Origin of the sequence: Bombilactobacillus mellifer, from assembly GCF_000970795.1 — a bacterium.
In the GTDB taxonomy this organism is placed as follows: domain Bacteria; phylum Bacillota; class Bacilli; order Lactobacillales; family Lactobacillaceae; genus Bombilactobacillus; species Bombilactobacillus mellifer.
Map to the genome: position 1 here is coordinate 115,343 of NZ_KQ034029.1, position 106,562 is coordinate 221,904.

Annotated in this window: 104 protein-coding genes and 1 tRNA gene (1 of these 105 cut by a window edge); 47 read left to right on the forward strand and 58 right to left on the reverse strand. The window is 40.0% G+C overall.

What is annotated here, in order from left to right; genetic code table 11:
- The 3 genes from JG30_RS06750 to trpS all read right to left on the reverse strand — a co-directional run.
- A protein-coding gene (locus JG30_RS06750; RefSeq protein ID WP_046317503.1) for a MarR family winged helix-turn-helix transcriptional regulator crosses the window boundary here: on the reverse strand, positions 1-21 show its 5' end (the start). The gene continues 465 nt to the left of window position 1, outside the view; 21 of the gene's 486 nt are visible here — the first part of the coding sequence; the start codon lies at positions 19-21; its stop codon lies beyond the left edge, outside the window.
- A gap of 168 nt (positions 22-189) precedes the next feature.
- Complete coding sequence (locus JG30_RS06755) at positions 190-546, reverse strand: PH domain-containing protein (protein WP_046317504.1); 357 nt, start codon at positions 544-546, stop codon at positions 190-192.
- A 379-nt stretch (positions 547-925) separates the two neighbouring features.
- Positions 926-1,942 carry a tryptophan--tRNA ligase gene (trpS, locus tag JG30_RS06760; protein WP_046317506.1) on the reverse strand — a complete coding sequence of 339 codons (1,017 nt, stop codon included), beginning with the start codon at positions 1,940-1,942 and terminating at the stop codon, positions 926-928.
- Positions 1,943-2,231: 289 nt separating this feature from the next.
- Here trpS and helD point away from each other — a divergent pair, with 289 nt between their 5' ends.
- A complete protein-coding gene (gene helD, locus JG30_RS06765; protein WP_046317508.1) occupies positions 2,232-4,532 on the forward strand; it encodes an RNA polymerase recycling motor HelD in 2,301 nt (766 codons plus the stop codon).
- Between the two features lie 71 nt (positions 4,533-4,603).
- On the opposite strand, the gene JG30_RS06770 is transcribed toward helD, so the two are convergent.
- From JG30_RS06770 to JG30_RS06795, 6 genes are all read right to left on the reverse strand, one after another.
- Positions 4,604-5,275, reverse strand: a complete 672-nt coding sequence (locus JG30_RS06770) for a hypothetical protein (RefSeq protein WP_046317510.1) — start codon at positions 5,273-5,275, stop codon at positions 4,604-4,606.
- Between the two features lie 137 nt (positions 5,276-5,412).
- A complete protein-coding gene (locus JG30_RS06775; RefSeq protein ID WP_046317513.1) occupies positions 5,413-6,372 on the reverse strand; it encodes a sugar kinase in 960 nt (319 codons plus the stop codon).
- 23 nt (positions 6,373-6,395) lie between these two features.
- Positions 6,396-7,730 carry an MFS transporter gene (locus JG30_RS06780; RefSeq protein WP_046317515.1) on the reverse strand — a complete coding sequence of 445 codons (1,335 nt, stop codon included), beginning with the start codon at positions 7,728-7,730 and terminating at the stop codon, positions 6,396-6,398.
- A 23-nt stretch (positions 7,731-7,753) separates the two neighbouring features.
- Positions 7,754-8,773 carry a zinc-binding alcohol dehydrogenase family protein gene (locus JG30_RS06785; RefSeq protein WP_046317516.1) on the reverse strand — a complete coding sequence of 340 codons (1,020 nt, stop codon included), beginning with the start codon at positions 8,771-8,773 and terminating at the stop codon, positions 7,754-7,756.
- 10 nt (positions 8,774-8,783) lie between these two features.
- The gene (gene uxuA / locus JG30_RS06790) at positions 8,784-9,863 is read right to left on the reverse strand and encodes a mannonate dehydratase (RefSeq protein ID WP_046317518.1); all 1,080 of its coding nucleotides are present in this window, start codon (positions 9,861-9,863) and stop codon (positions 8,784-8,786) included.
- Between the two features lie 3 nt (positions 9,864-9,866).
- Complete coding sequence (locus JG30_RS06795) at positions 9,867-11,501, reverse strand: mannitol dehydrogenase family protein (protein WP_046317519.1); 1,635 nt, start codon at positions 11,499-11,501, stop codon at positions 9,867-9,869.
- A gap of 153 nt (positions 11,502-11,654) precedes the next feature.
- On the opposite strand from JG30_RS06795, the gene JG30_RS06800 reads away from it, so the two are divergent.
- Positions 11,655-12,305, forward strand: coding sequence for a bifunctional 4-hydroxy-2-oxoglutarate aldolase/2-dehydro-3-deoxy-phosphogluconate aldolase (locus tag JG30_RS06800; protein ID WP_046317521.1), 651 nt, complete (start codon positions 11,655-11,657; stop codon positions 12,303-12,305).
- Between the two features lie 113 nt (positions 12,306-12,418).
- A complete protein-coding gene (locus tag JG30_RS06805) occupies positions 12,419-13,111 on the forward strand; it encodes a GntR family transcriptional regulator (protein ID WP_245626307.1) in 693 nt (230 codons plus the stop codon).
- Between the two features lie 48 nt (positions 13,112-13,159).
- Here JG30_RS06805 and JG30_RS06810 read toward each other — a convergent pair.
- Together JG30_RS06810 and JG30_RS06815 are read right to left on the reverse strand one after the other, a co-directional pair.
- Positions 13,160-13,232: transfer RNA gene (locus JG30_RS06810), tRNA-Thr, on the reverse strand.
- A 76-nt stretch (positions 13,233-13,308) separates the two neighbouring features.
- Positions 13,309-13,830, reverse strand: coding sequence for an HdeD family acid-resistance protein (locus tag JG30_RS06815; RefSeq protein WP_046317523.1), 522 nt, complete (start codon positions 13,828-13,830; stop codon positions 13,309-13,311).
- A 93-nt stretch (positions 13,831-13,923) separates the two neighbouring features.
- On the opposite strand from JG30_RS06815, the gene JG30_RS06820 reads away from it, so the two are divergent.
- The gene (locus JG30_RS06820) at positions 13,924-14,592 is read left to right on the forward strand and encodes a metal-dependent transcriptional regulator (RefSeq protein ID WP_046317525.1); all 669 of its coding nucleotides are present in this window, start codon (positions 13,924-13,926) and stop codon (positions 14,590-14,592) included.
- Between the two features lie 64 nt (positions 14,593-14,656).
- On the opposite strand, the gene JG30_RS06825 is transcribed toward JG30_RS06820, so the two are convergent.
- The 3 genes from JG30_RS06825 to JG30_RS06835 are packed head-to-tail and all read right to left on the reverse strand — an operon-like array spanning position 14,657 to position 17,879.
- Entirely contained in the window at positions 14,657-15,397 is a 741-nt protein-coding gene (locus JG30_RS06825; RefSeq protein ID WP_046317527.1) for a DUF975 family protein, read from the reverse strand.
- Between the two features lie 11 nt (positions 15,398-15,408).
- Positions 15,409-16,677, reverse strand: coding sequence for a tyrosine--tRNA ligase (gene tyrS / locus JG30_RS06830; RefSeq protein ID WP_046317529.1), 1,269 nt, complete (start codon positions 16,675-16,677; stop codon positions 15,409-15,411).
- Positions 16,678-16,706: 29 nt separating this feature from the next.
- Positions 16,707-17,879 carry an aminotransferase class I/II-fold pyridoxal phosphate-dependent enzyme gene (locus JG30_RS06835; RefSeq protein WP_046317531.1) on the reverse strand — a complete coding sequence of 391 codons (1,173 nt, stop codon included), beginning with the start codon at positions 17,877-17,879 and terminating at the stop codon, positions 16,707-16,709.
- 91 nt (positions 17,880-17,970) lie between these two features.
- On the opposite strand from JG30_RS06835, the gene JG30_RS06840 reads away from it, so the two are divergent.
- The 5 genes from JG30_RS06840 (at position 17,971) to JG30_RS06860 (ending at position 21,899) form a co-directional block, all read left to right on the forward strand.
- Positions 17,971-18,477, forward strand: coding sequence for a DNA-3-methyladenine glycosylase I (locus JG30_RS06840; RefSeq protein WP_046317533.1), 507 nt, complete (start codon positions 17,971-17,973; stop codon positions 18,475-18,477).
- 374 nt (positions 18,478-18,851) lie between these two features.
- Positions 18,852-19,634 (forward strand): phosphonate ABC transporter ATP-binding protein, encoded by a 783-nt coding sequence (phnC, locus tag JG30_RS06845; protein ID WP_046317535.1) that lies wholly within the window; start codon positions 18,852-18,854, stop codon positions 19,632-19,634.
- Complete coding sequence (gene phnE, locus JG30_RS06850) at positions 19,631-20,440, forward strand: phosphonate ABC transporter, permease protein PhnE (RefSeq protein WP_245626308.1); 810 nt, start codon at positions 19,631-19,633, stop codon at positions 20,438-20,440. The genes phnC and phnE (JG30_RS06850) overlap by 4 nt, the downstream gene beginning before the upstream one ends.
- Positions 20,437-21,228 (forward strand): phosphonate ABC transporter, permease protein PhnE, encoded by a 792-nt coding sequence (gene phnE, locus JG30_RS06855; protein WP_245626309.1) that lies wholly within the window; start codon positions 20,437-20,439, stop codon positions 21,226-21,228. Before phnE (JG30_RS06850) ends, phnE (JG30_RS06855) begins: the two co-directional genes overlap by 4 nt.
- A gap of 197 nt (positions 21,229-21,425) precedes the next feature.
- A complete protein-coding gene (locus tag JG30_RS06860) occupies positions 21,426-21,899 on the forward strand; it encodes a nucleoside 2-deoxyribosyltransferase (RefSeq protein ID WP_046317538.1) in 474 nt (157 codons plus the stop codon).
- A gap of 53 nt (positions 21,900-21,952) precedes the next feature.
- On the opposite strand, the gene JG30_RS06865 is transcribed toward JG30_RS06860, so the two are convergent.
- From JG30_RS06865 to JG30_RS06905, 9 genes are all read right to left on the reverse strand, one after another.
- Positions 21,953-22,258 (reverse strand): DUF6506 family protein, encoded by a 306-nt coding sequence (locus tag JG30_RS06865; protein WP_046317540.1) that lies wholly within the window; start codon positions 22,256-22,258, stop codon positions 21,953-21,955.
- A gap of 312 nt (positions 22,259-22,570) precedes the next feature.
- A complete protein-coding gene (locus JG30_RS06870) occupies positions 22,571-23,122 on the reverse strand; it encodes an ECF transporter S component (RefSeq protein ID WP_046317542.1) in 552 nt (183 codons plus the stop codon).
- Complete coding sequence (locus JG30_RS06875; RefSeq protein ID WP_046317544.1) at positions 23,115-23,942, reverse strand: PfkB family carbohydrate kinase; 828 nt, start codon at positions 23,940-23,942, stop codon at positions 23,115-23,117. The genes JG30_RS06870 and JG30_RS06875 overlap by 8 nt, the downstream gene beginning before the upstream one ends.
- Positions 23,920-24,483: an elongation factor P gene (gene efp / locus JG30_RS06880; RefSeq protein ID WP_046317546.1), complete on the reverse strand. Its 564-nt coding sequence runs from the start codon at positions 24,481-24,483 to the stop codon at positions 23,920-23,922. The genes JG30_RS06875 and efp overlap by 23 nt, the downstream gene beginning before the upstream one ends.
- A 206-nt stretch (positions 24,484-24,689) precedes the next feature.
- Complete coding sequence (locus JG30_RS06885; protein ID WP_046317548.1) at positions 24,690-29,135, reverse strand: BspA family leucine-rich repeat surface protein; 4,446 nt, start codon at positions 29,133-29,135, stop codon at positions 24,690-24,692.
- Positions 29,136-29,871: 736 nt separating this feature from the next.
- Complete coding sequence (locus JG30_RS06890; RefSeq protein ID WP_046317550.1) at positions 29,872-30,561, reverse strand: 2,3-diphosphoglycerate-dependent phosphoglycerate mutase; 690 nt, start codon at positions 30,559-30,561, stop codon at positions 29,872-29,874.
- Between the two features lie 121 nt (positions 30,562-30,682).
- On the reverse strand, positions 30,683-32,185 hold the full coding sequence (locus JG30_RS06895) for a hypothetical protein (protein ID WP_046317552.1): 1,503 nt from the start codon (positions 32,183-32,185) through the stop codon (positions 30,683-30,685).
- 77 nt (positions 32,186-32,262) lie between these two features.
- The gene (locus JG30_RS06900) at positions 32,263-33,279 is read right to left on the reverse strand and encodes an AI-2E family transporter (protein WP_046317554.1); all 1,017 of its coding nucleotides are present in this window, start codon (positions 33,277-33,279) and stop codon (positions 32,263-32,265) included.
- 24 nt (positions 33,280-33,303) lie between these two features.
- Positions 33,304-34,773 (reverse strand): hypothetical protein, encoded by a 1,470-nt coding sequence (locus JG30_RS06905; RefSeq protein ID WP_046317556.1) that lies wholly within the window; start codon positions 34,771-34,773, stop codon positions 33,304-33,306.
- Positions 34,774-35,256: 483 nt separating this feature from the next.
- Between JG30_RS06905 and JG30_RS06910 the strand changes: the two genes are divergently transcribed.
- Positions 35,257-35,730 carry a GAF domain-containing protein gene (locus tag JG30_RS06910; RefSeq protein WP_046317558.1) on the forward strand — a complete coding sequence of 158 codons (474 nt, stop codon included), beginning with the start codon at positions 35,257-35,259 and terminating at the stop codon, positions 35,728-35,730.
- Positions 35,731-35,733: 3 nt separating this feature from the next.
- Here JG30_RS06910 and JG30_RS06915 read toward each other — a convergent pair whose 3' ends face one another.
- From JG30_RS06915 to JG30_RS06935, 5 genes are all read right to left on the reverse strand, one after another.
- Positions 35,734-36,438 (reverse strand): MgtC/SapB family protein, encoded by a 705-nt coding sequence (locus tag JG30_RS06915; RefSeq protein ID WP_046317560.1) that lies wholly within the window; start codon positions 36,436-36,438, stop codon positions 35,734-35,736.
- A gap of 148 nt (positions 36,439-36,586) precedes the next feature.
- Entirely contained in the window at positions 36,587-36,799 is a 213-nt protein-coding gene (locus JG30_RS06920) for a DUF2922 domain-containing protein (RefSeq protein ID WP_046317562.1), read from the reverse strand.
- Between the two features lie 12 nt (positions 36,800-36,811).
- Positions 36,812-37,030, reverse strand: a complete 219-nt coding sequence (locus tag JG30_RS06925; protein WP_046317563.1) for a hypothetical protein — start codon at positions 37,028-37,030, stop codon at positions 36,812-36,814.
- 300 nt (positions 37,031-37,330) lie between these two features.
- Positions 37,331-38,389, reverse strand: a complete 1,059-nt coding sequence (locus tag JG30_RS06930) for a S66 family peptidase (protein ID WP_046317967.1) — start codon at positions 38,387-38,389, stop codon at positions 37,331-37,333.
- A gap of 94 nt (positions 38,390-38,483) precedes the next feature.
- Positions 38,484-39,866, reverse strand: coding sequence for an amino acid permease (locus tag JG30_RS06935; protein WP_046317565.1), 1,383 nt, complete (start codon positions 39,864-39,866; stop codon positions 38,484-38,486).
- 481 nt (positions 39,867-40,347) lie between these two features.
- On the opposite strand from JG30_RS06935, the gene JG30_RS06940 reads away from it, so the two are divergent.
- Both JG30_RS06940 and JG30_RS06945 read left to right on the forward strand, forming a co-directional pair.
- The gene (locus JG30_RS06940; RefSeq protein WP_046317566.1) at positions 40,348-41,529 is read left to right on the forward strand and encodes an aminotransferase class I/II-fold pyridoxal phosphate-dependent enzyme; all 1,182 of its coding nucleotides are present in this window, start codon (positions 40,348-40,350) and stop codon (positions 41,527-41,529) included.
- Positions 41,530-41,567: 38 nt separating this feature from the next.
- Positions 41,568-42,557 carry a D-2-hydroxyacid dehydrogenase gene (locus tag JG30_RS06945; RefSeq protein WP_046317568.1) on the forward strand — a complete coding sequence of 330 codons (990 nt, stop codon included), beginning with the start codon at positions 41,568-41,570 and terminating at the stop codon, positions 42,555-42,557.
- A 188-nt stretch (positions 42,558-42,745) separates the two neighbouring features.
- Here the strand turns inward: JG30_RS06945 and JG30_RS06950 are convergent, their stop codons facing one another.
- The 5 genes from JG30_RS06950 to JG30_RS06970 form a co-directional block, all read right to left on the reverse strand.
- Positions 42,746-45,376: an ABC transporter permease gene (locus tag JG30_RS06950; protein WP_046317570.1), complete on the reverse strand. Its 2,631-nt coding sequence runs from the start codon at positions 45,374-45,376 to the stop codon at positions 42,746-42,748.
- Positions 45,377-45,386: 10 nt separating this feature from the next.
- Entirely contained in the window at positions 45,387-46,088 is a 702-nt protein-coding gene (locus JG30_RS06955; RefSeq protein WP_046317572.1) for an ABC transporter ATP-binding protein, read from the reverse strand.
- 66 nt (positions 46,089-46,154) lie between these two features.
- Positions 46,155-46,946, reverse strand: coding sequence for a metal ABC transporter permease (locus JG30_RS06960; RefSeq protein ID WP_046317574.1), 792 nt, complete (start codon positions 46,944-46,946; stop codon positions 46,155-46,157).
- Entirely contained in the window at positions 46,946-47,578 is a 633-nt protein-coding gene (locus JG30_RS06965) for a metal ABC transporter ATP-binding protein (protein WP_046317576.1), read from the reverse strand. Before JG30_RS06965 ends, JG30_RS06960 begins: the two co-directional genes overlap by 1 nt.
- Positions 47,575-48,465: a metal ABC transporter solute-binding protein, Zn/Mn family gene (locus JG30_RS06970; RefSeq protein WP_143443916.1), complete on the reverse strand. Its 891-nt coding sequence runs from the start codon at positions 48,463-48,465 to the stop codon at positions 47,575-47,577. Before JG30_RS06970 ends, JG30_RS06965 begins: the two co-directional genes overlap by 4 nt.
- Positions 48,466-48,567: 102 nt before the next feature.
- Here JG30_RS06970 and JG30_RS06975 point away from each other — a divergent pair, with 102 nt between their 5' ends.
- Positions 48,568-48,996, forward strand: coding sequence for a Fur family transcriptional regulator (locus JG30_RS06975; RefSeq protein ID WP_046317578.1), 429 nt, complete (start codon positions 48,568-48,570; stop codon positions 48,994-48,996).
- 105 nt (positions 48,997-49,101) lie between these two features.
- Positions 49,102-50,496 carry an SH3 domain-containing protein gene (locus JG30_RS06980; protein ID WP_052725257.1) on the forward strand — a complete coding sequence of 465 codons (1,395 nt, stop codon included), beginning with the start codon at positions 49,102-49,104 and terminating at the stop codon, positions 50,494-50,496.
- Positions 50,497-50,594: 98 nt separating this feature from the next.
- Here JG30_RS06980 and JG30_RS06985 read toward each other — a convergent pair whose 3' ends face one another.
- The gene (locus JG30_RS06985; RefSeq protein WP_052725258.1) at positions 50,595-51,791 is read right to left on the reverse strand and encodes a MalY/PatB family protein; all 1,197 of its coding nucleotides are present in this window, start codon (positions 51,789-51,791) and stop codon (positions 50,595-50,597) included.
- A gap of 63 nt (positions 51,792-51,854) precedes the next feature.
- Between JG30_RS06985 and JG30_RS06990 the strand changes: the two genes are divergently transcribed.
- Together JG30_RS06990 and JG30_RS06995 are read left to right on the forward strand one after the other, a co-directional pair.
- On the forward strand, positions 51,855-53,060 hold the full coding sequence (locus JG30_RS06990) for an MFS transporter (protein ID WP_046317580.1): 1,206 nt from the start codon (positions 51,855-51,857) through the stop codon (positions 53,058-53,060).
- Positions 53,061-53,126: 66 nt separating this feature from the next.
- On the forward strand, positions 53,127-53,456 hold the full coding sequence (locus tag JG30_RS06995) for a hypothetical protein (RefSeq protein WP_046317582.1): 330 nt from the start codon (positions 53,127-53,129) through the stop codon (positions 53,454-53,456).
- 388 nt (positions 53,457-53,844) lie between these two features.
- Here JG30_RS06995 and JG30_RS07000 read toward each other — a convergent pair whose 3' ends face one another.
- On the reverse strand, positions 53,845-55,572 hold the full coding sequence (locus JG30_RS07000; RefSeq protein ID WP_046317584.1) for a pyruvate oxidase: 1,728 nt from the start codon (positions 55,570-55,572) through the stop codon (positions 53,845-53,847).
- A gap of 370 nt (positions 55,573-55,942) precedes the next feature.
- On the opposite strand from JG30_RS07000, the gene JG30_RS07005 reads away from it, so the two are divergent.
- Positions 55,943-56,470, forward strand: a complete 528-nt coding sequence (locus JG30_RS07005; RefSeq protein ID WP_046317586.1) for a DUF308 domain-containing protein — start codon at positions 55,943-55,945, stop codon at positions 56,468-56,470.
- 211 nt (positions 56,471-56,681) lie between these two features.
- Here JG30_RS07005 and JG30_RS07010 read toward each other — a convergent pair whose 3' ends face one another.
- From JG30_RS07010 to JG30_RS07020, 3 genes are read right to left on the reverse strand one after another with little or no spacing between them, the layout of a single operon-like run.
- The gene (locus JG30_RS07010) at positions 56,682-57,683 is read right to left on the reverse strand and encodes a D-isomer specific 2-hydroxyacid dehydrogenase family protein (protein WP_046317589.1); all 1,002 of its coding nucleotides are present in this window, start codon (positions 57,681-57,683) and stop codon (positions 56,682-56,684) included.
- 43 nt (positions 57,684-57,726) lie between these two features.
- Positions 57,727-58,596: a LysR family transcriptional regulator gene (locus tag JG30_RS07015; RefSeq protein WP_046317591.1), complete on the reverse strand. Its 870-nt coding sequence runs from the start codon at positions 58,594-58,596 to the stop codon at positions 57,727-57,729.
- Between the two features lie 39 nt (positions 58,597-58,635).
- Positions 58,636-59,277, reverse strand: coding sequence for a histidine phosphatase family protein (locus JG30_RS07020; protein WP_046317594.1), 642 nt, complete (start codon positions 59,275-59,277; stop codon positions 58,636-58,638).
- 149 nt (positions 59,278-59,426) lie between these two features.
- Between JG30_RS07020 and JG30_RS07025 the strand changes: the two genes are divergently transcribed.
- The 6 genes from JG30_RS07025 (at position 59,427) to adhE (ending at position 65,567) form a co-directional block, all read left to right on the forward strand.
- Positions 59,427-60,203, forward strand: a complete 777-nt coding sequence (locus JG30_RS07025) for a PTS mannose/fructose/sorbose/N-acetylgalactosamine transporter subunit IIC (protein ID WP_046317596.1) — start codon at positions 59,427-59,429, stop codon at positions 60,201-60,203.
- Positions 60,204-60,215: 12 nt separating this feature from the next.
- Positions 60,216-61,112 (forward strand): PTS system mannose/fructose/sorbose family transporter subunit IID, encoded by an 897-nt coding sequence (locus tag JG30_RS07030; protein WP_084616713.1) that lies wholly within the window; start codon positions 60,216-60,218, stop codon positions 61,110-61,112.
- A gap of 18 nt (positions 61,113-61,130) precedes the next feature.
- Positions 61,131-61,547 carry a PTS sugar transporter subunit IIA gene (locus tag JG30_RS07035; protein ID WP_046317598.1) on the forward strand — a complete coding sequence of 139 codons (417 nt, stop codon included), beginning with the start codon at positions 61,131-61,133 and terminating at the stop codon, positions 61,545-61,547.
- Positions 61,548-61,586: 39 nt separating this feature from the next.
- Entirely contained in the window at positions 61,587-62,066 is a 480-nt protein-coding gene (locus tag JG30_RS07040; protein ID WP_046317599.1) for a PTS sugar transporter subunit IIB, read from the forward strand.
- Between the two features lie 37 nt (positions 62,067-62,103).
- Positions 62,104-62,643 carry a hypothetical protein gene (locus JG30_RS07045; RefSeq protein ID WP_046317601.1) on the forward strand — a complete coding sequence of 180 codons (540 nt, stop codon included), beginning with the start codon at positions 62,104-62,106 and terminating at the stop codon, positions 62,641-62,643.
- A gap of 263 nt (positions 62,644-62,906) precedes the next feature.
- A complete protein-coding gene (gene adhE / locus JG30_RS07050) occupies positions 62,907-65,567 on the forward strand; it encodes a bifunctional acetaldehyde-CoA/alcohol dehydrogenase (RefSeq protein ID WP_046317603.1) in 2,661 nt (886 codons plus the stop codon).
- A 369-nt stretch (positions 65,568-65,936) separates the two neighbouring features.
- Here the strand turns inward: adhE and JG30_RS07055 are convergent, their stop codons facing one another.
- The 4 genes from JG30_RS07055 to JG30_RS07070 are packed head-to-tail and all read right to left on the reverse strand — an operon-like array spanning position 65,937 to position 68,812.
- Entirely contained in the window at positions 65,937-66,590 is a 654-nt protein-coding gene (locus tag JG30_RS07055; RefSeq protein ID WP_046317605.1) for an amino acid ABC transporter permease, read from the reverse strand.
- Positions 66,591-66,605: 15 nt separating this feature from the next.
- Complete coding sequence (locus tag JG30_RS07060; protein ID WP_046317607.1) at positions 66,606-67,244, reverse strand: amino acid ABC transporter permease; 639 nt, start codon at positions 67,242-67,244, stop codon at positions 66,606-66,608.
- Positions 67,241-68,056, reverse strand: a complete 816-nt coding sequence (locus JG30_RS07065; RefSeq protein WP_046317609.1) for a transporter substrate-binding domain-containing protein — start codon at positions 68,054-68,056, stop codon at positions 67,241-67,243. Before JG30_RS07065 ends, JG30_RS07060 begins: the two co-directional genes overlap by 4 nt.
- Before the next feature lie 18 nt (positions 68,057-68,074).
- Positions 68,075-68,812, reverse strand: coding sequence for an amino acid ABC transporter ATP-binding protein (locus tag JG30_RS07070; protein ID WP_046317610.1), 738 nt, complete (start codon positions 68,810-68,812; stop codon positions 68,075-68,077).
- Positions 68,813-69,087: 275 nt separating this feature from the next.
- On the opposite strand from JG30_RS07070, the gene JG30_RS07075 reads away from it, so the two are divergent.
- The 11 genes from JG30_RS07075 to JG30_RS07125 all read left to right on the forward strand — a co-directional run bounded on the left by JG30_RS07075 (position 69,088) and on the right by JG30_RS07125 (position 80,175).
- Positions 69,088-70,536 carry an APC family permease gene (locus JG30_RS07075; protein ID WP_046317611.1) on the forward strand — a complete coding sequence of 483 codons (1,449 nt, stop codon included), beginning with the start codon at positions 69,088-69,090 and terminating at the stop codon, positions 70,534-70,536.
- A 143-nt stretch (positions 70,537-70,679) separates the two neighbouring features.
- Positions 70,680-71,354, forward strand: a complete 675-nt coding sequence (locus JG30_RS07080) for a type 1 glutamine amidotransferase (RefSeq protein ID WP_046317614.1) — start codon at positions 70,680-70,682, stop codon at positions 71,352-71,354.
- A 56-nt stretch (positions 71,355-71,410) separates the two neighbouring features.
- The gene (hflX, locus tag JG30_RS07085) at positions 71,411-72,676 is read left to right on the forward strand and encodes a GTPase HflX (RefSeq protein WP_046317616.1); all 1,266 of its coding nucleotides are present in this window, start codon (positions 71,411-71,413) and stop codon (positions 72,674-72,676) included.
- 122 nt (positions 72,677-72,798) lie between these two features.
- Positions 72,799-74,439 carry a peptide ABC transporter substrate-binding protein gene (locus JG30_RS07090; protein WP_046317618.1) on the forward strand — a complete coding sequence of 547 codons (1,641 nt, stop codon included), beginning with the start codon at positions 72,799-72,801 and terminating at the stop codon, positions 74,437-74,439.
- 70 nt (positions 74,440-74,509) lie between these two features.
- Positions 74,510-75,442, forward strand: coding sequence for an oligopeptide ABC transporter permease (gene opp3b / locus JG30_RS07095; protein ID WP_046317620.1), 933 nt, complete (start codon positions 74,510-74,512; stop codon positions 75,440-75,442).
- 2 nt (positions 75,443-75,444) lie between these two features.
- A complete protein-coding gene (locus JG30_RS07100; protein WP_046317622.1) occupies positions 75,445-76,464 on the forward strand; it encodes an ABC transporter permease in 1,020 nt (339 codons plus the stop codon).
- Between the two features lie 10 nt (positions 76,465-76,474).
- Positions 76,475-77,554 carry an ABC transporter ATP-binding protein gene (locus JG30_RS07105; protein ID WP_046317624.1) on the forward strand — a complete coding sequence of 360 codons (1,080 nt, stop codon included), beginning with the start codon at positions 76,475-76,477 and terminating at the stop codon, positions 77,552-77,554.
- Positions 77,551-78,510 carry an ABC transporter ATP-binding protein gene (locus tag JG30_RS07110; RefSeq protein WP_046317626.1) on the forward strand — a complete coding sequence of 320 codons (960 nt, stop codon included), beginning with the start codon at positions 77,551-77,553 and terminating at the stop codon, positions 78,508-78,510. The genes JG30_RS07105 and JG30_RS07110 overlap by 4 nt, the downstream gene beginning before the upstream one ends.
- A 203-nt stretch (positions 78,511-78,713) precedes the next feature.
- Positions 78,714-79,217, forward strand: a complete 504-nt coding sequence (locus JG30_RS07115; RefSeq protein WP_046317628.1) for a QueT transporter family protein — start codon at positions 78,714-78,716, stop codon at positions 79,215-79,217.
- Positions 79,217-79,441: a DUF2829 domain-containing protein gene (locus JG30_RS07120; protein ID WP_046317629.1), complete on the forward strand. Its 225-nt coding sequence runs from the start codon at positions 79,217-79,219 to the stop codon at positions 79,439-79,441. The genes JG30_RS07115 and JG30_RS07120 overlap by 1 nt, the downstream gene beginning before the upstream one ends.
- Entirely contained in the window at positions 79,438-80,175 is a 738-nt protein-coding gene (locus JG30_RS07125; RefSeq protein WP_046317632.1) for a 3-oxoacyl-ACP reductase, read from the forward strand. The genes JG30_RS07120 and JG30_RS07125 overlap by 4 nt, the downstream gene beginning before the upstream one ends.
- Positions 80,176-80,213: 38 nt before the next feature.
- On the opposite strand, the gene JG30_RS07130 is transcribed toward JG30_RS07125, so the two are convergent.
- On the reverse strand, positions 80,214-80,960 hold the full coding sequence (locus JG30_RS07130) for an NADPH-dependent oxidoreductase (RefSeq protein ID WP_046317634.1): 747 nt from the start codon (positions 80,958-80,960) through the stop codon (positions 80,214-80,216).
- 10 nt (positions 80,961-80,970) lie between these two features.
- The gene (locus tag JG30_RS07135; RefSeq protein ID WP_046317635.1) at positions 80,971-81,558 is read right to left on the reverse strand and encodes an SOS response-associated peptidase; all 588 of its coding nucleotides are present in this window, start codon (positions 81,556-81,558) and stop codon (positions 80,971-80,973) included.
- Positions 81,559-81,726: 168 nt separating this feature from the next.
- Between JG30_RS07135 and pnuC the strand changes: the two genes are divergently transcribed.
- Complete coding sequence (gene pnuC / locus JG30_RS07140) at positions 81,727-82,464, forward strand: nicotinamide riboside transporter PnuC (protein WP_046317636.1); 738 nt, start codon at positions 81,727-81,729, stop codon at positions 82,462-82,464.
- 93 nt (positions 82,465-82,557) lie between these two features.
- Here pnuC and JG30_RS07145 read toward each other — a convergent pair whose 3' ends face one another.
- The 3 genes from JG30_RS07145 to JG30_RS07155 form a co-directional block, all read right to left on the reverse strand.
- Positions 82,558-83,343, reverse strand: coding sequence for a glucose 1-dehydrogenase (locus JG30_RS07145; RefSeq protein WP_046317639.1), 786 nt, complete (start codon positions 83,341-83,343; stop codon positions 82,558-82,560).
- Between the two features lie 163 nt (positions 83,344-83,506).
- Positions 83,507-84,481 carry an AEC family transporter gene (locus JG30_RS07150; protein WP_046317643.1) on the reverse strand — a complete coding sequence of 325 codons (975 nt, stop codon included), beginning with the start codon at positions 84,479-84,481 and terminating at the stop codon, positions 83,507-83,509.
- Between the two features lie 63 nt (positions 84,482-84,544).
- Positions 84,545-85,105 (reverse strand): AAA family ATPase, encoded by a 561-nt coding sequence (locus tag JG30_RS07155; protein ID WP_046317645.1) that lies wholly within the window; start codon positions 85,103-85,105, stop codon positions 84,545-84,547.
- Between the two features lie 80 nt (positions 85,106-85,185).
- On the opposite strand from JG30_RS07155, the gene JG30_RS07160 reads away from it, so the two are divergent.
- Positions 85,186-85,401 carry a DUF2187 family protein gene (locus JG30_RS07160; RefSeq protein ID WP_046317647.1) on the forward strand — a complete coding sequence of 72 codons (216 nt, stop codon included), beginning with the start codon at positions 85,186-85,188 and terminating at the stop codon, positions 85,399-85,401.
- Between the two features lie 38 nt (positions 85,402-85,439).
- Here JG30_RS07160 and JG30_RS07165 read toward each other — a convergent pair whose 3' ends face one another.
- A complete protein-coding gene (locus JG30_RS07165) occupies positions 85,440-86,060 on the reverse strand; it encodes an LVIS_2131 family protein (RefSeq protein ID WP_046317648.1) in 621 nt (206 codons plus the stop codon).
- A 280-nt stretch (positions 86,061-86,340) separates the two neighbouring features.
- On the opposite strand from JG30_RS07165, the gene nrdH reads away from it, so the two are divergent.
- From nrdH to nrdF, 4 genes are read left to right on the forward strand one after another with little or no spacing between them, the layout of a single operon-like run.
- Positions 86,341-86,577, forward strand: a complete 237-nt coding sequence (gene nrdH, locus JG30_RS07170) for a glutaredoxin-like protein NrdH (RefSeq protein WP_046317650.1) — start codon at positions 86,341-86,343, stop codon at positions 86,575-86,577.
- Positions 86,574-86,954 carry a class Ib ribonucleoside-diphosphate reductase assembly flavoprotein NrdI gene (nrdI, locus tag JG30_RS07175; protein WP_046317652.1) on the forward strand — a complete coding sequence of 127 codons (381 nt, stop codon included), beginning with the start codon at positions 86,574-86,576 and terminating at the stop codon, positions 86,952-86,954. The genes nrdH and nrdI overlap by 4 nt, the downstream gene beginning before the upstream one ends.
- Positions 86,935-89,109, forward strand: a complete 2,175-nt coding sequence (gene nrdE, locus JG30_RS07180) for a class 1b ribonucleoside-diphosphate reductase subunit alpha (RefSeq protein WP_046317654.1) — start codon at positions 86,935-86,937, stop codon at positions 89,107-89,109. The genes nrdI and nrdE overlap by 20 nt, the downstream gene beginning before the upstream one ends.
- A 48-nt stretch (positions 89,110-89,157) precedes the next feature.
- Entirely contained in the window at positions 89,158-90,135 is a 978-nt protein-coding gene (gene nrdF / locus JG30_RS07185) for a class 1b ribonucleoside-diphosphate reductase subunit beta (protein WP_046317656.1), read from the forward strand.
- 108 nt (positions 90,136-90,243) lie between these two features.
- On the opposite strand, the gene JG30_RS07190 is transcribed toward nrdF, so the two are convergent.
- A complete protein-coding gene (locus JG30_RS07190; RefSeq protein WP_046317658.1) occupies positions 90,244-90,873 on the reverse strand; it encodes a DNA-3-methyladenine glycosylase in 630 nt (209 codons plus the stop codon).
- A gap of 40 nt (positions 90,874-90,913) precedes the next feature.
- Between JG30_RS07190 and JG30_RS07195 the strand changes: the two genes are divergently transcribed.
- Positions 90,914-91,276: a DUF488 domain-containing protein gene (locus JG30_RS07195; protein WP_046317977.1), complete on the forward strand. Its 363-nt coding sequence runs from the start codon at positions 90,914-90,916 to the stop codon at positions 91,274-91,276.
- Between the two features lie 61 nt (positions 91,277-91,337).
- Here JG30_RS07195 and JG30_RS07200 read toward each other — a convergent pair whose 3' ends face one another.
- Genes JG30_RS07200 through JG30_RS07210 form a run of 3 tightly spaced genes read right to left on the reverse strand, consistent with a single transcriptional unit; the run spans position 91,338 to position 93,049 of the window.
- Positions 91,338-91,703 (reverse strand): DUF1634 domain-containing protein, encoded by a 366-nt coding sequence (locus tag JG30_RS07200; RefSeq protein WP_046317659.1) that lies wholly within the window; start codon positions 91,701-91,703, stop codon positions 91,338-91,340.
- Positions 91,703-92,554 (reverse strand): sulfite exporter TauE/SafE family protein, encoded by an 852-nt coding sequence (locus tag JG30_RS07205; RefSeq protein ID WP_046317979.1) that lies wholly within the window; start codon positions 92,552-92,554, stop codon positions 91,703-91,705. Before JG30_RS07205 ends, JG30_RS07200 begins: the two co-directional genes overlap by 1 nt.
- 9 nt (positions 92,555-92,563) lie before the next feature.
- On the reverse strand, positions 92,564-93,049 hold the full coding sequence (locus JG30_RS07210) for a hypothetical protein (RefSeq protein WP_046317661.1): 486 nt from the start codon (positions 93,047-93,049) through the stop codon (positions 92,564-92,566).
- A gap of 348 nt (positions 93,050-93,397) precedes the next feature.
- Here JG30_RS07210 and JG30_RS07215 point away from each other — a divergent pair, with 348 nt between their 5' ends.
- Together JG30_RS07215 and JG30_RS07220 are read left to right on the forward strand one after the other, a co-directional pair.
- A complete protein-coding gene (locus tag JG30_RS07215; RefSeq protein ID WP_046317983.1) occupies positions 93,398-94,687 on the forward strand; it encodes an amino acid permease in 1,290 nt (429 codons plus the stop codon).
- A 141-nt stretch (positions 94,688-94,828) separates the two neighbouring features.
- On the forward strand, positions 94,829-95,152 hold the full coding sequence (locus JG30_RS07220) for a DMT family transporter (RefSeq protein WP_046317663.1): 324 nt from the start codon (positions 94,829-94,831) through the stop codon (positions 95,150-95,152).
- A 92-nt stretch (positions 95,153-95,244) separates the two neighbouring features.
- On the opposite strand, the gene JG30_RS07225 is transcribed toward JG30_RS07220, so the two are convergent.
- Both JG30_RS07225 and JG30_RS07230 read right to left on the reverse strand, forming a co-directional pair.
- Complete coding sequence (locus JG30_RS07225) at positions 95,245-96,891, reverse strand: peptide ABC transporter substrate-binding protein (RefSeq protein ID WP_046317665.1); 1,647 nt, start codon at positions 96,889-96,891, stop codon at positions 95,245-95,247.
- A 131-nt stretch (positions 96,892-97,022) separates the two neighbouring features.
- On the reverse strand, positions 97,023-98,675 hold the full coding sequence (locus JG30_RS07230; RefSeq protein ID WP_046317668.1) for a peptide ABC transporter substrate-binding protein: 1,653 nt from the start codon (positions 98,673-98,675) through the stop codon (positions 97,023-97,025).
- A gap of 292 nt (positions 98,676-98,967) precedes the next feature.
- Between JG30_RS07230 and JG30_RS07235 the strand changes: the two genes are divergently transcribed.
- Entirely contained in the window at positions 98,968-100,350 is a 1,383-nt protein-coding gene (locus JG30_RS07235) for a sugar porter family MFS transporter (protein ID WP_046317671.1), read from the forward strand.
- A gap of 9 nt (positions 100,351-100,359) precedes the next feature.
- Positions 100,360-100,860, forward strand: a complete 501-nt coding sequence (locus JG30_RS07240; protein WP_046317673.1) for a GNAT family N-acetyltransferase — start codon at positions 100,360-100,362, stop codon at positions 100,858-100,860.
- A gap of 10 nt (positions 100,861-100,870) precedes the next feature.
- On the opposite strand, the gene JG30_RS07245 is transcribed toward JG30_RS07240, so the two are convergent.
- Both JG30_RS07245 and JG30_RS07250 read right to left on the reverse strand, forming a co-directional pair.
- Positions 100,871-101,791 (reverse strand): alpha/beta hydrolase, encoded by a 921-nt coding sequence (locus JG30_RS07245; RefSeq protein ID WP_046317675.1) that lies wholly within the window; start codon positions 101,789-101,791, stop codon positions 100,871-100,873.
- Positions 101,788-102,987, reverse strand: a complete 1,200-nt coding sequence (locus tag JG30_RS07250; RefSeq protein WP_046317677.1) for an MFS transporter — start codon at positions 102,985-102,987, stop codon at positions 101,788-101,790. Before JG30_RS07250 ends, JG30_RS07245 begins: the two co-directional genes overlap by 4 nt.
- A gap of 100 nt (positions 102,988-103,087) precedes the next feature.
- On the opposite strand from JG30_RS07250, the gene JG30_RS07255 reads away from it, so the two are divergent.
- Both JG30_RS07255 and JG30_RS07260 read left to right on the forward strand, forming a co-directional pair.
- On the forward strand, positions 103,088-104,224 hold the full coding sequence (locus tag JG30_RS07255) for a PTS sugar transporter subunit IIC (RefSeq protein ID WP_046317680.1): 1,137 nt from the start codon (positions 103,088-103,090) through the stop codon (positions 104,222-104,224).
- A complete protein-coding gene (locus JG30_RS07260; protein ID WP_052725259.1) occupies positions 104,202-105,038 on the forward strand; it encodes an alpha/beta hydrolase in 837 nt (278 codons plus the stop codon). The genes JG30_RS07255 and JG30_RS07260 overlap by 23 nt, the downstream gene beginning before the upstream one ends.
- Positions 105,039-105,211: 173 nt before the next feature.
- Here JG30_RS07260 and JG30_RS07265 read toward each other — a convergent pair whose 3' ends face one another.
- Both JG30_RS07265 and JG30_RS07270 read right to left on the reverse strand, forming a co-directional pair.
- A complete protein-coding gene (locus tag JG30_RS07265) occupies positions 105,212-105,658 on the reverse strand; it encodes a threonine/serine exporter family protein (RefSeq protein WP_046317685.1) in 447 nt (148 codons plus the stop codon).
- A 9-nt stretch (positions 105,659-105,667) separates the two neighbouring features.
- Positions 105,668-106,426, reverse strand: a complete 759-nt coding sequence (locus JG30_RS07270) for a threonine/serine exporter family protein (protein WP_046317986.1) — start codon at positions 106,424-106,426, stop codon at positions 105,668-105,670.
- Positions 106,427-106,562 lie beyond the last annotated feature (136 nt).

Consider the following 106,562-nt stretch of genomic DNA (forward strand, 5'->3'; position numbering starts at 1 on the left):
ATGCCAAGCTTGATTATCCAAAAGGGACAACCTCCTTTCCAGCGATAATTGCCAGCATAATTCAATTGTTGATCAATGTCAAGTGTTGTCATTAACTAACTGTTGACAGATAGATCATAAAAAAGCTGATCGTTTTAAGAAACGATCAGCCATTAATAAGAACAAATTTCAAAACTCATGTAGAGCATCTTATTGCTTAATTTGCTGATTAATCTGGGCCACCAGTGCTTGGGGATTTTTGACTTCCAGCACTAAAGAATGATACTTTTCGTGTTGCAACTTAATCACAATGACTGTGCGGCCAGCTTTAATATTATAAAAATTGAGCATTCCTTGATTCTTAAAAGTTCCCGCGTAATAATAACCCGGTATACTGGTGCCCAGCACGCGCCATCCCCGCGATGCTCTAGATATTTCACTATTAACTGTGGCGCTTAGAATATGCTGATAGGGAACGACCACTTTCTTGCGTAAACTCCAAATTTTATCCAGTCCTTGTGGCTCTACAACTAACTGACGTGTTTGCAAAGTGATTTTGTTAGCCATTGCACTGTCCCCCCTCACACCCAATTTTGCGATGACGCAACCACGTTGATTATACTAAATGGGCAATTATGGAACTAATTTGCATTTTGAATAAAACAAACCTGCTAAACTCTGATGGCCTTAATACTTGACTACAGTTTCAAATAATCAATTAAAATTTTCGAAAACATTTGGCAGCAATTTATTTTCTAAACTCCCTTAAAGCAAGCAAGCTTCCAGGCACACTATATTATTAAACAAATTGCTCTTCATCCTTGTTAAATCAGGACCAGCACCATTAGTGATTTCATTCTAGGTGGATTGAATTTTCTTTTCAACCTATTAGTCAAGAAAAAGTGCAAACACTGTTATAGATAGCTATTAATACCTGCAGCTTGGTTTAATCAAAATAATTCACACCCACAGCGGCCCGTACTTCCTCTAATGTTTGATTAGCCGTTATGTTAGCTTTGGCACTTCCTTTTTGCAACATCCGTGCCACTTCTCCTAAATCTTTGGCATATTCAGCTCGGCGATTACGAATTGGAGCCAACACTGCGTCCAAGACCTCTTCTAAATATTTCTTCACGGTGACATCCCCCAAACCACCATGTTGATACTGTGCCTTGAGCTCAGCTACATGTTTTTGATCCGGATCAAAAACATCTAAATATTCAAAGACTGTATTGCCCTCCACTTGACCGGGGTCATTCACATGAATATGATGAGGATCAGTGTACATTTGCATCACTTTACGATGTAATTCATCAGCACTATCTGCTAAATAAATGGCATTATTTAAAGACTTACTCATTTTTGCATTCCCATCTAAGCCGGGTAAACGTCCCTGCCCTTTAGGTGGGAAATAGCCTTGTGGTTCTACTAAAACTGAACATTGATAAGTATTATTAAAGGCACGCACAATTTCACGGGCTTGTTCCATCATCGGCTCCTGATCATCACCCACAGGCACTGTATCCGCCTTAAAAGCAGTAATATCCGCTGTTTGACTGACAGGATAAATTAAAAATCCTGCCGGGACACTTTCACCAAATTGTTTTTGTTGAATTTCGGTTTTGACAGTGGGATTGCGTTCCAAACGGCTTAACGTTACCAAATCCAAGTAGTACATGGTCAATTCATTGAGGGCCGGGATTTGCGATTGCACAAAAATAGTAGATTTATTTGGATCTAAACCCACTGCCAAATAATCCAAAGCAACTTGCAATAGGCTGTTTTGAATTTTTTCCGGATTACGAGCGTTATCGGTTAAAGCCTGCATATCAGCAATCATGACGAAATTTTGATATTCACCGTTATTTTGTAATTCCACGCGACTTTTCAAAGAACCAATATAATGCCCAATGTGCAGTTTTCCTGTCGGCCGATCAGCGGTTAACATAATATGTTGTGCCATTTTATTTCCTCCTTATACCAAAAAAGCCCTTTTGTTGACTTGCAACAAAAGGACGATTACCCGTGGTACCACCTTATTTGTAGATTGCTCTACCACTTATTCCACTTAAGGCGCGGTCACCAATCTCCACGTAGCTCCAATTCTTTTTTGCCATGGGCCAACTTTTCACTAACCAGCTGGTCGCTGTTTTCCCAGTCAAAAAATACTCCGCACTACATTTGCTAGCTATTATACTATAAAAAAGGTGCGGCTGCTGTAAAATATATTTGAAACTTATTGGAGGGTATCTATGACCTTAAATAATGAATCTCGTGCCGCCGAACAACAACGCGTCGATCACATCGAAAAACTGATTACCACTCAATTAGCCCAAACTCAAACGAAACTCAATCAAGCTCAACAAGAACGTCGCCGGGTCGAAAAAAACTTTGGTGCCAACACTCGGGCCGATTATGTAGAAGCCGATGATGTCATTGACACCAATGCTACTTTAGCACAACAAAAGCAATTAATGGCTAGTGCCACTACTAATGAAGATATTTTGCACAAGCAAAAACAATCCCTGCAACTACTGGCACAAAATCCCTATTTTGGACGCATTGATATCGAAGAAGATCACGAACCAGATACCCTATATATTGGAACGGCCTCTTTAGAAGATGATCAGGGCAATTTTTTAATCTATGATTGGCGCGCGCCGATCGCCGGAATTTATTACAATGGTACTTTGGGTTCTGTCAAATATCGCAGTCCTAGTGGCCTACAAACTGTCGAACTAAAACGAAAACGTCAATTTGTCATTCAAGCCGGTCAAATTATCAATATGTTTGATACTAATGAAACCATTGGCGATGAAATTCTACAAAAGACATTAAACGAAGCTAGCAGTGAACAGATGAAAAATATTGTCGCGACAATTCAGCAAGATCAAAATCAAATAATTCGCAATACCCAAGCCGATATTCTCCTAGTCCAAGGTGCGGCTGGCTCTGGCAAAACATCTGCGGTCATGCAGCGGATTGCTTTTTTGTTATATCATAATCGGACGCAATTAACGGCAGAAGAAATTATTTTATTTTCCCCTAATACCTTGTTTTCCAATTATATTGCCGCTGTCCTCCCTAGTTTAGGAGAAAACAATATGCGCCAAGTTACCTTGCAACATTTTTTAGCTAAAAGGCTGCACGGATTACAAGTTGAAACTTTATTTGCACGTTTTGAAAAAGAACAAATAACTACGTCGGCCAGCTTTCAAGCTATTAGTAAATACAAAGCTAGTAGTCAATTTGTCACTGATCTGCAGACCTTTTTGCAAACAGCAGACTTAACTCAATCTTTTCAAGATATTTTGTTTGAAGGCCATCCGATTTTTAAGCGTCAGCATTTGCAAAATCTCTATCAAAAACTACCGCGCAATCTCTTAATAGCCGATAAATTCTTGGCTATCAAAAATCACCTCATCAAACAATTAAATCATTATTTAAAAACACAACGAACAGCCGATTGGGTGCTCTCAGCCCTTGATAATTTAAGTGAAAGCCAAATTAATACGTTATTGTATCGTGCCCAGGCACTAGATGCTTCGAGTCAGCAACAGCAACAAGCTTTAATTAAAGCTGTTATCCATCAACGCTACTTGCCTGTTTATGAAGCTCTTTATAATAATTACTTTTTTAATGTTTATCAACTGTATCACGACTTTTTAACGAGGGATGTCCCAAAGTCAATTAATTCCCAGCATTGGCAAGAAATGATCGCAGCTTATGATCACCAATTAGAAGCGCATCGAATCAATTACGAAGATGCAACAGCGATTTTATTTTTACGCCAGCAAATTACCGGGGAAGGTCAAAATCATCAAATAAAATATCTTATGATTGATGAAGTCCAAGATTACACGCCGCTGCAATTGGCTTATATTCAACATTCTTTTCCGCTAGCCAAATTAACTCTTCTAGGTGATTTATCACAAAATGTTTATGGTTCTCCCACTTCTTTACAAGACACTGCCACCACTTTAAAAGTACTTTTCCCGCAACATAAAAAAACCGTAATTACGTTACATCAAAGTTATCGTTCTACAGCTAACATTACAAATTTTGCTAAACAATTAATTCCGATGGGTCAGCAAATCCGAGCTTTTAACCGCATTGGTTCTTTACCTCAGTGGTACATTAGTGACGATGCCCGTAAAACTACGCAACAAATTAGTCAACAGGCTTTAAAAAAATACCATACGGTTGCTATTATCACGAAGACTAATGTTCAAGCGCAAGCATTAGCCAAAAGTTGGTCAGCCAAAATTCCGGTCCATTTATTGACAGAACAGGATCGTAAAATTCCCCGGGGAATTCTTATTTTACCGATCTACCTTGCTAAGGGTTTAGAATTTGATTGCGTCCTTGGTTATCAAATTACGGCTGCAAACTATGCTATGCCCACCGACCGCAATATTCTCTACACTTTAGCAACGCGCGCTTTACACCAGCTGTACTTAGTCAGTGAAAATCCGGTTAGTCCTTTTTTACAGCAGTTGGATCCCGACAGTTTTCAGCTACAACGCCAATTAACCACCAAAAAGCAGCCTTAAACTCAAGGCTGCTTTTTCATTGATTATTATGGGCAGGAGATCTATTGCATCAGCTTAGGGGTTGTAATACCTTAAATTAAAATGACTTTCATCAAGGCCACGAAAATGCCCAACATTAAGTTTAAACTGAAATTCTGGGTAGCTAAATAAACTGTCGCTAATAACCAGCCAATAGCACAATAAACAAATAAGTTAATAAAATGTAAATTTTCCATGTTGAGTAAACCAAAGACAAGACCGCTCAAGAATATTCCTCCTAAAGCGCTCATTAAATTATTCTTTAAAAAGAAATAATTAAAGAAAAATCCGACACAAACGTATTGTTGTTCGATAGCTATAATTAAACTGGAAGTTAACAAATCAAACCAAAAAGCGGCCTGACCATAGGCTAGATAGTCTGTGGGATTAGTTAATGAAGGGAAAAAACTTTTGGCTTTTAAATAACTAACCAGCACCATAAAACAACCCAGAACTAAGATCGCCAAGAGAATAATATTAAAAAAACTATTCACTCCGTTGCGCCAAGTATCTTCAAAAGTTATAAAGAACTTTTGTTCATGATGATAACGGCCCGACATGATTAGTAAAACGAGAATTGACACTAATAAAAACGAAGCCGCCATGAATGTATGTAATCCTGTTTGGCTAATGCACAGCTGTTCCCAGCGTTGACAAGCAATAACTAGTACTAACCAAATTATATACCACAAAACATTCGCCAATGGCGCGCGCAAAGATCTCATCCATATTCACCTACTATATCACTTACAGCGCATTATACCATTGCCATTAAAAACACTACAAATAATTTTACCTAAAAACAGCCATCTATAATTTAGTTACAGATGACCGTTGGATAATCTTAAGACTTATTAGTTTTTTATTGTGCTTGTTGTAGGAATTTTTCCAAACTAGTCGGGGTCGGCAAACCTTCGTTATCTCCGCGATGTTGCATTTGAATAGCTTCTAGAGCCAATCCGCGCTGTAAACTTTGGCTAACAGATAGGTTTTCCAACATAGCGGTCAGAACTCCAGCGACAAAACCGTCCCCGGCACCAACTTTATCGACTAAATGTTCCACTTTAAAAGTGGGTAACTGCGTAGTCGTCACAGTTCCATCCCGATGACGTTGGCAACTGTAAGCCCCATCATCGATCAAATTAATAATTACTTGTTGTACCGAAGGAGTTTGCAAATAAAACTCAGCTATTTGAGAAACCTCTGCCATCCCTGTCAAAGTCTGAGCCTCTTTGATATTGGGCATGATCACATCACACAAACGCGCAATCTCATTGGTACGTTGAATCATTTGTTCAGTGCTTTCCCAAATGGTGGGGCGTAAATTAGGATCAAAGGTAATCAAGACTTGATGTTGACGTGCTAACTTAATCAACTGGAGAGTCGTTTGATATCCTGCTTCACTTAAACCTGCCAAAATACCACCTAAATGTAAAATTTTGACCCGCTCAAAGTCCACCTGTGTAACCTGCTGGGGACTTAAATGTGCTGCTGCGCTGGCTTTGCGATAATAATCCACCTCTGGCTGACCATTGGTTGCCATCCCCTTTAGCATCATGCCCGTGGACCACTCTGACGTTTGATAAACATTGGTCGTCGCAATTTGTTCCCGTTTTAGCAAGTTAAGAATTTTTTGTCCGAACACATCTTGGCCAATTTGGGTGATAAATTGTACCGTATGTTGCAAGCGGGCAACCCCAATTGCCACATTTAAATCGGCTCCTGCCAGTCGACACTCAAATTGGTTCACCTGAGCTAATGGACCAGGCGTTTGCGCGATAAATAGCCCCATTGGCTCGCCTGCTGTGATTAATTCGGTCATGACTGATTTACTCCTCTTATTAACTATTCTGCATCTTCTAGTTTATTTAAATCGCGTCCTGTAACATCTTTGGAGACATAAGCGCTTCCAAAAGTTATTAATGAAAAGACAATAATCATCAAAGCCACGGGCCACCAACTATTAGTAGTAGCTGCGACCCAAGTTGCGGCCATCAACGGCCCAAAACCTGTGGCAATCACGCCGGCGATTTCTTTAGCTAATGAGACCATTGTGACCCGGTTTTTTGAACCAAACAACTCTGATAAAGTGACATTTTCCAAAGCAAATAACCCTTGCACACCAACATTCAAACCAATAATCATCGAAATAGTTAATACTATCGTATTTTTACTTTCAATTAATAACATCATTGGCACCGCATAAATTGCCATGGCTAAAGACAAAATCATGTACATTCTGCGGCGGCCAAATTTATCGCCTAAATAACCCACTATCGGAATAGTAGCGAATGAAACAATGGAAGAAATAATATTAGCATTCGTAGTCACCGTTTTTTGCAAGGACAAAACCGTTACAATGAAACCTGCTAAGTAAGTTTGGAGTAATCCACTATTGCCTGCCTGACCAAAACGTAAGCCTAAAGCAACCCACAAACTTTTATGTTCCAAAATCGGCTTCTCTTTTGTTTGAACATCAGCGGCTTTTTCACGTTCGGCAGCCAATAATTGCTTCTTTTCCGCCATTACCGGACTTTCTTTAACAAAGATTCGAATTAAAACAGCGGCAATCATGACAATAAATGAAGCAAAGAATGGAATTCGCCAACCCCAAGTCATCAAATCATTTTTATTAACTGAAGTCAAAATAATTGACCAAATTAAATTAGCCAGTAAAGTCCCGGTCGAAGTACCTAAACAAACGAGACTGCCAATAAAACCACGATTTTTGACTTGCGAGAACTCGGCCACCATGACGCCGGCGCCACTAATTTCCGCACCTGCGCCTAAACCTTGGACAATGCGCAAAGTGACCAACCCGATAGGTGCCATAATTCCCACGCTTTGATAAGTCGGCAAAAAACCAATTAAAGTGGAAGCCAAACCCATGAGAATAATAGTTACGAATAAAACGGTTCGGCGGCCAATTTTATCTCCAATCCGCCCAAAGACATAAGCACCGACTAAGCGGGCAACATAGCCGGCACCATAAGTTCCCATAGACATAATTAAACCCATGGCTGGACTAGAATCAGGGAAAAATACTTCATCAAAAACGATCGCTGCGGCTAAAGAATATAGTTGAAAATCCATAAACTCCATCGCCGTGCCTAACCAACCACTAGCGGCCACTTTTACTAGTTCTTTAGTGTCTACTTCATAACTTTTTTTATCGGCCATTTTACATCACCTTACTTTCGCAACTAATCAAAGGTCAAAACAATCTTTCGGGCTTGTTCCGGGTGATTATTCATCAGATCAAAAGCAGCTTGAATGTCTTTAATATTAAATTTTTGATTGACCACACCATCATCACCCAATAGACCACTTTCCAAAGCCTTAATGACTGGTTCAAATTGATAAGATTGCATTCTGGAACCATAAATAGTTAACGCTTTTTGCATGATTGGTTTTTGTGGAATCTGCGAACATTTTTCGGACATTCCTAAAGGCACAATGGCTCCCGCTACCGAAATCAAATTAAAACATTGTTCAAATGTCTGGGGCAGCCCCACTGCGTCAATAATGACGTTAGCCATTTCGCCATCGGTCCAAGCGCTAACTCGTTGTTGTAAATCTTCTTTTTGAGTATTAACAATTTCATCAGCCCCATTGGCTTTGGCAAAGGCTAATTTATCGTCATCAATATCAGTAATCATCACCGTTGCGCCTTTAGCTTTGGCCATTCTTAAAGTCAATAAGCCAATCGTTCCGGCTCCTTGAATTAACAAAGTCTTACCTACCGTGACTTGACCGCGAGTTGTGGAATTACCTGCAATCGTGTAAGGTTCTGCCAAAACGGCTGTCGACCAAGGGATATCTTTATTAATTTTATGAGCTTGCATAGGGGTGATTTTGAGATATTCTTGCATGCCGCCATCTTTATGTACCCCTAAAGCCTCCAAATGTGAACAAACATTAGGCATGCCCTGACGGCACGCATAACATTTACCACAGTAACTAATTTGTTCGACTACTACATGATCCCCTAAAGCTAAATCTGCTACCTGGGAGCCTAATTCAACGACTTCACCAACAATTTCATGTCCCATCACACGGGGCAAAACTACAAAGGGATTTTCGCCATGATAAATATGATTATCACTTCCACAAATACCAACCATTTTGACCTTAATAATGACATCTGTCGGAGAATCAACTTTCGGCCGTGCTACATCTTCTAAACGTAAATCTTCTTTGCCATAAACGCGTGCTGCTAACATTTTGGACCTCCTATTTTTTACTTTCTTTGTCAATGGCTTCCCATAAGCCAGTCAAATAACTAATTCCTAAAGCACGATCATACAAACCGTAACCCGGACGGCCATTTTCACCCCAGATATTGCGCCCATGATCGGGACGAATATAGCCATCAAATCCGGTGTCATGTAGTGCCTTCATAATTTCGTACATATCTAAGGAACCGGTGGAAGACAAATGGGGGGATTCGTGAAAATCACCCTGATCGTTCATAAATTTAATATTTCGGGCATGAATGAATGGTGCGCGATCTTTAGCCACAAATTCGCGAATAATCGCCGGCACATCATTTTGCGGATTTTCACCTAAACTACCGGTACAAATGGTAAAGGCGTTATACCGAGATTCATGCAACTGTTCAATCGTTTCCATATCTTCGCGATTCTTATAAATGCGCGGTAAACCAAACAACGGACGAGGTGGATCGTCTGGATGCATCGCCATTCGTACATCACATTCTTCACACACCGGAATAATCGCATCTAAAAAATACTTCAAATTGTCCGTTAATTTTTGTGCGTCTACATCCTGATAAGCATCAAACAACTGCTCGACCTCGGCTAAACGTTCCGGTTCCCAGCCCGGCATTTCAAATCCTTGCGAATCTTGACGTACCTTATTAATCATTGCATGCGGATCATCCACCAAATTGTCTGCTTGAAAAGCCATCGCGTTGGAATGATCTGCCAGTTCAAAATGCAAATTAGTCCGTAACCAATCAAACACGGGCATAAAGTTATAACAAATTACCTTGATCCCATATGCCGATAAATTCCGGATCGTTTGCTTATAATTGTCAATGTAACGATCCCGGGTAGGTAGACCAATTTTAATATCATCGTGAATATTAACTGATTCAATAACCTCTAATTTCAAGCCGGCCGCTTCAACTTCTGACTTTAGTTCGGCAATTTCTGATTTGGGCCACACTTCACCAACGGGAATATCATACAAAGCTCCGACCACTTGAGTGGTTCCGGGGATTTGTCGAATATTTTCTAAAGTAATCGGATCATCTTTCTTGCCAAACCATCTAAATCCCATATTTTTCATAGACTAGGCCTCTTTCCCATACTTTTGAATCGTTTGTCGAATCGTCTGAAGTACTGCTCCTGGTCTGGCAATTAACTGTGCAAAATAATGTTCTACTTTCTCTCCCAAACCAATCGCATATAAATCATTACCAAAAATTTCCTGATTACTTAAAATCGCTTGTAAATGTTGATGGATATCGACGTTTGCACCTAAGTGAATATCAGTCACCTGTGGTTGTAATTGCTTTAAAAGCGGATCCGGACTGAGAGTCATCGGTTGCTTATGGTCATCCACACCCATTAAATAACGACACCAACCCGCGATAATTAACGGAATAAACTCCAGATCGCTGACTTTTTTCTGGGGATTATCCACATAATGTTGGATGGTGACGCCATAACGAATAGCCATTTTCTGCGATGTATCACTCGCAATGCGTTGAGGTGTATCAGGAATATTCGGATTAGGTAACCGCTTTATTAATAGTTCGTCTAAAAATTTCCGCGGATTAATAATTCCCGGATCTTTAACCACCGGTAAATCTTCTTGGTACCCTAAATTTTTAATCAAAGCTAGTAAATCAGTATTCGCCACTTCTTGAGCTATCGAGGTATATCCCAACAAACAGCCAAAAATAGCCAAAGCTGTGTGTAACGGATTCAAACAAGCTGTCACCTTCATTTGATCTGCATCATTCACCGTCGACCGATCGGTAAACATAACTCCTGCCTGTTCTAGCGGTGGACGTCCGTTAGGAAAATCATCTTCTATTACTAAATAATGGGTTTCTTCAGTATTGCCAAAAGGAGCAATATTGGTATGTTTTTGCGTATGCAAAATTTGATAATCTTCAAATCCATCGACACGTAACCTCTCAGCTACTGTAGTGGCAGGATTAGGTGTAATCCGATCAATCATGGTCCATGGAAAAGTTATCTTGCTACGATCTTGCAAATAATTTAAAAAGTCAGCGTCCACCAAATGATGATCCAGCCAGCCTTGAGCAATGCGTAAAATTTCTGTTTGCAACCGTTTTCCATTTTGCGAAAAATTATCCGTGCTGACCAACGCCAAAGGGGCTTGATTAGCTTGGTAACGAGCATATAGTAAATGCGCAATGGCTCCCATATTGGTTACTGGCTGCTGAGGTCCATGAATTATGTCTGCTTGGGCCGCAGCGGTTAACTTGCCATTGATGTCAGTTAAAGCGTAACCTTTTTCGGTGAAGGAAAAAGTTACTAATTGTAGACTAGGTTGTTGGAAAACTTGTGTTAAATAGTCCCAACCTTCTGGATTAGCGACATTGTAATAAACACTAACACCAACACTCGCTAAGAGCTCTTTGTCAAATGTGCCATCACTTTTCATCGTCACATCTAAAATGCGGTTATTATAAGCCTGATATATATCATCGATGACTTCTTCATCGTAGGTTTCGGCTAAAATAATTCCGCTCTTTAACTGACCCTGATTTAATAATTGCTGGGCTAATTGGGCATGAAAACAACGGAACAAATTCCCGCCACCAAAATGAACCCAGATTGGATTTGTTTGAGTTTGTTCTTGGACTGCCTGTGCACTATATTGAGGTACTTTAATACCAGCTTGATCAAAGGCCGCCTTCTGAGTTATATAATCATCCTTCAAACGAACCATTAATTTTCCTCCTTATTGATTTAAGCGTTTGCAATATTTGCGTCGAGGACTTATGATTGTGATGTACTAATATATTAATAATCAACTAAAGTGTATACACGCACAAAGATATTGTCAACTTAAAGTTCAATAGGTAACGAAGGGATGTTTTCGATGCTTCAAAAAGTTCAATGGACCCAAAAAATTGCAGCTGCCGGAGTCGTGGCCGTTATTCGTGCCAACTCTGTCAGTGAAGCTGTCAAAATTAGTGACGCCGTGATTGCAGGAGGCATGCGCGCCATTGAATTAACTTTTACAGTGCCTCAAGCAGATCAAGCCATTAAAGAAGTAAAAACCAAATTTGCCCAACCAGATTTGATAATTGGTGCCGGCACCGTGTTTGAACCCACTAGTGCACGCTTAGCAATTATGGCGGGTGCTCAGTTCATTGTCAGTCCCAGTTTTAATAGCGCAGTCGCCAAATTATGTAATTTTTATCAAATTCCTTACATTCCTGGTTGCGGCACCGTTAATGAAATGCAAAAAGCACTGACTTACGGAGCTGATATTATTAAACTCTTCCCCGGATCGGTTTACGGACCGGCAATGGTTAAATCTGTCTTAGCTCCCTTGCCCCAAGTTAATTTAATGCCAACCGGGGGCGTTAATCTCGATAATATGGCTGACTGGTTTGCTGCTGGGGTCATTGCTGTGGGCAGTGGTAGTCAATTAACCCGTCCAGCGGCAACCGGTGATTACCAACAAGTGACAGCTAATGCCCAAGCTTATATGTCCAAGCTAGCCGACTTACGACAACAGCAGTAAGCTCAATAATTTTTAATTTTTCCAGAAATTGAATATTTTTTTAAATTTGTTTATACTAAGCGTTAATATCACTTGGATATTTTTGATTATTGTTAAAATTTTGGAGCTTAAAGGTGTGGATCGGAGTGCCGGATTCTTTCTTAAGTTTGAATTCTCAAGCTTATCATATTATTCTGAAGCACATTATTGTGGCAGATTTTCGTCCCGGACAACGACTTTCTGAAAAAGAACTAATGGACAAATTACAAATGGGACGGACCCCCGTGCGGGAAGCTTTACTGCGTTTGCGCCAAGAGGGGTTAATTTCAGTCGTGCCACAATCAGGAACTTATGTGGCGAAAATTGACATCAAAGTAGCTAACAGTGCCCGTTTTATTCGCGAAAGTATTGAAACGCGAATTATATGTGAATCAGCACAATTAACTATTACGCCACCAGAACAAGCAGAGTTTACTTATATTCTTCAAAATCAAAAATTTTATAAAGAACAAAAACAGTATCGTAAATTTTTTCGTGAAGATGACAATTTTCATAAAAAGTTTTACCAATTAACCAATCATCAACAAGTTTGGGATTGGCTGCAAACAATTAATATGCAACTCAACCGCTTTCGAATGTTGAGTCTGCAAGATGAAGACCTACCTTGGGAACGTTTAATTAGGCAGCATCAACAAATCCTAGATACTGTTAAAAACCACGATGCCTCGGCGGCTCAAAATTTAATTACCGAACATTTACGAATCATGCTAGTCGAGCAAAAAAGATTAAAAGCTAAGTTCCCGGAATATTTTGAACAAACTAATTAAAAAAAAGAACCACTTGATAAAAATTATCAAGTAGTTCTTTTTTGATGAAGCCATCTATCGGGTTCGGACCGACGACCTCCACCTTACCACGGTGGCGCTCTACCTACTGAGCTAAGATGGCGTCTCAAATAGCACTTAACTATAATACCAGAAATCACCGCAAAAGCCAAATAAAATTTAATCGGTACCTCAAATTTTTAAAAGGCTTCAACAATTTCCAAGATTCCAGACATAAAAAAGTACACCGCCGCCATAATAACAATGACTAGCGCGCCCAGCATCGGCCGAAACAGTAATACTACCCCAGCAATAATGGCCAAAACTGCTAAAATAATAATTAACCAGTAGTAGCTTTTACCAAATAAACGGTAAACTGAAGCTAAACTACATTCTGCAATGCCATCAATAATAAACCAAAAGGCCAAAATATAAATCAATGTCGTTAAACCAATTGGTAAATTAAATAAAAATAAGATCCCTAGTAATAAATCAATAATCCCCGAAAAAATCAACCAACCTGTCCGTCGATTAAACCAACGTCGAACTTGATAGGCGAAATATAATTGATAAATACCACGAATAATTGAAAAGATCCCAATCACTACCACTATGGATAAAAGTCCTGTGAGCGGATGTTTCACGATTAAATAACCGACATATAACGAAAACAAACCTATTATTAAACTAAAAAGATCAAATTTTCGTGTTGAACGATTCATAACTATTTCCCCCGTTACATAATAAAAATTGCACCTTTGTAAGTGACCAATTATAATAAATAATAACATTAATTAGAGAGGGGTAGCTAAGTTTTGTCACCCAGCAAAGAAAACTATCTCAAAAATATTTTTGAACTCCAGCAAAGTTTTCAAAAAGTTACTAACAAAAAATTAGCTGAAATGATGCATGTCAGTGCACCATCCGTCACCGAAATGTTAGTGGCGCTAGCACAAGCGAATTATATTACTCACACACCATATAACCACATTACCCTGACCGCTAGTGGTCTAGCTACTGCTGAAAAATTGGTCAAAAAACACCGCCTTTGGGAAGTGTTTCTCGTCAATAAATTACATTATCAAATTAACAACGTTCATCAGGCGGCTGATGCTTTGGAACATTCTACCGATGATGATTTAACAGAGCGCTTAAATAATTATCTCCATCATCCCCAAAAATGTCCGCATGGAAGTATTATTCCGGGCAACGGCCAAGGCGAAACAGATGCTGATGATTGGGTGCTCAGCGATGTTGCTGTTCAGCAACAGGTTCAAATTGTCCGCATTTTAGATAATCGCGAATTTTTGGACAATTTTGCGGATCTGGGCTTAGAGTTAAACCAAATTATTACGGTCATTCAGCATTCACCTTTTGACGATTCAGTTCTAATCCGTACTGCTGACCACCATGAAATTTCTGTCAGCAGTAAGTCAGCCGATTTTATTTTTGTGGAACCAGTTTCGGCCGCCAAAGTTAAATAATCCCCATAACTAGTTGACCATGAAAAAAATCCGCTCCCGCCAGCATAAGACGAGAGTGGATTTTTTAATTCAAAATATTTTGGGCTTGCTGATCTATTAACTCTTGATAAAAAATTGCATAACTCAATGATTTATAAGGGATTACGTATAAACTTAAACAGCCATAGGTCAATAAATTAAAGAGATCCCAACCTAGGAAACTGCAGTCTAACAAAAAGAGCTGCAGTTTATGTCCCCGCATCAATTGCCAGCTAAAACCCAAAGTTTTAAACGTTGGCCAACCTTTGATCGGTTGTTGCCGCGTCATGAGATCATGCAGAATAAAAGTAGTCATCCGTAAACCATAAGTTAGATAAAAAATGAACACATAAAACCAGCTAAAACCTACTTCCGTGACTACAAAAATACTGAGCCACAGCACAATTACGCGAAAAAAATATGTCCCTGTAAAAACTTGTAAACTATCAGCGAAGGGATGGTCTAATTGATGAGCCCGTATCCAAGTTAGCATACTGAAGCGTACTCCTGTAGCTACTAAAGCATAAGCCAATAAAGCTTCTAAAGTGTAGATTTGATACTGCGGGTTTTGAATTAATAAGCTTTGCATCTGCTGATACATTTGATTATAATCATTGCCCACTTGTGCCCCCGCCAACCAGCGTGTTGTTAAGGTAGCGAATAAATAAAAAAGGAAAACAATCACGATCGTCGGTGCAATCCCTAAAATAATTGCAGTCCGAGGATTAGAACGTAGTAGCCGCTTGGCTTCTTGCTTAATTTGACCAATATTTTTGGAAATAACCATCTAACTCCCTTCTAGTTTAATGAAGCGGTGGTCCGTACTAAAGTGTATTTCTTCTTACCCTTTCGGACAATGACGAATTTTCCTTCAAAGGCCTGTGCTGGATCTACTTGGAAATCCACATCTTGTTGGCGGACACCATTGATATAAATCGCTCCATTGCGAATATCTTCGCGCGCCTGCCGCCGCGAGGGCTCAATTTGGGTCGCATCTACTAAAAAGGCCACAATATTTACCGGTCCCCCTGCATAATCCACACTGGGAACATTACTAAAGCCTTGTTCGATTTCTGCAGCCGTCAAACTGGAAAAATCATCCGCAAATAATGCTTGTGAAATTTTCTCCGCCTGTTCGACGGCCGTTTGACCATGCACAAAACGAGTCACTTCCCGCGCTAAAGTCCGCTGGGCTACTCGTTTTTCCGGTGCCGTAGCCACTTGATCAGCTAATGATTGAATTTGCTGTTGATCCAAAAATGTAAAGTATTTTAAGTATTTGATGACATCCCGATCATCAGTATTGAACCAAAATTGATAAAATTCGTAGGGACTGGTCTTTTTCGGATCTAACCAGACAGCCCCGCCTTCTGTCTTCCCAAATTTAGTACCATCTGCTTTTAATAATAAAGGAATCGTCAAGCCAAATGCCGGCGCGTCTGAACCCTCTAAGCGATGAATCAAATCAATCCCAGCAGTAATATTGCCCCATTGATCACCACCGCCAATTTGTAAGCGTACTTGATGTTGGCGATATAAAGTCAAAAAATCGATTGCTTGTAAAATTTGATAAGTAAATTCCGTATAAGAGATACCTACTTGTAAACGGGAAGCGACAATCTCCTTATTCAACATATTATTAACGTTAAACAACTTGCCATAGTCACGAAGAAATGTTAATAAATCCAATTGTGACAACCAATCGTAATTATTAACAATTTCAAAATTGTCTGTTCCGAATAACCGTTCCATTTGTTTGGTCAAAGCGGCTTGATTCTTACGAATTTGCTCCATGGATTGCAAAACCCGTTCTGATTTCTTACCCGACGGATCACCAATCGACCCTGTTGCACCACCAATAACAATGACGGGTTTATGTCCCTGCAGCTGAAATCTTTTTAAAATCATAAAGGTGACTAAATGGCCCACATGTAACGAATCCCCGGTTGGATCTACTCCACAATATAAAGCAATTTGATGATGGGTAACATAATCCTTGAGACCAGCAGCGTCTGTTTGTTGATTAATCGTTCCTCGCCAAGCTAGTTCGTCCATAATATTACTCATAATTCTCTCCTTATTTACCTAGTCGTTAATTAATTAAATTTTTTGGAAAAATTCTCAAAGGCGGTTAATGCCGCTTGCAGATCAGCCATGCTAGCCGCATAGCTGATTCTTAAATAACCAGCTCCCCCGACACCAAAATATGAGCCTGGCAAAACCGCTAATTTTTCGGCAGCTAATAAGTCGTGTGCAATTTGCACGTCATCTTGAGGTTGCCACTTAGTTGGTACCTTCATAAACATATAGAAAGCTCCTTGAGGACGAATAACGGTGAAATTTAATTTCAACAAGCCTTGATATAAAACATCTCGGCGTTGGGCGTATTGGTCCTTCATTCGCTGCGTATCCGCTTCACCTTCGGTTAAAGCAGCAATCGCAGCTGCTTGCGATACCGTCGAAATACTGGTGGTCATTAACTCATGAACATGGATCATCGGCTTCGCCACTGCTGCTGGAGCGCAAATATATCCTACGCGCCAACCAGTCATAGCAAAAGCCTTCGATAAGCCATTCATTAAAATAGTTTGCTCGGGTAAAAGTTGCGCAATGCTTTTATGCTCGACATCATAGGTCAATTCGCTGTAAATTTCGTCACTCAAAACAAAAATACCGGCCTCACGCAGTACCGTGGCCAAGGCTTGCAATTCCGTCGCATCGTAAGTGGAGCCCGTTGGATTACTCGGATAATTTAAAATAATCGCCTTGACCTGCTGATGGGCAGCCAAGGTTTGTTGTAAAACCTCCGGCGTCAATTTGAAATTGGTTGCCGCTGTATTAATCATAATGGGCTGACATTGTAGCAGTTGCACAATCGGCTGATAAATTGTAAAACAAGGTGAAGGAATTAAAACTTCGTCGCCTGCATTTAAAATAGACATCAAACTGACAAAAACACTTTCCGTGACGCCTATGGTAGCAATTACTTCAGTAGTAGGATCATATTTCAAATGATAATGCCGTTGCACATAATCGGCGATGGCTTGGGTTAATTCAATCTTGCCTTGCGGCAACGTATAACGCAGTGGTTGTTCGTCAATCGCCGCTTTAGCAGCAGTCTTTACAACATCCGGTGTACTAAAATTGGGTTCTCCTAAAGTCAAGTTAATAACTCCCGGAACTTGGGATGCTTGGGCATTAAACGCAAAAATTTCTTGCGCATGTAACTGTAAAGCTTCTTTATTCATTTGTTGTTTTAAAATAGGCATTGTGTAAGCCTCCTTTAGCACACATTTATTATTAAGTTTAACATAATCCGCCATGCAATTAAGCTTCCTTTTATAGAAAGAAGACGTTCTAATGGATCAACAATATCAACATTACCTCGCCACAGAATGGGGAAAAACCACACATGGTGATCAGGCACTTTTTGAATTATTATCTTTAGAAATTTTTCAAGCAGGTCTGAACTGGCAGTTAGTTTTACATAAACGTGCCGCTTTGCGCCAAGCCTTTGCCAACTTTGATATTTTTACAGTAGCTCATTTTACTTTCGGACAGATCAACCAGCTACTCAGCAATCCTGCTCTAATTCGCAATCGCCGGAAAATCCAAGCAATCGTTCATAATGCGCAAGTAATTTTACATTTGCAGCAATCTCAAAGTTTTGACAACTACATCTGGCATTTTGTGAATTATCAACCCCAAACTCATTATTACCATTACCGTAATCAAATTCCCACGCAAACCCCGCTTTCTCGAACCATGACCCAAGATCTGAAAGCTCAAGGTTTCCAGTTTGTGGGACCGGTAATTATTTATTCTTTTCTGCAAGCGGCAGGCTTGATAAAGGACCAGTTATTATAATTATTCTTAATTTGTCCAGGTAAAAGAATCCTTCGCTGTTGGCCAAATTCTTCTTTCACTTTATAATGTTCGCTTTTTGGATAAATAGATTTATATACATCTTTTTTTTAAAACTCTGATGAATCAATTGCTAACAAATACTCTATCACTATTGAAATAGTTCGTGTTTTATCCTAAAATCAAATTAGTCAAAAGTAAAATTCTCGATCTGAGCTCATGGTGTATGAATGAGCGACCCTGACTGGGAGGATTCTGGCCCGAAATCGACAATTACCTTAATTGAGAGATTAAGTTTTAGTTATTAGGTAATTTAATGCATTTGCGATCATTGAAGATTTCCAAGGGCTGTTTTTGATCATAGGAAGGAGCAGTTTATGACAGAAAAGCCTTTAATTTCCATTAAAAACATTTCCAAAATTTATGCTAACGGTACCGTTGGCTTAAAAAATGTCAGTTTAAATATACCAGCCGGTCAATTTGTGGTGATCGTAGGCTTATCTGGCGCCGGTAAGAGTACTCTCTTGCGAACCATCAATCGAATGCATTCTGTCACCCAAGGTGATATTTTAATCGACGGTCATTCCATTATTCATTATAAGAATAAACAATTACGCCAACTGCGGCGCAGCATTGGCATGATTTTTCAAGATTTCAATCTGATTAAACGTTCCACGGTCCAGCGTAATGTCTTAGCTGGTCGTGTCGGTTATTATCCTACTTGGAAAAGTGTCTGCAATCTTTTTTCTGCTGCAGACAAACAAAAAGCCTATCAAGCATTACAACAAGTTGGCATGGGTGAAAAATTATATAGTCGTGCAGACGCACTCTCGGGTGGACAACAACAGCGAGTGGCAATTGCCCGTACATTAATGCAGGATCCCAAAATTATTTTGGCAGATGAACCAATTGCTTCCCTAGATCCGATGACCACGCAAACAGTCATGAAAGATTTAAAACAGCTCAATCGCCAATTAAATATTACAGTAGTCGTCAATTTACATTCCGTCCCTATTGCGCAGCAATTTGCTGATCGTATTGTTGGCTTACGTGCTGGGGAATTGATCTATGATAAATTAATTGATCAAGTTAATTCCGAAGATTTTCAGACCATTTATCAATCTTCTTCCTCATCCACTGATATGGAAAATGCCTCATGAAACAATCTCTGAAGAATTCCCAATCTATGCCTTCTCGTCCTTGGCTGCAGCGTTTGCATATTAAGGGGTGGGCCAGTTTTCTTATCTTTTTGCTGCTTTTCAAAGGTAGTGCCCAAATTTGTGACATTCAGCTTAGTACATTTTTCCAAAATCTCGGACAATTCTTTGAACTAATTAAAAAAATGCTGCATCCGCAATGGTCCTACTTAGCTGTCGTCGTAGCCCCCATTAGTGAAACTATCAAAATGGCCATTGTGGGAACTACTATTGGAACATTGGTTGCGGTGCCCTTTTGTTTGTTGGCCGCACGTAATATTGCAATTAATCGTTTCATTTCCTCAATAGTCCGCTTCTTTTTGAATATTGTGCGCACAATTCCTGATTTGATGTTAGCGGCGCTGTTTGTCGCTATCGTCGGCATCGGTTCCTTCGCTGGTGTTTTAACGTTAGCTGTGTTTTCTTTTGGCATGATCAGCAAATTATTTTATGAAGCGGTCGAAACCATCGATCCAGGCCCCTTAGAAGCCTTACAAGCCGCAGGCGCTAATAAAATTCAAATGATTGTCTTTGCAGTGTTGCCGCAAATTTTCAATAATTTCATTAGTTATTTTCTATATACTTTAGAAATTAACGTTCGATCCTCGACGGTTTTAGGTTATTTAGGCGCCGGAGGGATTGGCGTTTATTTGCAACGCTCGCTAGATTCCTTCAACTACAGTCAAACGGCAATTATTATTTTAGCTATTTTAGTCGTGGTTTTGATTATTGATGGTTTGAGCAATTATTTACGGGAGAAGTTATTGTGAAACAAAAGAACTCCAAACATCTATCTGCAGTATTTTTTTGGCTCTTAGTCATAGTTTTAATCTATTGGTGGAGTTTTCAAAGTCTGGATTTTACCGGCGTCAAGAGCTCGGCCGGTCAAGTCTTGAATGCTATGATTCATGGGCTCATCCACCCAGATTGGCAGTATGTTTATGATGGTAGTGGCGAAGATCTGCTCAGTTTAATTTTACAAACATTGGCTATTGCTTTTTTAGGCACCTTCAGTTCCGCCGTTTTGAGTCTGCCCTTTGCCTTTTGGGCAGCACGTGGTCCACATGAAAGACATCGTCACCTAAGATCAACGACTGGAAAATTTGTGATTATCCTGATTCGTACTTTCCCGGAAATCGTGCTGGCCATTATGTTTATTAAAGCTGTCGGTCCCGGTTCTTTTGCGGGAGTGCTGGCTGTCAGTATCCACTCCATTGGCATGCTGGGCAAATTATTTAGCGAAGCCCTGGAAAACATGGATTACCGTGCTAGTGAGGCTTTAATTAGTGTGGGCGCCAATCAACCCCAGACTTTAGTAATGGCCACTTTACCCACTATTTTACCTGAATTTTTATCATACACTCTTTATCAATTTGAGATTGCGGTGCGTTCCGCTTCTATCTTAGGGATGGTCGGCGCCGGCGGGATCGGAACACCATTATTATTTGCTATCCAAACGCGTAGTTGGCAACGCATGGGGATTATTTTGATCGGAATCATTATCATGGTCACGTTAATTGATCTGCTTTCCGGGACCCTCAGAAAACGTCTGGTCTAAGTTCAGCCACACTGTGTGCGTTGGGGCACAACTTTGGGGCAGCTGTCTATTTTGCAGCAAAGCTGATTTTGGCGTGCACAATTGAAAAAAACAGTCTAAAATTAAACCTGAACTCGATGTTCAGCATCGGGGTTTTGGATGGGGCCACAGGTTTGTTAGGTCTCATGTCCCAGACAACCGCAGAAAGGAGAACTCTCGTGCAGATTTACTTTGCTAGTGGTTTGTTTTCGCAAGCGGACCGCAATTATAATGCCCAATTAACGGAGCAAATTCGCAACTTGGATCCCCAGATTAGCGTTTATTTACCACAAGAAAATACCAGCATTAATGATAAACACAGTTACGCAGATTCCACCATGATTGCCCGGGCGGATACGGCTCAACTCCTAAAATGTGATTTAATGTTAGCCCTTTTAGATGGCATATGTATTGATGCCGGAGTGGCTAGTGAAATCGGAGTCGCTTATGCACATAAAATTCCCATTCTGGGATTATATACGGATACCAGACAGCAAGGTGCTACCAACTCGCAAAAATTAGCTGCCTTACAACAAATTGCCGAAAATCAATTCCACTATCTCAATCTTTATACGACTGGTTTAATCAAATTAAATGGAGCTATTGTGAATAACTCTGCCGACTTAATACTTCAGATCAAGAATTACCTGTAAAAACTAGTGTCCATATAAAAAAGCTGTTAGTTTCCTAACCGCTTTTTTTATTACTAATTGAATAATTGATCACCACTTTGAAAATTCAAGCCCGGATGATTGTCAAAACGAACTACGCCGATTGAAATCTCAGGGGCCACCGCGGCTTGGATTTGGGCTACTCCTTGAATGCCAAAACCACCGCATAATTCAATGGCGGTGACACCCTTTTGAACTAAAAATTGGGCGGCTTTCACTGCGGTATTATAATCTTTGGCACCAATAGCAGTTAGATTAACCTGCGATGTACTAATCGTCTTATAGTCTTTTTGATAGTCAGCCCCATCAGCTAAAAAGATAAAACCTGCTTCTAACTTCATAAATTCTCTCCCCCATTTCGTTTAAATTTATTTCCGTTGCTTTCTTTTAGTATATCATCATTTGTAATCGTTTTCATTGATTTTTTGGATTATGGTTTTCAAACAAAAAATTGCTGTTATCCACAGCAATTAAAAAAATTTTATAAATGTGGCTAAATTAGTAGCACGTTTTTCTCAGTCTACGCCTCCAAAGTGATCTTTAGGAAATAACCAGCGCTCAAGGTATCTGAAGTCTCCCTAATCAGGCCCAGATCACCACTAACCATTTAATTAACAACGAAAATTTCATAATAACTTTTTGAATGTACTTTATTAACGCAAATGGATACGCTTTAAAATTGTTTTTTCTAAAGCTAAATAAATCAATGGTACCAACAAAAAGGTCGCCGCGGAATTAATGACAGTCGCCGGCAAACTTAAAAAAGAATTGACACATGCAACCGGCAATTGTGTCCCAACCATGAGGCTTTCTATAACTCCTGCTACCCAAGAAGTTACAATTTTAATCAAACCCGCCGCCAAAGACACCAGATATAGCTTGGCTAATTGTCCGGGATGATAATGCAACCAATGAAATGTCTGCGCCACTACGGCACTAAGTACTAAGGCTTCCAAAACAGTAATCCACGCGGTCGCGGCGTACCCATTTAAAACATCAAACAAACCCAAACCAATCATTGCCGCTGCCGCACCATAACGAAATCCGAGAACCAATACTGTCACCACAGCAAATGTATTCCCAAAATGAATAAAAGGACGTCCTACAACAGCAGGTAAATTAATCCGAAATAAACTAATTCCGATGAAAATAATTGCAGCACATAAACCTGCAAAAACCGTTCTTTGTAAAGTTTGCTTATTCATGGTAGAACCTCCTTTTCAATTGCCATAATTCGGGTAAAATCGCGGAAATGCAAACATCGGGCGCCTCTGTGGGAGTCTGTCGTACGGCTTGGTTGGTTAGTCGCGTAGCTTGATCAATAGCCCAGTTATGAGCAGCGCGACTAAATAAAAAACAAGCCAGTAAGCTACTGAACAAATCTCCACTGCCAAATCGACCCTTTGTTTGTCGCGGATATAAAACATAATGAAGTTGTTGTTGCGTCAAATATGCACAACCAATTTGCTGCCCGTGCTGAATACTAGTGACCACCACCAGCTGTCCCCGCATTTGGGCTTGTAGGGCCATCATTGCAGCTCTTAAATTTTGCTCGTTAGTAATTTGAATACCCGTTAGCAATTGTGCTTCAGTGACGTTGGGAGTCAGCACATCTGCAGTCTTCAACAAACTCTTTTGAGCTTGTACATAATCTTGATTGAGGCCGGCATATAAATGCCCATGGTCAGCCATCGCCGGATCTACTAACACTAAACCGGTCACTGACTGAGCAAAATGAGACCACAACTGGACTTGCTCACAGCTGCCTAAAAAACCTAGATATAGGCCGGAAATTTGTTGGGGAGTCCAGTCTGTCAAAGTTTGCTGTACTAAAGTAGTTAAACTTTGGCTGGGAGGATTAGCCTGCCAACCAGGATGTGTCGCTAAAACACGCACTGGTAGCATTGCGGCTGGCACATCCCAAACCGTAAAAACGATTGTCGCTAATTTTAATGATATATTCCCCCAAGCTGACCAATCTTGTGCTACTAAAAAGCGTGAATTATTTATTGACTCGTTTGACATAAGAACCATCTTGCGTATTTATTTCTAATTGATCTCCAACATTTACAAAATCAGGCACCGTAACTACTAAACCGGTATTTAACGTCGCGGGTTTCCCAGAACCCGAAACAGTAGCGCCCTTAATTGCCGGCTGTGTTTCTGTGACCGTTAACGTGACGGTCGTTGGTAAAGTAATGCCAACAACTTCAGTATTATAAAAATCAATTTTTACAGTCATATTTTCCACAAGATAAGGCAACTCAGCCTGAATCAGCTTCGTCGCTACTTCATATTGTTCATAAGTTTCTAAATCCATAAAAACTGCTGTCTGATCCTGCAAATACAAATATTGTACAGATTTAGTCTCAATAATTGCTTGCTCTAATTTGACATCAGGATGCATCGTAGTCTCCGTAATTGCGCCACTGCGTAAATCTTTCAACTTTAGACGCATCACCGTGTTGCCTTTGCCGGGTTTATGATGATCTGCTTGCAAAACCTTATAAAGTTTCTGATTTTGTATAAAAGTAATTCCCGCGCGTAATTCAACAGCTGACATCATGTCCTATTCCCCCAATTTATGGTATATGGGTTTATTGTAGCAGAAACCAGAATAGATTTTTAGCAACTTTCCCAATTAACCGGTTCTTTGCCCAATTAATAACCGATTTTTTCATTGTTTAGTTTGAAATGGTTATTAAAGTAATAAAAAAGGTTCAAAGTTCATTCATATACAACGGTTCATCTGATAGGAGCTAGCTAAATTTTCTATTGCACCGAATTATCTAGTTCATAAGTCAGTTTTCCCGTATATTGCCCCAACAAATTCACTGGTGGTGTTTTTAAATTTAATTGCAATTGAATACCTGGATCGGAGGCTGCCGGCTGCCAAGTATAATTAGTTGACTCAGTTGTATCGATTTTTTTAAAACTAGGTTTTGCTAATATTAATTCACGGCCTGTCGTCTTCGGGTTAGCTGTATCCTGTAATTTTAAAAAATAGGAGATAGTACTAGTATCATTACTTAAGGTACCACTGGTTTTTATTTTAATTGCAGTCCAGCCGGCATCTTTTTGTCTTTGAGTCCTTAAAGAACGGTTATCCTTAACGGTAATTTCTTGTTTACTACTATTTGAACTACTTGTTAATAACTGTTGCAAAAATGGCTGTAAATTAATGACTTGATATTGTAAATTTTGTGGTACTTGCGCAATACTTAGAGTTCCAGTCTCCACAGGTTCCCAAATAAAAGTATGCGATTTATCATCATTAGATTTATAATTATTTAACTCAGCGACACTTTTAGGCAAACCAATTATTTGAAAACTATTAGGATCCGTTTCATCGATTTCTTGCCAATTATCACTTGTATTGGAATATTGTTTGCCTTCAATATAAAAGTTGGAATGCCCAGGGAGCGAAAAGACCGAATCATCATTATGTTGATGCACAAATTGGGCCTTTTTACCGATTGTAATTTTATATAAATTCGGAGTTTTGAGAAACATCGCAGCGGTATCTTGGACTTGGAGCATATCAAAAGAACTAATATCCAGAGTTTTTAAACCGGTATCCCAAAACATTGCTCGCATATTGTTCACTGACGAGGTGTCTAAATAATCCAAATGATCGATTTTACTTAAATTGTGCATATGTGCGAACATCGATTGTAATGATCCTTGAATCTTTATTGGCCCTTTCAAAATTACTGTTTTTACTTGACTATTCTTCCAATTGGTCTTATCCCACGGCCATTTAGGCGCTTGCTTACCAGAAGAATTAAAAACTAAATTACTCCGGGGATAAAGTATCAAAGTTCCATTTGTACTATCAAACTGCCACCACGTGTGATCCCAGACATAAGTTTCTTGGACAGGTTTTCCCTGGTCTTGATAGAGTGCTATTAACTGCTGAGCGGTTAACGGCGTCCCCTGGGGGTTATCTACAGTGCCGCCAGCCACTGCTTGCCATTTAGTTGTATGGGGCCCCTCTTCATTTTCATCAACTGGTTTAGCATTATTCAATTTTGGATCATCAGGAAAGTGATTATTTGGTCCTAGTGTCAATTGAAATAATTGGAAATCGCCGTCAAACATCTTCACGGTACCATATTGATCCGGATAATTACTAGAAGTGGGGGTCTTATTGATCTTATCCATCCGAAAACTACTAATATTCAACTGCGTCAAATTATTCATACTTTGAAACATAGAGGTCATATTAGTAACTTTGGCGGTATCAAAATTGGTTAAGTCCAGCGTTGTAAGACCCGAATGCCGAAACATGTAAGACATATCAGTTACGTTTTGCGTTTGGAAATTATTTAAACCTTTCAACGAAGTGAGGTTCTTACAAGAGTCAAACATGGCACTCATATTAGTGACCTGACTCGTATCAAAAGTTGTCCCCAAATCCAAACTAGTTAACGCCGTTTGGCGAAATAAAGAATCCATAGAAGTTACATTACTGGTATCTAAGTTTTTCAGATTAGTAATTTGCTTTAAATTAGTCATTTGATAAAACATACCATTTAAAGCACCTTGTACCGCCAGCTTGCCTTTAAAATCAACTTTGTTAATCGTCGAACGCTCCGCATCCCAAGGCCAGGCACTTTTGGATGCAAAACCACTGCTGGCAGTATGATCATAAATATCTAATTCTACTTGGCCTTGGTCACCAGTGGTCAGCTCCCACCAGGGCCAGACATAAGTTTCTTGGACAGGTTTTCCCTGATCTTGATAGAGTGCTATTAACTGCTGAGCAGTTAACGGCTTCCCCTGAGGGTTATCTACAGTGCCGCCAGCCACTGCTTGCCATTTAGTTGAATGTGACTGGTTTTTATCATCTACCAGTTGTGCTTCTCCTAATCCCGGATCATCAGGGAAGCGATTATTTGGGCCTAGCGTTAATTGAGATAGCTGGGAATCGCCAGCAAACATCCTCACGGTACCATATTGATCCGGATAATTACTAGAAGTGGGGGTCTTATTGATCTTATCCATCCGAAAACTACTAATATTCAACTGTGCCAAACTATTCATACTTTGAAACATAGAGGTCATATTAGTAACTTTGGCGGTATCAAAATGAGTTAAGTCCAGCATTGTAAGACCCGAATGCCGAAACATGTAAGACATATCAGTTACGTTTTGCGTTTGGAAATTATTTAAACCTTTCAACGAAGTGAGGTTCTTACAAGAGTCAAACATGGCACTCATATTAGTGACCTGACTCGTATCAAAAGTTGTCCCCAAATCCAAACTGGTTAGCGCCGTTTGGCGAAATAGAGAATCCATAGAAGTTACATTACTGGTATCTAAGTTTTTCAGATTAGTAATTTGCTTTAAATTAGTCATTTGATAAAACATACCATTTAAAGCACCTTGTACCGCCAGCTTGCCCTTAAAATCAACTTTGTTAATCGTCGAACGCTCTGCATCCCAAGGCCAGTCCTTTTTGGATGCAAAACCACTGCTGGCAGTATGATCATAAATATCTAATTCTATTTGGTCTTGATCATCAGTGCTAAGTCCCCACCAATAATTTACTGTGAGAGGAATTTGCTTTTGTAAACCATATTTGTCTTTGACAATGATGGTTACCCCCTGATAACTAGAACCAGTGGATTGAATATCTGTCGGTAAATCCGCAGTAAAGTTGATCTGCTGTCCCGGATCTGTATTTGACAGTGTATTGGAGCCGTTTATTAATAAAGGTTTATTCTGAATTACTTTTCCTGCTGTGTTAGTATAGTTAATCCAAAAGGTGAGTGGCACCGCTTCTCCAGTTTTATCACACGCTGGATCTTGGACAATACCGGCCACCTTATTTTTTTCACCATTCACACACTGAAGTTTGCTGAGCTGCGGACCCTGCAATGCAATTTTGTTGACGGCTCCGTTTTCTTTGGTCTCGTTCGTAACATCATTAGCAGTATTCTTGACCCGATAAGTTACCTTTGCTTGATTAGGCTGTCCCAAAAAACCTGAATTGTTAGTTGAATTGAACTGCTCGGTAATACTGGAAATGAGCTGGCCTTTATCATCTTGAGCAAAACTGCCATAAATATTAAAGTTATAGAAATGGCCGTAAAAATCAACATTATTTAATGCACTCGTTTTCGCCGTAATTTGCAGTTTGGAACCGGCATCAGCTTGAGCTATGGTGTAATCAAAATTTTTAGTTTGATCCGTATTCGCTTCATCTGTCACTTTAATCTCACTTACTTGCCAGCATTTACTAATAGTATCCTCAATTTTGTAAGAACTTAAGTAGCCGGCTGACTTACTGGGCAAATTTTGTTGTATTGTATACAAGAGTCGTTTTTTATAAACTACTAAACCAGACTTATCTGCCGGCGCTTTTTCTTCACTGCCGGATTTGTTAATCTTTGGAATGGCTACGTCAGTGACTGATCCAAGGTCAAACCCACTATCAATTTCCTTATAAGTAGTGCCCGTAAAAGAGTAAGCAACCGTGGATTGATTTTCAAAAGTACCGGTAAAAGAATCCCGTTTATCTTTGGGATGTTCATTACTTTGACTGGTGATATTGGTGGTGTCATCTAAATCCTGATACCACAATTCACAATTATCTTTACAATAAATCTTGTTAAACATCCCCAAACGAACGTTTAAAATTTTCAAACTGTTAATATTACCAAAAGTTAAATGACCTGATACCAAAGTAGGGGTTGACTGAGCATGATCTAAAAATGTGATGCTCACTTTGGCCTGCATCGCTGATGCTTTGGAGCTACTGGTTGTATCAGTTTTTACATGTCCAATTTGTGAAACAGTAAATGAAACTACCCCATTCACTTCCACATCCACGCGGGCATCTAACACTTTTCCTGTATTCGAAAAGCCCACATTGGTATAAAGCATTTGGATCTTTGTAGCCTTACTACTATCTTGTGGTTGAAATTGAAAGACATGATCGCCTGTATCTTTGAGTTCGGTATTCTTACAATTAGTTGTATTTTTTGTGACTAAAGAGATCTGAGTTTGTGCAGAAATAGTCGGCGAAAAAGCATACTCTGATCCAATTTGCGAACCAGTAGTATCAATTTGCGGGCGATTCTTCAATTCAGCGTAGCCACTTTCAAGTGCTTGTGCATTGATGCTCATGATTGCCCATAAACCAATAAATTCTACACTTAACAAAACTAACAAATAAACTGCCTTTTTGGACAGTCCTCGTTTTTGTAGCATTTAGTTATCACCTTTTAACTTCTTCAACAATTTCCTAAATTTCTAACTTTGAGTCAATAGTTTTCGTCTGTTGCATTTTCACAACAGAAACTGTCGGTGCCCCTACAGGTACCGCTTTTTAATTTTTATGTAATAAAACAATCGAATTACTGCTCACTTTTCATCCATTCGAAGATCTAAGGATTACCAAGCAATTAATTCTTTTTATGACTACGAGTCCTTCCAAGAATGTTTTTTATTAAATGCATACTCAACTGACTCAGCAGTTTCCAGAGCTGTGAAACAATTAGTCATAATATAAAAAATAATCATATAATTGTTTTTAGTTAATGATAGATCAGAATAAAAAGCGATGCAAAAGAATTTCCCAATCTATCAAAGCCTAAACTGGTTTAAAAGGAATATCAGTAATTTACAATTCCGTTTAAAGATTTAATAATTTTTCTGTAGTCTTTATTCATTTCGGACGTCTTAAGTCAAACCTTGTCATAAAAATCTACATCTTTGTTCTTTTTAAAAGTCATTATTTTCTTATTTCACCAAGATAAGAAGCGCTCAATCCAAATTAATTTCTGGTAACTTACCAATAATTGCATCTTTTAAAGTCATATGCGGCTGCTTGAAACTGCCCCAAATTAAATTTGGGCAAATAAGCTGTCCAAGCTCCCCCACTCGTGACTATTAAAAAACAGCAGGATCCAGAAGGGATCCTGCTGTTAATTTTTAATGGTCTTACTTAATTTAATTTTTGTTTATTTTGAACTTGTAACTTTTCATCTAAATCGTAAACTACGGGTTCACCGGTGGCCATTTCCAAATTCATGATGTCATCATCCGAAATATTTTCCAGGTACTTAGTTAAAGCACGTAAAGAATTACCATGTGCGGCGATAATGACATTTTTGCCATCAATTAAATCTGGTGCAATTTTATCTTCCCAGAAAGGAATAACCCGTTCTAAAGTAACTTTTAAGTTTTCTCCGCCCGGAATAGCCCGCGGATCTAAATGTGCATACCGCCGATCTTGGGCAGCTGAGCCTTCATCATTGGCATCCAATAATGGTGGTAAAGTATCATAGGACCGCCGCCAAATATGAACTTGTTCTTCACCATATTTTTCAGCAGTTTCCGCTTTATTCAAACCTTGCAAGGCCCCATAGTGTCGTTCGTTCAGACGCCAAGTTTTTTCTTCCGGTATCCATAACTGACCGCATTCTTCCAATGCATAGTGTAAAGTTTTAATGGCCCGAGTTAAAACTGAAGTATAGGCTTGATCGAATTCAATACCTGCTTCTTTTAACAACCGACCTGCATTTTTTGCTTGCTCAACGCCTTCTGGACTTAAATCGACATCCACCCAACCTGTAAATTGATTGGACAAATTCCACGCACTTTGACCATGACGAATAAAAACTAGCTTTGCCATAAATGTGCTCCCTCTTTTTTTAATTTCTAACATTCACATTATATGTTTTCAGAAAAAGGGTGTCAATGAACAACCTAATGACCTAATAAAAAACCAACCTAAAACTTCAGGTTGGTTTGAGTTAGGCCTGTTCATCATCGGCCATTGCTTCTGGAATCACCGAAACATTAATTTTGCCACGAGTTAATTTATCAATTTGTTTTTGTGCATCTGTATCAAACACAATAATACCATCTTGTAAGAGATCCGGATGGGCCAATAAGTTAGAAATTTCTTGAGTTTCTTGCCGCCAATTATCAACTATCGGGATCACCTGAAATTGATTTTGGGCCTGTTTTAATAAGATTCGACACATTGGCGAGCTCACCGGCACAATAATCGTGGATTGTTCATCCAGAACTTTATTGGCCAACCACCATAAAATAAAGCTTTGTTCATTATCGAAGGTTTGAATCATAATATTAGCTTGATTGAAAATTTGAATATAGGGCTCTCCTGCTACACCACTTTTCACAATCGCTAATGAATGATCTGGCCGATAAAAACTCTCACGTAGTACGTTATTAGCATCATGGGGATCCATAACTTGAGTTACCATATTGATGCCCTGATCATCAATAAAATCAATACTTAAAATGCGATCATCATGATAATGATAAATATTCAGCGGATTTCCGGCTTCATTTTTGACTACTTTCATAATGAGTTTATTTTTTTCATAAATGTAGTCAACATTATTATCTTTATCGGTTTCTACTCGCGCTTCTGCACTGATTTCAATCAAACCTTGTTTCTGAGCCGCTGTAACAGTTTCATATTCCTCGTCATTTTGAAAACTACGATAAATGTTAAATAAAACCGCATCCGGATTAACAATTCCATCATCCAGATAAGTTTGCCAATGTTTCATTAATTCTTCATCGTAATTAAGACTTACAATCGCTGGCAAAATTGTTTTATCATCTAAAAAATAATCTAAATTAGCCAAATAGCCGCGCTGTGAGTCATTCTGATCGAGAAAACTTTCCTGTAAAATAAAATACTTCCGTTGGGAATCAAATACAATCTCACCGGACATCTGATCTGTTCCAAACCAAGCGCGCAAAGTACGATTGATTTGCTTAACTTTAGTTGTTTCTAATTGAATATCATTGTTTTGATTGCCATAATTAAGTTTATTTTGAATTAACTGATTATAATGAGAGCGACTTTGCAGCAATTCTGAACGCAATTGCTGTTTCATTTGTGCTCGTTGGGCATCTAAATCTTTTAAATCCTGTTCCGTATTTTCCCAATCGTCCGGAGGAAAACTCGGCTGCAATGGCTGCTGAGTCGGAACCGTTGCAGTTGACGGCGGTGTTTGGACCATTTGTTGCTGATTGTTTGTTGGAAAACCCATATTCACATTCGGTTGCCCATTTTGAGGTGCCGTAGCTGCTTCTGGTGCCGCTTGTTTTTGAACAGGATACCCCGGGACATCTTGAAACATTTGATTTTCTTGCGGAGCATTATTTACTGGCTGAGACGGGTGTTGCACTGAACTGGTCTGCTGACGATTCATTTGCGGAGCACGCTGTTGTTGATTGTTTGGTTGTTGTCCTCGATAACGCTTAAATGCTGGCATACTTTAAACCTCACTCCATGTGTATTCTTTCTCTATCATACCACTATCAATTATTTTAAAAAATAAAAAGTCATTATTTAGTTTTTAATCTCTCGCACACCTAAAACATCTAAGAAAAAAGTAAATATTGGAATGCCGACGATTAATCCCCAGCCACCCAATAAGTGTTCTGCTAGTAAAAGTATAACAAATGTAACGAAAATTGGTAAATGCGTACGGCTCGACATCAATTTAGGATTTAGAACATAAGTTTCTAAAGCATGAATTAATAAAATAGCAATCCAAATATAAACCATTGTTTGAAAGCCATTAACACTATAAGCAATAATTGATAACGGGATTAAAGAAATTATCACCCCGGCTACCGGAATTAAGGATAAAATAAACACCATAATGGCTAAACTGGGAACACTAGGCATTTTCAAAAAGACTAGCGTTACCGCGGTTAAAAGAGTGTTAACTATGGCAATAATCACTTGGGCTTCCAAAACCACTCCAAATGTATTAACAAATTTTTGTGCAAAATAATGGATATCTTGAAATAGCCAATTTAATTTACTGTCTTCAAACAATCTGCCAAACGCATTCATGCGATCAACTTCAAAACTATAAAAGTAGCTTAAAAGAAAGGAAATTAAAATTGTGGCCCCCACAGCCCCCACACTAGTTAAATATTTAAAGACCTGCGAAATGCCGGTTTTAATTTGCGCATCAATTTTCATATTTTGGGAGGCCTCAATTAAAAAATTAATTAAGGGGTCATGGTCTATCTGGCGGCTATTGTAAAAATGTACTACTTTTTGGACTAAATGCAGTGAAGAATCAATAATTCCCGGAATATAATGAGTAATAAATAAATATAAGAAAACTACAATAACTAAATATAAAGGGGTAATAATCCAAAAAGGAGTAATTCGGTATTTCACATGCCGTTGAATAAACCGAATTAAATTTATTGACAAAAAGGTAAAAATAAATGTCAATAAGACGGTACTCATAACATTGCGTAACCACCAAATTACAAAAATGCAAAACGCCAACACTACGACTCGGCGTAATGGAAGATTGTTAATAAAAGCTCGATAAAGTTTCATTGCATCTCCTGTGATTTAAAAAGATTAATTCCATGTGATATTGGCAGTAGGCAAGCGCAAAGGAAAATTTCGAAATGGCACCCAAGTTGTAGTTAAAGAATCAGTGTCTGGTTGCTCCAAGAGATACAGTTTTTGCTGCAGTACGCCAAAAATCAAAAAATTACCCGCCTTAGTCGAAACACTCCAGCCGCTTTTTTTCTCTTGCATTACGGCGGGTTCAATAAACACCAAATACTGCATCAAAGGTTGTTTGTTGCCTTTTTTATCAACTCCTTGAAAATCAGCTACTTTTTGATCAATGCTGTAATTACCATTCATATTAACACCAATACCAGCAATGGTACTGTCATTGTTTGCAGCAATAGCGCCCACAAACTGTCGTAAATCAGCATTAGAAGCAATGGGATTTTTTTTCAAGGTTAAATAGTGTTGATAAAGAACTTGATATTGATCATTTAAAGCCGCTAGTTTTTGGGAGGTAGGCACCAATGCCAAACCATGACTACTATTCTTGTTCCAGACCTGTAAATCTTCATTAAATAATAACAGTTTATCACTTTGTCTTTCTATGCGGGTGCGGGCCACTTTGATATTGGTACCGTACTTTGGAGAATTAGTTACTAAGTGCAATGACTTGACCACAGGATTTTGCGGATTTTGACCAGCAGTGTAATACTTAATAATTAACTGATTTAAAGGCTGCAGATAAAGTTTGCCATATAATGCGCGTAAGTAACCGGAAACTGTTTGCTGTTGCCAAATGACCGGATTATCAGTTTTAGCTAACGGATTATCCTGCGGTGCACGAATATATAAAGTATTAGTAAAATGCCCCTGATCATTAATATCTAAGTGTCCATAGGCCCGACTTCGGTGGATAATCGTCTGATAATTATAACCACCACTGATTTTCTGCGAGCCCAATTGCGCTGTGGCTTTTGCTTTAGCCGGAACTGGTTGCAAATGGGTCATTAATTTTTTCCCTAAGCGATCCGAAACATTCTGTTGTTGGGCCACGTGTTTGGTTTGTTGTTTTTGAAACTTTTTTACCGCCGCGCGGTTAACTCGCACTACTTGTCCTAACTGATAATTGGAACCTTGATAAATAACACGATAACCACGCAAAGTATAACCATTAATTTGATGCTGGTAGCTTTTTTTCAAAGCGATAATCATTTTAGGATGGGCGGTATTAATAATAATTTCCTTACCATCTGCATTTAGTTTAAAAGAGGGGTTGGCAAAATCACTATTTAACATATTGGAGCCGGTTTTGCTCGAAAAGAAACGAATATTTTGTACACTAACAGTTTTATCCGTATAAAACTTTAAACGGGAAATATTACTGGCATTATGATGATTAACCTGATACAAATACCAGGACGAATCACTTTCGGTTACTTGTTGATTAGCTGGCTGATGTCTTTGACATCCCAGTAAACCTATCATAGGCCAAATAAGTATAAAAACCACCAATAAACCCCATTTACGCATAATCAATTCCCCCATTAAACTCAAATTATAACATTTAATGAGTGCGAAAGTGAGTGTTAGCTGTGGATTATCCTGATGTCTTGATTAAATAAACTTATCACTTGAAGCTATAACTAAATTACGGCAAAATTCAAACAATGCGCGAGATTTTCTAGTAACCAGTAAGTTACCAATATTAACATTCTCTCAGAGATAATATCAAAAGAGCAAAAGGTGGTTTAGCGCCCTGGCAATTGAATTTTTTAACGCCAACTACATTCTCGACCAACCATTTTAACTGCAACGTTAACCCCTGTGCTCAGCAGATATACTTTACGAAAACTGTGCCCCGCTTTATCATAGTTTAAAATAGTATTGCCATTAAAGACCGATAAATTTATTGCGTAGTTTCAATGCCAACTATTATCCTTGTTCACCAATGCCCGGCGTTCAATATTTTCCAGCGTAACTATTTATTATTAATGAGCAGAAGGAGCTTAGCTTATGTCTTCGAAAACCCAAACTTATAATTTATTATTACAACAAGCCCAAGCATTACTCACGCAAGAATATGATGTGATTGCGAATATGAGTAATCTGACGGCGTTACTTTTTAACAATTTACCACAAGTTAATAGTGTGGCTTTTTATCGCTGGCAAAATCACGAATTAATTCTAGGACCACTACAAGGTCCACCAGCTTGCATGCACATTGCTTTAGGTAAGGGGGTATGTGGCACAGTAGCTCAGGAACTGACTACCAAGATAGTACCAAACGTTTTAGAATTTGCCGGACATATTGCCTGTGATCCGCATTCACGTTCCGAGATCGTGATTCCTATTTTTCAACACAATCATTTTTGGGGTGAACTGGATCTCGACAGCCCGCAATTTAATCATTTTGATACTATTGACGCAACTTATTTAGAGCAAATCGCGCCGTTAGTTTTTGGCTATACACCGCAACCAACTAAGTAAGGCCTACACACTAGCCATGCGAATGGAAACTACGTTGGGATTCATCGATAAATCTTCCACTATTTCCGCAGGATTTAATTTCGCGGGCACTTCAATCTCATAAATATTACTGTATAAACGTCGAGCATCATTACCGCTAACATTAAAATTAACATCGTGCACTTCGATACCATGCTCATCAAAATAATTTTGAATAAATTCTTTGGTTGCCCGCTTATGCTGATATTCAATAATAATTTTTTTCGAGGCTTTATTATGAAAAATTCGTTTTAAGACATCTAAGACTAAAAAAATCACGATCGTCCCCGCAATGGCAATGTCATAATTCCCCATTCCCGCAGCTAAACCTAATCCGGCTACCGTCCACAAACTGGCAGCCGTTGTAAGGCCATGAACTTCTTGATGATGCACCAAAATCGTCCCGGCACCTAAAAACCCCACACCGCTGACTACTTGAGCAATTAAGCGGGCGTCATCCGCACGAATGACTCCGGAAAAGTTCGGGTATTTATCAGCAATATATAAAGCATTATAGCCGATTTCTTTTTGAATTAACGCAATAATGCAGGCTCCTACACAGACTAGAATGTGTGTTCTAATGCCCGCAGAATGGTTACGTTGCTGACGATTATAACCGATTATCCCGGCACAAAGCACGGCTAGGCAAAGTCGTAAAACCACCGCATAAATTGATAAATGAATATTCATCAGGACCCCACCTTCCTTTTTTACTTAAGTTAATAATTATACTCAAATTAACCATAAATTAAAGAGCCCTGGGTTTACAATCATTTATTACATAGCAAATCAGCCCACCAGGACTTGAACACTGATGGGCTGAACTGCATGTTAAGGATTAAAAGAGGACGGTTTCTATCGTATCTACATATTTGGCGGAAACCGGTTGCTGATAAATCTCTTCACCCGCTTGAACAAATAAGTGAGCCGCTGCAATTGTTTGCATTTGGGTTCGAATTTTGCTCGCGGAAAGTTTTTCGCCATTATACTGTAAATTCAAAGTGTGTTTTTTCCCCGAAGCGGATTTAAAACCTAATTTTAATGTTTTCATCAGTATCCCTCCTTAATTGTCGGCAAAAATAGTTGAATTGACCGTGATTTCTGCGTTTAAAAACCGACTATGTCCCCGTAATTGATTCAAAGCGGCACCCACTTGTAAAATCTGTTTATCAGTAGGATTTTCAATGGCATGATTGAAACGTTGTTTCACTTCTTGATTATCGTCAGTTTGACCGAAATGGTAATCAATGGTGGTTTTATTCCATGTGCGCGTTTTGTACATTGTGCAAGCCTCCTTAATCTGTAAGTTAAGTACTGGCCAGTTTAAATAACTTACACCCTTAATAACGATTGACCTGCGCTTAACGGAACTAACAATTGATAATTGCCTATAAAAAATGACGCTAATGCGTCATTTTTACAAAGAATATTCAGTTCACTAACACCGCTCATTAATGTAATTCATCGTCAAAATTCGCTCTTGAATAAGCATTATTAAAGCAGGTTCAGATGTTTTTACGGACATCGCAACAGTCCAGTACTGCCCATCAATAACAACAGGTAGTCTAGAAAGCTGATAGCTTTAAGCAAACCACGGTTCCAAAATTTCTAATCGGGGTTGGTCCCAATTAACTTGCGCCAGCACGCCATAAGGCAAGACAGTATGCGGATAGGCGTGCCCAATATTCACATTGTATAAAATCGGGGTTTGGTAAGCTTGGGTTGCGGCCAGTAGTGCCGCTTGATATTCCACTTCGTATTTTTTATTTTGCGGTTTCCCTATTAAAAGACCACGAACTGCTGCTAAAATTCCGGCCTCATCTAATTGCGCTAACATTTGCCGATACAGTTCCGGGCGAGGACAGTCTTCGCTAGTTTCTAGGAAGAGCAATTTATCTTGCAACTCCCCCGGAGACAATAATAAATGATATCGTTGAGCTATAGTCTGGGCCTTGCCTACTAAAGCCCCAGATAAACTATCTAAACAACCACCCCATAAACGACCTTGTGTCTGACCGCGTCCCCGCAATACCTGATAACCATAATCTGGATGACTTATCCGCGGCTGGCCGATGGCGGCCGCCGAAAAATCTGTTCGTTCTTCATACCAGATGGTACTAGGCGGAATAATACTATGCTCCGGATTATGAAACAAACGTTCCCAGGTTTTTTGAGTATATGGCAACATTTGCGTGGCCAACTCTGCTAAATCATTTAAAAAATTCAGACCATAAAAACTTTCCAGTCCCAAGCGATAAAGCATCAAGTGATTGATTGTCGTATCGGAAAAACCGGTAAAGATCTTCGGGTGGGCTCTTACCGCCTGACAAAAAGCCGGATCCTCCATCAAATACGGAATTATCCGATAGGTATCCATCCCGCCAATGGCCGCAACAACTCCTCGGATAGTGGGATCTTGAAAAGCAGTTTTCAAATCGGCTGCCCGCGCTTGGGGATGCGCAGCTAAATATCGGACCCCTCGACAAGCATTGGGCATATAAACAGGCTGTAAGCCTAAAGCTCGCAGGCGTTGTTCCCCCAGATGACGCTGGTGGGCTGTAAAATCTTCGCCTAAAATTCCGGAGGATAAACTGACGATCGCAATACGGTCTCCTTTTTTGAAAGCTGTTGGTTTAATCAGCGCCATGGCAGATCCTTTCTTGCATTTGGAAAATCCAACAAATTGATATAGACTGGATTTATTTTGTCAGATTGTTAGCAAGCTTATTTGACAATTATTCAATCTTACTATGATTCATCCCATAACCTAAATAAATTACTACGCCAATAGCAAACCAAATTAACGAGGCGATCCAAGTTAAAGATTGTAATTGGGTCATTAAACCTAAACACAAGATCAGCGAAATAATTGGCAAAATGGGATAAAAAGGTACTTTGAAGCCATCATTTGGAATATCGGTACGTTTACGTAACGGAATAATACCAAGCGAAACAAAGGAAAAGGCAATCAGAGTCCCGATGTTCACTAACTCGGCTAATTGGTCCAAATTAATGAATCCCCCCAGCAACGAAACAATCAACGTGACTATCCAAAGACTATGATTGGGTAGATGCTGGGCATTTAAGTTGCCTAAAAATTGTGGTAATAATCCATCACGTCCAATCGCATAGACTAAGCGTGAACTACTATAAATCATCGTGACCATCATGGTGAACATCCCGGCCATCGCGCCGATAGAAATCACTCCGGACACAAAATTCAAATGAAATAACTGTAACGCAAAGGCTACCGGATCGGCTACATTTAATTTTGTATAAGGCACCATGCCGGTTAAAACAATCGAAACGGCCATGTATAAAATAGTAGCAATAATTAAAGTCCCAATAATCCCAATTGGTAAATTACGCTGTGGATTTTTCACTTCTGGGGCTGAAGAAGAAACAGCATCGAAACCTAAATAAGCAAAAAATACTGTGGCAGCTCCCGCAACAATGCCCTTACTGCCAAAAGGCGTAAATGGCGTCCAATTGTGAGGCCGGATATAAAACAAACCAACCAGTACAAACAACACAATAATCAATACTTTAACAATAACCATCAAATCATTAATGCGCATCGATGTCTGTAACCCGCGAGACAACATCCAACCAATTAACCAAACCACCAAGACGGCTATTAAATTAACATAAGTGTGCTGTCCCAGATTCAAAGGCCCGGAAATGGCGGCCGGCAAATGCCAGCCAAAACCTTTCAAAAAAGAATTAAAATATGCGGAAAAGCCAACCGAAACTGTGGCGACTGCCAGCATATATTCTAGAACTAAGGCCCAGCCAATTACCCAACCAATAAATTGGCCAAAAATAATGGTGCCATAAGAATAAGCACTCCCAGCGACTGGTAAAGCCGAGGCAAACTCGGCGTAACACATGGCTGCCGTGGCACAAACTAATGCTGCCAACAAAAAACTCAAACTGACACTGGGACCACTTTTGGTCGCCGCAACAGTTCCAGGTAATATAAAAATTCCGGTTCCAATTACTGCCCCAATCCCTAGTGCCATCAAATCCCGAGCTTGTAAAGTTTTTTCAAACCTAACATCGGCTTTTAAGTATTGTTGCACACTAGCTTGACGCGTCATTTTTTTCCAAATATTCATCTAGGTCTATTCTCTCTCATTTAAAATTAATTTTTAAGATAGGTGATTGTTTCCGTGATGTCAACCGTTTAGATATTCTTTTCAGGGATTTACCATCTCTTCAACAAATTATCCCACCTCCATGCATGTGAGTTGCCTAAAATTAAAAATAAATTAAAAAAGGCTTGACTTTCTCACTAGCTTTATATTAAATTGTTAGTATTCAATGACGAGGTGATTAGTATGTTACATAATCAACAACGACAATTGAATAACTGGTATTATAGCTTTCGTCTCTTTTAAAGAGTGTTTGTATCTGAACACAAAGTAAGGTGCAAACACGCAGCATTGGTGTTAGCACCTGCTACAGACGAGAGTCTATTTCGTTGCCCCCTAGGCCTTGCAGGTGAAAGATAATCTGTAAGGTATAAATCTAATTAACTATTATAGCCTGCAGATTAAATCAACTGCAGGCTTTTTATTTTGAGAAAGGATGTTTTTTATGGATTTGACGCAGCAAATGAATCGAAATTTAAAGCATGTTTCGGCGTCACCTATTCTAAGTTTTTCTGATCTGGCTAATAGTATCCCGGGGTCAGTTAAATTTACCTTAGGTGAACCAGATTTTAATACCCCGGAACACATTAAACAAGCCGCAGTAGCGAGCATTCAGGCCAACCACTCCCACTATGCTCCTTCTAACGGTACCCCGGGTTTAAAAAGTGCGATCAGCCAATTTTTAGCCAATAAATATGATCAACATTATGATCCGGATCAAATTATTGTTACCTGCGGTGCCACTGAAGCAATTTATACGACGGTCACTTCCGTCTTAAATCCCGGCGATAAGGTGATTGTGCCTACCCCAACTTTTCCAATGTACATGGCGACAGTTGCGGTGGCCGGTGGTGAAGTCGTTCCGGTTAACACCGCTGCCAATAACTTCAAATTATCCCCGGATTTATTACAAAGTGCTCTGCAACAAGCAGGTGATCGGGTTAAATTGTTGATTTTAAACTATCCCGGCAATCCGACTGGCGTCACTTATACCCAAGCCGAATTAGATGCGTTGGCCGACGTTTTGCGGGACCGTCCAATTTTTGTCATGTGTGATGAAATTTATAGCGAATTAGTTTACAACGATCCTCAAAAGCATCCTTCTTTAGCTCACAGCCTTCCAGAACAAACAATTGTCATCAATGGCGTTTCCAAATCGCATGCAATGACTGGTTGGAGAATTGGTTTTATGTGTGCTTGTCCAGCTATTATTCAAGAATTAGGTAAAATTCACCAATTTACGATTACATCAGCAGCCACAATGACCCAAGATGCTGCCGAAGCTGCTTTAAAGGATGGCCCTGATGATGCCCTGCCGATGCGCGCTGAATACCAAGAGCGGCGCGACTTCATTATTCAGCAGTTAGCTGATATGGATTTCCAATGTGCCCAACCTGATGGCGCCTTTTACGTGTTTGCTAAAATTCCGGCAGACCTAAATCAAAATGACGATGAATTTGCCCATGACTTATTAAAAGCTAATAAAGTAGCCTTAATTCCCGGATCCTACTTTGGACCAGGTGGCGCCGGTTATTTGCGTTTAAGCTATGCTACCAGTATGGCCGAAATTGAACACGGCATGCAATTAATGCACGAATATGTGCAAAATCAACGCAATCAAAATTAAATCAAAATTCAAATTAAATAAGAAAGTAGGTTCTACTAATGAAAATTTTATTACTCTCAGTTCGCGACGATGAAAAACCAGCTATTCAACAATGGCAAGAACGCCATCCCGATATTCAATTAACTAGTGTCGAGGACGAATTACATCCGGATACTGTAGAAAAGGTCCGCGGCTTTGACGGAATAGTCATCCAACAACGCAGCACCGTCGAAGCCAGCATGTACCCGCAATTGCATGACATGGGAATTAAACAAATTACTACGCGCACGGCAGGTTTTGAAACGATTGATTTAGAGGCCGCCCGTGCAAACGACCTCCAAGTCAGCAATGTACCCGCCTACTCACCTCGCTCCGTAGCCGAATTGGCTCTAGCCCATACTATGCGTTTAATCCGAAAGTTAGAATTATTTGATGAACGCTCCGCCGAGCAGGATTTTCGTTGGGGCGGTTTACAAGCCAGTGAAATTCATAGCTTAACAATTGGAATTATTGGTGCGGGACGAATTGGCGGAACAGCCGCGCAATTATTCCATGCGCTTGGTGCTAAAGTAATTGCCTTTGATACCAAGCCTAATCACAAATTAGATGATATTTTGACTTTTAAATCCTTTGAAGAAGTGTTACAAGAAGCAGACGTTATTTCTTTGCATGTAGATTTGAACCCTACTTCTGAAAAATTGATTGACGCGCACGCCTTAAGTTTAATGAAACCTACTGCTTACTTAATTAATGAATGCCGTGGTCCGGTAGTTGATACTCCCGCGTTAATTGACGCATTACAGGAAAAACGCTTAGCAGGTGCTGCTTTAGATACCTTGCCGCATGAAGAAAAATTCTTCAATGTGGACTTGCGCGGCCAAGATTTACCTGATGAAGATCTCATTAAATTACGAGCTTTAGACAACGTCATCCTCACACCCCACGTAGGTTTTTACACCAATATCGCTGTCCAAAATATGGTCGATATTAGCTTAGATGATACGGTAGCCCTAATTAACGGGGAAAAATGTGACCATGTCGTTTCTTAAATTGTCCATAAAAAATATTTTCACTCAGCTGGTAGCTGTCAGAGCTACCAGTTTTTTAGTACCTTCTTCTTGGCGGCAACTGGCAGCAATAGCGAACGGCTATTCTACTCCAAAAACGGCCAAGCCGCTGAAAATGAGAAACCTGTAACTTGTTATCTTCAGTACAAGCTGCTTTCCAGCTGCCCCCACTAATCGACCGACTTCAAGGCCCCTAACATATCGATATGCTTAATTTTTTGAGCCATGAAAGCCATCACAATCATCGAAAAAATAATGGTCATACTACCAGAAACCAAAAAGTTCGTTATCCGCAAAGTTAAATCAACCATTGCAATATCTGGAGGTAAAGTTTGCATAATATAATGATGCAATTCATAACCACCCAGCATTCCCAAGGCGATACTGATCAACGTTAAAATAAATACTTCCCGATAAATATAGAGCACCACTTCCCGTGGATAAAAGCCCAGAACCTTAATCGTCGATATTTCGCGAATCCGCTCAGAAACATTAATATTAGTCAAAGTAAATAAAACCACAAACGCCAGTGCCGAAGCCGCTAAAGTAATAATAATTACTAAATTGTTTAAGCCGTTCAAAATATTATTAATCACTTGTTTCACCGCATTGGATTGTACTACGGTCACAGCTGCCGGTTGGCGATTTAAGCGCCAACTAATTTGATTAATCGCTGCTTCATTGTGCACTTTTAATTGTAATAACTGACCATTACTAGTAGCTGAGTGATGGAAAACGTGCTGATAATATTGCGGCGTTAAATATAGCCAATGGCCGACATACATTTGTGTGATTCCCGCAATTTTCAAACGATATTGTTTTCCCTGCGTATTGCGCAACGTTAAACTTTGCCCGGATTTGAGATGCCACAATTGAGCTAATTTCTCGGAAATAAATGCGCCCGAGTTGGTCAGCTTTTGTGGTTGATGAGTCGTGGGCTTTTGTAAAGTCACAAATTTGTCAAAGTGGCGAGTCGAAAGTGGGACTAATAATGAAACTGGTTGATTATTTATCGCCCGCGGAGGATGCGTCCACACATTTTCAAAATGGATTTCTAATTGCTGCTGGACTGCTCGACTGCTTTGTCCGATCTGGCGATAACGCTGCTGCTGTGGGCGAGAAGCTTGTGGATTATACAAACCAATCACATCATAATGTATTAAAGTTTGGTATTGTTTTTCCACAATTCCGGTCACCGAATCACGAATGCCAAATCCAGTAATTAGCAAAGCCATACAGCCACAAACTCCCAGAATCGTCATTAGTGTCCGCCCTTTATAGCGCACTAAATTGCGCCAAGTGACTTTATAATTGAAGGACAATCGGTTCCATAACCATTGCCAATGCTCCAACCACACTTGGGCTCCCTTGGCTGGTGGTTTGGGTAACATTAAAGTAGCGGGTTTTTCACGTAATTGCCGGCTCGCAGTATAAACTGCTGGTAAAGTTGTGCAAGCTAAAGCGATGCAGCCGGCAATTAGAGTCCACTTTACCGAAAAAGGAGTTTGTAACGCGGGTAAAGTGAAATTGGCCGCATAGGCTAAATAAATTTTGGTCGGCAATAACGTTGTTCCCAACCAAGTACCCAGGATGGTCCCCAGCGTTCCAGCCAGCAATCCATAAATGATAAACACTTTTATACTATCGAATTTTGAATATCCCAAGGCGCGTAAAGTCCCTAATTCAATTCGCTTTTCTTCGGCCATGCGTGCCATGGTAGTGCTGCAAACCAAAATGGCAACCGAAAAAAACAGTATTGGAAAAACATTGGCTAATAAATCGATTCGATGAGCATCTTCGCCCATTTGACTATAACCTTCATTAAAGTCATTGCGACTTTGTAATTGATAAATGATCCGGAGCTGTTTAACTTGTTGTTGGCGTTGTTGAATTTGGCGTTGTTGATGCGCTAATTGTCGACTGGCAGTTATTGCAGCTTTGTGCAAGGTTGGATCTCGTCCAAAGGCTGGCGTTTGCTGGACCATTTGTTGGCGCTGTTGGGCAACTAGAGCTTGAGCTTGTTGAATTCTTTGTCGTTGCTGATGTTGTAACTGGTTTTGACGTTGTTGGGCCCAATGAGTCACCACGGGGGTTAACTGATTGACATCTTGGCGTACCCGTTGTTCATATTGGGGAGCGTAACTTTGCCGCTGCTGGAGACGAAAGTTAATTTTGGCCGTTAAAGGTGCTGTATTTTTAAAGGCTTGTGGAACTACCACCCCGAAAGTTTTTAACTGACCACTACCAGCAGCCGTGGCACCAAAATTATTTTGTTCAATATAATCACTGGAGGTAATAAAACCGACAATTCGCCATTGGTGACGAGATAAATTGGGCAAAGACGTTCGCTGGTGATTATCGACGACACGCAAAGTTTGCCCCAAATGATAATGGCGCTGCTGCGCCTGATCTAAAGCGATTTCATTAATTCGTTGTGGTAATCGGCCTGCAGTTAACCGACTCACTGATAAATGCCGGCGCTGGCTTTCAATACGAATGGCTTGACGCGTGGCAGGGATCACGGCGTCTTGATAAGTACTAAACTCCACTTGCTGGACTGCTGGCAAATGGCGCAACTTTTGTTGTTCACTGTGGGTTAAAGGTACATTACTAGTTAAAACAGCGTCTGCTAATTTATGCTGACGGTAATAAGCATTGGCTGTTTGGCGCATATCACTGCCGGTAACCTTTAATCCAATTAAAACAAACACACCTAAAGCTACTAAAACCACCAATGAAAAAAATCGTGCCCCAGACTTTTGAAATTCCCGTACTAAATTCATTCGTAAACTTTTTTTCATCTTAACATCCTCACCATTCAAGTTGGCGAACAGGAGTGGGCTGATCATTGTATTGGTCTGTCTTTATTTTGCCATCGCTTAATTCTAAAATGTGGTCAGCCATGGGTTTGATTAAAGCATTGTGTGTCACAATAATGACATTTTTATGGGCTTGACGACAATAATCCTGGAGTAATTGTAAAATATTTTTTCCTGTATGGTAATCTAAAGCCCCTGTAGGTTCATCACACAAAAGCAAAGCCGGTTTTTTAGCAATGGCCCGGGCAATCGCCACGCGTTGCTGTTCCCCACCGGATAATTCGGCCGGAAAGTTGCCCGCGCGCTGCTTTAAACCCACAGCTTGTAAAACTTTTGGTGCCGCAAACGCCTCAGGTACGATTTGTGCAGCCAGCTCCACATTTTCTTGTACGGTCAAATTAGGAATTAAATTGTAGAATTGAAAAACAAACCCCACCGCCAAGCGCCGATAAGTGGTCAATTTTTGTGGGGAATAGGCTGAAATTTTATGCCCAGCTACCCAAACCTGCCCACTGGTATTGGTATCCATTCCTCCGAGAATATTTAATAAAGTAGACTTACCGGCACCAGACGCGCCCACAATAATGGTTAATTCTCCAGCTTGTAATTCAAATGACAGCTGATCATTAGCCCGGACTTCTTGCGCCCCACTTTGATAAATCTTGGAACTTTGATCAAACTTAATATAGGCCATCGTTCTTCACCACTTCACTTTTCTCTCAGCATAACCAAAGCCGAACCCTAACGCAAATTATTGTCTCTAAGACCAATAGCGATGTAAGCCTGCCGAAATTAAATAAATTAGAGTTTCAATTGTTGTAATAAAAAATGTTACTGGCAAATTCGTCCAGTAGCCGCATGCCAAACCTAACCAAGTACCCAATAAGGCAAAAATAATACTCCAGGCCATCAAAGCATGGACCGAATGACCCCAAAATTGAGCCGCGGCGGCAGGTAAGGTTAATAAAGCAAAGACTAGCAATGAGCCGACAATTTGCGAAACCACACTGACACTCAAAGACATCATAACTAAAAAGCACAAGCTAATCAGTCCGCCGTGCTGCAGACTGCTTTGAGCTCCTAAAGGATCAAAAAAAGCAAATTTTAAACGTCGATACAACACTAAAATTACCAAAAATTCCACACCGGCAATCAAGATAATTTGATTTACATCATGATGACTAATCCCTACAATACTGCCAAATAAAATATTGGTCGCATAGGCCGTACCGGCCTTGGAAATTGCTAAAAATAAAACTCCTAAACCCATGAAAAAAGCCGAAATTAAACTAATTAAAGTATCTTTAACTGGTTTATCGCGATCCAATGTTCCTGCTGTTAAAGCGCTTAAGACAGTAAATAACAACATGCCGTTTAAAGGAGTCCAGCCTAACCACACCCCAAAACTAGCCCCCGCAAAGCCAATTTCTGATAAGGTATGCGTTAAAAAGGCTAACTGACGCGCTACAATAAAAACCCCCATGATACCACATAAAATTGAAATCACCGTCGCAGCGATCCAGGCATTTTGCATAAACTCATACTGCCACATTATTTTGTACCTCCTGTTAGATCTAATTGCTGGGTGCCATAATGGGCTAAAAGATCCGGATCATGGGAAATAAAAACCACCGTCGTCTGTGCACGATTTAACTCTTGAACTACATCCATCACTTGAAACTTAGCGTGCACATCTAAACTAGCTGTCGGCTCATCTAAAATCAACAATTGGGGTTGATTCACAATGGCTTGTGCCAAATAGACCCGCTGCTTTTCACCACCAGACATGCGTCCTAATCGCGCTTTGCGTTTATCCCAGATCCGGGTAGCTTGTAAAGCTGTCGCTACTTGTTCTTTTTCGGTTTTAGTCAGCCAGGGCTGCCAGTTATGAATGAGTTTTAAAGCTATAAAAGCTTGCGTGGATAAAGGATAATCAGTAGCAATATTGCGAAATTGCGGCATATATCCCATTTGATCTAAAGCTAAGTTGCGGGTAATTTGGCCCGCTGTTGGCTGCATTTGGCCTAAAATCAAGCGAATTAAGGTTGTCTTCCCTGAACCATTAGGGCCTACGATGCAAAAAAAGTCTCCTTGTCGGATTTGAAAGGACACTTCTTGAAAAACTATTTGTTGATCAAATTGCATTCTTAAATTTTGAGCTTGAATTAAAATGGGGGTTTTCATTTTTGAGCCTCACTTTGCAAAACTGCTTGATATTGTTTTTGCATCCACTGCACATAAGTCTGCTGCGCAGGTTGGCTTTCTCTAACTGCAATAATTGGAATTTGGTGGCGGCGCGCTAAGGTTTGCAGATTTTGGACTACAGGATTGGTGGTTTGCTGATTAACCACGAAAAAGGCGATTTGTCGCTGACGAATTTGTTGTTGCAAATGAGCCACATCTTGTGGTGCCGGATCGCGCCCCTCTTCAATCGCTTGAGCAAATTGTGTATTCACTACCTGATATCCCATAGCTTGTAAAGAGTAATCAAACACCGGCTCGCTTACTGCTACTTGCTGTTGGTTGCGGTGAGCTTTAATCTGCTGTAATTGTTTTTTGAGAGGTGCTAGCGATTTAATATATTTTCGAGCTTGGCGTTGGAAATACTCTTTATGCGCCGGTTGTTTTTGTCCCAAAAGCGTGGCCAATTTTAAAGCTGTACGTTCCATGGTCGCCAGTTGATACCAAACATGGGGATTGGACTGCGAAGTATGGGCTAAAGTACTTACATTAATTTGGGACAAGTTTTGCCGATCGTTAATCAATTTTTTCATCCAAGCATCATAGCCCAAACCGTTATATACAGCTATTTGGGCTTGACTCGTTTGCTTCGCTGCTTGTACTGAGGGTTCAAAATCATGCGGATCGGCGGCCGGATTTTTCATTAAAATATCGACGTGTCCATACTTTCCACTCACTTTTTGGGCCAACTCGCCATAAGTCGGAGTGGAAGTAACAATTTTAATTTTGGAACCGGTATTAGCATTCGATGGTTGATGACAACCAGCCATAAGCATAAAAAACATTAATGTTCCTATTAAACTCAGTAAATATTTCCATTTTCGTGGCAATTGACTAATTCCTCAACTAATTCTATAATTTAAATAGTAATTATTACTTTTTAAATAGTAGCATAATTTTTTGAATATGTCTAGATTTTATGGAGGCGGACAATGGAGCAGGTGGATGTCACAGCTGCAATTCACATTTTGCAACAGCATCATTATAAAATCACCAAACAACGTCAAGCTTTACTGGTCTATCTAGCACAACATGCGGATTTTTATATAGCATTAGCAGCAGTAGATCAACATTTGCGTCAACAATTTCCGACAATGAGCTACGATACTATTTATCGCAATGTTAAAGAAATGCAGTCGATTGGAATTGTTGAAACTCAAGTTTTTAAAAATGGCTTACGCGTCAAATACCAATGTGATTTTTCCGGGCCTGAGCATAGTCATTTTATTTGTCAAAACTGTGGTCGCGTCAAAGAAATCGGATTCCCCGATTTTAATTCGATCAAGGATCAACTCCAACACTATCAAGTGACCGCTTACCAAGTTGAAGTTTGGGGAATTTGTGAGAGTTGTTTAAAATAAAAATTTTCTCAGTTATTTGTTCAGGGCCCAGTGCTTGACTTTTTTTAGCAGCCTTTTATGATAAAAGTAGCGAATAATTTATCATTAAAAAGAGAGCCTGTGTGTATGAAAAAATTTACCAAAGCGATGACGCTTTCCCTCGCCTGTCCGGCTCTGCTTACAGCCATCAATATTAATAAAGTGCGCGCTGTAGGTGAGAATCGGGTACCTTCTGATAAAAGCACTAAAGAGTTAACAACTATCCAGCCCATAGCTATCAATTCTTTTAAACAAACTCTCCAGCAATCCGGCACCAGTGGGTGGTTTACTTTTTCTGTGGCAACAAATATTCGCACGGCTCCTAATTTACAAGCACCAGTTGTCGGTCAATATGATCCTGGTGAAGCCGTCTACTATCTCGGCCAATGCCAGGCTGATGGTTATACATGGCTGCGGTACATTGCCATGTCCGGTAAGGAGCGTTATGTCGCTATGATTAGTAATCCAGACAAACAACCAGAGCCTCTCCAAACGCAAACAACCGCGACCGCTGTCCAAAACGTCCAAGCGGCTGATGGTCACTATACTTTTAAAACCACTACCAACATTCACTTAGTTCCTGATCCCCAGTCGAAGGTCGTGGGCCAATATAATGCGGGTGAAGTCGTTCATTATGATGGTATTTTAGAAAAGCATGGTTACTCTTGGTTTCGTTATCGTGCAGCTTCAGGCAAAGTCTGTTATGTTGCTAAAATTAACCCGTTAAAAGTTACGCAAACCCAGCAACAGACTAAATTACCAAGTTATCACCACAGTGGGGTTTTTAAGTTTTTAGTTCCTACGCACATTCGCACAGCTCCCGGCTTAACGGCCAGCATTGTGGGTCAATATGAAGTGGGCGATGAAGTTTATTATGATGGTCAAGTACAAGCTGATGGCTATACCTGGCTACGGTATATTGCGGCTTCAGGCCGTATTTGTTACGTGGCGATGATTATCGATACACAAACTACTGCGGAACAGCGCCTGTCTTCGCCAGTAACTCAAAAGTTAGCCGTAAAGCCCATTCAAGTGACACGTTTTAATAATCAAGTGGTAAAAGAAAAAGGCGCTTATACCTTTACAAGTAATACTAATATTTATACAGCTCCTAGTCGGCACGCAAATATTGTCGGTGCTTATAAAGCCGGTGAAACCGTTTATTATAATGGTAAAGTCCTTGCCGATGGCTTTACTTGGCTCAAATATCAAAGTGTGACCGGACGGACTTGCTATGTAATTGTTGATACTGAAGCCTTGGCTCATCAAAAGGCCAAGTTAGTTAAATCCAATAAAAGCGGTCATTACACCTTTTCGCAAGCAACCAAAATCCGTACCGCTCCTTCCCTTAGTGCTCCGGTAGTCGGTCAATATGAAGCCGGTGAGCATTTAGCTTATAAAGGCAAAGTTACGGCCGATGGTTATACCTGGTTAAGCTACACCTCATTATCAGGACGCACTTGTTATGTAGCACAGCTGTAAGACAACTAACCTGATGTAATTTTTGGCACTAAAATAGCCGATAGCTGCCTATAAAACGCAGCAGATCGGCTATTTTTTATTTTTCAATATAATTGCGCTTAAACCGTTTGCGGCGCTAAGGCTTGTAATGTCGCAATAAAGCGTTGAATTCCTACAGCTAGTTGGGAACGCGGCATCGCATAGTTTAACCGTACAAACAAACCACCTGTTGTGGTCGTGAGGCCAAAGTCGCTATTAGTTTGAGCCACCAGGCCATGATTTACTAGCGCTGTTTGTAATTGGGCTTCAGAAACTTTTAAATAACTGACATCAATCCAAGCCAAGTAAGTCGCCTGGCTGGGAGTCACACGAGCCGCAGTTTGACTTTCAATTTGCTCGGTTAACCATTTAAAATTAGCTCCTAAATAAACCAACAATTGATCTAGCCACGGCTCTGATTGCTGGTAAGCGGCGATCACAGCGGGCACACCAAAGGAATTGGGCAAATCCGGATTGGATTGGTATTCTGCTTGGTCCGCCATCAGTTGGCGATAATGTTCATTTTCCGTATAATAGTAAGCAAATTGCAAGCCCGCTAAATTAAAAGTTTTTGACGGCGACTTAAAAGTAATTAAATGCTGCGTGCAGGCAGGATAAGCTTTAGCCAAAGGTTGATAATGATTCCCTGGTAAAATTAAATCACTATGAATATCATCTGATAAGATAATAACTTGGTGTTGTTCACAGATTTTGGCATATTGTTGTAATTCTGCGGAGGTCCAAACGCGACCGGAAGGATTATGCGGATTACATAAAATGGCCATTTTGACTTGATTATCAACAATTTGTTGTTCAAACAGTTGCCAATCTATCGTAAAGTGCCCGGACTGATTTTTTAAAGGATTACTAATCAGCCGCCGCTGAGCCGCTTCTACGGCAATTTTGAAATGACCATACAAGGGAGTTTGTGTAATAATCGCGTCCTGTTCTTTGGTCAAGGCTTGAATAGCCAAACCTAAACCATTCACAACTCCGGCGCAATAGCCTAAATTAGCAGGATCAATTTCCCATTGATTACGTTTTTGCAACCATTGTGCAATAACTTGCGGAGCTTGCGTCATGTTTGGTTCCGAAGCATACCCATAAATGCCGTGTTGGGCTTGCTGTACAATAGCTGCAATAACTGGTTGCGGCGCTTGAAAATCCATATCCGCAATAGACATCGGTAAAACATCATTGGTCCCTGCGGTTTGGCAAGCACCATCCCATTTGATGCTATAAGTATGATGACGTTCTTGAATTTGATCAAAATCCATAAGTTTACCTCTTTTTTATACAATTTAATCTTTTTTCCAAGTTGTTTGCAAGGGAGTCTTGAAATGAAATCAGTATTGAAAATAAAACCAGTAGTTTACGGAATTATTGCGTTTGCGATTGTAGCGCGGCTAACTTCTTCCACCTCTCCGGCAATTGCTGTGATTCAAAAGGCCTTCCCCCAAGCTAATCACACCGCGGTAGAATCTCTGGCCACAATTGGCGATGCCGCAGCCGTTTTGTCCGCGCTAGTGGTTGGCCAATTATTAGCGCGGTGGTCTTTTAAACAATTAGGACTTATTAGTCTGACCCTCTTAGCCGGCGGTGGCTTATTGCCGTTAATTTGGCACCAATCAGTCACCCAATTGTTAATTTGGGGCTTTTTAGCAGGGTTAGGTACTGGTGGCATTACCACTATTCTGCCTAGTTTACAGTCTTTTAGTTTTCAAGGTGAACAATTGGCCATTATACTAGGCAAAGTCGTAGCCTTAGAAAACGGCTCCTCAATGGTTTTAGTCTTCATTGGCGGTTTACTAGCCAGTCGCAATTGGTTATATAATTATTATATCTTCTTTTTAACTTTCTTAGCGATCATCGTCGTTTGGTTTACGGTTCCTAATCAGCGGCCCCAGTCGCCTTCTAATTCTGCTCCTACCATGCAACAAACTCCAATGTCTGTGATGCGTCCCCGCCAAATACTTATGGTGATTTTTTATATTTTTGTCGCTAGTATTATCGTTTTTTTAGAAGCAACCCTTTATAACAAAAACGCACTCTTTATCAATAATTATCATCTGGGTAGCCCAGCATTGACGGGTCAAATTATGATGTTAGATGGCTTAGCCGCTATTGTCGTCGGTCTTACTATTAAATACTTACGGCGCTGGTTGAAAAAATATTTATTAGTTTTTAGTTTTACTTTAGATGCTTTGGGAGGCCTACTACTTTTGAAGTGGCATAGTGTACTCGGCATTGGCTTAGCCACTTTTTGCATGGGTGCCGGCAGTGCTATTGTCTTGATGACAGTGCCTTACTTGCTTTCTTTATTAGCTTCACCCAAACGTTATCCGCTCATCATGGGCTGTTTTTCAGCGATCACCAGTTTAGGCTTTTCCAGCTCGGCCGTCATCTTTAATAACCTAGTCCCGCTATTTACCAAAAATCTATTAGGTGGAACTTATCTCTTGGTTCTTGTGATTGCGGTAGTGATGATTATTTTATTAACTGGGTTGAATTTAGCACAGTTATCCCGGGATTTTTTGTCAAACTGATTTACAATTGTTTTAAACCATGCCATCATAAGAAGGTGGAGCCTGAATGAGGAGGATTTTTTGATAATGATTGATTCCAAATATAGTGAAGAGTCCCTGACCGCTTTTCTAACTTTTTATGTACGGCATTATCAGGATGCCGATTTGGAAGTATTTTCCCAATATGATACGGATAATCACGATACTGAACTCAACTATTTTATTAATCAAGATCGTAATTTTCGTATGAAAGATATTGTGCCAGTCTTATTAAATAAGCATACAGCAATTATCAACTCTTTATTAGATGATGTGACCGTCAATGCTCAACTAGACTTAGACTCAATGGATACTGTTGATAAATGGGAAGCTTGGTATCGCGATCAAAAAGCTCAATTAACCGATCCGGATCGCTAAATGAATTGTGCTGTTACGCCTGTGCGTAACAGTTTTTTTATTTAAAAAACTATGATTAAGTTTTGCCACACTCTACGTTACAGTAAGTGGCATAAGTAAGATTGACAAGGCAGTGATTTTTCATGATCCAGCTACTTTGGCCACAAAAAGAGCTGCTGCCGGCAAATCCCACGACATCAGCTCTTTCATTAAATCATCTAGCAATCTTTTTAAAACTAATCCCTCATCATATTAGCTTGCAAATACTAAAGAATCCTCCATCTTCTTGTCTAATAGTTGAACTAGACAGCCCAATTTCAAAACTTTAGCCCTTGCCACCACCAAATTATTGCAAACGGACAGAACCTCTTGTGCCTCGGTCCGCGGAATAGTTCTTATTAACTTTAATTTATAAAAATTGACGCAAAATTTCCTGAAAAGGTGGCATTTTGGGCATTTGGAAGTTTTCCTTGAAGTAATCAAAACCAAAATGTAAATAACCTTGGGCTTCGTCTTTTACAATCTTACCTGGTAACGGAGCTTCATCATAAACTGCGGCATTTATTAAGACCGGTTTGGTGGGATGTTGATATTTTTCCAGGGCTTGGGCAAATTCAGCATCGGTGGTTACATTCACACCCACGCCACCGCAAGCTTCTGCAAATTTGGCAAAATCAATCTCGGCTAAATCAACAGCGTAGTTTTGTTGGCCGGCTGATTGCTGCTCGTACTCAATAAAGGCTAAGAGTTTATTATTTAAAACCACTACGACCATGGGCAAATTATATTTAACTGCCGTTACAAAGTCCTGCATGACCATCGCAAAGGCACCATCACCACAAATGGCATATACAAGACGTTGCGGCCAGACAGATTTAGCAGCAATTCCGCCTGGCAATGCACAACCCATGGTTCCTAACCAGGCCGAAATCGTATATTTTTGCGTAGGTTGAACATCAATAAATCGCGCTCCAAACGAAGTGGCGGTTCCTACATCCACTGACCAGATAACATCCTTAGGTGCCGTCTTACTGAGTTGGGCAAACATTTTAGAAGGTAACACTCCGGTATGCGGTTTATTTTGGACATCGTGCATCCAAGAACGCCAAATGCGCATATTTTTTTGACAGGCCGCTAAAAAGGGCCGGCCATTGACTACTTGCCCGCGAGCATTTAACAAAGTTAAAGCTGACTGCGCATCCGCCACAAGCGATAGAGCTACATTATGACGGTGGCCAATTTTACTAGGATCCCAATCTATTTGTATAGCGGGAATATGTTGATTTAAATACGGCGCATAAGGATAATCCGTTCCTATTAAAATTAACAGATCGGCATTAAACATAGCTTCATAAGCGGGCTTAGTGCCTAGTTTCCCAATTTGACCGAGCGCATTGGGATGATCATCTGCAATGATCCCTTTAGCAGGCATTGTTTGAATAAAAGGCAGTGCATAACGTTCAACAAACTCTCGGGCTGCTGCTTGGGCATGGCGCGCGCCTGTGCCCAATAAAACCAAAGGTTTTTGAGCATGCTGCAACATTCTTAATGCTTGGTCCACCTCCGATATTTGAGCTTGTGGGCGTTGCAGTTGGAATTGTCCGGCAGTAGGTTGAAAATTATCAGCAATTTTATGATCCGGAATATCATCTGGAATCGTTAACACTGAGACGCCTTGATATTTATATGCCATACGAATGGCTTCATCCATCAACTTTGGTAAAGTAGTGGGACTTGTTACCAGTTTATTATAAACAGCGACATCTGCACATAAATTGGTCGTATCGACTTCTTGAAAAAATCCCGTATTTAATAATTGTGACTGCACCTGGCCGACAATGGCTACTACGGGTGCGTGATCCATTTTGGCATCGTAAAGACCATTTAATAGGTGAATGGCGCCGGGACCGCCAATCGACAAGCAGACCCCCACACGTCCTGTCAACTTAGCATGAGCTGATGCCGCCAAAGCCGCTACTTCTTCATGGCGTACTTGCGTAAATTTAATTTGGTCCTGGTGACGATATAAGGCTTCCACTGTGGTATCTACGGAATCACCTGGTAATCCGTAAACATTATCAATACCCCAAGCAGCCATTACTTGAACCATTTTATCTGCAGCCTTAATTTTTAACATGCTTTTTTATCCCCCAACTTCACAATATTGATTTTACTTTAGCACTAAAAAATCACAAACTAAAGGTAAAAACTCAATTTAGTCATTACTAAACAAAGATTACTTCTGGACTATCATTTGTGAAATAACCAACAGCCAGCGGGAAAAACCTAAAATTAGTGTCCCCTCTCAGTAATCTTATCTCTATCCAGCTATAGCTGTTGGAGATAGCCATATAGGACAGCGACTGCTCTGAGATTTGGGACGTAACGCGGTATTCACAAGAACTACCGTTTCATTCAGGTAGTCCAAATTATGATGACTCTCAGTTGCTTTCCGCGAAGGAGCAGTTTATCATAAATAAGTTAGTTGTATTGAAGGATGGACATTTATGAAACAATACTTACGTCAATTCCAGTGGTATCGTTGGCTGCGAATTTTATTTCTAGCAGCTACGGGAATCATTTTTATAATTAATCCTGACCAAAGTTTTGATATTATCTTATACTTTATTTCGGCTTACTTAGTAGGTTTGGCTTTGATTGCTTTGCATGATGGCTGGTTATTAACTCAAAGTAAAAGCGACAATACAGGTCCTTACACGACGGCTGTGATTTCCTTGATATTAGCCTTTTTAATTTTTCCCATTGCACATGTGTTACTTCCCTTGTTGCCCATTTTATTAGGAGTAGTGTTAATCATTAATGGCGTAAATCAATTTTTTAATGCTCGCCATAACCGTCAATATATTAATGTTACACCTTGGCTGGATTACTTATATTCGTTATTATTAACGCTTTTAGGGATTGTTTTAATTTTTAATCCGTGGGACGTTTTGCACTTTTTCATTCGCTTATTGGGCATCGGCTTAATTGGCTTAGCGGTTTTAGAATTTGTTAATACCCGTCTTTATAAATAAGACTGAATTTCTGTAATGAATTTCAGTCTTATTTTAGTCAACTGCCTGCTGAGTGCTTACCCTGTTTCGCGCTTGGTTGTGCTTTAATTAGCAACACTATCAACAACTCATTGGCCTTCATCTATTTTGGATGGCTTTATCTCAAAATCTATACTGGCTGTCAGCCCATGGTTGACAGCCAGTTTGTTACTCAAAGATTACTCATCGATTTTTACTTGACGTTTAAAAGATGCGTTAATTCTCTGGTTAAGGGTTGATGCTCCACTAAATTTTGCACATCAGCCACACACTTCTCCCCCATACCATGTAGACATTCATACGTATACGCTGAAGTATGTGGTGTAATTAAACAATGAGGTTCTTTCAAAAAAGGATGATCCGCACGTACCGGTTCTTTTTCCATGGTATCAGCGGCATAACCGGCGACAATGCCCTTATGTAACGCATTTAACATTGCTGCTTCATCAATTAGGGCCCCTCGAGCATGGTTAACAAAGTAGGCTCCTGGTTTGACTTGGGTTAAAGTTGTCTGATTAATTAAATGCCAATCGGTATCATTTAAAGATGCATTCAACGAAATAAAGTCAGCCTGCTGTAATAAATCATTCAAAGTAACGGATTGAACATAGGCATGTTGTTGCCACCACTGCGGCGATACTTGCGGTTGGGGATCATTAATTAAAATCCGATCACTGAAAATATGAAATAATTCCACAACACGACTGCCAATATTCCCACAACCAATCACGCCAAAAGTTTTACCAGTAAATTCCCGTCCCATAAATTGCGCCCGCTCTTCATATTTATCTGCTTGAACCCTTTGGGCAGCGCGGGCCGTCTGTCGTACAATAGCCATTAAGTTAGTCAACACATTTTCGGCTACTGCATTACGTTCGACTAACGGGGGCACAATCGTGACCTGTGTCCCATGTTGTTGGGCAGCTTTTAAATCGATATTGTTATAACCAATCCCGTGACGCGAAATTAAATACAATTCATCTTTATGGTCAAAAAAGTCCGCCTTAAAATCCGGAGTTACACTTGCGATAATAATATTATAGCCGTGTAATTTCTGGGCTAAATCGGTGCCGGTAATCTGGGGATCGACCATGAAGCGATCAACTGAACCAAAATGTGTTAATTGTTGCCAATGTTCGGGAAACACTTGACCAAAACTACTGGAATTGACAATTGCAATTTTATATTTACCCATTGTGATCTTCTGCTCCTTTCATCCGCCGTTATTTTGTCTACTGCTATAGTTTTGCTCGAATGGTAAACAGTAATTTATCAATATCAGCGCTCAAGCCCGCATATTTTTGCGATTGAATAGCCATGATCGGCAGTGGCGGAATGGTTTCCACTAGGGTTAGGCTTTTTAAGCGGTGCTGTTGTTGTAATATTTTCTGAGCCACAAATTGGGGTATTAGTGCCCAATGCTTACTGGATGACAAATAAGTCGCTGCTAAATAGCCGGAATCTAACTGTAAATAAGGGGACAAGGAATGATCCCAATACATTAAATGCCAACTGTTATAAGATTGACTATAGGGAATATATATCTCGTCATGTCTTGCTAAATCTTCAATATGAACGGGATCACTATACCAACTATCGGCGCTGACCAGTACTTGTAACGCCGCTTCACCAATTTTTTTAACGGTCACCTCTGTCCGTGCCAAGGAATCAAAAGCAAAACCCAGGTCTGCCGTTTGATTGTTAATAGCATCATAAACTAAGTCATTATCAGCCGTGGCAAAAGTGTAACGCAACAAGGGATCTGCCATCAGTAAACTACTACAAACATCCGGCAGCAAAGTCTGCATAATATCTTGAGGAGCAATAACTTTCAAAAAATGATAATTGGCAATTTCTTTTAAATGGTGGGTCTTTTGAGTTAAATCGCTTAACTGCTGGGCAATGGGTACTAAACTTTCACCATATTTAGTTAACGTCACAAGGCTATGGCCTTTTTTACGATTAATTAGTTTGACTCCCAGCTGACTTTCTAATTTATTTAAGCGCGTACTGACTGCTGATTGAGTAATAAATAAAGCCTCCGCCGCTAGAGAAATTTGCTGATATTCTACAATTTTTAAAAAAGTCTGCAATAACTCAAGATTCAACCTCCCACCTCCTTTAAACAGATTGGGACTTTATGTAATTTATTGATTATAATTCACAAATTTTACTTCCTGTGAACTCAAGCGCAACAGTGACACACTGGCATTGGCCGGATAATTTTTCAGAGTATCAATCCCATGATAATCGGCTAAAGTCCGAATAAAAGTCCCATGAGTGACAATTAAAATATTACTATCAGGTGCAGCTTGCTGGTAGATTTGCTGCAAACCTTTGCGCCAGCGTTGTAAAACTTGGTCATAACTTTCGGCCCAGTGCTGTGGATCCGCAGCTTTCATTAAACGCCGCACTTCGGGTAAACCTTTTTGTGCGATAATCTCACTTTGACCATGATAACCTTGAGGTTGGGCAATGCGCTGCCAAGTATCCTTAATTTCTAAACCTTCAAACGATCCAAAAAATACTTCTCGAAAATTAGGATCATATCGAACTCTGGGCACCGGTTGCTTCAGTTGTTGTAAGATCAAGTTCCCTGTCTCTACCGCGCGGGACAAATTAGAAAAAACTGCTTCTGCAAACTTCACTGTCTGCAACTTTTTTCCAGTCGCAATGGCTTGGGCTTGGCCTCGCGAAGTTAAATCGGAATCACACCAACCTTGCATGCGTTTCAAAGTATTAAATAGCGTCTCTCCATGACGCACTAAATAGATATTGCAATCAGCCATGAACTAGTCCTCCTAAATATAATTTAATTTTATATTAAATGATTTTAATATTCAACATTGTAATGAAAGCGCTAATATGTATAATAAAAATGTAAATAGTATTCATAAAATGCGTTGTCTATTCAATACTTAAATTAGGAGGTTGCCTTATGCATGTGACATTGTCTGCTTGGCAAGCACTGCTTATTGCTATTTGGGTAGCACTTGTCGAATCGCGGATTTTGGGAACTATGACTTTAACAATGCGCTTTAGCCCCCTCATGACCGGCATGGTGGTTGGTTTTGTCATGGGAGATATTCGTCAAGCTATGATTGTAACCGCTGCCATTCAGCTAGTCTATATGGGCTTTGTGGCTCCGGGAGGAGCGCTGCCGGCCGAACCGGCAATTGGTGCCGCGATTGCTGTTCCCGTTGCCTTACTCGGTCATATGAGCCCGCAAGGAGCGATTGCCATTGCTGTCCCCGTGGCGCTTTTAGGAAGTTACTTATATCAATTTCGGTTTTTCTTGAACACCTTTGCCTTAAAGCCGATGGATAAATATGCTCAAGAAGCGAATGCGCGGGGGTTAAAATTTGCCATTATTGTTATTCCCACTTTAATATCCTTTTTGTTATTTATTCCTTTAATGTTCATTGCTTTATATTTTGGTGCCCCGGTTATTTCCGGACTCGTCGCACAAATTGAACATGGTACGTTAATTCATATTTTAAATAGTGTCGGCGGCGGTTTAGCTGCGCTGGGAATTGCGATTATTATGCAAGTAATTGGTAAAAAACGGCTGCTGCCCTTTTTCTTTTTAGCTTATTTTATGAGTGTTGCCTTTGCCAAATTAAAAATCAATATGACCATTTATGCTATTTTTGGCGTTATTTTTGCGATTTTATACGTGATGCTCAATAACAAAAATTCCGAAACTAATCATTAGGAGGATTTAAAAATGAGTGCAACAGCAGATACTGATAATTCGGAATTAACCGGCACCGACACTTCGGTGGCCAGAATTCCCCAACCTGATCCGATTACAAATAAGGATTTAATGAAGTCTTGGTTTGGCTGGTGGTGGGCCAATGAAGTTTCTCATACCTTTGATCGGATGTTAGCGCCGGCTTTTTGTTTTGGATTAATTCCGACGCTACAAAAATTATATAAAGATCATGATGAACTAGCGAAAGCCTTTCAAAGACACTTATTATTTTTCAACACCCAGGCCACATGGGGCGGCGGTACTTTAACGGGAATTACCATTTCTTTAGAAGAAGCCCGGGCTAAAGCTCTCGCCAATGGTGAAGAACCTATTTCAGAAGATATGATTAATAATACCAAAGTTGGCTTGATGGGCCCTCTGGCTGGTATTGGGGATTCCATTGATTCAGGTACCCTCCAATATATTTTTATTGCTATTTTTTTACCGTTTGCTAAACAAGGAAGTTTTTTAGGTGCTCTGCTACCTTTTATCTGTTTTGCCGGACTAACTTTTACTTATGGTTATTACTTTACCAAAATGGGGTATGCTTTGGGACGCTCAGCGGCTAAAGAAATTATGGCTGGTGGCCGCATGGCCGGAATTATTGATGGCTTAGGTGTCTTAGGGCTGTATATGATGGGGATTTTAGCTGGACAGTACATCAACATCAAAAGTTATTTAAAATTTTCTATCAGCGGTAAAGTATTTGACATTAATGCTATCTTAAATCAAATTTTACCCGGACTTTTGCCATTATTAGCTGTGGTATTATTATATTGGTATTTCCAAAAACAAGGTCTCAAAATCACGCGGGGATTGATTTATTTAACTCTCGTACTGATTGTTTTGAGTGCCTTCTACATTATTTAATAACCGGGAGGTTGAAAGATGGTTAAACGAGCCTTTTTAGTAATTACTCACGGCGATCTAGGCAGCGCCGCAGTCCAAAGTCTGGAACTTTTAATGGGTGAGCAAAAGAATCTCAGTGCCTTAGGATTGCACCCAGGAGAATCCGTAACTTCCTTGCGGGAACAAATCCAAACGCAATTACAAACCAATCAGCAAAATTATGACGAAACCGTTATTTTGGTGGATTTGCTAGGTGGGAGTCCTTCCAATGCTTCTCTTGCCACCTTAGCGCAATATCCTGATTTGAAAGTTATCACCGGTTTCAATTTACCTTTATTAATTAATTTATTAAATTTTACTGATCAAGAAGCTGATACACAAAAATTACTAACTGACTCGCTGAAAGTAGCCCAAGAGGGCTTACAAGTAATTGATAAAAATTATTTTAAAAAATAAAAATTTTTCTTGATTGTACCAACTGATAGGAGGAGAACAATGGGTAAAATTAATTTAGCACGGGTCGATGATCGCTTGATTCACGGACAAGTTATGACGAAGTGGACAAAGGGCTTAGGTACTAATTCGGTTTATGTCATTGATAATGCCACTGCGGCCGATGATTTTATGAAGGATATTTACATCAGCACTAATTCAACCGGTGGGCTGCGGATTAAAGTTTATTCTGCTGCCGAAGTTGGTACTCAATGGCAAAAAGATCACTTTGGAGACGATAAGGTAGTCCTGGTTTTTAAAAACATTAAAGAAGTTCTGGAAGCTCTTGCAGCGGGATTAGAAATTCAAACTTTAAACGTTGGCGGAATTGCTAAAAAATCGAATACTAAGTTTGTCATTCCGACCGTAGCTCTCAGTGAGGAAGACAAAAATGATCTGCAAAAACTCCATGAGCAAGGAATCGAGATCTTCTTTCAGACAGTTCCTGATTCTAAAAAAGTAGCTTATCAGACCGACCTTTAACGTCATTTCTCAAGATTCATCCTCCTAGGTACAAGTTATGGACAATCAATTTGAAGTCTATCCTGACAAAATTAAGAACTATACTACTAGTTGCGTGTTTATTTTATTTGCCCTCAGTTTATTGAGTGTTAATACCTTTAAAACGGCGTTCTTGTTTAAAATGCTAGCGACATTTTTTGCACTTTTATTTGCGGGTTTTGCAATAAAAATCATTCGTACTATGCACATTCAAGTTCCGGATTATGTTATTAATAATCAGGGGGTAATCGATAATACAAAACATCCAGCGTTAATCGTTCCTTGGAATGATATTTTAAAAATTGAAATTACCCCCAATAATACTGTTTGGCAAATCGGTATTATCGCGAAAAGTGTAGCTCACAATCGACAACAGCAAGCTGCGGCTTTACAGACTAATTTAGTCACTAACGGTAATTTGGCTTTTTATTCAGTCATTATCGATGGTTTTCGCTATCGTTCGCAGACCTTTTTGCGCATATTTCAGGAACTTAAAAAACAGGGCTTACAGCATAACCCTCAAATTTTAATTACTGAACTAACACATTCTAAATTTTAATTCCAGTTTGGATATCCAGTAAATGAAACCAGATTTATTTGCGGCTTGGGGCTTTTCAAAAAGTCCCAAGTTTTTTGCTGTATAAAAAAATTTTTATTTTTTTATGAGAGCGTTAACATTATTGTGAAATCAATAACAAATAACCTCAAAAGCTTTTATAGAGGTATCTTCCGCTATTTTTCTGATTGTAATTTATTTCACATGGTGTTACTCTTACATTGTTAATTAATTAACAATCAAAAATTAAAGGAGCTAACATTTCAATGTCGCGGACAAAAACAACGTCAAATGAGACTTTTGTCAAGAAATCAAAAACCATTTCGCAATTAGTCACTCACGCAGTAAAGGCTCAACAAACTTATGCCACTTATAGTCAAGAACAAGTTGATCAAATCGTGGCCGCCATGGCTTTGGCTGGTTCCAAGGCTGCTCTCTTGCTAGCCCATGAAGCCGTAGCAGAAACCGGTCGGGGTATTGTTGAAGATAAAGATACGAAAAACCGTTTTGCCACAGAAAACGTTTATCATACCATCAAAAATGAAAAAACAGTCGGTGTCATTAGTAAAGACGCCGTTGCAGGAAAAGTCGAAATTGCAGCTCCTTTAGGCGTCTTAGCGGGTATTGTTCCAACCACTAATCCTACTTCCACCACCATGTTTAAAGCTTTGATGGCTCTCAAGACACGCAATGCGATTATTTTTGCTTTCCATCCCCAGGCTCAAAAATGCTCGGTACATGCGGCTCAAATTGTTTATGAAGCGGCACGCCAGGCAGGGGCCCCGGCAGACATTATTCAGTGGATTGAAGAACCTTCGATTGAACATACTACTGAACTAATTCAAAACCCTCAAATAGATACTATTTTGGCCACTGGTGGTCCTGGGATGGTCAAAGCCGCTTTACAATCCGGTAATCCGTCTTTAGGTGTGGGAGCCGGCAATGGAGCCGTTTTTGTGGACCATACCGCTAATTTAAAACGTGCAGTGGAAGATTTACTGCTCTCCAAACGGTTTGATAACGGTATGATTTGCGCGACAGAAAATTCCGCAGTTGTCGAAGCACCTATTTATGATGCTTGGCTCCAACGGATGCAAGATCAAGGTGCTTATTTAGTTCCGAAAGCCGATTATCAAAAAGTAGCCGACTTTGTCTTTAATGATCGCCATGGAGTTAATGGGGCTGTAGCTGGCATGTCAGCTCGTTGGATCGCCCAACATGCCGGTATCGATTTACCTGCCGATAAGGATGTTTTGTTATTTGAACTGCAAGCCGACAATATCGGTGAAAAGCTGTCTTCCGAAAAACTCTCACCGCTTTTATCAGTCTATCAAGCGCAGGATCGCAATGACGGGATTCGCATCATTCAAAAATTATTAGCTTACCAAGGTGCCGGCCATAACTCGGTGATTCAGATCGGTTCGCAAGATGATCCTTTTGTGACGAAATTTGGCAACGCTCTGAATGCCACACGAATTATGGTGAATCAACCGGATTCACTCGGAGGAATTGGTGATATTTATACCGATGCTTTGCGTCCAAGTTTGACTTTAGGAACCGGTTCGTGGGGGAAAAATTCATTGTCACATAATTTATCAACAAGAGATCTGCTTAATATCAAAACCATCGCCAAAAGACGCACTCGACCACAGTGGATTCGCTTACCACACAAAATTTATTATGAAAAGAATTCTATTTCTTACTTACAGGATTTAACCAATATTTCCCGGGCTTTAATTGTCGCGGATCCAGGAATGGTTAAGTTTGGCTTTGTGGACAAAGTAACTGGACAATTGGCCTGCCAAGATCATGAGATTAAAGTCTCGATTTATGGAACCGTGCAACCTGATCCCACTTTAGGACAAACTATTGCCATTGCTCAACAAATGGCCCAATTCCAACCAGATACTATTATTGCTGTCGGTGGAGGTTCCGCCTTGGATGCCGCCAAAATTTCCCGATTTATTTATGAATATTCTTTCGATCGCCCAGGCTTTTTAGATCAATATGAAAATGTCAGCCAATTATTCTCTAAATTACAACAAAAGTTTATTGATATTCGCAAGCGTATTGTTAAGTTTGACCCCCAAACTCATACCCAATTAATCGCTATTCCTACTACCTCAGGTACCGGCTCGGAGGTAACGCCTTTTGCGGTCATTACCGATGATTATACTCATATTAAATACCCGCTGGCCGACTACGAATTAACACCACAAATTGCCATCATTGATCCAGCCTTTGTGATGACCGTTCCTCAGCGCACTGTTGCTTGGTCGGGCTTGGATGCTTTATCGCATGCCCTGGAATCTTATGTATCCGTGATGGCTTCCGAGTATACTCGTCCCTGGGCTCTTCAAGCCATCAAATTAATTTTTGAAAATCTGGAAGACTCGTATAACTATAATCCGCAAAAGCCTACTTTAAGAGGTGAACAGGCGCGTGAGAACATGCATAATGCCGCAACTTTAGCCGGAATGTCTTTTGCACAAGCCTTTTTAGGAATTAACCACTCCTTGGCTCATAAAACTGGTGGTGAATTTGGTTTACCCCATGGCTTAGCCATTTCAATTGCTATGCAGCATGTGATTCGCTTTAATGGTGTCAGTGGTAAAGTGAAACGCACTCCTTTCCCTCGTTACGATGTTTATCGGGCGCAAAGTGACTATGCAGATATTGCGCGATTTATCGGTCTGAATGGATCCAGTGATGCAGAATTAGTTGATAAACTATGTCAAAAAATTGACCGACTCATGCATGCTGTCAATGTTGAACCGAAATTATCGGCCAATGGAGTCACCAAAAAACAATTCCAAGATGCCTTAGACAAGTTAGTAGACTTGGTTTATCAAGATCAATGCACTCCCGCCAACCCGCGGCAACCCAGCCTACAAGAAATTAGACAGTTACTGATCGATCAATTTTAAAATTTTTTACTTTCACCTACCAGATCAACCAAAATCAATAAGTTTATAACCATTAAGAACATGTGTCCAATGAATTGCCAAGCTTAACTACAAAATTGTGGTTAAGCTTTTTGAATTGGTTTTTATAACTAACTTTAAAGCGTGCTCATCCCACAAGAGGCCACAAATTCTCTTCTGAAGCCAAGTTCCCAACGCTTACAGCTAATAATAAATAACCCGCCATTTTGCGACCGCAAAACTAAAAAGGTTAGCAAACTAGGGCCTCTCATCAAATCCAGCCACTTTTCTGTAAAGAAATATCACTGCCAACCAAAAAAACAACGACTCAACCAAAAGGTCAAGTCGTTGTTTCTCTTGAATTACGGCTTTTTAAGCTAACCGGCGATCAATGAAATTACCTAACAGCGATAAACTGAAACAGATAATAAAATATAACACCGCTAAGGCCGCAAACATCGGCAAAATATAGTTGGCATTTTGTCCATAGACTACTTGTGCATGTTGCATTAGCTCCGGCACCACAATAATCGTGGCCAGCGAAGTATCCTTAATCAACGATACGAATTGACTAATAATCGCCGGAATCATTTTTTTATAGGCTTGCGGTAAAATAATATACCATAAAGCCTGCACAAAACTCATACCGACAGAACGGGCTCCTTCCATTTGACCAACATCTACCGCATTCAGACCCGAACGTACAATTTCTGCTAACATCATAGATTCAAAAACTGTCATGGCAATAATTGCAGCGGGAATTGTTTCCGGTTTAAACCCAAAATTAGGTAAGCCAAAGTAAGTAAAGAAAATAATTAACAGTAACGGTAAATTGCGAATAATATCAATTATAAATCCGACTACCGCAGATAAATATTTAATCCGTGAATAGCGGATAATCCCAAAAACGGAACCGATAATAAAACTTAATAATACTGAAACGACGGAAATCAAAACCGTTACTTCCAAACCCATCAATAAAAAACGAATATTCATCCAAGAATATGCATTAATCCAATTCTGCATACGCGGCCACCTCCTTTACGCAGTCCTTTTTTCTAAATAACGCATATAATAGCTTAATGGCAAAGTAATAATCAGATACAATAAGCCGACTACAAAGTAACTATTAATAGTGTCAAAAGTTGCCGAAGCAATCGAGTTGGCTTGGTACATTAAATCAAAACCAGCCACAAAAGCTAATACGGAGGAATTTTTAACGAGATTAATAAATTGATTGCCTAATGGTGGAATCACAATTTTGACAGCCTGGGGCAAAATAATATATCGCATAGCCTGCCAATAAGTCATCCCTACTGAGCGGGCTCCTTCCATTTGACCATTATCCACAGATTGGATTCCAGCCCGAATAGTTTCGGCAATAAAGGCTGAAGTATATAAAGTCAGACCAATGGTTCCTGCTGTAAAACCGTTAATTTTGACCAAATACATCGGAATTACTAAATAAAAAAACATCGTAATTACTAGTAAAGGAATGTTCCGAAAAATTTCCACGTAAGTTCGGCCAATCATTCGACAAACTTTATTAGGCAAAACTTCCATGAGCGCAAAGGCCGCGCCAATAATTAAACTAAATAACAATGCTAAAAGACTCGAGAAGATCGTCCAGCCAAACCCCACTAGGAGTTGGTGACTATAATGAGTAAAAATATTAATCATTTGCTATACAACTCCTTATAGTTAAAGCCTGGCACTTGGCCAAACCATTTTTTAATTAAACGATTATATTCACCATCAGCTTTAATTTCATCAATAGCTTGATTAACCGCTTTTACAAAACTTTTTTGATGTTTATTAATGGCTACCCCATAGGGTTCTTTGGTAAAGGTTCCGCCCCGCACCTCATAACCGGGGTTTTGAACGGCTAACCCATATAAGATGCCATTATCAGTGGTCATAGCTTCACCTTGTTTGGATTTCAACGCATTCATAGCCTGGGCATAATCTTGTAATTCTAAAACTTTGGCCTTCGGTGAAGCTTTTTTAACATTATCCACAGAATTAGCCCCGACAACTCCTAAAATGGTATGTCCATTTAAATGGTAAGCATCCTGGATTGGAGAATTCTTAGGTACTAATAAGGATTGGCCCGCATTGAAATAAACTTTCGAAAAGTCCACCGTTTTTTGACGTTCAGGGGTAATCGTCATAGTGGCAATGACTGCATCGACATTGCCATTTTTTAACAATGGGATTCGTGATTGGGAAGTCACCGTTACAAAATCGGCATGACCTTTGGGTCCCAAAATATGCTTGGTAATGAGCTTTGCCATATCTACGTCAAAGCCTTTTTGTTGTCCATCTTTGACATCAATTAAACCAAATAACCGGACGTCTCCTTTCACGCCCCAAGTGATCGTATTAGCTTGTTTAGCATTTTCTAAAACCGATTGCTGGGAAAGACTTTGACCACAACCGGTCAATAAAAAGGTCCACAAAACCAAGGAGAACAACCAAAATTTTTTTCGCATCATGAGTCCTCCTTTTATTTAATGGGTAATAATCTTGCTTAAAAATTGTTGTGCCCGTTCTGTTTTCGGTTGCCGGAAAAACTCCGTTTTATCGTCGTCTTCCACCACTCGACCATCATCCATAAAAATAACTCGATTGGCCACTTCTTTGGCAAAGCCCATTTCATGCGTCACAATTAAAGAAGTCATCGCACTATCCGAGGTGATTTTTTTAATAACTTGTAAAACATCATCAATCATTTCTGGATCTAGAGCCGAAGTGGGTTCATCAAATAATAACAGCTTGGGACGCATTGCCAAAGAACGGGCAATCGCCACCCGCTGCTGTTGTCCTCCGGAAATTTGAGAAGGCATATTGGCAGCTTTGGACTCTAAACCTACCATTTTTAATAGCGACAGCGCCCGTTGGCGATTTTCATCTTCAGGAATATGGCTCACAATCCGTGGCGCCAGCATTACGTTTTCTAAGACAGTTTTATTGGCATATAAATAAAAATGTTGAAACACCATCCCTACATCTGTCCGCAAGCGATTGACATCTGTTTTAGGAGAAGAAAGGTCTTGGTTGTTTACAATTAAACTACCATTCTGAATCGACTCCAGTCCGTTCACCGTTCGCACTAAAGTACTCTTGCCTGATCCAGATGGTCCAATGAGTACAACCGTCTCGCCCTCATCGATCTCCAAATTAATATCTTTCAAAGCATGGAATTGACCATAATATTTTTGAACATCATGGAATTCGATCATCGACATTATTCTCACTCCTTCAAATTAGTATTAGTAACATTTTAAACTTGTCAAAGTAAAATATGCAATAATTATTATCAATCCTTAAGGGTTGGAATCTCAATAGTGATGCTTTTGGCCGATTTTTTTTAATAAAAATCATATTTTTTGCTATTTGATGGGCTAATCCTGGGATAACTATCTTTCTTGAATGGAGAATGTGCTAATTTTTATGTTCAGACTTGCAAATTTGCAGTATACTGGTTATCGTTTGTGAATTAAAGCTGTTCGGAGGTTTGTCAATGGAAGATTTAGACCCACAATCACATAAATTCATTAGCTGGCCGGTAGTAGCTTTAATGGATTTTGTAACGGTCATTGGCTTTGACGATATTATTTATAATTTTCAAAATCAAGGTCTCGCAGTCGTTACTACGTGGATTTTAATGTTATTTGTTTTCGTAGTGCCGTATGAAATGATTGTCGGTCATTTAGGCTCAGTGTTCAGTCACGACGGTGGAGGAATGAGCTCTTGGGTGCGCCACACAAGTGGTAATCTGTGGGGTTATATTTGCGCTTGGACTTATTGGGTGTCCGGCTTGCCTTATATTGTTGATGTCGCTAATTCGATGGTCATTTCCTTTGGCTGGTTAATTTATGGTAATAATTCCTTATCTAATCGGATGAGTAATGCCATGTTTGCTTTATTAACGGCGGTAATTTTTACCATTTTTATTTTTATTGAACACCGTTTAAAAAACTCTCTCCAGATTTTTAGTATTATTGGCGGCGGAGCCATGTTTTTCATGACGATTCTCTATGTAATCATGACTTTTGTTTACTTAGGCCAAGGTGGAACTCCACATACAGAGCCCTTTACTTGGAAAGCCTTTTTACCGCATGTCGATATGAAATATTTAGGTTCTTTTGCCCTGATTATTTTTGCCATGAATGGTTCTGAATTTGCAGCGCCTTACGTTACAGAAATGAAAAATGGTAAACGTGATTTCCCGAAAGCCATGTGGATGTTAGCAATTATGACCGGCTTTTTAACTGTTTTGGGTTCCTTTGCCTTAGGGATCTTTTTCAACGCACATCATTTACCGCATGATCTCAAAATGAATGGTTCTTATTATGCTTTTCAAAAAATGGGTTCTGAATTTGGTTTAGGTCAGTTCTTCTTATATGCTTTTGCTATTACCCAAGCGTTGTACATGATGGCCCAGCTAGCGGTTTTATTAGATGCGGGCACGCGTATGTTTTTATCGGACACTGCCAAAAAATATTTGCCGCGGGCTTTAACTAAGTTGGACGACCGGGGCTTGCCTATTAATGGTTACTGGTTAACCACGGCAATCTGTACTTTTATTATGGTCGCCAGTGCTACTTTGCCGAATATGAATTCCATCTTCAACCAACTGCTCAATTTAAACGGCATTGTTTCCCCTTATACAACCTGTTTTTTGTTTTCTTCTTTTATCCTGGTACGTTTACATGATGACCGTTATCCAAGCGACTTTGTTTATATTAAAAACTCTAAATTAGCAGTGGCCGTCGGGAGTTGGTGCTTTGCGATTACTTTTATCTTCGCTACTTTAGGTATTTGGCCAGTCGATGAAAAGCCGGGTACCTCAACTTTTTATCACGTTTTAATTCTCAATATCCTAGAACCGTTAGTCATGCTGGCTATTGGGGCCATTTTACCGTTAATTGCTAAATATCAACGACAAAAAGCCGCGTCACAGGCTTAAAAATAAAAAAATATCTGTTGCAAACTTGCAGACAGATATTTTTTTATAAGTAATAAGCTCCCAATTTTTATAATTAGTGTATAATAGCGATATTTCTTAACTATTTAATGAATATAAAGTAGCTTAATTAGTAGGAGGCCCTTATGCGAATAAATGTTTTACAACACACTCCTAATGAAGGTCCCGGAGCTATTGCCCAATGGGCTGCACTGCACCATCATTCATTATATATCTATCATCCCTACCAATTTCCCCAAGCACTGCCTTCAATGTATATGACGGATTTTTTAATTTTATTAGGCGGCCCTATGAATCCCCTGGATAATTTTCCCTGGTTGGCTCAAGAGCGCCAATTAATTGCCGCCGCCATAAAACAGCATTGTCCTTTATTAGGAATCTGCTTAGGTGCCCAACAATTAGCCCTCACTTTAGGTGGGCAAGTGCAAAAAGCACCAGTCAAAGAAGTGGGCTGGGGCCAAGTAGTCCGGCAAACCACGCGAATTACCTCTCTACCGGCAAAGTTGGAGGTTTTACATTGGCATGAAGATATGTTTACTTTACCGCCTCAAGCGCAGCTTTTATTTAGTAATCACAATCTGACCAATCAGGGCTTTTTATGGCAAGATTATGTCGTCGGCTTACAATTTCATCTGGAACCCTTGGCGGACAATTTACGAGAAATTGTCGTCAATGACGCTGCTTATATTTCCGGTTCAATCTTTCAACAAAGCGCAGCGGAAATTATACAACATCCTATTCCCCAAATTAATCAAACGGCGCTGTTTGCGATTTTAGACTATTTAACCAGCAACCATTAATCCCAAATGTCAACCTCTTAACCCTTATTCTCACTGTATAGATCGGAGCAATATTAATGACAGACCAAATCCCGGTCTTAATTGGTGGCGTAGACCACTTGCAAACTGATTTTAATTATTCAATGGCTGAACTTCGCAGCCTAGCGCAGGCAGCTGATTTTAAAGTCATTCAACAAGTTCACCAAAGACTGCCACAAGTAAATAATAAAACTTACTTTGGTCCCGGCAAAGTCCAACAAATTCAACACTTGGCAGCCACCCACGCTATTCAAACCGTCATTGTCAATGATGAACTAACTCCTGCGCAACTCCGTAATTTAGAACGCTCCACCCAGCTATATTTCTTGGATCGTACCGAGTTAATTCTGCAAATTTTTCAAAAACGCGCCCATAGTCAGCAAGCGCAATTACAAGTTGCTATTGCTCAATTGCAATACCAACTACCACGAATTCATCCTTCCCAAAATCCCCTGGATCAACAACGTGGCGGACAAGGCATCAATAACCGTGGCGCCGGGGAAAGTCAACTAGAATTAAAACAGCGGCAACTACGACAACGGATAACTCAATTACAAAATAAACTACAACATACCAAACAAGCTTTAACTACGCAAAGTGAGCGCCGTCAACAACAGCATCTACCCCAAGTGGCTTTAGTCGGCTACACGAACGCGGGCAAATCGACCACTTTCAATCAAATTTTGGCCGCAGTACCACATTCCAAAGTTTCACCAGTATTGGTCCAAGATCAATTGTTTGCCACATTAGATACGACCATCCGCAGAATTGATGTACCGCAATTACCTACTTTTTTATTATCGGATACCATTGGCTTCATCAGTCAGTTGCCCACCACATTAATTGCCGCCTTTAGAAGCACTTTGCAAGAAGCTCAAACTGCCGACTTACTAATTCAAGTCATTGACGCTACTCATCCCCAAAAAGAAACGATGATCGCCACCACCCAGCAAATTTTAACGGAACTTGGCATTGCCCAAAAGCCCATGATTTATGCTTATAATAAAGCTGATCAATTGCCGGCTACGGCCATTCCCCAAATTAGTGGGCCCACCATTTATTATTCGGCTTATCAAAAAAAATCTATTCAAGCTTTACTGCATTTAATTGGACAGCAGCTTTTTCGTAATTACCGTTCTTTAAAACTTTTAATTCCCTTTAACGAATATCAAATAATTAGTTATTTAGAACACCAAGTTTTTATTCAAAATCGCTCCTACCACGCCACCGGAATCCTTTATCAAGTTTTAGTCCAGCCTGCAGATCTTCCCCGTTTGCGTCCTTTTATAATCGAAAAAACATAGCAATAATTTTATTTTTAAACTATTTTTGAAATTGTATGAGCATTTTTTAATTGGAACTATTTACTTTTAATTTAGACCATTGTAAACTGGACTCAATATTTTAGGTAGGAGTGGTTTAAAATATGAAGTTAAAACACATTATTGCAGCTAGCGTTTTGACACTGGCAGCTGCAGGCAGTTTAGCAGGTTGTGGCTCGCATAAAGCGGCCGCCCCGCCCAATACGTATCGTATCATGGCAACTGATATTATTGCGACGGCTGATCCTTCCATGAACACAGATGTTATTGGTGCTCAAGCTTTAACCGATACCATGGATGGTTTGTATCGCTATGAGGGTAATACTTTAAAGCCCGCGATGACCACCAAAATCGTCAAACCAAGCGCCGACGGACTTACTTATGTTTTCCCGTTACGTAAAAATGCAAAATGGAGTAATGGTGATCCGGTTACTGCCCAAGATTTTGTGTTCGCATGGCGGCGAACCGTCGATCCGAAGACTAAATCACAATATGCTTATATTTATGAGGGAATTAACAACGCTAAAGATATTACGGCCGGCAAAAAAGATGTGACTGCTTTAGGCGTTAAAGCCCTCGATAAACATACGCTCCAAGTTACTTTAGAAAAACCAATTCCTTATTTTGATAAATTGATGACCCAACCCATGTTTTTCCCTCAAAACCAAAAAGTCGTGGAAAAATGGGGCAAAAAATTTGGCACTCATTCCAAAACTTTAGTTTCTAACGGTCCATATAAATTAGTTAACTGGAATAGCCCGGACAATACTTGGAATGAAGTTAAGAATTCCAAATATTGGAATGCTAAGCAAGTTAAAGTCGAAAAATTACATTACCAAGTCGTGAAAGATCCTTCCACAGCGCTTAACTTATATCAATCGAAAAAATTAGATCGCGTAAAATTAACCGGTGATACTTCTAAGCAAATGAAAGGTTCCAAAGATTACGAAATTCAAAAGCAAAATTCCACCTTTTATTTACTACCCAACATCCAAAAGCAAGAACTCTTTAAAAACCAAAAAATTCGCCAGGCTTTATCTTTAGCAATTAATCGTGATCAATTGACGAAAAAGGTAATTGGTAATGGTACTATTGCTGCTTCTTCTTTCACCCCGAATGATATGTCCTTTGACCCTGATAATAAATCGAAGGACTTTGTAGCAGAGACTAGTGCTACAGGCAAAAAGTATACCCGTTATGACCTACCGGCGGCTAAAAAACTCTGGCGAGAAGGTTTAGCTGAAACTGGTAACACGGGTAAAAACTTCACTTTCACACTTTTAGGCGATGATACCGATAATGCCAAACAGATTACCGAATACGTTCAAAATCAACTAGGTAAATTACCGGGACTCAAAATAACTCTCAACAATGTGCCCTTTAAAAATCGCTTAGCACGATCAGATAGTGGCGACTTTGATTTAGTACTAGGTGCTTGGAATGCCGACTTTGCTGATCCAATCAACTTCTTAACTTTATTTACTTCGGATGCCAGTTATAATTACGGCAAGTGGTCTAATCCACAATATGATGCTGCTGTGGCTAAGAGTTTAAACGAGGATGTGAATAATCCGAGTGCCCGTTGGCAGGATCTCAAGGATGCCCAAAATATTGCCAATGAACAACAAGGTGTTATCCCTCTTTACCAAAATGGTGAAGCATGGCTTACCAATAGCCGGGTCAAGAATTTAGATTATGGTCCTGCAGGTAACTACAATAATGTGTCATTAAGATTGAAGGAATAACATAATTGTCTAACTCAAGCGGAGTTGCCTCAACCCCGCTTTTGTTTTAGTTAATTAAGGAGTCACCACAATGACAAAATACATTTTAAAACGAATTTTTTACATGATTATTACTTTGTTCATTGTTGCCAGTGTAACGTTCTTTATGATGAAATTAATGCCGGGAACTCCCTTTACTAACCAGGAAAAATTGTCTCCGGCACAATTAAAAATCATGAATGAGCAATATGGCTTAAATAAGCCGCTCTGGCAACAATATTTAATTTATCTGGGCAATTTGCTCCATGGGGATTTTGGAACTTCCTTCCAATTTAACAATCAACCGGTGCTCTCTTTAATTATGACTCGCCTTCAACCGTCGTTACTAATTGGTGCGCAAGCCATGATTCTAGGTTCCATCTTAGGCATTTTGCTAGGGGCCGTGGCAGCAATGAATAAAAATAACTGGATTGATAGTTTAGCCACGTTCGTTTCCATTGTTGGTATTTCTGTGCCCAGCTTCGTAGCAGGGGTAATGCTGCAATTTTATTTAGCCTTTAAATGGCATCTTTTCCCGATTGCTCTTTGGAACGGTTGGGAATCCAGTATTTTACCTTCATTAGCTCTGGCCTTTTCGCCGTTGGCACAAACGGCCCGTTTTATGCGCACCGAAATGGTGGATGTCTTAAATAGTGATTACATTGAACTTTCTAAGGCCAAAGGTAATACTCGCTGGCAAACCGTCGTTAAACATACCTTGAGGAACTCTTTGATTCCGGTTATTACTATTTTGGGACCGTTAACGGCTAATATTTTGACTGGTTCTTTAGTTGTGGAAAACATTTTCTCGATTCCGGGAATTGGGGAACAATTTGTCAAATCCATTATGACCAATGATTATCCTACGATTATGGGTTTGACTATCTTCTATTCTTTACTCTTTATGATTATGTTACTAATTACTGATATTTTATACAGTTTGATTGATCCACGAATTCGTCTGACTAGCAAGGAGGGTAACTAACGATGACTGATGTAAAAATTACGGCGGCCAGCTTTCAAAAAGCTCAAAGCGATCAATCAAAAAATCAAGAGAAAATTAGTGCCCCTTCCTTAACCTTCTTTCAAGATGCTGTGCGGCGTTTACGTAAAAATAAAGTAGCAGTAGTTTCCTTCTTTATCTTAGTTTTAATTGCCGTAGTCGCCTTTTGTGCTCCCATTTTAGCTCCGCGGGATCCTAATGCCCAAAATGCCAATTATGCAAACTTGCCGCCTCGGATCGCCAATACTGATATTCCCGGTTTCCGGGGAAAAAGCAAAAATGCTGCGGGTGTTGAAACTAATCCTTATATCACTAATAATGTCCCACATGACCAGACTTATATTTTAGGCACTGATTATCTGGGACGTGATTTATTCTCCCGGATTTTGTATGGTACCCGCTTATCGTTGATTATCGCCGTCGTTGCAACGGTCGTGGATCTGTTAATTGGTCTACCCTATGGGATTATCTCGGGATGGAAAGGCGGCCGCGTCGATACTTTTATGCAGCGGATTATTGAAATTATTTCCTCAGTGCCCAACCTCATTGTTGTTATCTTGTTATTACTGGTTTTAAAGCCGGGACTTTCTTCCATTATTTTAGCTATTGCCTTTAGTAGTTGGGTTACGATGGCACGGTTAATTCGCGCCCAAACTTTACAACTGAAAGAACAGGAATATATTTTGGCCTCTATAACTTTAGGCGAATCGACTTGGAAAATTGCCTGGAAGCACTTAATCCCTAATCTTTCATCAACCATTATTATTCAGACCATGTTTTCTATTCCTACAGCGATTTTCTTTGAAGCCTTTTTAAGTTTTATTGGAATCGGTATTCCCGCTCCTAATGCCTCTTTAGGTACGTTATTATCAGATGGTCAAAAAGCTTTTCGTTTTCTACCTTATCAAATGTGGTATCCAGCAGCGGTGTTATGTATTCTGATGATTGCATTTAACTTATTTGCTGATGGCTTGCGGGACGCATTTGATCCCAAGTCGGATTAGGAGGTTCCTCATGTCACAAAATATTCTAGAAGTCAAAAATTTAAAGATTAATTTTTCCACGTTTGCCGGTACGGTGCAAGCTATTCGTAATGTCAGCTTTGATCTGCGCAAAGGTGAAACCTTAGCCATTGTAGGAGAATCAGGTTCCGGTAAATCTGTTACTACCCGAAGTATTATGGGATTATTGGCGTCCAATGCCCAAATTAAAAGCGGTGAAATTAAATTTAAAGGCCAAGATTTATTAAAAGAGTCCGCCAAAGAAATGGATCATCATCGCGGCAACGATATTTCGATGATTTTTCAAGATCCTATGACCTCCTTGGATCCCACCATGACGATTGGCAAGCAAGTGGCCGAGCCACTTTTGATCCATGGCAAAATTTCCAAAGAAAATGCTCTGAAACGGGCTCAAGAAGTGCTGGAATTAGTGGGTATTCCCAATGCGCGCGCCCGGATGAAAGATTATCCACATCAATTTTCTGGTGGTCAACGCCAACGTATCGTAATTGCGATTGCCATTGTTAATTATCCTGAAATTCTCATCGCTGATGAACCGACAACAGCTTTAGATGTCACTGTGCAAGCTCAGATTATTGATTTAATGCGTGAACTCCAGGAAAAACTGGAAACTTCGATTATTTTTATTACCCACGATTTAGGCGTGGTCGCAGGGATTGCGGATCGCGTAGCCGTAATGTACGCAGGTAAGATTGTTGAATATGGCACGGTCGATGAAATTTTTTACGAGCCGCGGCACCCATATACTTGGGGACTTTTAAGTTCGATGCCCACTTTGGACATCGGCAGTCATAAACTAGCTTCAATTCCCGGAACTCCACCGGATTTATTAGACCCACCCCAAGGTGATGCTTTTGCAGCGCGCAATCCGTATGCTATGAATATTGATTTTCAAGCCCAACCTCCTTTCTTCCAAGTCAGTGAAACCCATTATGCCGCCACCTGGTTATTGCACCCAGATGCGCCCCATGTCGACCCTCCGGCAGCGATCCAACGACGTTTTGCCGAATATCAAAAATTATTACAAGCGGGGCAAGTGGAAAATCCAATTGAAGGGAGCCTGAACGAATGACCCCAACACAACCGTCTAAAATTGTTCAAGTCAAACATCTCAAGCAATACTTTAACGTCGGCAAACCCAACGAAGTCAAGGCTGTCGATGATATCAGCTTTGATATTTATGCTGGTGAAACTTTTGGTTTGGTGGGCGAATCCGGTTCCGGAAAAAGTACCACTGGTCGCAGCATCATTCGCTTGTATAATCCCACGGGCGGACAAATTTTATTTCAAGACCAAGATATCAGTAAAATCAAAAGTCACGGACCCGAAATGTTAAAATTCCGGCGAGAAACGCAAATGATTTTTCAAGACCCGTATGCATCCCTGGATCCACGGATGAAAGTCAAAGATATTATTGCTGAAGGCTTGGATATTCATCATTTGGTGAACAGTGCGGAGCAACGAGAGCAACGAGTTAATGATTTATTAAAAGAAGTCGGTTTAAATCCTGACCATGCCACCCGGTATCCTCATGAATTTTCCGGTGGACAACGACAACGCATTGGCATTGCCCGCGCTTTAGCCGTGGATCCTAAATTTATCATCGCAGATGAACCGATCTCGGCGCTTGATGTTTCTATTCAAGCTCAAGTGGTCAACTTAATGAAAGATATTCAACGCCGCAAGAATTTAACTTATCTATTTATTGCCCATGATTTATCGATGGTCAAATATATTAGTGATCGCATTGCAGTGATGCACCAAGGACGTTTAATGGAAATGGGCCCGGCTGATGAAGTCTACAATCATCCACTACATCCCTACACCAAGAGTTTATTATCAGCGGTTCCCATGCCAGATCCCGAATTAGAACGCAAACGGCAACGTTTGCCCTACGATGCTTCGATTGAAAATAACCATGAACACGAACGCCAATTGCATGAAATAACTCCGGGACATTTTGTTTTTAGCACGGAAGCTGAAGTCCCACAGTATCAGGATGCAGCTGAAGCTCAAGCCATTTCTTAGTTAATACTAATCCCCCGCTTTTTCGGGGGATTTTTTATTTTCAAAATTTACTTTTGTACTCTTGCAATTGCCCCAGCTGACTGTTTAAAGCAGTTAAAGGCTGATCAGATTGTATTGAGAATATTGTTTAAATTTAAGAATTAGTTTATGATAAATTAATGTATGGTTCGCAAAATCCCATTAAAAAACTAAGGTGAATTTTTATGAAACAGAAACAACTTTTCCAAAATTGGACACTTCCGGCCATTGTAGCAGCATTATATGTGGCTTTATCTTTATTATTAGCGCCGTTAAGTTTCAATGCGATTCAGATTCGCTTTGCTGAACTCTTTAATCATCTGGCGGCCTTCAATAAAAGGTATATTTTAGCCATTACATTGGGGTGTTTCATTACTAATTTATTCTCCCCCTTAGGCATGGCAGATTTAATTTTTGGCACTGCCGGCACCTTAATCGGTACTAGCTTAACTTGGTATTTTGGTCATCGAGCTACCCATAAACTGAGCAAGTATTGCATTGCCACGCTCTCTCAATTACCCGGAACTTTTTTAGTCGCTTGGGAATTAAATATCGTCAGTCACGCACCGCTACTGTGGACTTGGTTTACTGTTGCAGTAGGCGAAATGTTATCGATGATTATCGGAGCAATTATTGTCAATCTTTTAACTACCCGAATAGATTTTGTTCATGGAAGGATGAATGTTTAATGACTTTTGATCAGGCTTTACGGCATTTGCAAGCAGGAGCCCATCTGAAGCGGGCCGCTTGGCAAAGTGGCGAAGAATATATTTTTTTAGTCACGCAGCCTACCTACCAGCAAGAACCCGTTAATCCCTATTTTTTGATTCGCACAAAAGAACAACCGGCACTGTCGGTTTTTCAACCCACTGATTGTGATTTATTAGCTACCGATTGGACGATTGTTGCGTGAAAGCCCAATACTTTGACTTAGCACAAAAAAAGGTCCTCATCACCGGCTGTGCCAGCGGTATTGGCCAAGCTCAAAGTCAGGCTTTTTTAGAACAAGGGGCCTTTGTTTGGGGAATTGATCGGAAAGTATGTACAACGACGGCCACTAATTTTCATTTTCGGCAGTTGGATATTACTTCTAGTGGTGCTGTCGAAAAATTATTTGCCACTCTACCTACTTTAGATATCATTTGCAATACTGCTGGTCAACTAGACAATTATCAGGCTAGTCAAGCCACCTCCCGGACTCAATGGGATCAAATCTTGGCAACTAACCTAACCAGCATGTTTACTATTAGTAATGCCGGGTTAAGTCAACCGCGCGCTGCCAATCAGCCGTTAGTTTTTGTGAACATGGCATCTATTGCAGGCTTCATGGCTAGTGGCGGTGGCGCTGCCTATACAGCCAGCAAGCATGCGGTCATTGGTTATACGAAACAATTAAATTGGGATTATGCCTCCCGCCAAGTACGCGCCAATTGCATTGCTCCAGGAGCCGTGCAAACGGGCATGACACAACCAGATTTTCAAGATGCTACAGCCGCTAAAGTAGCGGCGCAGACTTTAATTAAACGCTATGCGCAACCCACAGAAGTTGCCGATTTGACTTTGTTTTTAGCCAGCAACGCCTCGCAATATCTTTATGGCACGGTCGTAGTGATTGATGGTGGTTTTAGTTTAGGTAAAACTATTTAAAAAACGCTGGGAATTAAATCCTAGCGTTTTAATTTTTTTTATTTCCAACATAAGCCCTGTTCATGCAACACGGGTAAAATTTCATTCCGCTGCGCCTGACTGGTGGTCAATTTCTTTTTGATCTGATTAGTAAACGTGTCGACCCGACGATTAGCGTCTCGTAAATCATAATACGTATGCACTACTTGATCGTAATCTTGAAAATTGTTTAAATCAAAAACATCTTGATAATGATTATCGAAAGTCCGCAAAGCTAAGGGCAAACGGGGCTTGAGCTGCGGTTGCTGATCCGGGATGCCCACTTGCAAGCCAATTAAAGGAAAAGTTAACTGGGGCAAATGCAAAGCCTTTATTATGGGGCGAATATCGTTTTGAATACTACCCAAAAAGACACAACCCAAATCCATACTTTCCGCAGCTGTTGCCACACTTTGAACGGCTAACATAGTATCTTCGACGCCTTGAATAAAAACATCCGTCGTATGCAGCTGCCCGACGCCTACCTGCTGTTGTTGTCGTAAACGATAATTACGATATAAGTCCACCACAAAAATAAATAAATCGCCGTTAGATCCCACATATTTTTGCCGACAAACTTCACGAATTGTCGCACGAAGAGCTTCATCCGTGACATGGATCACACTGCATTGCTGTAAAAAAGTGGAAGTCGCCGCTTGTCGTGCTACTTCCATTAGCCGTTGACACTGCTCGGGTGTCAAAGTCACCGGTTTAAACGCCCGAATTGAACGCCGCTGGAGTAATAATTTCTCTGTTTTTGTTGTCATTAATTTACCCTCACTTCTTCTTTTTGGGAGTAGTTGAAGGCCCCTGCGCCTGTAAAGGCGGCATCGCTTGGCGCAAAAAAGCCTGCGCCCAACTACTATCTTTCAGCCAGGAACTAATTTGGCGTTTTTGCAATAATAACGGCATCCGGTTATGAACTGGCGCAACGCTGGCATTAGGCGCCGTGGTTAATAAAATACTGCGCGGCTGCCCATCAAAATACGCATAAAAGCCTGCAATGTAAACTGGTTGTGTCGAGTTAGGATACTTAAAATAAACCTTTTGTTTATCAACAGTCCATTCAAAAAAACCATTTGTCGGATAAACTGCCCGCTGGGTGAGAAAAGCTTGGGCAAAACGCGATTTTTGTAAGACGGTTTCGCTACGCGCATTAATTAGTTTTTGCCCCGCTTTAAACCCAGGCCAACCCCAGGCCATGGCCACAACTTTGATTTGCTGGTCTTGGTCAATCACCAATGCAGTCAGATCATTAGGGAAAACTTCTCCGGTCTTGACCGCAACGCCCTGGGTGGCTGCTAAAGTTTGAATTTTTTTTAATTCTGGATTCGTGGTCGGATCAAACATAAATCGACCGCACATGTTGAGGCCTTCTTTAAGAATTTAGTTTTATCATACTACAAAAGCAAAATATTTGATATTGTGAAATTACCGTTTCATAACATAAATTGGAACTGGGAAAAAGACTTTTCTTTTTCCAGACTAGGTAATAAAATTGTTGAATAATTTTAAGGCAAAGAAGGGCTTACAGTGCAGACAAAACAAAAGAATTATTTTTCATGGTTAATTCAACAACTCAAAGGCTGGCCCCAACAAAATTACTATCTCTTTTGGTTCGCTTTTGGTTGTCAAATTATGACATTAGTCGATCATCCGCTCACCGCTGTTAGTGTGGTCACTTTTATCGGCACTACTTTAGGGGTTTTATGTGTCCTGGCCATTAATGCTACCAAGGCTGTTAATGGTTGGCTAGGCTTATTCAGTGCCGCTTGTTTTATTTACGTTGGCTTCAGCGCGAAAAACTATCTCTCTATTTTTGAACAAGTGGCCTATGTCTTAACGTTAGATCTTCCTGTTTTGTTAAGTGTTCGCACTTGGAATGAAGAGACTAAAAATAATGTCAAAAAATTTCGCAAACAAGAATGGTTGCTTGCCCTTTTGTTCACTGTGACTGTTTGGTTACTGAGCGCTTACTTCATAGGCCAATTAACCAATGATCCGCGGCCTCTTTATGATGGCTTAGCCTTTGCTGTAAGTCTGACAGGGGGCATTGTCTGCTTTTTACGCTATAACAATCAATACTTTTGGTGGTTATTTTCCGGGATTGCCCAATTAGTTCTATGGGCCATTACCTATCATCAAGGCGATGCCAGTTTAGGAATGGCAATTAATTCGAGCATCTATGTCATTAACGATATTTTAGCCTTTACTGTGAGCCCCTGGTTTAATGCTGGTCGTAAACGCTTAGGGCTCAAAAAAATCCAGTAATCATGTGGTCCCAGTTTCCAATAGCTTTTTGCAGGTCAGTTCTAATAATTTATAGAACTGGCTTTTTTATTTAACGTTAAATTCTTGAAAGATCTAACCTTTGCCCTCCGCAAATTGGGGATATAAGGTCATCCCGCCATCAATAAAAATCGTTGCCCCGGTCATATAACTGGATTCTTGTGAAGCTAACCACGCAGCGGCGGCAGCGACTTCTTGCGGATGACCAACGCGTTGCATGGGAATTAACTCCAAGGTCTCTGCTAATTGCTGCGGATCAGTAAATTTAGTTTTATTAATGGGCGTGTCGATCGCTCCAGGAGCAATTGCGTTGACACGAATTTGTTGTTTGGCATATTCGAGGGCAATTGTTTTAGTGAACATTTGTCCGCCGCCTTTGGATACCGCGTAATGCGCAAAACCCGGCCAGGGGATTTTTTCGTGCACGGAAGACACATTAATAATCCGTCCGGGATTTCCCTGTTTAAGATATTGGTTAACGGCCACCATGGAGCCTAAAAACAAACCATTTAAATTGATATCAATGACTCGTTGCCACTGCTTCAGAGTCATTTGATGCGTCGGCGCATAATCTTCCACTCCCGCATTATTAACCCATAAATCTAATTGGCCAAAGCGACGTAAGGTTTGGACTAATAAATTGTCTACATCAGGTTCTTGGGAGACGTCCCCTTGCACCACCAGAGCTTGGCCTTGAGCTTGTTGAATTTTTTGGGCCAGGGCTTGGGCCTGCGTTTTGTCAGTATGATAGTTAATGACAACTTTCATGTGTTCTTGAGCCAAGCGCTCCACAATCGCTGCGCCAATACCACTGGAACCCCCAGTGATAACGGCTACTTGTCCCTTTAAATCAGCATACACGCGTTTCATCTTCCTTTATAATTATTCTTACCTTGAACCATAGCATGAAAACCCTCAAAACACGACGATTTCGCTTTACTCGCATCTGCTTACTAGAACCATCGACTAAAAAAGAGCTACTTTATTTTTCCATAAAGTGTAGCTCTCTATTTTAGTCTCATATTTAAATAAAATTGATTAAACTCATAATAATTGGCACGACGATAATAAATAATGTCGATGTAGAAACCACAATATTGGTAGCAAATTTGACATCACTATGATAAGTATTGGCCAAAATAGGTAGTACCGCTAAGGCCGGAGTTGCTGCTTGAATAATTAACGTTTTTTGAAAAATTGGGGCCATCGACCACCCTAAAGCTGGCAGTCCGAGAAGGATGATGCCAGCCATGATTAACGGAGATACCAAAAAGCGGCCCAATAAGGTCACAACCAGGTTGCCATCAAAGTTCATATTTTTCAACCCAAAACTGCGCAGCATAATTCCAATATAAATTAAAGACAAAGGTGTGACCAAATTACCAATAGAAGTTAAAGTGGTGGTGACAAAAGAAGGCAATTGAGTAACTGCTTGGGGCCACAAAAAGATAAAGGGTAAAGCCACAATAAATCCCCATAATGGTACGGGGATGAGATGATGCCAATCAAAATGAGCCTTTTGATTAGCAGTCGTGGGATCATCGGCGGCAATAATCCACACCCCTACTGTCCAAATGACCACCGTATTCACAATGTAATAAACCAATAGATAAGGAATGGAAGACTGCCCAAATAAGGCAATATTCAGCGGCATCCCAATAAACACTGTGTTGGCACCATTAATGGCCGTTATCATTAATCCGCGCCGGCCCTTGGGTATCTTAAACAGCCGTGTCAGTACCCAAGCTAATAAATACCCTACAAAAACTGATAAGATGGTAAATAATAAACCCACCGATAAAGTACTGAGCTGAGCAGGTTTAAACCGTTCCAGCATAGCCATAAAAATAGAAGCCGGCAAAGCAATATTCATAATCAATTTTGATAGAGCGCCCGAGAATTTTTGATCAAACCAACCTTGACTTTGACAAAAATAACCAACAGCAATCATTAAAACAATTGAAAGTACACTTTGAATTGAGGTCCAAAAAACTGCCATGACTTACTCCTCCAATGTCCCTATGTTTACTTAAAATATAACATTGATAGTTAGTAAAGACACTTAATCTGTTTGAGCTAAGAGCGGTTGGACTAATCGCGCTAACTGCTGTTGGGTTTGCCGCCAATCGTTATTGGGAATAATTGTGGCAATGGATTGGAGCGTCACAGGAACCTGTAAATCCCGCAAAAATTCTTGGCTTTGCAGCCGCTGCTTTAATTGCACAGCATCATCACCACGTTGTTGTAAGCGCTGTGTCAATACGGGCACATCTGCCACAATAAACCAAAATAAAACACGCTGCCCTAATCGTTCATAATATTTTTGAGCACCGGCAGGATCTAAAATAATACTCGCCACATTAGCGTGCCGCCAAGCTTGTTGTAAACCTTGGATCGAAGAGCCATAACGATACCCGGCATAACTGACTTGTTCAATTAAATCCTGCTGGGCAAAGCTCGCTGGAGTTTCAAAATAATAATCCACCCCATTTTTTTCTTGACTCCGGGGTGGCCGCGTGGTATGAGTGATGATCGCAGGAATGTGATAGGCCGCCGCTAAGTAATGACTGATTGTGGTTTTCCCGACACCGCTGGTTCCTGTTAAAACAATAATCTTTTTCATCCCAACCTACCTATATTAATTGTCAAATCAATTTTTTTATCATATTATAGTAAGAGTTTTCAGCCAAAGGAGAAGAGACTATGAAAATTGCTAATATCAAAGTAGGCGACAAATTACAAGGACATGCTGATGAAGATATGGAACACCCATTCGTAGGAACTGTGGAAAAAATTTATACCAATTCCGTATTAATTGACATCACCGATTATGATCAACGTGATGCTGATAATGTCACGGAATTAAATCACAAAATCGTGGTAGCCGCCAAATCACTCAAGAAAGTGGCAGCCAAATAGCAATTACCTCGACTAATGCCTAGTCGTTGATGCAAGTATTATTTTAAAATTTGCACAAAAGTACTCGACGGAACTCGAATAATCGAATAATCTGTAGCAATTGCTCCCGCATGAAAACCTAAACCGTTGCGCCAAGTATTCCGGTAATGAGCAACCATTGTCAACACATAAGCAGATTGATAATGTTGATCATATTTGGCCGTGTCCGGCCAAGGATAGTTTTTGGCATTGAGCCCAATGGGTTGGCGACCATCAGAGATAGAAGCATTATTGCCCGGCACGCTCACTTTGGCCCCTTTGACCCAATAAGTATAATACTGCATGGTGTTTTTACTGGGAGCTTGCTTAGCTTGTACGTAAAAACCTTGTGCTTTTTGAGTCTGCATAACCAGCGGGTGAACTTCATAAGTTAACCGGATTTGCTGCGGATTTTTGAGATCAACTTTATTTAAAAAAGTTAAATAAAACATCAGACAACTGATTATTAAAATCAAACCCACTTCGAAAACATCAATCACCGCATTTACGGCCGAATGATGTTTTTTTTGCACTATAATCATTTTTAAATGACGGTGGCGAATATTGATCACTGTCAAAATAATAGCCACCACAATCATAATCCAAACTATTAATCCTAAAAAATTCCACTTCCATTGCATCCTTGTCCACCCCAGGTTTTTATGTTTTACTTGTGTTTAATATTATATATCAATTACGCTGGAAACTCATGGATTTCAGAAGCTAACTCTGCTTGATTTTTCCATTCCTTTTTGCTAGGTTACCTCAAGTTAAAAAAAATAAAAGCGCGCAAAAGACTGATGGCATGAGCATCGCACGACCACATGATGATGTATGTCTCAATAATTCAGATACAATATATTGTATTTTGGAATAAGAGCCCCTATAATTAAAACCAGTCCAAAGAAGGGGGAATTTTCCATGAATCAATCAGTCGTTATTTATACCAAAAATGGTTGCATGCAATGTCGGATGACCAAAAAGTTTTTGCAGGCCCATCATGTTAATTTTGAAGAACATAATATTAATCAACATCCTGAATATCTTAGTTATTTAAAAAATCAAGGCTTTCAAAGCCTACCAGTAGTGCTGACCAATAATCAAGCGGCAATTATCGGTTTTCGGCCTGATCAACTGCAAGAGGTGATTGCCAAATGACCAGACTGGCCTTTTATTCCATTACCGGACAAACCCGTCGGTTTATTAATAAAGTTGGCTTTCCCGCTTATGAAATTAGTGATGCTGATCCCTATCATGCCATGACTGAGCCTTATATCTTAGTCGTACCCGCTTATGATGACGACATGATGGATTCCGTCATCGACTTTTTAGGATATCAAAACAATGCCCAAAAACTCCAAGGTGTCGCTGGGGGCGGCAATCGGAACTTTAATCAGCTTTATATTCACACTGCCAAAGATATTGCGAGTGGTCTAGGGGTTCCTGTAGTTTTTGACTTTGAGTTTAATGGCACGGATGCAGATGTAAAAAAATTTCGGAAAGTAGTGGCCCAGATTGAGTCTAAACAACATTGATATTAGTCAAGTTAGTTATTTTAAATTAAATAATGAATTAAATATTCCCATTAACGGTCAAATTCCGTTAGCTAAAGATAAACAAGCTCTTGCCGCTTTTTTCCGGGAAAATGTACAACCGAATACTAAAATTGCACCTTCTTTAAGCGAGCATCTGAAATTTTTAGTCGACCATGATTATTTAGAAGCGGATTTTTTAGAACAATACGAACCCCAGTTTATTGAAGACCTGTATCAGTATTTATTAGATCAGCATTTTGAATTTAAATCTTTCATGGCGGCCTACAAGTTTTACAATCAATATGCGCTGAAAACGAATGATGGTGCTTATTATCTCGAAAATTACGAGCTGCGGGTATTATTTAATGCGCTCTATTTTGCCGGTGGCGATGAGCAACTAGCCCAACAGTTGGCAGCCGAAATGATTCATCAACGTTATCAACCCGCCACCCCTTCCTTTTTAAATGCCGGTAAAAAACGGCGTGGCGAATTTGTTTCCTGCTTTTTACTGCAAATTACTGATGACATGAATTCCATTGGGCGCGCGATTAACAGTGCCTTACAACTCTCCCGCATTGGCGGTGGCGTGGGTTTGACCTTATCTAATTTACGGGAATCCGGATCGCCAATTAAAGGCGTGGCGAATGCTTCTAGTGGCGTTTTACCCGTGATGAAATTACTAGAAGATAGTTTCAGTTATAGTAACCAATTAGGCCAACGCCAAGGAGCAGGGGCTGTCTATCTCAATGTTTTTCATCCGGATATTTTAGACTTTTTATCTGCGAAAAAAGAAAATGCTGATGAAAAGATCCGCGTTAAAACTCTGTCCCTAGGAGTCATCGTACCGGATAAATTCTATCAATTAGTACGTGATAATCAGACAATGTATTGTTTTAGTCCTTATGACGTAGAACGGGAATACCACCGTCCTTTTTCCTATGTGGATATTACCCAAGAATACGATCATTTAGTGGCTAATCCCCGCATTCATAAATATCCCCTGGCAGCACGGGAATTAGAATTAGAAATTAGTAAATTACAACAAGAATCCGGCTACCCGTATATTTTAAACATCGATACGGTCAATCGCACTAATCCGATTGCCGGCCGTGTTATCATGAGCAACTTATGTACCGAAATACTCCAAGTACAAACACCTTCGCTTTTAAATGACGCTCAAGAATATTTACAGTTGGGTACTGATGTCAGCTGCAACTTAGGCTCGACTAATATTCCTAATTTAATGCACAGTCCGGATTTTGGTCAATCTGTTCGGGCAATGACACGGGCGTTAACGTACGTTTCTGATCATTCCCATATTAATGCGGTTGCCTCCATTAAGCATGGCAATGAAATGAGCCATGCCATTGGCTTAGGAGCCATGGGACTGCATACGTATTTAGCCCTGAATCATTTGCGCTATGGTTCTCCAGAAGCGCTGGAATTTGTCAGTGTCTATTTTATGTTATTAAATTATTGGACCTTGGTGGAAAGTAACCACATTGCTCAAGAGCGGCAAGAGACCTTCGCCAATTTTGAACAATCAGCTTATGCCGATGGCAGTTATTTCCAACCATATTTGGAACAAGATTTTCGTCCCCACTCTGCTAAAGTCCAACAGCTGTTTGAACATATTTTTATTCCCACTAAAGCTGATTGGCAAGAACTGCAGCAAAAAGTGCAACAAGATGGATTATATAATGCCTATCGGCTAGCCGTGGCTCCTACAGGATCAATTTCTTATATTAATGATACCAGCGCCAGTTTGCAGCCTATTACATGGCTTGTGGAAGAACGTCAAGAAAAGAAAAATGGCAAGATTTATTTTCCGGCGCCGCACATGAACAATGACACAATTCCGTATTATCAATCTGCCTACGATACGGACATGCGTAAAGTGATTGATACTTACGCCGCCGCTCAAAAGCACGTTGATCAAGGGATGAGTTTGACTTTATTTGTCCGTTCAACTATTCCGGAAGGTCTTTATGAGTGGAAAACTCCGGACGAAGAAAACAAGCAGACTACGCGTGATTTAACTATTTTGCGCAATTATGCTTATTATAAGGGAATCAAATCTTTATATTATGTCCGGACCTTTACGGATGATACTGATGAAATAGGTGTCAATGAATGCGAAAGTTGCAGTATTTAAATACTTGGCTCTAAGCCTTCGATAAGCTGTCAAAGAGGAGTTTAATTCATGGTAGAAACTTATTACGAAGCAATAAATTGGAATCAAATTGAGGATCAGGTCGATAAAGCCACCTGGGAGAAATTAACCGAACAATTTTGGTTAGATACACGTATCCCGCTCTCCAATGATCGTGATGATTGGCGGCAACTCAGTCCCGTCGAACATGATCTCGTGGGACATGTGTTTGGGGGCTTAACTTTATTAGATACTCTGCAATCACAAGATGGCATGGATCAATTGCGCAACGATGTCCGCACTCCAAAAGAATTGGCCGTTTTTAACAACATTCAATTTATGGAATCTGTACATGCCAAAAGTTATTCCTCTATCTTTAGTACATTGAATACTGCGGAAGAAATCACCGAAATTTTTGATTGGACCAATCATAACCAATATCTCCAACATAAAGCCGAAGTGATTAATAATATTTATCAAACCGGCCAACCATTGGAGAAAAAAGTTGCTTCTGTATTTTTAGAGACTTTCTTATTTTATTCTGGTTTTTACACGCCATTATATTATTTAGGCAATAATAAATTAATTAACGTGGCGGAAATTATTAAATTAATTATTCGTGACGAATCAGTCCACGGAACTTACATTGGTTATAAGTTCCAATTAGGCTTTAATGAATTATCCAAACCGGAACAAGACAAATTACGGGACTGGATGTATGACTTGTTATATAGCTTATACGATAATGAGGAACAATATACCAAGTTGCTCTATGATGAAATTGGTTGGACTGATGAGGTAAACAAATTTTTACGCTATAATGCCAACAAGGCTTTAATGAACCTCGGACAAAATCCGCTGTTCCCTGATGGCGTGGCTGAGGAAGTCAATCCTATTGTTATGAATGGGATTTCTACCGGTACTAGTAACCATGACTTTTTCTCGCAAGTTGGTAATGGTTATTTATTGGGGAAAGTCGCCGCAATGAAAGATACTGACTATGATATTGGCCGCCCACAGTCAGACTAAAGACAATTGTTTTAATCTAGCATCTTTTTCAAAAACTAACTAGCTCAGGACACAAAAGCCCGGCGGGTTAGTTTTTTTGTACCCTGCCCCAGCAAGAGACTACAATTTTTAACTCGATTGCCAGCCATAGTGTTGCTGATCTATTTGCGTTTTTCGCATTTGCGAAACATAGGGATTATGTGCAACAAAAAAGCGTAAAGGTTTTTGCGTCCAATTACCGCGCGCACTCACATTAATGCGGGGACTTTGAGCAATTTGTTGCGGTTGTTGCAAGCGCTGCTGGGAAATAGTTAATGGCACTTCGCCTAACAATTTCAAATTCATCGCCAAGGAAGTAATCCCTAAAGCCTGCGTCAATTTGGCGGGACCATTGGTTAACTCAAAGCCCGTTTTGCGACGACGAGCTTGCATTAACTCTAAGCCTTGGGTCGGTTCTAACCCCCGAATTAAAATTCCCTGCGGTTCATCGGCTGCTTGAGTCGCGATATCTAACATATAGTGACCACGTAACGAATAAATATAAATTGTACCCGGTGGCCCATATAAAGCTTCATTCGCTGGCGAACGGCGCCCCCGATATGCATGGGCCGTTGAATCCAAAACTCCTAAGTAGGCTTCAGCTTCCACAATTAAGCCTGCGACTGTTCCGGCAGGGGATTGATAAACTAGCTCATGGCCTAATAAATTGCGCGTAATTGCTTTTGTACTTCCTTGTTCAAAAAAATGATTATCCAGCATAGCAATTCCTTTCAGATGTTATAATACTGACGAGGTGGTACTGTTGAAAATTCAAACAATCCGCATCTATCAACATTCTCAGCCGCAGGGCTATCGGATTTTAGTGGATCGCTTATGGCCGCGGGGGATTTCTAAAATTCAAGCTCATTTGGACTACTGGGCCAAAGATCTGGCGCCTTCACCGGCCTTAAGACGCTGGTTTAATCATGATCCCGAAAAATTTGAAACCTTTCAAATCCGCTATCAATCTGAGCTGCAGCAAAACCCGGCCCAAAAGGCTTTTGTGGATTTAGTGCAACAACAATTAGCGCAGCAAGATGTGCTTTTATTATATGCTGCCAAGGATACTCAGCATAATCAGGCGCTAGTTTTACAACATTTTTTGCAGGCGGCGTTAATCTAAACTAACTGGCCAGATTTTTATCCTAATCCTAGCGCGATACGATCACGAGCCCACTTAACAATTAGTGACGAATCCAGTATCCACCGACCATAGCCACCACTAAAATAATAAGTACCGTGGTCGTAATGTATACATATAATTGGTCGTGTTCTTTCCAAAATGCATAAATAGAAACCACAACCCGTAAGACTGGGGTTAAAATTAATAAAAATATTCCTAACATCATGACTGCATAAGGTTTAAGAGTTAATAAGCCTTGATAAATCGCCGCAGGCGAACTGGGAAAGCGATTATGTGGATAACCGCCACTTTGTTGCCATAAAAAAAGTATTAACCCTAAGAGCATCACCGTCACAGAGATGACGACACCAATTCGTAAAATTTTCCCAATTACCAGTTCAATTGTCTTCATTTCTTTGGATTTCATTAAATATTCACCCCAAATCCTTTCAAGAACATTTGCACCCCTAGATACAATAAAATGGGAATGAAAATTAACCGGATCACTTTCGGCTGTAAATGCTGCATGATGCGGCTGCCCAAAGTGGCTCCAAATACCACGCCTACTGCCAGCGGTACTGCAATCTGTGGTAAAATCGTGCCATTAAAAAAATAGACTGTAGCACTGGCCGCAGCTGTGACGCCCATCATTAAATTACTGGTAGCACTAGAAGGCTTTAAGGGCATTTGCATAATGTTATCCATGGCAATCACTTTAAAGGCGCCGCTACCAATTCCTAAAAGGCCACTGGCTAAACCTGCCACCAACATCATTAAAAATCCGCCTGGTACATTGCGTACTTGATAAGAAATGTCACGGTGAAGAGCTTTATCATAATAATTGCCATTTAAGCGCAATTTAGTAGCCAAATAATCGGATTGGACATCTGGCAGTGCTTGTTGACCAGCGGTTGGACGCAACTTTTTAATCATTTTCCAACTAGAATTGAGCACTAGTAAACTAAACAGAATATATAAGATACTTTTGGGGATTACCCCATTTAAAGCTGCCCCTGCTACAGCCCCCAAAGTGGTTGCAATTTCTAAAAACATCGCGACGCGTAAATTCAGCATCTCATCTTTTAAAAAGGCAATGGTCGCGCCCGAACTGGTAGCAATGACGACAATAATTCCGGCTCCAATGGCATATTTAATATCCAATCCTAAAGCAATCGTCAAAATCGGCGTCACTAACATACCCCCACCAATTCCTAAAATGGCGCCCATAGTTCCCGCAAAAAGTCCAATTATCAGCATCAATAATAAGTTTGTTGTCACTGTCATAATTTAGGCCTCATTGGTGGCAGACTTAGCGGGATGATCACAATGATCAATGATCTGTTGTAAATTAGTGGTCAGCAGATCTTGCACTGTCGCTTGCGCCGTCATGATTTGACTAGCATCTGCGATTACTTGATCGATCCGTAAGCCTGAAGCGTTAATGGCTTCACTAACGACAACTAAATTGGCTGTTACGGTTCGCTTTTCTTCCGCAGCAAAAAAATGACTTAATTTGGCAGAATCCTGCAACGGTAGATTAATGATTCCCGTTTGTAGACTAGCTGTCACGGGGCAAGGCAATCCGCTAATTTCTACTTGGGCGTCGACTAAATAACCGGCATCTACGGCTGCTTGAAATTGTTGACATAGTTGTTGGGTTATAGCTGTCAGTTTGGATTTGGCTAAACGGCGAGTTAATTTTAAAGTATTCGTTTCTTGTTGATAATTTTGCTGTGCCACTAGCTCTTGGAATTGTTGAGTAGTAATTTGCATAACTCCTGAAAAACTCCTTCTTTATTTTTACATCATCATACTATGGGCCTAGTGCGGTTTCAAATGAGACTCTCTTTGCCAATACCCTCGTGCGGTCTTTACATCCATTACCTTGAGACGCTCAATTGAATTTGTCGCTGAATCCACTTCTTAATTTTACATCTAGTTTGTGCTATGATGTAGTTTCAATGTATCTTTGCACCCGTTTTGGTATTAATTATCTACTAAGAACTGAGTTACAACATACCCGCGCAAAACGCTGAGTAAATCTAAAGCAGAAGAGATGTTTTGAGAGTGGCTAACGAAAAACAAAATCTTTCACGAAGTTTGTCTGCCCGTCATGTCAGTATGATTGCCATTGGCGGAACCATTGGGACCGGCTTGTTTTTGGGTTCCGGAGAATCTATTCATCAAGCAGGCCCGTTTATTCTAGTAATTTACTTAATCACTGGAGCTTTTATTTTTTTAATGATGCGCGCTTTAGGTGAGTTACTCCTTTCCGACACAAACTCCATTATTTTTGTAGATTTTATTAAAAAATATCTAGGACGTCGTACTGGTTTTATTATGGGCTGGACCTACTGGCTGGGATGGCTTATCATCGCCATGTCCGAGCTGATTGCCGTAGGAACTTACATGCAATTCTGGTTTCCTAACATCCCCATTTGGATCTGGGAAATTATTTTTTTAGGCATGTTATATTTGATTAATATTGTCGCTGTTTCTGCCTTTGGCGAAACGGAATTCTGGTTTGCTTTAATTAAAATTATTGCCATTATTGCGATTATTGTCACTGCGATCGTCATGGTCTGCTTGCAAACTAAGACTAGCCGCGGAACTGTCCAAATTGCGAATTTATGGCGGTTCGGTTTTTCTTCCGGCAAGCACCAAGAAATAATTGCATCCTTTCAAATGGCCTTTTTTTCCTTTCTGGGTGTAGAATTTGTCGGTGTCTCCGCAGCAGAAACCAAAGATCCTTTAAAAAACATTCCCCATTCGATTAATTCTGTAATTACTCGGATCTTAATTTTCTATATTGGAGCCCTAGCAGCCATTATGATTATTCAACCCTGGATGGATTATAGCGCTGGTAAGTCTCCTTTTGTGCAAGTATTCGCAGGTATTGGTATTAAAGCGGCTGCGGGCATTATTAATTTTGTCGTTCTCACCGCCGCGGCTTCCTCTTTAAATAGTTCCTTATTTACTACCGGGCGCATGTTATTTTCCTTAGCACCGAGTCGAAGTTATTTTGCTCATTTAAATCAGCATCAAATTCCCATGCGGGCCATTACTTTATCCACCATTTTAGTAGTCTTTGTGGTTTTGGTTAATTTCTTGTTTCCGGAGAATGCTTTTAAAATGATTACCTCTGTAGCTTCAGCGGCTTTTCTAATCATTTATATCTTTTTGATGCTGGCTCACATTTTTTATCGCCGCTCTACAGATTTTTTGCAAGGTGCCCAGCGCTTTCCATTGCCAGGTGCTCCGTATACGGATTATTTAACGATTATCTTTATGTTGCTTATTCTCCTCATTTTGTTAGTGATGCCAACTACCACGGTCACCACCTTAATTACTTTAGGTTGGTTTTTAATTATTTATCTCATCAGTTACCGCGTAGTACCTCGCAAATTATAGTTACCATGAATTATTATCGCAAGCGGGCTTCTGATAACTAAACTTATCAGAGGCCCTTTTATCTGTATCAATAAATATAAGATACTGTCATTCATACCAACAAACTAATATTAACTGCTAATAGCGGCAAGGAGGAAATTAATGTTCAAAGGCTACCTTTATTTAGCAATTGCGATCTTGGGTGAGATTGTCGGAACGAATTTATTACAAACTACTAAAAATTTTACTATTGTGAAAAATTCTTTGTTTTGCATATTAGCTTATGGGATCTGCTTTTATTTTTTATCTTTAGCCCTCAATTATATTCCACTTAATGTGGCCTATGCTCTGTGGGGAGCTTTGGGGATTATCGTTATTACTTGTACTTCGGTTTTAATTTGGCACGAGCAACTCAATGTACCCACCCTCATTGGTCTGGGTTTTATTATTATTGGCACGCTGCTGGTAGAGTATTTTCATAATTAAAATCTAGCACTCCTTATGGATATGGACGCAATTAACACCTAAAAAAACCTCGATATGCATATACATATCGAGGTTTTTATCAAACTACATCATTATTTAACTCTCAAGTTGGCCATATTATACATATTGCTAGGACCGTAATCAAGTTTAGTAATCCGCTTATGCGTCATAAAAGCTTGGCCATTTTGATACAACGGAATAACACCCTGTTGTTCATTCAAAATATCTTGTGCTGCTTTCATATCTTGCCACCGCGCGGCAGGATCATTCGCATCGTCACTTAAACTCTTATTCACTAATTCATCATACTTCGCATCGCTCCATTTACCCCGATTATAACTATTATCACTGGTAAATAAACTTAAGAAGTTAATTGGATCTGGGAAGTCAGCATTCCAAGCACTTACCACTAAATCAAAATCACCTTTTTCTGAACGACTAATCCGAGTCTTAAATGGCACATTGTTCAGCGTAATTTTCACTCCGGGAAGCTTTTCTAATTGACTTTGTAAAAACTCGGCCTGCTGTTTAGATATATCTGTATCGTCTCCCAGCATCGTTAAATTGATCTTTTTACCTGTATTACCCGTTTCTTGGAGTCCCTCACGCCATAATCTCTTTGCCTCTGGCAAATCGTATTTAGTATACTTTTCCCCACTGGCACTGGTTTCGGCCACGAAATCCTTGCTTTTGTTTTGCGGATCAAAGGACATATTCCTTGGTGTAACTGAAGTCTCGGCAGATGTGCCATTACCTAAAACTTTCTTGGTTAATTGCTGCCGATTAATGGATAAGGCAAAGGCTTGACGTAATTTAGCATTTTTAAACATTGATAATTTCTTTTGATTCATTTCCAAGTAAAAAGTCGAATTAACTTTCAGAACGCCATAACCCTTGGAACCTTTCATTTGCTTGGAAGTATCCCCCGTCAACTCGGCCCGATCCATTTTACCTGATTGATAAAGATTTAAAGCCGTAGAAGCATCTTTAACTACCTGATATTTTAATTTTTTAACCTTCACATTTTTAGCATTCCAATATTTGTCATTTTTGACTTGCAGCCAGCTGTTATCCGAAGATGACCAATTCTGTAATTTATAAGGTCCACTAAAAACTAAAGTTTTGGAATCAGTACCGTATTTTTTACCCCATTTATTGACTACTTTAGGATTTTGGGGATAAAAGGTTTGAAAAGCCATCAATTTGTCAAAATAAGGTATTGGTTTTTCTAAGGTTACTTGCAAAGTATGCTGATCTAAGGCCTTAACACCTAAACTATTAACAGGTTTTTTACCTGCAGAAATATCTTTTGCATTGGCCACCCCTTCATAAATATAAGCATATTGGGACTTGGTCTTGGGATCAACACTGCGGCGCCAAGCAAACACAAAGTCTTGCGCGGTAATCGGATCCCCGTTGCTCCACTGAGCATTTTTTCGTAGGGGGAACGTATAAGTTAAACCATTATTAGTCGGTTTCACAATTTTGGTAGAAAGCGCCGGTTTCAAATCCTGACCACTATAACGATACAAACCTTCCATCGTATTCGCTAACGATTGCGCGGAAATGAGATCAGTAACTAAAGACGGATCCTGGGTCGCTATCCCATCTTTTTGGGTAAAACTTACTGGTTCATCAGCTGATTTGGTTTTATCTCCGCCACCGGAACTACAACCAGTAAGCGCGACAGCAACCAAGAAGGCAGCCGAGCTTCCGATCAAAAACTTTTTTAACTTCATGATTTCACCCCTTGTTTTAATAATATTAATATTTGTTAATATTCTACAAGAAGATGTCACAATTGTAAACTAATAATTTTAAAAACGAAGATTTTTTATTTTCAATAACAGAAGCTCAGTTTATTTGCTAATTATTTGGTTTTGATCCGTAAATTGACCATGTTATACATATTTCCCGGGCCATAATCTAACTTCGTAATCCGCTTATGTGTCATGAAAGCTTGACCGTTTTGATAGAGTGGCACCACTCCTTGCTGTTCATTAATGATATTTTGTGCCGCTTTCATATCTTGCCAGCGTGCCACTTCATTAGTAGCATCGGCATTTAAGCTTTTATTCACAAAGTCATCATATTGCGTATTGGCCCATTTACCACTGTTGTAGCTGGCATCGGATGTAAAGAGGGTTAAAAAGTTAATTGGATCTGGAAAATCGGCATTCCAAGTCGTAACCACTAAATCAAAATCGCCACTGACCGAACGACTTAAACGATTTTTATAGGGTACATTATTTAAGCTGATTTTTAAGTTGGGGAGTTTTTGTAATTGATTTTGGAGAAATTCACTCTGCTGTTTAGCAATATCTGTATCATCATTTAATAAGGTCAAAGTAAATTTCTTATGGGTATTGCCGGTTTCGGCTAAGCCCGCTTGCCACAGTTTTTTAGCTTGCGCGACATCATATTTTGTATTAGCCAAGCCGCTGTGACTTGTTTCAGCTACAAAATCCTGCTTGGGTTTTTGGGGATCAAAGGCCATATTAGCTGCAGTGACCGAACTGGCAGCACTAGTTCCATTACCGACCACTTTTTTAGTCAGCTGTGAACGATTAATCGCTAAAGATAAAGCTTGGCGAATCTTTTGATTTTTTAAAAGTTCTACTTTCTTTTGATTCAATTCTAAGTAAATTGTCGAATTTTGTTTCAAAACGCTGTAGCCTTTGGATCCCTTCATTTGTTTGGAGGTATCTCCCGTTAATTCGGCCCGGTCCACTTTGCCGGATTGGTACAAATTCAAAGCCGTTGAGGCATCTTTAACAACTTGGTATTTTAATTTTTTCACTTGGACTTGTTTAGCATTCCAATATTTATCATTTTTCACTTGTGTCCAAGAATTCGCGGAAGGATTCCAGTTTTGTAATTTGTATGGGCCATTAAAAACTAAAGTCTTCGCACTCGTACCATATTTTTTACCCCATTTATTCACGACCTTGGGATTTTGAGGATAAAAAGTTTGAAAAGCCATAAGCTTATTAAAGTAAGGAATAGGTTTCTCTAAATTAACTTCTAAGGTCTGCGCATTCAGAGCCTTAACTCCCAAGGTATCGGTAGGTTTTTTCCCTTCTGAAATAGCTTTTGCATTGTTAATTCCTTCAAAAATAAAAGCATATTGGGATTTAGTCTTGGGATCCACGGCCCGACGCCATGCAAAAACAAAATCTTGAGCCGTGACCGGATCCCCGTTACTCCATTGAACATGGGGACGTAATTTAAAAGTATAAGTTAAACCATTATTAGTCGGCTGAACTATGCTGGTGGCCATAGCCGGTTTCAAAACTTTACCATCATAACGATATAAGCCATCCATCGTATTGACTAAGGATTGTCCAGAAATAATATCCGTAGCTACAGCCGAATCTTGAGTGGGAATATTATCTTTGCTAGTAAAAATAACCGGATCATTCACCGACTTCTTGGATTCTGCCTGGTTGGAACTGCATCCCGCCAAACTGGCGGCGGCGATCGTCAGCACAACGACACTAGATAATGTTGCTTTAAGTTTCATAAAATCCTCTCTTCCATTATATTAAAAATAATTAAATACAATGTTACGCGATATTTGCAACAAAGTAAATAATTCCATTAAAGAATTTTAATCTAGCTTTAGTTCGAGCTTCACTTCTGCACAACTGGTCCTATTCCAAGATAGTTTATTAGATCCGTGTTTGCTGATCAGATTTTGTAATTGGTCTGGCTTGGAGCTTACATATTAAATTTTCTTAAAGTCCTCTTGCAAAGTGTGTTAAGATATTTTTTGGTATTTAATTTTTAAAAAATTAAGAAAGGAGTTAAATAAAATGACTTCCAAAAAATTACCCCATCCCAATAATAATTCACTGTTAGCTTATGCTTCATATGTTATTGCGTTAGGTGGTTTTCTTTTTGGATATGATACCGGAGTGGTTAATGGCGCGCTGTCGTTTATGAGCCAACCAGATCAACTCAATTTATCCGCGAATAATCAAGGTTGGGTATCCGGGGCCTTGGTCTTGGGGTGCACGTTTGGAGCACTATTTTGCGGCCAACTCGCTGACAAATTTGGGCGGCGCTGGTTATTGCATGCCGTAGCTACTGTGTTTACGCTTGCTACGCTTGGTTGTTTTTTAGCTCTTAATATTCTCATGTTAAGTATTTTTCGGTTTATTTTAGGATTATCTGTCGGCTGTGCTTCCACTTTGGCACCTATGTATTTAAATGAAATTTCGCCGGATCGTTATAAATCTAGAAATGTCAACAAGAATGCTGTCGCCGTTGTGGTGGGACAGTTATCTGCTTTTATTATGAATGCACTTTTGGGATCGCTATTTCCAAAGTGGCATGCCGTCTGGCGACTGATGATTTTACTGGCAGGTATTCCCGCTGTGGTTTTATGGATTTTATCCATTAATTTACCGCAAAGCCCAACTTGGCAAGTGATTCATAGTACAAGGGAAAAAGCACGTGCCACTTTTCACCGCCTGGGTTTTCCCCGTTTAGATATCAAAGAAGTAATTGATCAAGTTCAAGAACAAAAAAAGCCCCAAACGGCCTTTTCTTTAACAGACATTTGGCACCATAAAGCTCTCTTATATTTACTCCTAGCGGGTACGGCGATCGGTTTGATACAACAATTTTCCGGTGTCAACGTGGTAATGTATTATGGGACTACACTCTTAGAAAAGGTCGGCATGGGCGCCAATGCTTCACTCTATGGTAATGTTTTAATCGGCATTGTTTCTTCTATTGCGACGACAGTGGGATCTCAATTGACCTTAAACCATTCTCATCAACATTTATTGTTAGTTGGCTTAACCGGAAACGTCGTCTGTCTCAGCATTTTAACAATAATCATGCAAACCCATTTTTTGTCTCAAAATTGGTTAAATCTTCTTGTCTTATTCTTTTTAACAAGTTTTTTAGCTTTGCAGCAAGGTTTGGTAAGCCCCGTTACTTGGTTATTACTATCGGAAATCTTCCCACCGGTAGTCAAATCAAACTTTATGAGCTGGTCCACCACCGTCATTTGGTTGAGCAATTTCATTATTAGTTTGATTTTTCCAGCCTTGGTTCATGCCGTAGGCATTGGGAATGTCTTTTTAATTTTTGCGGGAAGTAATATTGGTTGTATCTGTTTGACATTAATTTTTGTCAACCGTCAGTACATTACTGCTATTAATCAACAATTTAATCATCAAATTTAGGAGCAAACTGTGACTGAATTATTAACTTTTCAATTAGCTAAATTTACCGATTTACCACAAATTGTCGCTATTTATAATCAAACCATCGCCGCCAAAACAGTCACCGCTGATTTACAACCGGTAACTGTCAAACAACGTGAGCCCTGGTTTCAACAACATCAAAATCCCCAGCGTCCACTCTGGACGGTGACACAAAACCAGCAAATGCTAGGCTGGGTCAGTTTAAGTGACTTTTACGGCCGGGCAGCTTATCAACCAACGGCCGAAATTAGTTTATACTTTGATCAGACATCCCGGCATCAAGGATGTGGCAGTCAAACCTTACACTTTGTGGAAAAGCAATTGCTTCAACTCCAAATTTCTAATTTAGTCGCCGAAGTTTTTAGCCAAAATATCCCCAGTACTCATTTCTTTCAAAAAAACCACTTTCAACGCTGGGGCCACTTACCACAAGTGGCAGATATGGGTTCTCATTGGTGTGATGTGGATATTTGGGGCAAAAAATATTAATCATTAAAACTCACTCAAAACTAGAAAGATGTGCTACAAATTGTTTGATCAAGGCTCGATAAGCTGTCGGATCCGCTTCCAGAGACCGGATATGTGAACCGGTTGTAAAACGGACCAACATTTTGGGAGCACTAGCTGCCTCAAATAACGCCTGCGACATCCACGCAGGTACAGTTACATCTGCTTGCCCACAAATCAAAAGTAATGGTGGATGCTGGCCGCGGACACTAGCTAGCGGGCTGATCTGCCGATAACTGGCTTGTACTTTGAAACGTGACCACAAAGATAACAAGTGCGTCAAACCTTTGCTGGGTAATCCCGTTTGACGATGAATGTTATATTGCATAATCTCTTGGGCACTAGTGTAGCTGGAATCAGCAATGACGCCCTTCACAGCCACCGGCAAAGACAGTGTTAAACTTTGCAAAACAGTCGCGGCTCCCAAAGAAGCGCCCATTAAAATGATCGGAACTTGCAGTTGCCGATCGGCTTGCAACCGTTGCAGCCACAATAAGACATCTTTTTTTTCTTGATAACCATAACTGCTGTAACGACCAGCACTAGCCCCGGCAGCCCGATTATCTGGCTGTAAAATGTTATATCCTAGTTGATAGAAAACCGCAGCAAACTTATCCATCGCATGGTGGTCCACACCAAAACCATGAATTAAGAGTACTGTCCCCCGATTTTGTGGGTTGCGTGTTAAGTAAGCCACTAATCGTAAACCATCACCACTCATCAAAGACCAAGTTGTTTGCGGCAGTCGTTGAAACTTCCGCATTGCCACTAACGCTGAATTATTGGCGGCAAATTGCGGGGGATGGCTTTTTAAACTGGAACTACCCCGCTGATGCACATAATTAAATAAAGAATGGCCTAAAACCAAAGGAATAGCTCCGATCGCCGCGGCTAAGATATATTTTTTTTTCATGAATAATTCACTTCTTTAACTGCCAGCATACCTAATCCCACTAAGATAACACTGCCAAAAATCAGGCCAAAAAGCCAAGCAAAAGAGATTTCCGTAGCAATGAGACTACCCAAATAAGGACCCAAAGCCCGGCCCAGAGAACCAAAAACTACGTAAAAACTTTGATAAGTTCCTTGACGGCCTTGTGGTGCAAATTTACTCAATAAAGCCGGAATCGTCGGAAAAGTAATCGATTCGCCAATGGTCAAAATCAGCATACTTAAAATATACTGCCCATAATTTCGCGCTCCCGGTAATAAGATAAAAGAACTACCCATTATCCCCAATCCCAGGGCAATTTGAGACTTCAACAATGGTAACCAACGACAAATGAAACGATTCATCAAGGGTTGAACAATAATTAATGAAGCTGCATTAATACTAAATAATAAGCTATAATCATGCATAGTCAATCCCTGATCTAACATATATAAGGATAAATTGCTATCCCATTGGGAATAACCCAGCCAAACTATTAAGACCGTAATACAAATCAGCACCAGATTAATTCTCAAACGCTGCCGACTCAGTTGCAGTGGCTTTTTTTTATTTGGAGAAGCCACCGTGGAGTTAGCTTGATAAACATGGGAAACTGCGGCTCCGTCTAAAACTGCCCCATGGGTGAGAACAATGATCAAACAAACGAAAAAACACACCGCTGGCAAGAAAAAAGTCCAAAATATGCTGGCCTGAAAAATAGAACTAACCCCCATTGACCCCAAGGCAATCCCCACATTAGCTGAAAGATACATGCGATTAAAGATTTGTTGGTATTGTTGGGGATGCTGTTGCGCCGCGATGGCAGTATAAGAATTAACCGCCGTATAAGCAATTCCCATTCCCAAACCAACCATTAATAGTAATCCGGCGTACACTGGCCAAGTGTGAAACTTAGCGATTAACAAAAAACCGATGGCTGCCAAGGTGAAGCCACCGACTAACGTTTTTCGTTGTGAAAAACGGTCGAATAATCGGCCACCTAAGAAATTGCCGAGCATCATAAATCCGGAGTATAACATCAAAGCGAAACCTGCTACCACCATAGATTCATGTAAATTTTTTGTAATAAAAATCGTATTAACTGGTAAAATAAAACCCATCACTAAATTAAAGACAATATTAATTAACAAGAGCCATCGCTGTTGTGCGTCTAGCATCTACTCACACTCCTAAAAATATTTTTTCAAAAATAAGAATTCATCTTGTTACCCACTAGTAAGTCCTGGTAGTAAGCTGTTCATTAAGGAGATAGCACTTATGATCAAAAACTACTCATTGAATCTTCTGCAAACTTACCGGCGTTTGACATTGGTTTTACAAAAAATTTATCCTTTAGTTTTAATCGATGCCTACCTGCGGTTAATTCAATGCAATTTTTTACTACCCAATGGTTTTTTGAACACTATCAGTCATTTAGGAAGGCCTAATGATTGGTGGGTTCAAAATTTTAATCACGCCGTCCAGCTTTATGAAATCTTAATTTTATTTTTCATGGGATATTTGCTAACAGAATATTTTAACAAACATTCACAATTTCTCCTAGGCTTTTGTACAATTTTAATCCTGGCATTAGTTTGCTTTAATTCTGGTCGAGACCCACATAATGGTATCTTGGCGCCGCCTTTATTCGTCATTGTGCTCATTAGTTGGATTGTCGCCCGACTGTTTAGTAAGTTACCAGGTAAAGTTCTACCCATTATTACGAGCTTAGTAAGCGGCAGTTTACTCAATCAAATTAATCTCAATACCTTATTTATGAAATTACCCGGTATTTCTACCAGTTCCCATCATTTTAACTGGTGGGTGATTTTACCTTTAACCGTTATTCGAAATGGCGCTAGTTGGCTGGGGATGATTGATCCTTTTATGGCAGCCAAACAAGCGATTAATTCGCCAGCAGCCACGGCTAATTTGGCCACGGCCTTATCGCAAAAAACTCTCAATCATGTGCCCCATCCGCTGAATTCCCATACCATTTATAGTAGTTATGCCTTTTTAGGCGGCATTGGTTGTACTTTAGGATTATTAATTGCTTTATATTTATTGCATCAAGATCGTCTCGTTTTAGAAAACCTCATTCCCAGTACGTTTGGTTTCAATGCTCCCTTATTGTTTGCTTTACCTTTATACGCTAATCCAATACTCTTAATTCCCTATCTTCTCAGTCCTTTAGCCAGTATGCTTATCGGCGGATTGTTTATTCAACTGCACTGGGCTCAACCGGCGGTTTATCAAATATTTTCCGGGACGCCTAGTTTTCTAATTAATTTTTTAGGTACTAATGGCAATTGGGGCAGTTTGATCGCTACTGTTCTAGCTATTGGTGCTTCTACCATCATTTATTATCCTTTTATTAAATATGAGGTCAGTCATGAAAACCAGAATGTGGATTAATCTTCTCGGATTAGCTTTACTGTTACTTACCTTTCCAGCGCTCCACACTATGCGTACCGCGGTCCATAGTGAACGCGTCTTTCACAATTCACGAGTTTCACCTATTATATTTATACCTGGCAGCTCGGCCAGCCAAGATCGTTTCGATGATCTCTTTCAGACCTTTAACCATCCGAAAAGTAAACACAGTATTCTCAAGATTACCGTCGACACTAAGAACCAAATCCACCATCAAGGAGTGATTGCGGCACGGGATCGGCAACCTCTAATTGTGATTGCTTTTCAAAATAATCATGATGGTTATACCAATATTGCTCATCAGACCCAATGGTTGCAAACTGCCATGAATTACCTGACAAATAAATATAATTTCAATAATTTCTATGCTATCGGACATTCTAATGGCGGTCTTAATTGGACCTGGTATTTAGAAAAATATTTTAATTCCAACAATTTAACCGTTAATGCTTTAATGACCATCGGGACTCCTTACAACTCCTTAGAATCCAACTTTAAAAATCAAACTGCCATCTTTCGACAGCTGTATCAACACCGGCAAAAATTACCCCATAACATGATCGTTTATTCCATTGCGGGCACAACTAATTATGAAAATGACGGCATCGTACCTTATCAAAGTGTAGAAGCAGCCAAATATATATTTCAAAAGCAAGTCCGGAAATATACCCAAATCACCGTCACAGGACATGAAAGTAATCATTCCAGTCTGTTAGCTAATCCAGAAGTTGCTCGCTTAATTCAAAGTAATATTTTAGACAGTAATCTGAATAATCCCAATATAAAAAAGCCGTGATCAAATTGATCGCGGCTTTTTTATGGGGCACTGAATCATTCAGTGATCATTTGCAGTTCACATCTACAAATAATATCGTTCTCACAATCCGGTGAGTACTGCTTTTTGCAGTTAACGTCCCTAGAACGATTACTTTATAGTAATCACTCGACTCATCGCATACATTAAATGTATCACGTAGTCCGCTGATGTGCAAGTTCAATTACTACTTGGGCCATCATATAGCCCATGGCAATCGCCCCAATCATCATCAAAACCATGAGAAATAACCGAACACTATTTACAAATTGTCCACTAACCATTGCTCGTACTGCCTGATAAGCAGTCGCGCCGGGCACTAAAGGAACTAAAGCGGGAATATTAAATAATGTTGTCGGCATTTTTTTGTAATAAGCTAAGCCATAACTAATCAATCCCACACTAAAAGCACTAATCAAACTCGAAGAGACTTTGCCTAAGCAAGCAAACTGATAACAGTACCAATAAATTATCCAGCCAATACTCCCAGTTAACCCCCCAGCTAATAAAGCCTCTCGGGGAATATTAATACAAATAGCGTAACCCACCGTTGCCAAACCACTGAACAAAAATTGAATGATAATTTGTAAATAAATATTCATATCTCAACCTCAAGCTAAAAATCTTAAAATTAAGGCAATGCCGCCTCCAATGGCTAACGCCGTGAGCGTTCCCGCCACCATTCTGGTTAATCCCGAAATTAGATGTCCCGAAATCAAATCCCGTAACGCATTTGTTAAGGCGACTCCCGGCACCAAAGGCATTACGGCGCCAATAATCAAATAATTAATATGCTGGGCCAAGCCTAAATATTGAAATCCAACTGCCATTAGAGCAATCGCTGCTCCGGCAATGAATTCACTAATAAATTGGACTTTTAGTATCTCATTTAAATAATAGTCCAGTCCATATCCCAACATTCCAACAATCCCGGCGGGGACAAAATCAAGCCAATCATATTTACCAATGAAAATAATCATTAGAAAACAACTAATAAAAAAAGAAGAGAGTAATTTCCACCAGAAAGGAAAATCGCGCGTACTATGATCGATTTGTTTTAACCCCGCTTCCAGTTGATCCAGGGTGATTTCCCCTGCAGAGAATTGACGCGACAAAGCGTTGACTAAATTAACCTTTTCCAAATTAATGTTACTGTGAGTTACTTGTGCCATTTTCGTAATATCAATATTTTGCGCGCTTAAAAAAATACCCGTCGGTGTGGTAAAGATTTCTGGTTTAGTCAGACCGCCGGTATGTAAAATATATTTTAAAGTATCTTCAATGCGATACATTTCCGAGCCCGATTCCATCAAAATTCTCCCCGCCAAAATACCGGTATCTAAAACTTGTTGTGTCCTCGTTTTATCCATTGTTTGTCCCTCTTCTTCGATCAATGCTCGGATTTTATAATAAATGATCCCTTCTTCAACCGCAATCACAAAAAAGCCATCAGTGTAATAACTGATGGCTTTCAACAAGCTTTAAAATATGCCAGCGTGGCAACGT

What these genes read in the sequence shown, in the direction of transcription:
- JG30_RS06755 (WP_046317504.1), bottom strand. Translation starts at nt 546, where the DNA reads ATGGCTAACAAAATCACTTTGCAAACACGTCAGTTAGTTGTAGAGCCA.
- trpS (WP_046317506.1), bottom strand. Translation starts at nt 1,942, where the DNA reads ATGGCACAACATATTATGTTAACCGCTGATCGGCCGACAGGAAAACTG.
- helD (WP_046317508.1), top strand. Translation starts at nt 2,232, where the DNA reads ATGACCTTAAATAATGAATCTCGTGCCGCCGAACAACAACGCGTCGAT.
- JG30_RS06770 (WP_046317510.1), bottom strand. Translation starts at nt 5,275, where the DNA reads ATGAGATCTTTGCGCGCGCCATTGGCGAATGTTTTGTGGTATATAATT.
- JG30_RS06775 (WP_046317513.1), bottom strand. Translation starts at nt 6,372, where the DNA reads ATGACCGAATTAATCACAGCAGGCGAGCCAATGGGGCTATTTATCGCG.
- JG30_RS06780 (WP_046317515.1), bottom strand. Translation starts at nt 7,730, where the DNA reads ATGGCCGATAAAAAAAGTTATGAAGTAGACACTAAAGAACTAGTAAAA.
- JG30_RS06785 (WP_046317516.1), bottom strand. Translation starts at nt 8,773, where the DNA reads ATGTTAGCAGCACGCGTTTATGGCAAAGAAGATTTACGTTTAGAAGAT.
- uxuA (WP_046317518.1), bottom strand. Translation starts at nt 9,863, where the DNA reads ATGAAAAATATGGGATTTAGATGGTTTGGCAAGAAAGATGATCCGATT.
- JG30_RS06795 (WP_046317519.1), bottom strand. Translation starts at nt 11,501, where the DNA reads ATGGTTCGTTTGAAGGATGATTATATAACTCAGAAGGCGGCCTTTGAT.
- JG30_RS06800 (WP_046317521.1), top strand. Translation starts at nt 11,655, where the DNA reads ATGCTTCAAAAAGTTCAATGGACCCAAAAAATTGCAGCTGCCGGAGTC.
- JG30_RS06815 (WP_046317523.1), bottom strand. Translation starts at nt 13,830, where the DNA reads ATGAATCGTTCAACACGAAAATTTGATCTTTTTAGTTTAATAATAGGT.
- JG30_RS06825 (WP_046317527.1), bottom strand. Translation starts at nt 15,397, where the DNA reads ATGGTTATTTCCAAAAATATTGGTCAAATTAAGCAAGAAGCCAAGCGG.
- tyrS (WP_046317529.1), bottom strand. Translation starts at nt 16,677, where the DNA reads ATGAGTAATATTATGGACGAACTAGCTTGGCGAGGAACGATTAATCAA.
- JG30_RS06835 (WP_046317531.1), bottom strand. Translation starts at nt 17,879, where the DNA reads ATGCCTATTTTAAAACAACAAATGAATAAAGAAGCTTTACAGTTACAT.
- JG30_RS06840 (WP_046317533.1), top strand. Translation starts at nt 17,971, where the DNA reads ATGGATCAACAATATCAACATTACCTCGCCACAGAATGGGGAAAAACC.
- phnC (WP_046317535.1), top strand. Translation starts at nt 18,852, where the DNA reads ATGACAGAAAAGCCTTTAATTTCCATTAAAAACATTTCCAAAATTTAT.
- phnE (WP_245626308.1), top strand. Translation starts at nt 19,631, where the DNA reads ATGAAACAATCTCTGAAGAATTCCCAATCTATGCCTTCTCGTCCTTGG.
- JG30_RS06865 (WP_046317540.1), bottom strand. Translation starts at nt 22,258, where the DNA reads ATGAAGTTAGAAGCAGGTTTTATCTTTTTAGCTGATGGGGCTGACTAT.
- JG30_RS06870 (WP_046317542.1), bottom strand. Translation starts at nt 23,122, where the DNA reads ATGAATAAGCAAACTTTACAAAGAACGGTTTTTGCAGGTTTATGTGCT.
- JG30_RS06875 (WP_046317544.1), bottom strand. Translation starts at nt 23,942, where the DNA reads ATGTCAAACGAGTCAATAAATAATTCACGCTTTTTAGTAGCACAAGAT.
- efp (WP_046317546.1), bottom strand. Translation starts at nt 24,483, where the DNA reads ATGATGTCAGCTGTTGAATTACGCGCGGGAATTACTTTTATACAAAAT.
- JG30_RS06885 (WP_046317548.1), bottom strand. Translation starts at nt 29,135, where the DNA reads ATGCTACAAAAACGAGGACTGTCCAAAAAGGCAGTTTATTTGTTAGTT.
- JG30_RS06890 (WP_046317550.1), bottom strand. Translation starts at nt 30,561, where the DNA reads ATGGCAAAGCTAGTTTTTATTCGTCATGGTCAAAGTGCGTGGAATTTG.
- JG30_RS06895 (WP_046317552.1), bottom strand. Translation starts at nt 32,185, where the DNA reads ATGCCAGCATTTAAGCGTTATCGAGGACAACAACCAAACAATCAACAA.
- JG30_RS06900 (WP_046317554.1), bottom strand. Translation starts at nt 33,279, where the DNA reads ATGAAACTTTATCGAGCTTTTATTAACAATCTTCCATTACGCCGAGTC.
- JG30_RS06905 (WP_046317556.1), bottom strand. Translation starts at nt 34,773, where the DNA reads ATGCGTAAATGGGGTTTATTGGTGGTTTTTATACTTATTTGGCCTATG.
- JG30_RS06910 (WP_046317558.1), top strand. Translation starts at nt 35,257, where the DNA reads ATGTCTTCGAAAACCCAAACTTATAATTTATTATTACAACAAGCCCAA.
- JG30_RS06915 (WP_046317560.1), bottom strand. Translation starts at nt 36,438, where the DNA reads ATGAATATTCATTTATCAATTTATGCGGTGGTTTTACGACTTTGCCTA.
- JG30_RS06920 (WP_046317562.1), bottom strand. Translation starts at nt 36,799, where the DNA reads ATGAAAACATTAAAATTAGGTTTTAAATCCGCTTCGGGGAAAAAACAC.
- JG30_RS06925 (WP_046317563.1), bottom strand. Translation starts at nt 37,030, where the DNA reads ATGTACAAAACGCGCACATGGAATAAAACCACCATTGATTACCATTTC.
- JG30_RS06935 (WP_046317565.1), bottom strand. Translation starts at nt 39,866, where the DNA reads ATGAATATTTGGAAAAAAATGACGCGTCAAGCTAGTGTGCAACAATAC.
- JG30_RS06940 (WP_046317566.1), top strand. Translation starts at nt 40,348, where the DNA reads ATGGATTTGACGCAGCAAATGAATCGAAATTTAAAGCATGTTTCGGCG.
- JG30_RS06945 (WP_046317568.1), top strand. Translation starts at nt 41,568, where the DNA reads ATGAAAATTTTATTACTCTCAGTTCGCGACGATGAAAAACCAGCTATT.
- JG30_RS06950 (WP_046317570.1), bottom strand. Translation starts at nt 45,376, where the DNA reads ATGAAAAAAAGTTTACGAATGAATTTAGTACGGGAATTTCAAAAGTCT.
- JG30_RS06955 (WP_046317572.1), bottom strand. Translation starts at nt 46,088, where the DNA reads ATGGCCTATATTAAGTTTGATCAAAGTTCCAAGATTTATCAAAGTGGG.
- JG30_RS06960 (WP_046317574.1), bottom strand. Translation starts at nt 46,946, where the DNA reads ATGTGGCAGTATGAGTTTATGCAAAATGCCTGGATCGCTGCGACGGTG.
- JG30_RS06965 (WP_046317576.1), bottom strand. Translation starts at nt 47,578, where the DNA reads ATGAAAACCCCCATTTTAATTCAAGCTCAAAATTTAAGAATGCAATTT.
- JG30_RS06975 (WP_046317578.1), top strand. Translation starts at nt 48,568, where the DNA reads ATGGAGCAGGTGGATGTCACAGCTGCAATTCACATTTTGCAACAGCAT.
- JG30_RS06980 (WP_052725257.1), top strand. Translation starts at nt 49,102, where the DNA reads ATGAAAAAATTTACCAAAGCGATGACGCTTTCCCTCGCCTGTCCGGCT.
- JG30_RS06985 (WP_052725258.1), bottom strand. Translation starts at nt 51,791, where the DNA reads ATGGATTTTGATCAAATTCAAGAACGTCATCATACTTATAGCATCAAA.
- JG30_RS06990 (WP_046317580.1), top strand. Translation starts at nt 51,855, where the DNA reads ATGAAATCAGTATTGAAAATAAAACCAGTAGTTTACGGAATTATTGCG.
- JG30_RS06995 (WP_046317582.1), top strand. Translation starts at nt 53,127, where the DNA reads ATGATTGATTCCAAATATAGTGAAGAGTCCCTGACCGCTTTTCTAACT.
- JG30_RS07000 (WP_046317584.1), bottom strand. Translation starts at nt 55,572, where the DNA reads ATGTTAAAAATTAAGGCTGCAGATAAAATGGTTCAAGTAATGGCTGCT.
- JG30_RS07005 (WP_046317586.1), top strand. Translation starts at nt 55,943, where the DNA reads ATGAAACAATACTTACGTCAATTCCAGTGGTATCGTTGGCTGCGAATT.
- JG30_RS07010 (WP_046317589.1), bottom strand. Translation starts at nt 57,683, where the DNA reads ATGGGTAAATATAAAATTGCAATTGTCAATTCCAGTAGTTTTGGTCAA.
- JG30_RS07020 (WP_046317594.1), bottom strand. Translation starts at nt 59,277, where the DNA reads ATGGCTGATTGCAATATCTATTTAGTGCGTCATGGAGAGACGCTATTT.
- JG30_RS07025 (WP_046317596.1), top strand. Translation starts at nt 59,427, where the DNA reads ATGCATGTGACATTGTCTGCTTGGCAAGCACTGCTTATTGCTATTTGG.
- JG30_RS07030 (WP_084616713.1), top strand. Translation starts at nt 60,216, where the DNA reads ATGAGTGCAACAGCAGATACTGATAATTCGGAATTAACCGGCACCGAC.
- JG30_RS07035 (WP_046317598.1), top strand. Translation starts at nt 61,131, where the DNA reads ATGGTTAAACGAGCCTTTTTAGTAATTACTCACGGCGATCTAGGCAGC.
- JG30_RS07040 (WP_046317599.1), top strand. Translation starts at nt 61,587, where the DNA reads ATGGGTAAAATTAATTTAGCACGGGTCGATGATCGCTTGATTCACGGA.
- JG30_RS07045 (WP_046317601.1), top strand. Translation starts at nt 62,104, where the DNA reads ATGGACAATCAATTTGAAGTCTATCCTGACAAAATTAAGAACTATACT.
- adhE (WP_046317603.1), top strand. Translation starts at nt 62,907, where the DNA reads ATGTCGCGGACAAAAACAACGTCAAATGAGACTTTTGTCAAGAAATCA.
- JG30_RS07055 (WP_046317605.1), bottom strand. Translation starts at nt 66,590, where the DNA reads ATGCAGAATTGGATTAATGCATATTCTTGGATGAATATTCGTTTTTTA.
- JG30_RS07060 (WP_046317607.1), bottom strand. Translation starts at nt 67,244, where the DNA reads ATGATTAATATTTTTACTCATTATAGTCACCAACTCCTAGTGGGGTTT.
- JG30_RS07065 (WP_046317609.1), bottom strand. Translation starts at nt 68,056, where the DNA reads ATGCGAAAAAAATTTTGGTTGTTCTCCTTGGTTTTGTGGACCTTTTTA.
- JG30_RS07070 (WP_046317610.1), bottom strand. Translation starts at nt 68,812, where the DNA reads ATGTCGATGATCGAATTCCATGATGTTCAAAAATATTATGGTCAATTC.
- JG30_RS07075 (WP_046317611.1), top strand. Translation starts at nt 69,088, where the DNA reads ATGGAAGATTTAGACCCACAATCACATAAATTCATTAGCTGGCCGGTA.
- JG30_RS07080 (WP_046317614.1), top strand. Translation starts at nt 70,680, where the DNA reads ATGCGAATAAATGTTTTACAACACACTCCTAATGAAGGTCCCGGAGCT.
- hflX (WP_046317616.1), top strand. Translation starts at nt 71,411, where the DNA reads ATGACAGACCAAATCCCGGTCTTAATTGGTGGCGTAGACCACTTGCAA.
- JG30_RS07090 (WP_046317618.1), top strand. Translation starts at nt 72,799, where the DNA reads ATGAAGTTAAAACACATTATTGCAGCTAGCGTTTTGACACTGGCAGCT.
- opp3b (WP_046317620.1), top strand. Translation starts at nt 74,510, where the DNA reads ATGACAAAATACATTTTAAAACGAATTTTTTACATGATTATTACTTTG.
- JG30_RS07100 (WP_046317622.1), top strand. Translation starts at nt 75,445, where the DNA reads ATGACTGATGTAAAAATTACGGCGGCCAGCTTTCAAAAAGCTCAAAGC.
- JG30_RS07105 (WP_046317624.1), top strand. Translation starts at nt 76,475, where the DNA reads ATGTCACAAAATATTCTAGAAGTCAAAAATTTAAAGATTAATTTTTCC.
- JG30_RS07110 (WP_046317626.1), top strand. Translation starts at nt 77,551, where the DNA reads ATGACCCCAACACAACCGTCTAAAATTGTTCAAGTCAAACATCTCAAG.
- JG30_RS07115 (WP_046317628.1), top strand. Translation starts at nt 78,714, where the DNA reads ATGAAACAGAAACAACTTTTCCAAAATTGGACACTTCCGGCCATTGTA.
- JG30_RS07120 (WP_046317629.1), top strand. Translation starts at nt 79,217, where the DNA reads ATGACTTTTGATCAGGCTTTACGGCATTTGCAAGCAGGAGCCCATCTG.
- JG30_RS07130 (WP_046317634.1), bottom strand. Translation starts at nt 80,960, where the DNA reads ATGACAACAAAAACAGAGAAATTATTACTCCAGCGGCGTTCAATTCGG.
- JG30_RS07135 (WP_046317635.1), bottom strand. Translation starts at nt 81,558, where the DNA reads ATGTGCGGTCGATTTATGTTTGATCCGACCACGAATCCAGAATTAAAA.
- JG30_RS07150 (WP_046317643.1), bottom strand. Translation starts at nt 84,481, where the DNA reads ATGGCAGTTTTTTGGACCTCAATTCAAAGTGTACTTTCAATTGTTTTA.
- JG30_RS07155 (WP_046317645.1), bottom strand. Translation starts at nt 85,105, where the DNA reads ATGAAAAAGATTATTGTTTTAACAGGAACCAGCGGTGTCGGGAAAACC.
- JG30_RS07160 (WP_046317647.1), top strand. Translation starts at nt 85,186, where the DNA reads ATGAAAATTGCTAATATCAAAGTAGGCGACAAATTACAAGGACATGCT.
- JG30_RS07165 (WP_046317648.1), bottom strand. Translation starts at nt 86,060, where the DNA reads ATGCAATGGAAGTGGAATTTTTTAGGATTAATAGTTTGGATTATGATT.
- nrdH (WP_046317650.1), top strand. Translation starts at nt 86,341, where the DNA reads ATGAATCAATCAGTCGTTATTTATACCAAAAATGGTTGCATGCAATGT.
- nrdI (WP_046317652.1), top strand. Translation starts at nt 86,574, where the DNA reads ATGACCAGACTGGCCTTTTATTCCATTACCGGACAAACCCGTCGGTTT.
- nrdF (WP_046317656.1), top strand. Translation starts at nt 89,158, where the DNA reads ATGGTAGAAACTTATTACGAAGCAATAAATTGGAATCAAATTGAGGAT.
- JG30_RS07190 (WP_046317658.1), bottom strand. Translation starts at nt 90,873, where the DNA reads ATGCTGGATAATCATTTTTTTGAACAAGGAAGTACAAAAGCAATTACG.
- JG30_RS07200 (WP_046317659.1), bottom strand. Translation starts at nt 91,703, where the DNA reads ATGAAATCCAAAGAAATGAAGACAATTGAACTGGTAATTGGGAAAATT.
- JG30_RS07210 (WP_046317661.1), bottom strand. Translation starts at nt 93,049, where the DNA reads ATGCAAATTACTACTCAACAATTCCAAGAGCTAGTGGCACAGCAAAAT.
- JG30_RS07215 (WP_046317983.1), top strand. Translation starts at nt 93,398, where the DNA reads ATGATTGCCATTGGCGGAACCATTGGGACCGGCTTGTTTTTGGGTTCC.
- JG30_RS07220 (WP_046317663.1), top strand. Translation starts at nt 94,829, where the DNA reads ATGTTCAAAGGCTACCTTTATTTAGCAATTGCGATCTTGGGTGAGATT.
- JG30_RS07225 (WP_046317665.1), bottom strand. Translation starts at nt 96,891, where the DNA reads ATGAAGTTAAAAAAGTTTTTGATCGGAAGCTCGGCTGCCTTCTTGGTT.
- JG30_RS07230 (WP_046317668.1), bottom strand. Translation starts at nt 98,675, where the DNA reads ATGAAACTTAAAGCAACATTATCTAGTGTCGTTGTGCTGACGATCGCC.
- JG30_RS07235 (WP_046317671.1), top strand. Translation starts at nt 98,968, where the DNA reads ATGACTTCCAAAAAATTACCCCATCCCAATAATAATTCACTGTTAGCT.
- JG30_RS07245 (WP_046317675.1), bottom strand. Translation starts at nt 101,791, where the DNA reads ATGAAAAAAAAATATATCTTAGCCGCGGCGATCGGAGCTATTCCTTTG.
- JG30_RS07250 (WP_046317677.1), bottom strand. Translation starts at nt 102,987, where the DNA reads ATGCTAGACGCACAACAGCGATGGCTCTTGTTAATTAATATTGTCTTT.
- JG30_RS07255 (WP_046317680.1), top strand. Translation starts at nt 103,088, where the DNA reads ATGATCAAAAACTACTCATTGAATCTTCTGCAAACTTACCGGCGTTTG.
- JG30_RS07260 (WP_052725259.1), top strand. Translation starts at nt 104,202, where the DNA reads ATGAAAACCAGAATGTGGATTAATCTTCTCGGATTAGCTTTACTGTTA.
- JG30_RS07265 (WP_046317685.1), bottom strand. Translation starts at nt 105,658, where the DNA reads ATGAATATTTATTTACAAATTATCATTCAATTTTTGTTCAGTGGTTTG.
- JG30_RS07270 (WP_046317986.1), bottom strand. Translation starts at nt 106,426, where the DNA reads ATGGATAAAACGAGGACACAACAAGTTTTAGATACCGGTATTTTGGCG.